Below are 95,713 nucleotides of genomic sequence, written 5' to 3' on the forward strand. Positions count from 1 at the left end.
TAGTACGAGAGGACCGGGATGGACGTACCGCTGGTGCATCAGTTGTTCCGCCAGGAGCATGGCTGAGTAGCTACGTACGGACGGGATAAGCGCTGAAAGCATCTAAGCGTGAAGCCCCCCTCAAGATGAGATTTCCCAGTATGTAAGACCCCTTGAAGACGACGAGGTAGATAGGTTGGAGGTGGAAGTGCAGCAATGCATGGAGCTGACCAATACTAATCGGTCGAGGGCTTATCCAAATCATAAAACGCAGATTCGTTTCGGATTCAGTTTTCAGGAATCAAGTTCTGATTCATGAGACCCAAGAGGTTAAATGAAAAAGATTTGTTTTCAGCATTTGGCGATGCTGAGACCTGAATGATGCATTTGCACCGCAAATGCCCGTTTGGTGGCGATAGCGGAGGGGTTCCACGCGTACCCATCCCGAACACGACCGTTAAGCCCTCCAGCGCCGATGGTACTTGGACCGAAGGGTCCTGGGAGAGTAGGACGCCGCCAAGCACATGGACCACTGCTGAATAATTAGCAGTGGTTTTTTTGTTTTAATGAAACAGAGGAACACCTTTGAAAAATCAGAGTTTTTATACAGAAAAAAGGATAATGATTAGGAAATTCAGAAATTCCCATAAGACTCGCAGGGTGACTTAAGCTATAATGAAGGCTAAAAGAGAAAAAGGGGCATAAGTAAATGAATCAATCTAAAGGTGAAAAAAGCCTGCTTACGGAGAAGGAAGAACGCTTTTCTTCGAGCGGTTTTATTTTCGCAGCCATCGGCAGTTCTGTTGGTCTGGGGAATATGTGGAAATTTCCTTATATTACAGGAGAAAATGGCGGGGCGGCTTTTTTTCTTCTTTTCATCGTCTGTTTGGTGTTAATTGGCTTGCCGGTTTTGTTGGCCGAGCTGGCTATCGGACGCAGCGGACGGGGAAGTGCGGCGACATCGTTCATACGTGCCGGAGGCGGGAGAGGCTGGAAAGCAGCCGGAATTCTGCAAGTAGTGGCGCCTTTTCTAATCCTTTCTTTTTATATTATCGTTGCAGGCTGGACGCTGAATTACGCGTTGATTTCTTTCAACGGACAACTGTTCAGCACTAGTGACTATGCAGGTGAATTTGGTTCCTTTATCTCAGGGTATATGCCGATTGTCTGGCAGGGTGTGGCTATCCTGATTACGGCGGGTGTAGTCATCCTTGGGGTGTCAGGAGGGATTGAGAAATTTAACAAAGTATTGATTCCCGGCCTGGTCGTTCTCCTTATTGTACTCATGATTCGCGCCGTAACCCTTCCGGGGGCAAACGCAGGAGTGTCCTTCTTCCTCAAACCAGACTTCTCGGTGCTGACGGCGGAATCTGCTCTGGTCGCTTTGGGACATGCTTTCTTCTCGTTGTCGCTCGGGATGGGGATTCTTCTGACTTACGGTTCATATGTGGATAAAAAACAGTCGCTGGGTACCGCTGCACTTGCCATAGGCGCCGGAGATTTGCTATATGCATTTATAGCCGGGTTGATTATTTTCCCGACGACGTTCTCGTTTGGCATTGCCCCCGATCAAGGGCCTTCGCTGATTTTTATCGCTCTGCCGGCGGCATTCTCTGCGATGCCCTTCGGTTCGTTCTTCGGCGGTCTATTCTTTATCCTGCTGGCCATTGCCGCTCTGACCTCGGCTGTATCCCTGCTTGAAGTGCCCGTATCTTTTGCGATGGAGCGCTGGAACTGGAGCCGTCAACGCTCGGTTTGGATCTTGTCTCTGGTCCTTTTCCTGCTGGGTATTCCTTCAGCGATGTCGCTGGGCATGTTCCCTGAGCTTACTTTTGGGGGCAAAGCCTTGTTTGACTGGATGGATTTCATCACTTCTAACATTATGCTTCCGCTCGGCGGTCTGCTGATCACTATTTTTGCAGGATATTTCTGGAAAGGGGCGGCGGAAGCAGCCGGATTACAGGCGCGCTGGTTCCGTATCTGGTTGTTCATGCTCCGGTATGTTGCGCCGATTCTGGTGTTTTTGGTGCTGCTCCATACCTCAGGGATTCTTAAATTCTAATTCAACCATCTCCAGAATAGACAATAAACTCTACGACCCCTTGGGTTGTGGGGTTTTTATGTGTATTTCGGTTAATAATTGGTATCTGTTTGGATAACCTATTCCATAACCCGGAAGAAACGAGGCGATAAGCATGTCAGATTCGAACCAAAGTCACAAGGAAGCAGTTGAGACGGTGAGAGAGCTGATCAAAGGTATTGATACCGCGATGTTCACTACGATATCAGCAGAGGGACTGGTATCCCGCCCCATGAAGACCCAGGAGGTTGAGTTCGACGGAGATTTATGGTTCCTTACCAAGAAGGACACTAGCAAGTTCGGGGAAATCCTCCATGATCCGAGGGTTAACGTCGTATATGCCGATAAATCCTATGTCTCTGTCCGTGGGACGGCCAAGCTTCTTCAGGATCTGGACAAGAAAAAAGTATTTTGGAATGCGGGGTATGATGCTTTTTTGCAAACCAGCTATGATGACCCTGAGGTAATTCTGATCCAAGTGCAAGCCGAAGCGGCTGAATACTGGAAGAGCGGTAACCTGGCCGAGAAGGCGACTTATTTGTTTAAACGAATAACGAACCAGGATACGGAACAGTCGAATCTCAACCAGACTATCGAATTAATGTAGGCTGCCGAGCCGACATCTAAATATCAAAGTTGGGCGAATGAGCCAATTAGCCAATCAATCAACCAATCAACCAATCAGCCACCAGGACAAGTCCTGGTGGCTTTTTATACAGGTATGAGCGAATACGGACACTATGCAAGAGAAGTCCCCTGTTGCATAGCGGTATCCTAAAACTATATTAATGATCTCCGTAAAGCTGTCTGGCTTGCCGGTTTGTTTCTTTGATTACAAGATAGGAATGTATATGCTGTGCACAATATATTATCCTTCTTTTTCTCGCTGAACCGGATACCTGAAAACGATCGTAGTACACTGCTTTGGAAGCATAAGCTTTTAAAAGGACGATGTTGCCGTTTCTACTTGCAATGTGTATTCTCTAGGCGGGTTTAATAATCGTAATTTTGTATTTCTTCACCACTTCCAGATCTTCCGCTGTAACACTGATTTGCACATTCGTAATTGGATTGGAAAGGAACACAGTTCTAGGCAATGTATCCTCGATCAGAATGTCATTGACATAGACTAGGGCATTTTTGTGCGAAAGGTTGGCATGCATCCGCACCGCTAATGTACCCGCGCTCACAGTCAAAGTGTAGTCGGTCTGATCGGTGGTAAATGCCCCTGAAAGGCTGCCTGCGTCAAAGATTAGCTCGGCCAGCTCGGCATTACTGCTGTAGCTTGTCATCATCCGCAATTGATCGAAAATTCCATTCATCTGCCCCGGAATGACAAATTTGATCTCTACCTCGGTGGCTGTTTTTATCCGCTCTGCCGGAATGAGGTATCGCTTATTATAGAAGGTCCGCACTTTATCAGTCCTCAATGTATCGCTGGCGAGCAGTTCGCCGTCTACATAAATATCTATCGCTTTGCCGTTGTTGCCGGAGAAGTAGGTGACAGATAAATAGTTATCCTGCTCAGGGAGTACTTTCAGCCGGTAGCTGAACCAGCCGTTATTCTCCGCTTGTCTAAGGGTATAGCCATCCCAGACGGCAACCGTAGTGTTCTCCCCTTGGATGCCATGCTCAAGCTCGTATTGATCATTGCCAACCGGCAGACTGTCAATGGTAGCTTCCCGGATCGTCTGATCCTGTTTCCCATGCCAAATATGCTCCTGTAACTCCCTGGAATCCGTTTCAACAAGCTTCCAATAGATGCCGTAGCGTTCTTCATGCTGCTTGTAATGGGGTGTGAATTCCAGCCGTCCGTCCTCATCCGTTCCACGTAATACGAAGACCAGATCTCCATTTTTACGTATGAAATGCTCCTCGAAGTGATCCAGCCAATCGCTGATGCTCCCGTGAGACGGTGTGATAAAATCCTTTACCAGCATATTTTTCGTTGGCACGCTGACAGCTACACCTGTTGCCGACTGTGTAAGATCATCTTTTCCCAATGCGGCGCTTAGCACCACCGGTCCATATTTGAAAGCTACCACATTCGGGGCGTCAGGCAGTGTACAGTAGAAAGGCTTCATCGGGAATTGAATGCTTAGCTTGTCACCGTCCTTCCAGACATTCTCCAGGACAGCATACCGGCCCTCTGTCCGGAAGGCTACTGTATTTCCATTCAAATGAATGTTCATTGTCCCGGCGATCCAATCTGGTATACGTAAACGCAGCTCTAGTGTGGTCGCCTGACTGTCCAAGGTACGCAGATTGAATATGACTGTATCTTTATAAGGGAGGTTGGCCTCCTGCTCCAGCTCGATCCGGTGCGCTTCCGATACCAGGGTAGAACTGACATATTGATTAACGTAGATGCTGTTGCTCCGGTGGAAATAAAGGCTGTCATTCAGCTTGGTGAAGCTCTCCATGCCGGTGCCGGTACAACACCAGAAGTGGTCGAACGGAGAACTGTACACCTTGAAATAACCCGTCGCCATGGGTTGAAAATACATCGTCATGCCGGTATGCGGATGCTGTGAAGAAAGAATGGCGTTGATGAACGTGTTTTCGTAGAAATCGGCATATTTGATGTCTCCGGTAAGCTTGAACAGTTCTTTGGTAAGCTTCAGCATATTGTAGGTGTTGCAGGTTTCGGCCGTAAAGTTGGAGCGTTCCCCGTCCAGAATATCCGGATCGCCGAAATGCTCCCATTCGCTATTCCCGCCTGTAATATAGCTGTGGTGATTGACAACCATATCCCAGAACTGCACCGCAGCTTCCAGATAAAAGCGCTCTCCTTCTCCCAGCACGAGATAGCGGTTCAATGCCCCGAGAAACTTGGGAATCGTCGTATTGGCATGTTTGCCTTTGAGAATATCCCGACCTTCACGGACAGGGGTAAACAATGCAAGTTCATCGAACATATGCGCCGCATACAAATGATGACCGTCCTGCGTAATCTTGTACAGATCATACAGGCAATCATTCATCCCTCCGTATTCAACCGAGAGTACCCGTTCCTGAATTTCAGGCGACCAGGCAGAGACACGCCGGTACACCCATTCGCCGAGCCCGGACACTATACGGTAAGCTGCAGAGTTATCGGTTGAACGGTAGACAGCGACCAGACCGGCGATGATTTTGTGCATGGTGTACCAGGGAACCCAGGCTGGTTGCTTGTTTTCCACATGATCAAATAATGTCTCCGGAAAAGCGGACAGATAACCGTTCTCCAGTTGGCATTCCCCCAGCTCACCGATGATGTATTCCAGACGTTCCAGAAGTCCGCTGCTGCCGGTATTCTCATAAGCCTGGGCCGTTGCGGTCAGATAATGTCCCAGTGTATGTCCTCTGATTTCGGTATTTTCCCAGCCGGGGTACTTTTCTCCTTTGGGAGGGAGTCCCCGATTTTCGCGGAAGCCGGCAAGCAAACGGTCGGGATCATAGCTTTTGAGATAAAGAATTTCTTTGGATAAGGCATTAACCATGTAAGGGTCGGTAAGCGTGACCTGATTCATGGGAAAAGGATGGATAGGTGATTGTTCCGTTGTCAGGAGCGGGTTGTTGCCTAAGGTCATATTTTTGCTCTCCTAGAATTAGATTATTCAGGCCGTTTTGCACTTAAAGCTTATAATTTATAGGCGCCAGACGTAAATAGAGCAAGGTTAGAATATGTGTCAAAAGGGTAGATTTCTCAAAATTGCAATTCGATTTTGTTTAAATCTTTATAAATTTAAAAATGATTATATAAATACATTATACTGATATACACTCATTCCAGGTGATGGGTCATTATTTTGATGACTTATTTGGCATTATCATGTTTTATTATATTTAATTATATATAAAACTAAATAAATTCATATTTACATAAAAATATTGCTGTGCTAATTTGGTAATTGCATAAATGGCAGTACGCTACACAGGAACGCCCCGCCGAAGAGGTCAGGGGTAAGGCAGTTATAACTGCAGCGGCTAGCTCATAGCAAAGAGGAGAGATCATATGCCTGCAAACAGAACGTTTACCAATCCGCTGGTGGAGCAGCGTGCCGATCCTTGGGTGTACAAGCATACCGACGGATGGTATTATTTCACAGCTTCGGTTCCTGAATATGACCGGATCGAAGTGAGAGGTTCACGGACATTGGAAGGCCTGACTGAAGCGCAGCCGGTTGTGGCCTGGCGCAAGTATGCTTCAGGATCACTCAGCGCCAATATCTGGGCGCCGGAAATTCATTACATTGCCGGCAAGTGGTACATTTATTTCGCGGCGGCTCATACAACAGAAACCAACGAAGGTCTGTTCGACCACCGCATGTACGTGCTGGAGAATGCATCCGTAAGTCCTCTGGAAGGGGATTGGGTGGAGAAAGGGCAGGTGAAGACAGCCTGGGAATCCTTTGCCCTGGATGCCACAACGTTCCAGCACAAGGGTGCATTGTATTATGTGTGGGCGCAGAAGGATCCCGGAATTAAAGGCAACTCCAACCTGTATATCTCTGAAATGAGCAATCCCTGGACACTGCGCGGCAAGCAGACCATGATATCAACTCCTGAGCATCCGTGGGAGATTATCGGCTTCAAAGTCAATGAAGGAGCAGCCGTTCTCAAGCGGAACGGCCGGATTTTCATCAGCTTCTCGGCCAGTGCCACCGATCACAATTATTGTATGGGGCTGCTGGAGGCAGACGAGGACGGGGATCTGCTGGATGCTGCTTCATGGACGAAGCATCCTGAACCGGTATTCCATACTACGGAGGAGAACGGACAATATGGACCGGGGCACAACAGTTTTACGGTAGATGAGGAAGGCCGGGATGTTATCGTCTACCACGCGCGGAATTACAAGGAAATCACGGGCGATCCGTTATATGATCCGAACCGCCATACACGGGTACAGCAATTCCGGTGGAATGAAGACGGCACACCTGATTTTGAGGTGCCTGTGAAGGATAACAGGAGATAACGCCTATCGGCTTCAAGGCAGAATGAGCAAACCGCATCAATATGCCCGCAGGGCCGGTAAGGCTGTCGAGAACATCTCGGCGGCCTTATTGGCGTTGTTACGGTTGCAACATTTTCTATTTGCAAGAAAGACTTGATAAATAGAGGGCAGACAAGGTAGGATTAGTATAGTTTATGTTTATATTAAATTATTTATGTTTTTATTAATTAAAGGAATAGGAGAATGCATAATATGACTGCTTTTCATGAGCACTTAATTGCCCATTACAGATTTGAGGATGCAGATAACGTCAGCAATGACAGCTCGGGTCACGATAATCACGGGATGGTTAGCGGCACGCTACCGCCAGTGGTGTCTACAGTTGGCGGAAGAAGCGCTGTGACCTTTGCAGGAGGACGGAATGGTTCATCTTTTATCCAGTTGCCATCCGATCTGCTTGAAGGAGTGAACGACAACACCGGTATAACGGTTGCGGCCTGGGTGAACTTCGGCAAGGGCACGAGCGTGTGGGAACGGATTTTTGACTTTGGTAACGGGGAGACGGGACCGTCTGTATTCCTGACCCGCCAATTGCGCGGAACGTTGTCTGCGGGCATGGACCTGGTCGCTGATCCGGGCCGGGGGTTTGCCGGAGGTGAGTGGATCCATATCGCACTGTCCATAACCGGTACGGAGGACGGCAAGTTAAGCAGTGCAGGACCCATTGTATATGTGAACGGTGAAACGGTCGCCGACGGCTCGATTAGCCAGACCACCAGCGGCAATTATGCTCAGCTTCGCCGCTGGTTCGGGACGTTAACCGATTTGTCCAATTACAGCAGCAATTTTATCGGCCGTTCCCAGTATGCTGCAGATGACGATTTTGCCGGTTCCCTGACGGATTTCAGAATCTATAAGGCCGGTTTGTCCGCAGACAAAGTGATCGAAGTGATGTGCGATTCATTAACGGATGAAGAGATTGTGAAGCTAGCCGCCGGAAAGTACCTGTTCTTGCCGACAACCATTGTGGCCCACGACCTTGCCCTACCTTCGCACTTGCTGGGCGGAACGGTAGAAGCGGCGTGGGAATCCAGCCACCCGGAGGTGCTCTCTAACCAGGGCCGTATACAGAATATTAACTCTGCCTATGGAGTAACGCTTACCGCCACATTAAGCAAAGGCTCAAGCTCTGTCCGGAAGACATTTGAGGTATCCGTTATTCCGCCGAATCTGCCGCCTTACACCTTGAATGTGCACGGCAACCAGGAAATATTGGATGTCAGCGAAGTGCTGTACGGCTTGTTCTATGAGGACATCAACAATGCAGCTGATGGCGGGATTTACGCGGAGCTGGTGCAGAACCGGTCCTTCGAGTCTTTTGCTTTTGATACCTATTCCCATGCTTCGGGCGAGTGCGGCTGCTCTACCGGCCGGAACCGGGAGCCTTTATTCGCCTGGTCCGGAGACGTAGAGCAGATGATTCCTCAGAGCAGCGGCGGTCTCAATGAATTCCTGAAGGTTACGGACAAGGATGTCAATTCCTATTATGTGAAGGTGGCTGACGGGGCGACCATTCGGAACAGAGGTTTTGCCGATTCCAATCAGCACTGTGCGATGGCTATCCGGACGGATGCCAAATATGAATTCACCCTATGGGCCAAGGCTGAAACTGCAGGTGCAATAACGGTACAATTGCAGGCACCGGACGGGGCGGCTGTCAGTGACACTGTAACCTTGCAAGTGGTAGGCGGCGGCATATGGAAGAAATATGGAGTGAAGACCAAGCTGGTGCTGACGGGATCGGCTACAGTTCTGGGTCAGCTGGCCCTTACTTTTGCCGGTGAAATCTCCATTGATATGGTCTCTTTGATGCCGCAGGATGTATGGGGCGCGGGGGAAGAGGCGAAGTCTGCTTCGGCACATACGAATTATCTGGGCAACCCAAATTACCGGTTAAGAAAAGATCTGGTCCACGCGCTGGTTGAGATGCATCCGAAATTCCTGCGCTTTCCGGGCGGTTGTATCTCGGAAGGCTCCTTCATTTGGGAGAACGTATATGACTGGAAGGATTCTGTGGGGGACATCGAGCTTCGCAAGGAGAACTATAACGTCTGGGGCTACATGATGACTATGGGGCTTGGCTATATGGAATACTTTCAATTGGCTGAGGATCTGAACGCAACTCCGCTCCCGGTCATGGCTTGCGGTGTGCTGTGTCAGGCCCGCTCGGATTATGCCCATCCGGCCGGTGGCAAACTTCGGGAGTATTTCATCAAGAACTTTACGGATTTGATCGATTTTGCTATCAGTATGGATTTTGCGGGCAACGAATGGGCCGCCATGCGCCAAAAAATGGGCCATGAGGCGCCGTTTGATCTACGCTATCTGGGCGTGGGCAACGAAAACTGGGGTACAGAGTTTTTTGCCAACTTTGAAGTGTTCAAAACCTCTATCGATGAATATATGGAGCAGAACTATCCGGGCCATAAGCTGCACATGATCTCGACAGTCGGCGCTCAGGCGGATGATGATGCCTATCAGCAGGGCTGGAAATTTTTGAGCGGTAATCTGGAAGGATCGGCCAAGGTAGCTTTTGCCGATGGTTATGAAGTGATTGAAGAAACCGTCACCTGGTATGAACAACAACAGAACTATATGGATACCATCGCAGATGAGCACTACTACCGTTCCAACGAGTATTTACTGAACAATGTGGACCGTTACAATTACTACTACAGAGCCAGCCATGCGGACGGAAGCACGGACTGGAAAGAAACTTCAAAGGTATTTGTAGGGGAATATGCATCTACTGATAAAAATACATTGGCCGGTGCTGTAGCAGAGGCGGCGCTCATGACCGGATTTGAGAACAACGCCGACGTTGTATTGCTCTCTGCCTATGCGCCGCTGTTCAATAAGGTGCTGACCGATGGAACGTACAGATGGACTCCAGACTGTATCTGGTTCGACGATGAGACCGTATGGTTTACTCCGAACTACTATGTACAGCAGCTATTTGCCAAATATTTGGGCGACAAGGTGCTGAAAACCTCCTTTTCCACATACAAAAACGGGAAGCCTACAGAGCTTGTTCCCCGCGGCGGAATCGAAATTGCGGCAGGCAACGCCGAAATCGTCGTAAAACGTGTGACTGTAACCTCCAATAAGGACGGCAGCGTGCTATTGAACCAGGATTTTACGCAGCAGCTGGACCCGGCATGGCAGGTCATTCCCGGTTCTGCGGGCTCTGTTATCCGGGCGGGCGAGGGACTTGTATTAAAAGCTCAAACGGGCGGGCTGAACGGATTATACATCCTGAATGATGAATGGACCGACTACAAAGTGGAGGTTGTTGCTTCAAGGCTTGCGGGCGAAGATGGCTTCTATGTGGGGGCCGGCCTGACGGATATCGCTTCGGGAAACAAAGATGTCATTGAATATGCAATCGGTTATGGGGGCGACGCCACCGGCGTCAAGGTGTACAAGCAAGGGATAGAAGGCTACACCTTGGGTGATTATTCTTCCAGCACGGCGGCAGGCAATTTAAGAGCGGCTCAATATGAAAAGCTTGCAGACAACACCGAGTATACCATTACGCTGAATTATGGCGGCGGCACCGGTGACCGGCTGATTTGCTCCTACTCGGATGGCAAGGTGACCAGCAAAATATTGGATTATAAGCTGGAAGCCTATAATAGAGAGATATTCAGCTCGGTGACGAAAGACGCAGAGCATATCTATGTGAAGCTTGTTAACGCCGACAATGTGGACAAGACAACGCAGCTTAACTTGCATGATGTGCATGTGGAGACGGCTGCGAAGCTGGTTAGCCTAACAGGGGATGCTTCGCTTGTGCATCTGCCTAATGTCAACAAAAGAGACGATGAACGGGTGATACCTGGCGAGCGCAAGGTCTCCTTAGACAACAATGGCATCGTCCTGAATTTGCCGGCCAACTCGGTAAATGTACTGGTGCTCCATCTGAAAGGGTAATACTGATTTCAACTGGGAGCTGTCCTCCTGTCATTATTGACGGAAGGGCGGCTCTTTTTTGATTTGGAACACCCCTCCTGCGTGCTTGGACCCGCTATTATTCCGCCTGCTCCTTTCCCTGGGCAAGCAGCCTGTCTGCCGCCTCCTGCTGCCGGTATTGTCCGGGAGTCAGCCCTGTCCGGGCTTTAAAGATCTTATTGAAGTAGCTTACATTTGCATATCCGATCTCCTTGCAGATCACCTCAATGGAAAGGTCTAGCTGTTTCAATAGCTCCATGGCACGTTTGATTCGCAGTTGGATCAAATAATCGTTGACGGTCATCCCCGTTGACTCCTTGAAGATGCGGCTTAAGTAAGAGGAGCTGCGCTGCACATACTCAGCAACCGTGTCCACGGAAATATTTTTATTGAAGTTCTCATCCATATAATCCGTTGCCAGCTGCAGGGTCACATCCGTTATCCTGGAACGCTTCTCCTTGTGGTAGGCGATGATCTTATCGCACATATCCAGCAGGCACTCCTCCATATCCGGCAGTGTCTCCGCACCCGCCAGCACATCCCCGTAAGAGGGTCTGTCCCCGAACACGGCGTGTATATCGCCCCGTGACTGGACAAGAGTCTTCATGATCTCCCCGCTCAGCTGGAAGAACTGCTGCTGGATATTCGCTTTGCTAAGCTTCTTAACCAACGCGGTCCGGGTGATCTGCCGGACGACACTGAAGCATTCCTCCTTGTCCGTCTGCAGCAGTGACTGCAGCAGCTTGGTTTCCAGTTCATACGGATAATAGTAAGCCTCCTCCTCTGACTTCCATTCGCCGAGGATGTCGTAAGGCAGGATCTCGCCTTTGCCGATATACATCTTCAGACTCAGAGCTTCCAGGGTATCCTCATAAGCCGAACGAACCCCTTCTGCACCGCTGTAGATCCGGCTGACCGCAATGGTCGCATTCATACTGTAGCGGGTCAGCAAAAGCTGCTTCAGCTTCTTGGCTTGCTCCAGCGGGAAATCGTCCTCCTCCGGAGGAACCGAAAAGAGAATCACCGTTCTCTTGTCATCCTTGGCGAAAATCTCGCCGTCGATATCGGCTCCCAGCTCCTCCATAAGGCCGTAACGCAACAGGTGGAATTGAAGGCTGCTGTCCGGCCCTTTCACTGGATAAGGCTCATCCAGTTCCAGAGTCAGCACGGCAAACCGGTTAAAATCCAGACGGAGCCCCAGCAGCTCCGCCGCCTGATCCGTACTGCCGCCCTGGATGAGGTCGTTCAGATACTTCTCCTTAATGGCTGTACGGTTATCAAGGAGAAGGGAATCTACCTTCCGCTTCTCTGTCATCAGTGTCTCCCAGTTTCGGCCCAGCTGATCAAAGATATGACGAATGAAGCCGGCTTCATCACCTTCAGGCAGAGGGCTGCCTGTTCCGTCCCGCTGACCGGCTGATGAACCGCCGATATAGGTGATCACACTCTGGAGAGGCCGGTACAATCTTCTGGACAAATAAAAGGAGGTGGCGATTGCCGCAGACAGGTATACCGCCGCTACAATAATGACAATGAACTTGATCCGGTCCATTCCTTGCAGGAGCACCGAGCGCTCAGTAATATCAACAAATCTCCATCCTGTCAGCTCTGAGACAGTATAGGAGACGATCCGGTCGGAGTCATCCATATAGAAGCCGTTTCCGCCGGTCAGCTTAGAGAAGTCTAACTGTTTCAGCAGGGAATCTCCGGCCTCCGAATCGGAATAGAGCAACTCTGAATCCGGCCCCAATACAAGGGTGGTGCCTTTTTTATTATGGTAATGACTTAAATAGTCGTCAAAAAGCAGCTGGAGCTTCAGATTCATGACGATGGCGCCGTTCACATGACCGATTAATGGCATCTTTTGAAGCAGGCTGGTTGCAGGGTGGTCCGGTGCAAAGGCGTCTTGTCTTCCGGTAATCCAAATCGTGCGGCTGTCGGATTGCTGCTTCCATACGTTCAGCCAGGAGCTGTCCGCAAAGGTCGAGATGGGAGAGGTCTTGATCTCGGGACGCGATGTCAGGATAAGCTCCAGAGGGTCGTAATATAAATAGATGGAATCGATGTAGGGACTGATCTTTTTCTGCTGCTCCACAAAGCTTGATAAATCAATCAGGGAGCTGACACTTAACTTGCTGCCCTTCGTATGGTACAGGTACGATTGGGTCGTGATCATGCCGGTGGCAGCATATTTGATGGCGGTCAGTTCCTTGTGAATCAGCTCCTGCTGCTGCGTCAGGATTGATTCGTTGTATGCGATGGCGTTCTGGATACTGTTGTCCGCCGAAATCGAGTAAGTGACCGTGGAGATGAGAATGACGGTGATCACGGCAATGGCGGTCAAGGAAAGCAGCAGCTTGACGAACATCGTATTATGTTTGATCGAACGGTATCCCTGCAAAGGTCTCACTCCACTTTTCAGAATGGTTACGCTTACATAATTGTGCGTGATACACATTCATTAATAGAGGAATTATATCACAAATGAGTATTTTGGTAAGCGGAAGCCCGAAAAACATTAAAAAAACAGAAAAACATAACGCGTTCCAAACCACAGAAGTGGCCAAAACATAAAAAGAATCGAAAGAGAGGATTGTATCCCGCAGCAGAGGAGGCTATCGTAAAAGTTGTAACCGCTATCATTTATGGCTGTGGGCAACGTCGGGAGCCGAAGCAGAAAGCGGTCAACATATTTCTTTCATATAGGGGGAGTACATGTGCAGATGAAGCTTAAGAAATTAGGCAATGCGGTTCTGCCGGCCATGCTGGCAGCTGGTCTGCTGGCTGGCTGCGGCAACAGCGGTAACGGCGGGAATAATGCGGCAGCACCTGATGCCAGTGCAAGCGCAAATACAAAGGAATCAGCAGCACCAAGCCCGGTGGAAATTACATGGGGCATCCATTTCCAGGCTCCTGGAGTGGTGGAAAACTCCCAGGTCCAGAAGTGGCTGGAAGAGAAGTTCAATGTAAAGATTAAGCCGGTGAAAGTGACCGATGCCAGCATTGCTTCCGGTGAAGTTCCGGACATCTTCATGCTGGGTGATCCCGCGAATGTAGCGGCGTACCAGAACCAGGGTGTCCTGATGAGCCTGGATCCGAACATGCTGAAGGAAAAGATGCCCGAGTATTCCAAGGATATTGAGAAAAATAAAGCATTGTTCCAAACCGTTACTATTGATGATAAGCTCTGGGCCATTCCTATGTTTATCGACCTGAAGCCTTATGATCTGGGGATGCTCTGGCGCAAGGATTGGCTTGATAAAGTAGGCATAACCAAGGCTCCGGAGACGCTGGATGAATTCGAGAAGGCCGTCTATGCCTTCGCACAGAAGGATCCGGACGGAAATGGCAAAAAAGATACCTTCGGCCTGACGGGTACAGCGACCTCCACCTGGTCATCCGGCTTCTATTCGATCTTTGGTGCGTACGGCGTGGAACCGACCATGTGGCATGAGAAGAACGGGGAGATTATGAACGGCTCTGTCATGCCGGAGACGAAGGAAGCACTGGCGAAGCTGCGGCAGTGGTACGCAGACGGAGTGATCGACCCTGAATTCATCACCGATACCCAGGATTCCTATCGTAAAAAACTCTATAATAACCGGATCGGGGTCATCGAGGAACAGATTGCCAAGGGCGCACTCCCGGATGCGGCAACTGTGACGGAAATGAAGTCCTTGAATCCCAATTCGGAGCTGGTGTTTGCCAAGAATCCGAAGGGTCCAGGCGGTGACGGCTCGTGGGATTGGGGAGTAAAGAGCAACTTTGTCGTCATCAGCAACAAAGTGAAGGACCAGCCGGAGAAGCTCGACAAGCTGTTCGAGATCCTGAAGGCAGAGAGCAGCGATGAGGAAACCATCAATATGACCAATCTCGGAGTGAAGGGGACTCATTGGGACTTTACGGAGAGCGGGGCAACCGCAGGAGCCACCAAGTTCCTGGCTGGATTTGAGAAAGCGGAAGAACGCGATCAGGCTGGCATCCGGCTCTTCTCGCTTGGCAATATCACGACCCAGGCATACCGCGAGAAATATTCCAATCCGGCTCTGAATGAAGCAATCAAAACCTATTCATCCGCTCCAAGGCAGACGGATGCGCTGTTGTTCTCGGCACTGCCCTCCGACGGGAAATACAAAAACGACCTGACTTCACTGATGCAGAAATATTTCGCTCAAATCATCAGCGGAGAAATTCCACTCGAAGATTTCGATAAGTTCGTTGCAGAATGGAAATCCAGAGGCGGCGATGAATTGACCAAGGAAGCCAACGAGATGTATCAGGCTCAATTCAAAAAATAAATAAGGGTTTCAGGGGAGTGTAAGATGAAAACCATACGAAAGCATGGAGAATTATTGGCGCTGTTTCTGTTTGCCTTTGCGTTTTTCATTGTTTTTAAATATGGTCCGCTGTATGGCGTGGTCATTGCATTTAAGGATTTCAAGGTTGTGGATGGAATTTGGGGAAGTCCGTGGGTGGGATTTCAGCATTTTCAGGATTTGTTTCAGAGTAGCGACTTTTACCGTCTTCTTAAAAACACCCTGCTTTTAAACTTTTATCAGCTGCTCTTTGCATTTCCGGCTCCGATTATTCTGGCGATTCTGCTGAACGAGGTCCGCTCCCGGTACTTCCAGAGATTCATTCAGACGACGATGTACTTGCCCCATTTCGTATCCTGGGTAATCATGTCGGGTCTTATCATCTATTTTCTGTCGCCGACTACAGGGATTATGGCTGACATCATGGGCTGGTTCGGAAAGGAGCCTATCTTCTTCATGGGCAAAAAGGAATATTTCCGGTCCATAGTCGTAGGTTCCTCCATTCTGAAGGATTTGGGCTGGGGTTCCATCATCTATTTCGCCGCTTTGTCGGGGATTAACCCGGAGATTCAGGAATCGGCCATCATAGACGGAGCGAACCGCTGGCAGCGGATCATCCGGATCAATGTTCCCTCGATCATGCCGACCATATCGATTATGTTCATTCTCAGTCTCGGCGGGTTCTTAAGCGCAAATTTTGAACAAATCATCAATCTGCTTAATCCGGTCACCTTTGAAACAGGCGACGTCATCGATACTTATGTCTACCGTGTCGGTCTGCAGCAGTTCCAGTATAGCTACACAGCAGCTATCGGCTTGTTCAAGTCACTCGTGGGACTTGTGCTCATTCTGGGTGCCAATCTGACCGTGAGGAAGCTGAGCAAGGGGGAAAATGGATTATGGTAGGAGTAGGAGGAAGTCAGTCATGAAGACGAGAAAATGGCAGGATCTTATTACACCCGCTATCATCTATTTTGTGCTATCTTTGCTCGCGCTGATCGTCGTGTATCCGTTCATCCATGTTACGGCGGTTTCTTTCAGCGGACGCGGAGAGGCGCTCCGGAGCGGATTTCACTTTTTCCCGCGGGACTTCGAATGGAGGGCATACCGGGAGCTGCTGGAATATCCATTCATCTGGTCGGGTTATGCAAATACAGTGTTCCGCATGGTGGTGGGAACGCTTTTGACGCTGCTCGTTACCGTCTGTGCCGCCTATCCTCTGTCACGTCCGGATTTTCCTATGAAGCGCGTTCTGATCATGCTTATACTGTTCACCATGATCTTCGACGGGGGCATCGTACCGAATTATCTGCTGATCAAAGAGCTGCATCTGCTGGACTCGCGCTGGGTCTATGTGCTGCCAACAGCAGCTAATGCCTTCCAGGTTCTGGTGATGCTCTCATTCTTCCGGTCCATTCCGGATGCGCTGATCGAAGCGGCCCGCATCGATGGGGCCAGGGACATGCGGATTCTGTTCCGCATCGTACTGCCTCTCTCTATTCCGTCCCTGGTGACGATCGGACTCTGGTCGCTGGTACACCATATCAATGCCTTTATGGATAATCTGTTGTATGTCACCGACCAGTCGAAGTTCGTACTCCAGCAAGTCGTCCGGCAGATTCTTATCGAGAATAAGCTGGACCCGTTCACTACGGCAACCAATTTGATCCCTCCTGCACCGGAGAGTCTGAAGATGGCGTCAGTGATCGTATGCTCCTTGCCCGTGCTTGTGCTGTACCCGTTTTTGCTTAAATACTTTGAGAAAGGAACGATGATTGGTTCAGTGAAAGGGTAAGCTTCGCTTCGGGGGACTCCACGGTTCCCTTTCAGATACTCCAATCGATAAGGAGGCTTCATATAACATGGGAAGAAGAACGTTTATTGTCTTATCGATCATTGCATTAATAGTAGGATGTTTCCCGGCCGCGGCGATTCAGGCAGAGGAGTCACACAGTTCTGAAGCAGTCTATTATGTATCTGAAAATGGAAGCGATTCCAATCCGGGATCAGAGGGAAGTCCCTTCCTTACCCTGGAAAAGGCCAGAGATACCATACGCCAGCTTAAGCAGGGCGGAGGATTGCCGGAAGGCGGTGTTACCGTATATCTGAGGGGCGGGATATACAACCGGACCGGAAGCTTCCTGCTGGAAGAGCAGGATTCAGGAACGGCAGACAAACCGGTTACCTACAAGGCTTATCCGGGCGAATCGGTCCGGTTAAGCGGTGGCCAAGAGCTGAAGAAGGGGTGGTTCACCCCGGTGACGGACCCGAAGGTTCTGAACCGGATCATCAGCACAGATGCAAGATCAAAGGTTCTTAAGGTAGATCTGATGGGCCATGGCATCTCTGATTATGGAGTCATGAGCCGTCATGGCTACTACAAAGCAAACGATGTAAGCAAGACTCCGCCGATGGAGCTGTACATCGAAGGTGAAGGGATGACCCTGGCCAGATGGCCTAACAAAGGTACAGTTCAGATGGGTGATATCCTTGACCCGGGACCCACCCGCAAGGACGCCGACCTGCAGACGCGGGGAGGCACCTTCACCTACACCTATGAGCGGCCTGAGCTTTGGACCCAGGCGGATGATATTTGGCTCGACGGGATCTTCGGCTATAGCTGGGAATGGTCGTACAACAAAATCGCCTCTATTGATAAGGTGAACAAGACCATCACATTAGCTTACGGGGAAATGAGCGGTCTTATGAAGACCTGGTATCCTGACTTCCATTTCGCCCAGAATCTGCTGGAAGAGATCGATATGCCCGGGGAGTATTATATTGACCGGACCCAAGGTATTCTGTACTTCATGCCTACAGCCGCCTTCGGGGGGAACAATCCCGAAATTACCGTATCCATGCTTAAGACCCCTATGATCAGTACCGTCAATACATCTCATGTCACCTTTGAGGACCTGGTTCTGGAGAATGGCCGGGATTCAGGAGCGGTTATCATGGGCGGTAATAGTGTCCGGCTCGTGCATTGCGAAATCCGCAATTTCACCGAAGGCGGTGTACGGATCAATACCCAGAGCCGCTGGCTGTACAATGACTTTGCGAAGGGTACAGGGGTTAACCATGCTGTCGTTAGCACGCATATTCATCATGTCGGGGGAACAGGAGTGATTCTGAACGGCGGAGACCGCCTGACGCTTGCGCCAGGCAATAATGTGGTCGAGAACAGCCACATCCATGATTTTGCCTATTACCATAAAGCGTATAACCCGGCTGTGATTCTGACCGGAGCAGGCAACCGTATCTCCCATAATGAAATTCACGATGCCCCTCATCCCGGTATCCTGATCTTTGGCAACGACCATGTCGTGGATTACAACAACATCTATGATGTCTGTAAAACATTCGCGGATCTCGGTGCCATCTACATGAATCTGGGGGCTGCGCCGCAGGAACGGGGATCAGTCATCCGTGGGAATTACTTTCACAATATAGGGGAAGGCAAGGCCGGGGTTCAGGGCGTGTACCCTGATAACTTCACTATGGGGATTACGATCGAAAAAAATATTTTCTACCGGATGGGCAACTCTGCCATTTTGAATAACGGCGGTGCCCATATCCGCACCCGGAACAACCTTTTTATCGATGCCAAGGTTCCGTATGACTACTCCGATATGTATTTGGGTGACGGACCCGAGCAGCAAATCTCCAAAAACTATATGCAGCCATGGCATGCTTTGTTCGAAAAATACAACAATTTTACCGGCATGCCGCATCTGGTCAAGTATCCGGAGCTGGCGGATTTCTTCACAGAGAACCGCTATTATCCTGACACGAACACATTCCAGAATAATGTCATCTACAATCCAACCAAACCAAGAAGCGGCACGAATGCGAACGGAGCGTACGATAAACTCAATCTGGTCCAATATGCGAACAACTGGGTAACCGACCATGATCCGGGCTTCGTGAATCTGGCGGGAGGCGATCTGAATCTGAAGGCGAACGCTGAGGTGTTCCAGCAGATTCCGGGCTTCCAAACGGTGCCTTTCAGCGAAATGGGCACCGTAGGCAAGATAGGCCCATACCTGACTCCCGACAGGGTCCCTGTACGAGGTGTTGTATTGTATGATGATACCCTCACCATGGGCATCGGGAAATCGTACACCCTGAATTCGGCGGTTCTTCCCTGGAATGCCACCAACAATAAACTACAGTATAGCTCCAGCGATCCTTCCGTGGTAAAGGTGGATGCGACGGGTAAGCTGAAGGGTGTAAATCTGGGAAGTGCGGTTGTAACAGCCGTCTCTGAAGACAACCCGCTGCTCAAAGACGAGGTCCAGGTGACTGTTGAAGTCGGTGACGGGATTATGGATGATACGAATTTCGAAAACGGCCGTAATAGCTGGCCGAGCGATTCGAACCGGAACATCGTAGAAGTCGATGGCGGCAACCATATGTATAAGCTGCTAAAAGGTGCGACGACGCTGAATGAGAACGACTTCAGCAATTATGAACTGACCTTCAAGCTGAAGACGCCTCCGGCGATTCCGGAGTCGGCCACGTTCTACGTGTTCGACAGACTGAATCCGAGCGGCAGCGGAGGCAGAATTGGGTACAAGAAGTATGCCGACGGAACCTCTGCCTGGATTCTGTATAATGCGGCCTGGGGTACGGTGAAGCAGAATGTGCTGGCCGCTCAGGATCTGAAGCCGGATACAATCTACAATATGAAGATTATCGTCAAGGGACAGGAGATCAGTGTCTATGCTGATGGCAAGCTCAAGCTGAAGGCCAACGACCCGACCTTTAATCCTTCCGGTAAAGTCGGATTCTATGCCGGCGGCTTCGACTACCTTTTGTTCGACGATATCAAATTTAGGGTACCGACAAAGGGTGTGGCCGGACTGCTGGTCGATAAGAGCAGCATTAACATGGTGATGGATGAACAACTGCAGCTACAGGTCCAGTTCGATCCGTCGGACGCTGAGAATCGTTCCGTTGTCTGGCAGTCCAGCCATCCGGAGGTGGCCTCTGTCGGTGAGAACGGGATGGTCACTGCCCAGGGCTTAGGGGAGACTGTGGTCACTGTTTCCTCGGTTGCCAACCCGGCAGCGTCAGCCTCTGTCCGGATTGTGGTTTCGGATACCCTTCACTTCACGGATTACGATTCAGGAGCGAATGGTTGGCCGGTGGACCCCAATCGCAGTATCGTGACGGTGAACGGAAACAAAATGTACAAAATATTGAAGGGGGCTTCCGCACTTCATCCGAAGCTTTTCACGGATTATGACCTGACCTTCACGCTGAAAACACCTGCGGAAATTCCGGATACGGGCACATTGTACGTGTATGACCGTTCTGCTGCAGGCAATTCCGGGAAGATTGCCTACAAGAAATTGGCGGACGGGACCTCCCAGTGGATTCTCTACAGCCCGACATGGACGGTGCTTCAAACGAAGAATGTTCCAACCATGGACTTGCAGCCAAATACGGAATACAGCCTTCGTATTCTGGTTGACGGCGCCAGCATCCGCGTGTATGTGAACGGTGAGCTGAGGCTGGATGGCTCCGATCCCAAACATAATCTGACGGGAACGGTAGGCTTTTATGTAGGCGGCTTCAGCGAATTGTGGTTTGATGACGTCAAGTTTACAATGATTGACCGGACTGCCCCGGTAACCACGGCCGTCACTACCCCGTCGCTGCCAGATGGCCCGGACGGCTGGTATGTAAGCCCCGTAACGGTTCAGTTGAATGCTGCGGATATAGGCTCCGGCGTAACAGATACCGTATACAGCGTGAATGGCGGAGGGACCTGGCTGCCCTACCAGGGACCGCTGATTTTTAGCCAGGATGGCCATTATTCGGTGGCCTACCGGTCAGCGGACAAGGCCGGAAACAGCGAGGAAGCGAAAACCTTGAGCTTCAAGCTGGACAGCAGCGCCCCTGAGGTATCCGTCGCAGAGCCAGCTGTGAGAGCTTACGCAGGTACGGAAACCCTCACCCTGTCGTGGACCGCTGCCGATGTTATGTCCGGAGTGGATGACAGCAAGACCGCTGCGCTGCTGGATGACCAGACCGTAGTTCAGGGGGCTTCGGTTCCGCTGTACACGCTGGGTCTTGGCACCCACACCTTCATTGTATCCGCCAGCGATAAGGCGGGGAATACCCAGGAGCGCACAGTAACGTTCACGACCTATGCCGACGTTAACTCGCTGAAAGCGCTGGTCAGCCTGTTCAGAGAGATGTCATGGATAGACAATCATGGCATTGCAAACAGTCTGAGCACCAAACTTGATCACGGCCAAGTGGAAGCATTCCTTCAACAGGTGCAGGCCCAAAGCGGCAAGCATATCCGGGCTGAAGCTGCGGCCTACCTGCAGCGGGATGCAGTTGATATTCTGGCAAGGGCGGGGACGCAGGGCTAACTCATGACTGGATCTGCGGATGAAATGGAATAAGCAAAACGGCTGTGCCGTCCTTCACTGGACAGTACAGCCGTTTTGGTTGAGACGTGGGGGAAAGGTACTGCCTCTGCTTGCCGATAAACCTTTGCTTCCTCTGTCTCTTTTTCCTCGGAGAACCCTAGTTGGCGGCAGGCTCAAGTGGAAAAAGTGAACTTAAATCTACCGTTCCCACTCCTCGCAAGCGCTTGTTGGAAAAAGTAGACTTCATTCGGCACATTCGTCTATTTATAGCTGAATATGCCTAGTTTAAGTCTACTGATTCCACCTAACAGCTCTGTGAGAACGCTTCCCGGCACAATTAAGTTCACTAATTCCACTTCGCTCCTCAGGAGCACCTGCCTATTCATCCATGAATTGCAGCTCGGGGAAAATCCAGGCATAGGACTGATAATACCCGCTGTTCAGATTTTTATTGCCGGTTATCGGACGATAAGGGGCGACGAAACGTTCATATTCGGGTTCCTTGTAAACCTTGGACATGGCTTCAAATAGGTCCAGCGGCCACGAATCGGAAGCCAGCGGCTTCGGAAATTTCTGATCTTTATCGTACGGCCACTCCTCGATGTGCCCATCGGCATAATAGAATAACGTATCGAGCGCTGTCTTGATGTTTGCTCCGCCAGGAGAGGTCCAGTGGAACAAATTTTCGCCGGTTGTGTCATGGATCAGCTTCATGGCTGCGGTGATGGGAGCGAGAGAGAAATAATGGTACCAGATTGAATTCGATCCCCGCATGGTTTCTTCCGGAATCAATCCCGAAGGTGCAAGAGAGTTATCGATATGTTCTTTGAGATGGGCCGCTGCTTCCGCAAAACGGGCTTGGTCATCCATGAAGCGGAAGAGGGACAACCGGGCATAAAGACTCCAGCTCCACCAGTTGTTTCTAAGCGGGATTGTCACCCATGCCGGTAAGAAAACCTCGCTCATCCAGGAGATGAATTGATCTTTATTCTCCTTGGGCCACCCCGGATAGTGCTTGATGAGCTCAGCCGCTTGAAGCAAGCCGGTTCCCAGGTAGGCGGAGACAAGGGGGCCGTCGTCCCCGGCCAGCTCCTTATTCACGGTTGCCCAGCCATCAATCAGTTCGGCTGCCTTATCCGCATAAATGGATTCGCCCGTGAAACGGTAGGCTAACGCTGCCGTGCAGGCGGACTGGGCATCCGCCTCCATCAGCCGTTTGGCTGTCTGATGGCCGGTCGTATCGAAATAGAAGCCGGGGATATGCCATGAAGGAACAGCGTGACAGCTGACAGACATCCCTTCATTTGCAACGTGCAGAAGCTGGTTTTGTGCCGTATGGCTGTTCATCGGGGCATCGATCCTTTCATTTTCGGGCATATGTCATTGCCGCTCATACCAATAGCCGGGTACTCCGCGCTCTAGCCGCATCAGGGCCTCCAGATAGAAATAATCCCCCCAGATGACATAATCGTCGGGTGAAATATCGAGCCGTACGGCGTAGGAGCCACGGTTCAGGAGTCCTTGGGCCGCGGGCTCATCCTTCGTGGAGTAGTTAACGGCCAGGGAGGCAACGATTCGCTTGGCTGCGGCTGACAGCCATTCCCGGTCAACGTCCTGTTCCGGCAGCAGCGCGGCCAGCTCGAGCATTCCCGATGCAGCTATGGCTGCTGCGGAGCTGTCCCGCTGAGTCTCCGGCACCTGCGGTACATCGAAATCCCAGTATACCACCCCATCCTCAGGGAGCCGGTCCACAAAATAGCGGGCTAACCGCTTAGAGGTTTCCAGTAGTTGAGGCTCACGCAGATAACGGTAGGCAAGGGCGAATCCGTAAATGCCCCAGGCTTGCCCCCGGGTCCAGGTCGAGCCATCCCGGCTGCCCTGGTGGGTGCCGCCGCGGATCGAGTCCCCGGTCACCGGATCGAAATAGAAAGTGTGGTACGTGGAGTCATCTCCGCGGACCAGAAAACGGCGGCTGATAGCCGTCTGCTTCTCGGCGGCCTGGCGGTAGCATTCGCTGCCGGTCTGCTGGTAAGCCCAATGCAGTAAAGGCAAATTCATCAGACAATCTATGATAATACGCCCGCCGTTCTCCGGATCGTCCTTAGGACCCCAAGCTTGCAGAATTCCTGGAGTGTCGCGCCATCTCTCCAGCAAAACATCCGCAGCCTGCAAAGTGGCAGACCGGGAGTTTTCGTCCCTTTCCAGAATCCAATGGGCTTTGGTGGAGAGGGAATATAGGAATCCGATGTCATGATGATCCAGGTTCACCCGCTGTTCTAGACGCTCCCGGAAGTTGTCCAACGCTCTCATAGCAGCATCCCGATAACGGCTATCCTGAGTATACTCGTAAGACAGCCAGAGAAGTCCGGACCAAAAACCTTCGGTCCAATCATTATTAGGCGTTAACCGGTAGATCCGGTTTCCTTGGGTGCTTGTGAGGGGAAACTTCTCTCCGAAACGGTCAATATTTTGTGAAATCACACTTAAGGCGTCCTCTATGGCTTGTGCCCACATGGCGGCATCCTCCATTCATTGATAGAAAGGCTGCCTCTATTATATATCCGGAACAGTAATTCCTTGTTGTGCTAAAATATAACCAGATTGCGGTTATGGAGATATGGGGGTGGACGTATTGGCGGGACATATTGAACATGTAGATCCGGGTCACAGCAGCTTTTTTCTGGCCTACCGGGATGAGTGGCTGGATGATCATTTTCTTAAATTTCATGCGCATCAAGGTCTGGAATTGTTATTTATCCATGAAGGGGATGGGCTTGTGGAGGTGGAGGGCGCATCCTACGAACTGGAAGGAGGAGCGCTCTTCTGCTTCCAGCCTTACCAGCTGCACAAGGTGGAGGTTCCCGGCCGTAGGGATACCCGGTATGTCCGGACGAATCTGACTTTCGATCCAAGGTATCTGGAGCCGTTTCTGGAGCCGTATCCCAAGCTTCAGGCGTTTCTCCGCTTTTTGTCCAAAGGAGCTCTGACTTCACCCAAGTTCACATTCACAGAAAGCCAGCTGACGGGAGTGATGGAGAGCCATGTTCAGGCGGTGACGGAAGCAGGGGAGGATCAGGAAGAGGCCCGTATTTTGTTTCTGATTTCCTTGCTGCGCCATCTCCAGCTGGCGGTTATTCCGTATGAGGAGCTATCACCGGAAGGCTGGTCTGTCAAAAAAACCGCCCATATTGAATCGATTATGGATTGGATCGAAGGTCATTTCAGACAGCCCTTCAGCCTGGAACTGCTGGCCGGGGAGCTGCATCTGTCTTCCTACTATGTATCCCATTTGTTCAAGCAATACACTGGAGTAACACTAACGGATTACGTGACGGCCAGAAGAATCCGTGAAGCCTGCGTGCTGCTCGCGAATTCCGGTAAACCGGTGCAGCAAATCGCCCATGAGATCGGAAGGCTAAGCCCCCCATATTTTTGCAAGCTGTTCAAAAAACACAAAGGTATGACACCTCTGGACTACCGCTCGGCGCTTCATCATACGGCCAAATAACGGGCATGTGCGTTCCTGAGGTCTTATAAACCTTAGACAGCAGGCTATGAATGATTTCGGCCCTGTTGTTATATTAAGCTTTGCCAATTCTGATATTGCGGTACTTTCCAGGCGTTATTCCCGTTTGTTTGCGGAACAGGCGTATAAAATAATTGGGATTATCAATACCGACCTGCTGGCCGACTTCGGATACGGACAGCTCCATGTTCTCCAGCAGTGATTTGGCTGTCTTGATTTGCAGATCATGCAGATATTGAAGCGGACTCATGCCCGTGTACGTTTTGAGGCACCGGGCGAGATAGTCGAACCGGTAATGAAGCGTCTGTTCCATATGCTTCGCGTCGAAAGGCCGGGTTAGATGCTGCTGAAGATAGGCGATGGTGTGATCGCAGAGCTGTCTTGCGCGGGAGGCATTCTGCAGCCGTGCCGCAGCCTGCAATTGTACCAGCAAGCCGGCCAGCTGCATCTGCAGCGGCAAGGAGTGCGCAGGCGATAAACTGTGATGGAGCTCCATCATCCGCTCCAGGAATGGGAGGATGTCAGGGACATGCAAGGTGGCGAATTTCGGAAGATACATCACTTGCAGGTTCGGCTCCACATCCAGATTGGTTCCTTTGACGTATGGAAAGGACCAGGGGATTTTCCCGCTTTCGATCGTCCGGACAGGCGCCGGATGGACAAAGTGAATCCAGTAAATTTCGGTGATTTCTTCGCAAGGACGATACCCCGTATGCATACGGTTGGGTTCCAGCACAAGCATGGAGCCTTCTTTGATTTCGTAGGGGACGTCATCTTCCATCATATACAAGGTGCCTTTCAAGACAAACAACAGGTCGTATACATCGAACGAACGGGTTTCATGCTTTTGTCCCGGGGGCCAGAAGGTATGGCCGATAGTTACCAGCTGCGGCAGCGGGGGGATGGTAAGCTCCAGACAGTTCATCACAGGTTTCACCTTTCCCTTTGATATCGTTGCCTCATTGTATCACGCCAGAAACCGATAAGGTAGAAAATGTGCTACTTTAAGTCGATACAGAACCTGTCTGATCCAGAGGAATATTTATATACTTAACGTATATGAATTCGGAAAGGAAGGGTATATATGCGATTCCGCCAGGTCCATCTCGATTATCACACCTCCGAAGCGATAACGCCGATCGGAGCCCGTTTTGACCAACAGCAGTTTCAGGAGATGCTAAAGCTAGGCTGCGTAGATTCGGTTACAGTGTTCTCTAAATGCCATCACGGCTGGAGTTATCATCCGTCGGAGGCGGGGGTGATTCATCCCGGGCTGAGCTTTGATTTACTTGGAGCCCAGATCGAGGCTGCACATGAGATCCATGTGAAGACGCCCGTATATCTGTCGGCCGGACTGGATGAAAGACTGGCCAGACTGCACCCGGAGTGGCTGATCCGCGATGAGAATGACCAAACGAACTGGGTAAAAGGCTTCATGGAACCGGGCTATCACCAGTTCTGCATGAACACGCCATACCTGGATATCCTGATTGCACAAACCCGTGAAGTCGTGTCCCGCTATGATCTGGACGGCCTGTTTTTCGATATTGTCGGTGTGCGCAAATGCTACTGCCATAGCTGTATAGAGAGCATGCGGCGGGAAGGCGGTGATCCCCGGGATGAAAAGGCGATGCGTACACTCTGGGAGAAAACCTACGCGAATTATACGGCAAGAGTGAAAGAAGCGGTTGAGGCGATCAAGCCGGGGCTGCCGATCTTCCATAACGGCGGACACATCGCGCGCGGCCGCCGCGATTTGGCATACATGAACGACCATTTAGAGCTGGAATCATTGCCTACAGGCGGCTGGGGCTATGATCATTTCCCGCTGTCGGCCAGGTATGCGCAGACGCTGGGTCTCGATTTTCTCGGGATGACCGGGAAATTCCATACGTCCTGGGGGGAATTCGGCGGGTATAAGCACCCGAATGCGCTCCGTTATGAAACTGCGCTCAGCATCGCCAATGGTGCGGGATGTTCAATCGGCGATCAGCTGCATCCCGACGGCCATATGGATGAAGCCACCTATGCCCTGATCGGAGAAGCTTACCGCGAGGTTGCGGACAAGGAAGCCTGGTGTACTCTGGCGAAGAATGTAGCGGATGTGGCACTTTTGTCGCTTGAGTCGACCGGTGTGCATCCCAAGGCTAAGACGGAGGGCCGCAGGCCACCATCGGATGCCGGAGCCGTTCGCATTCTGCTGGAGGGGAAAATCCTGTTCGATGTTATCGATAAAGAGCATGATTTTACAGCTTATAAAGTGTTGATTATGCCCGATTATGTGGCGGTGGATGACGGGCTGTGCGGCAAATTATTGCAGTTCCTGCAAAGCGGCGGTAAAATTCTCGCGACGGGCTGGTCCAATCTGGATCCTGAAGGGACGCGGTTCATGATGGATCTCGGAGTACAGTATTCGGGAGTTAATCCATTCCGCCCCGATTATTTCCGTCCTCTGTTCAAGCCCGGAAGCCTGCAGGAGGCCTCCTTTGTGTTTTATGGGGAGGGACAGAAGATCGGGCTTAACGGCGGAACTGAGCTTGGACGCCGCGAAGATCCTTATTTTAACCGCGATGGCTTTACGTTCTGCTCCCATCAGCATACGCCTAGCAGCTACGTTAGCGGAGGACCGGGAATGGTGGAGAACGGCAATGGAATCTATATCGCGTGGAACGTATTTGAAGATTACGCTGCTAAAGGGAGCCTCATTGTGAAGGAAACGGTTCTTTACGCGCTGAATCGGCTGCTTCCTGGCAAGACGCTGCATACGAATCTGCCGGCGCAGGGCATTGTTACGCTGCAGGAGCAGAGGGCCGAGAACCGCCTGGTCAATCACCTGCTGTACGCGGCACCAGTCCGCAGAGGCGAGAGCATCGAAGTGATTGAGGACATTATCCCTGTATACAATGTCGAGGTTTCCGTTCAGACGGAGGGCCTCGTCACCAAGGTGTATCTGGCACCTCAGATGACACCGCTCCCCTTTAGCTGTGAGGGCCGGACTGTTCGTTACACAGTACCCGTGCTGGAGTGCCATCAAATGGTGGTCCTCGATTATGAATCGGATTGAATTGAAAGGATGGAAAATGATGAACTTTGAACCTCTAGCTTCATTTATGGACCGCATCACTTCCTGGCGTATTCCTTGGGCGGAGGTGCTCGTTATGCACCGGAATGAAACAGTTTTCCGTTACCGTCAGGGCTACGCGAATCTGGAAGAGAAGACGCCTGTCACTGACCGGCAGTTGATCAACCTTTACTCACTAACGAAGATTATGACATGTACGGCAGCTCTTCAGCTCGTTGAAAAGGGAGCAATTCATCTGAATGATCCGCTGTCAGACTACCTGCCGGAATTCGCTGATATGACCGTGAAGAAGAGACAGCCGGACGGTGAACTTGCATTCGAGAAGGCGGTGAAGCCTATCACCGTGCGCGATCTGTTCACGATGTCGGCTGGCTTCTCCTATGATCTCGAAGCACCGTCTATCCGGGATGCAGTGAGAAGCACGGATGGGAAGATGCCGACACGCACCTTCGCGGAGGCGATCGCCAAGGAGCCCCTGCAGTTCGAGCCGGGTACCCGGTGGAATTACAGTTTGTGTCATGATGTCCTTGCCGCTCTCGTCGAGGCTGTGGACGGCAGACGGTTCGGCACATATATCCGGGATGAAATTACCGGACCGCTGGGCATGACGGACACGGGCTTCGATCTCTCGGATGAGCAGCGGGTCCGTCTGGCCCCGCAGTACGAATATAGTGATGCGCTTGGCAAGCCCATACGTAAGGACGGGAACGGGTACCGGCTCGGAAGCGAATATGAGAGCGGCGGGGCGGGACTGCTGTCTACCGTTAGCGACTATGCTCTGTTTTTGAACGCGCTGACGAATCAGGGCACAAGCCCGGACGGCGTGCGTATTCTGTCGCCGGCGACGGTGGATCTGATGCGGACCGATCATTTGGTGGGCAATATGTGCGGGGACTTTTGCTGGGAGCAGTTGAAGGGTTACGGCTATGGGCTGGGTGTGAGAACCCACATCTCGCAAGCAGAAAGCGGTTCACTCAGCCCCCTCGGTGAATTCGGCTGGAGCGGTGCGGCAGGATGCCTGGCCATTATTGATCCGGCTTCACAGCTGACGGTCATGTATGCGCAGCATCTGCTGAACAACCAGGAGCCTTTTGTACATCCAAGATTGAGAAATATCGTGTATGCCTGCCTGTAACTAAACTGCACCTTTTGATCTAAGAAGCCACCAAAAAGTCAGGAAAAGCAGCGACTCTGCCGTTATGGGAGTCGCTGCTTTTTGATTGTAATCTACTGCTTAGGGAGCGAAGAATGGGATTCAACCTGAAATAGGGTTCGGTCCATTCTATATCATATCTGGTGTAGAGTCTCTAAATATGGGGGTTGTATAGATATGAGAGACCTGATAAGGCTGTTCGGGATGGCTGATCCGTGACAGCAGCATTTGGGCAGCGGTGCCCCCCATTTCGTTACTGTAAATATGGACGGTGGTCAGATGAGGCTCGATGATCTTTGATTCTGGACTGTTATCAAAACCGCAGACAACAATATCCCCGGGAATGGAATGGTTTTGATTTTTAAGTGCTTTCATAAAGCTGACGGCGATGAAATCGTTGGCACATATAAAAGCTGATGGAAGCTGGGTAATACCCTGCAGCCTTTCATCCGCCCAACTGGGGGTGGAGAAAAAGTACCGATCCTCATCCAGAACACACTGTGAGAGATCCAACCGGATGCCGGCCTCCGTTAAAGCGCGATTGAACCCCACCCATCTTTCGTTAAAGCTCCGGCAATGGTTAAAGTCCCCGACAAACCCGAACGTATTGTAACCTTCATCAATTAACTTCCTCGTAAGCAGATAAGTACTGTGCTCGTTCTCCATCAACAGCACATCCGCTTGAAATTCAGGGTAGCAGACATGAGCAGAACAATCGATGAAGATGGTTGGAAGTTCAAGGCTTGTAATCAGCTTGCTGTATTCCAGATTGAACAGCTCAATACAGATGATCCCGTCCACATTGGACACATCAAAATTATTGGGAAGGGATAGCGATTGCTGATCGATATCCCGGATGATGTGAATGGATAAATTATACCCTTCGTCGCTGATGCATTTTTCCAAACCGCTGATCAGGGTCGATCCAAAATGGGAAGTGTTTGGCAAGTTCTCTGTTAATAAAGCGATGTTTCTGGAGCTCTTAGACAACTTGCTTTCGTCCTCCATAAAGGAAAACTGCTTGTATTTCATTTCTCTCGCTTGTTTAATGACTTTATTTCTGGTTTCATCGGGAATGCCTATCGTTCCGTTTAAGGCTTTGGAGGCCGTGTTTCTGGAGATTCCCAAAGCATCAGCGATGTCTTGTATGGTTACCCTATCTCTAGCCATGTATTGTACATTCACCTCTATGTCGTGTTCTTTTCATCGTCTTAACTTCCTTAAATGTATAATAGTTTTCTAAAAATAGCAATATTCAAATTTACAAATGAACAAATAATTTTACATTTGTAAACTAATCCATGTTCAAAAATAACGTGAAAATAATAACTCGTTATGAGTATATCGTGATTAAAATTGCATTTTTACTGCCTGAATTCCTCTTTATATAATTTTTTAATGCGAAATGGACCTTTTTGGAGTCCTTTTATTGTCAAATGAACAAAAATAATTTTACATATTGTATTGACGCATGGTGAACTCTCTGATAAATTGTAAATGCAGCAGGACTTAAGTTCAGCTGAAACGTTGGGCTCATATGTGCATCACAAATTAAATGTGTAAAAGAATGGAGGCAAAGGCATTGCAAAACACAATGAAAGCGGATGCTAGAAGTACGGTGCCCAAATCTTCGAGCTCCTTATTAAATTTTATGAAGAAACATTACTTTCTTTATTTAATGCTCGCACCGGCGCTAATCCTGACCCTGATTTTTAAATATGGTCCAATGTATGGCGCGATCATCGCCTTTAAGGATTTCAGCCCGATCAAAGGAATCATGGGCAGTGAATGGGTAGGTTTTTACAACTTCAACAAGTTTCTTTCTTCCCCCAATTTTGAAGAGATTTTTATGAATACGCTTAAATTAAGTTTTTTCGGTCTGATTTTGAGCTTTCCCGTTCCCATTCTGCTGGCCTTGATGCTGAATCAGATCAGGAGGTCTGCTGTCAAAAAGAATATACAGTTGTTTCTGTACGCGCCTAACTTCATTTCCGTAGTGGTTGTGGTGGGTATGCTGTTTATCTTCTTGTCTCCGACAGGGCCAATCAACCAGATCTTTACCTGGGCTACAGGTGAACCTGTAATGTTCATGTCCCGTCCTGAGTATTTCCGCTGGATCTACATTCTTTCGGATATCTGGACAAGTGCAGGCTGGGCTTCAATTATCTATGTGGCGGCTCTTGCCAACGTTGACCCTGAGTTACATAATGCTGCGAATCTGGATGGAGCCAATCTTCTGCAAAGAATACGCCATATTGATCTTCCAACCATTCGCCCGATAATGGCTATTGTGTTTATTCTTGCGGCGGGGGGCATCATGTCGATCGGATTTGAAAAGGCTTATCTCATGCAAACGGCAACCAACCTGCCGTCCTCCGAGATCATTCCGACTTATGTTTACAAAATAGGCTTGCAGTCAGGCGATTACGCATACTCAGCCGCAGTGGGTTTGTTCAACTCTCTCATCAACGTTGTTTTGCTCATTACGGTGAACTTTATTGTGAAGAAGCTGAATGAGGGCGACGGCCTTTACTAAGAAAGGAGTATCTGTTCATGTTCATAAGACATTCCCGGCTGGACCGCTTTATTCTCGCGCTGAATGCCACGTTCTTGACGCTCGCTGTATTGGTAGTGGTGCTTCCGCTCGTTTATGTGGTGATTGCATCCTTCATGGACCCATCGGTATTGCTCAGTCATGGATTATCATTCAAAGTTTCGGACTGGTCATTAGACGGCTACAAAATGATCCTTACAAATCCGGCTATGATCCGCGGGTTTGGAAACGCTGTTTTTTACTCCGTGGCATTTGCCACACTTACCGTTCTGGTCTCGATCTGTGCAGGCTATGCCCTGTCGGATGACAGGCTGAAAGGTAGAGGGTTTTTTATGACCTTGTTCATTATCACGATGTTTTTTGGCGGGGGACTTATTCCAACTTATCTGCTGGTCAAAAACCTGGGATTGCTTGACACGGTATGGGCAGTGATCATTCCCGGAGCAGTCAACGTATGGAACATTATCCTTTCCAGAACCTTTTTCAAGAGCGTACCCAATGAATTGAGGGAGGCGGCCAATGTGGACGGGGCATCGGAGATGAGAATTTTCATCGGCATTGTATTGCCACTCTCGAAACCCATTATCTTTGTGCTTGCTCTTTATGCCTTTGTGGGCCAGTGGAATTCCTACTTTGATGCCATGATATATCTGGATAATCCGAACCTTCATCCGCTGCAGCTCGTTCTGCGTTCCATCCTAATTCAGAACCAGGTAGATCCTGGTATGATCAGTGATCAGCTGGCGATGGCGGAAATGAAACGGTTGTCTGAAATCATCAAATATGCTGCAATCGTTGTTTCCAGTTTGCCGCTCATCATTATGTATCCTTTCTTCCAGAAGTACTTTGAAAAAGGTGTCATGCTCGGTTCCCTGAAATAGGGGATGGACTTGAACATAGATACAGATTTGCATTCATCCTACTCAGGAGGTCATGTTTCCATGAAAAAACTGACAAAATCAAAAGTGGTAACCCAAGCAGCTTCTGCCTCTGTACTTGCCTCTATCCTGTTGCTTACGGCATGCAGCGGTGGCGGCGGAGGAAATGCGGCTAGTAAAGAACAGGACCCAAGCGGCAAAGTTACCCTGAACTTTATTACGCAAAGCTCCCCCCTGGCACCGGCCGACCCGAACGAAAAGCTGATCAATAAACGTCTCGAAGAAAAAACAAATGTTCATATCAACTGGAAAAACTTCACCAAAGACGTGTTTGTGGAAAAAAGAAACCTGGCTGTTGCAAGCGGTGATCTCCCTGATGCTATCTTCAATGCTGACTATAGTGATTATGAGCTGCTCAAACTTGCTAAAGACGGTACCATTATTCCATTGAACGATCTGATTGAGAAGAATATGCCCAATTTTAAAAAGGTGTTGGAACAAGCTCCTGAATACAAGAGCATGATCACGGCGCCGGACGGCAATATTTATGCCTTTCCCTGGATTGAAGAGCTTGGTAACGGAAAAGAAAGAATTCAGGCTGTAGACAGCATGCCCTGGATCAATGTCAAATGGCTGAAAAAGCTGGGCCTTGAGATGCCAAAAACGACGGATGAGCTGAAAAAAGTGCTGATCGCGTTCAAGACGCAGGACCCGAATGGCAACGGCCAGGCGGATGAAATCCCGCTGTCCTTTATTAACAAGCCGGGCGCGGAAGATCTGGCCTTCCTCTTTGCTTCCTTCGGACTGGGGGAGAATCCCGATCATGCGGTGGTAAGCAATGAAGGCAAAGTGATATTTACAGCGGCGGATGAAGGCTACAAGAAGGCTGTTTCTTTTATCAATGAGCTGTATAAGGAAGGACTTATTGATATTGAGGCTTATACGCAGGACTGGAGTACGTATCTTGCCAAAGGGAAGGATCAACGATACGGATTGTACTTCTCCTGGGATAAGGCTAACATCTCTGGGGCCAACGATACCTATGAAGTGATGCCGCCGCTTGCTGGCCCGGATGGCGAAGTGAATGTAACGAGAACCAATGGTCTGGGCCTTGGCCGCGGTAAAATGGTCCTTACGAGCTCCAATAAAAACCTGGAAACGACGGCGAAATGGGTGGATCAGCTGTATGATCCGGTCCAGTCCGTGCAGGACAACTGGGGCACCTATGGGGATAAAACACAGCAGAACATCTTCAAATTTGATGAAGCCAAAGGCATGCTGACGCATCTGCCCCTCGAAGGTGCCGCTCCTGTTGAGCTTCGCGAGAAAACAAGTATCGGCGGGCCTCTGGCCGTTCTTGATTCCTACTATGGCAAATATACAACCATGCCGGATGATGCCAAGGGCAGATTGGATATTATCAAAAACATCATGGCGCCGAAGATGAAGGCAGAGAACGTAATGCCAAGCGTATTTAATTCGATTGAAGAGCTGGACCGCCTGACGACGATTGAAACGGATCTGTTCGCCTACGTTCTCAGAATGCGTACAGAGTGGTACCAGAACGGCAAAGTGGATGAACAGTGGGATGATTATCTGAAGGAATTGGACCGACTTGGCCTGCAGGAATGGCTGAAAATTAAACAAGGCGGTTATGACAGAGCAACGAAGAAATAAAAAATAGATAGTGGAGTAGAGGAGAGAGCCATAATGTCAGCTATTACAAAACAAAAATACCGGGGTGTCTATCATTTCTCGCCCCAAGCCAAATGGATGAACGACCCGAACGGAATGGTCTTTTTTGAAGGAGAATATCATTTGTTCTTCCAGCACCATCCGGGTGGAATGACCATGGGTAGCATGCACTGGGGCCATGCCGTCAGCAAGGACCTTATTACTTGGGAGGAGCTGCCTATCGCACTCTTTCCGGATGAGCTGGGCATGATTTTCTCGGGAAGTGCTGTTGTGGACTGGAACAATACGACCGGATTTTTTGAAGATAAGCCAGGGCTGGTAGCCATCTTTACGCATCACCTTGACATGCCGGAAGGGAAACCGGCCGTTCAGCGTCAAAGCCTCGCTTACAGCCATGACAACGGCAGAACCTGGACCAAATACGAAGGCAATCCGGTGCTTGAACATGATACCTTCATTGATTTCCGTGATCCGAAAGTATTCTGGCACCAGGAGACTAAGCAATGGGTAATGATCGTCGCTTGCGGTCAAACAGTCTGCCTGTATCATTCTCCAGATCTGATCCATTGGACCTTTGCCAGTGAATTCGGTGAGGGCACCGGGTCACATGACGGTGTGTGGGAATGCCCTGACTTGTTCCCGCTGCACGTGGATGGAGACACAGCGAACACCAAATGGGTGATGCTTGTGAGTATTGGAGCAGACCCCGCTTTTGTGGAAGGCTCAAGAACACAATACTTCACCGGCGATTTCGATGGAGCAGTGTTTACTCCGGATGAGGATTCCGAGCACGTCCGCTGGCTTGATTATGGAAGGGACAATTACGCAGGGGTAAGCTGGTCGGATGTGCCTGAAGAAGACGGAAGACGTCTGTTTATCGGCTGGATGAGCAACTGGATGTATGCCAGACAGACACCCGCAGAAGAGTTCCGTGGGGCGATGACCCTTCCAAGAGAGCTGTACCTTGAATCCAGACAAGGAAAAATCCTGCTCGTTCAGAAGCCGGTCAACGAACTGGAGGTGGTCCGTACCCCTGTTCTTTCACTCAAAGATGTTACTGTGCAGGAAATCAACGCTTCATTAGCCGATCTCCAGCTTGATGCTTACGAGATCGCTGCGAGGTTCACCCGCGGCATGTCTGCAGGCTTCAAGGTAAGAGCCGGGGCTGGAGAACAAACTGTTATCGGAATTGATGCGAAGGCAGAAGAGCTATATGTAGACCGTCAGACTTCAGGACGGCTAGATTTCCATGAGTGGTTCCCCGGACGTCATTCGGCGGAACTACAGGCACCGGGTGAGATCAATGATCTGCGCATTTTTGTGGACCGTACTTCGGTTGAAGTGTTCAGTAATGGAGGTCAGGCGGTCATTACGGATCTTATTTTTCCTAAGCCTGAATCAGCGGGCGTTGCTGCATTTGCAGAAAATGAAGAGACCCCGTTCCTTTCACTGGAAATCTACAATTTGAATCTGCCTGCCGCAGATGGCGATAACCAGCAATCGGAGGGTTGACAGGATGCGTATAGGAGCAATTGAAGCAGGTGGAACCAAATTCGTATGCGGGATTGGGGATGAAAGCGGAAAAATTCTGAACCGGCTCAGCCTTCCAACCGGGCATCCTGATCAAACCCTCCCTCAGGTGATTCAATATTTTCAAGACAAACAGGTAGAGGCGATCGGGGTTGGGTCCTTTGGTCCGATCGATATCAACCCGGAGAGTCCGACTTACGGCTACGTTACGACAACCCCAAAGCCGGGTTGGGAGAATTACGATGTGCTGGGGACTTTACGGCGGGCCTTTCCAGTTCCGTACGGCTGGGATACCGATGTCAATGCAGCCGCATATGGTGAGGCTAAATGGGGTGCTGCGCAAGGATTATCCAGCTGTTTGTACTATACCGTAGGCACGGGTGTCGGTGTCGGCGTGTATTCGGAAGGTAAAACCATACATGGTCTTGTGCATCCTGAGGGAGGGCATGTACTGACCAGACGGCATCCTGAAGATGAATTCGCAGGCGTGTGCCCTTACCATGGGGACTGCCTCGAAGGGATGGCGGCAGGTCCTGCCATAGAAGCCAGATGGGGGAAAAAAGGCCACGAGCTGCCTCCCGGCCATATCGCTTGGGAAATGGAAGCCTTCTATATCGCCCAGTCGATAACCAATGCCATTTTACTTCTGTCTCCCCACAAAATTATTTTGGGCGGCGGCGTGATGCAGCAGCTGCAGCTGCTCCCGCTGATCCGGCAGGCTGTGCTCCGCAATCTGAACGGTTATGTCAGTTCAAGTACTATTCTGCAACACATCGATGAGTATATTGTGTCACCGGGTCTTGGCCAGCAGGCGGGATTATGCGGGGCTCTGGCCTTGGGGCTTGCAGCATGGAATAATGAGGCTTCCACTTTATAACAACTCAATAGGTATCCTGGCCAGTTATGCTCTGTAGCTGGCCAGCTTTTTACTTATGAATGGAAGGTGGAAGAATACGTAGAGTAGAAATGGAGGGCAACAGATGAAGAAGAAACCCAGAGCATTTCTATGCATTCTGATGGTTATAGGAATCATTATGGCTTCCTCAGGAGTTTACGCTGCTAGTCCTGATACAGGCGGGGCTGCACTGGCAGAGAGTGGCACAGGAAAAGCGGAAAAGGAGGGTCTTTCTATTTTTGAGAACGCTACCAATGTAAATACAAATCTGACGGGTTGGCAAGTAAAAGGAACCGGCAAGTGGGAAGAACCCGCAGATGGACTTCTGCTGACATCTGATCCGCAGGAAAACGTGATGGCCATCTCTGAAACGGTGGTAGATGATTTTCTGTATGAGGCCGACGTCATGATCAAGGATATGAAAGCGGAGGCTAGTTTGATCTTCCGTTCGAATGAAGATGGATCGAATTCATATATGCTGCAAATTGCACCAGAGTCCGGTACGATCCGTATAAAAGATGCGGCGGGTGGGGCAGGCAGATTAAATGAAGAACATCAGGTTTCCCTCAAGGAAGGAGAGATTTATCATCTCAAGGTAAAGGCCGAAGGGACCTCGCTGAAGGTGTATTGGGGGGATCAGTACAAGCCTGTGATTGATATTCAGGACAGTGCATACCATACAGGCCGTCTTGGACTGCACGTCCGGAATGGGTCTGCCTTGTTCCAAAATATAACCGTTAGCGATCTGAAAGGAAACTTGGGTACAGTGCTTGTAAATAAAGGACAGTGGCAGCCTGACCTTAGAGGCTTAAAAGGAACGTCTGTGGACCAAGGCAAGGCACAGCGAATCTATAGCAACCAAGCCGCTGATTTTGTATATGAAGGAACAATCTCTTTGGGTTCTGATGCGGTTGCAGCGCTTGCTTTCCGCTCCTCTGCCGATGGAACCCGTGGCTATGAAGCCACACTTGTGAAGGAAGGGAATCAGGTCCGTGTAAAGCTGACGAAAGCTGACGGAACTGCAATTGCAAGCTCAGAGCGAGCTTATTCGAGCCAAACGGGCGCGAAGCATGAAGTGGAAGTCAAGGCAAAGGGCAGCCGGATTCAAATTTTCCTGGACGGATATACTCCGGCAGCAATCGATGTATCGGATAATTCGTATTCAACCGGAAACGCCGGACTTGCTGTACAAATGGGAAGCGCTTACTTTCAGAATACGTATCTTACGGAGGCTAACAGTTATTATAATGAAACCTACCGTCCCCAATATCATTATTCGCCGAACCGCGGTTCCGCCAGCGACCCGAACGGGCTGGTCTACTTCGAAGGGGAATACCATCTTTTCCATCAGGATGGAGGCACATGGGCTCACGCCGTCAGCAAGGATATGCTGAACTGGAAACGCCTGCCGGTTGCACTTCCATGGAATGATTACGGGCATATCTGGTCGGGAGCTGCAATAGCGGATGTAACCAATGCATCAGGCTTGTTCACGAATTCGGGCGGTAAAGGCTTGATTGCCTTTTATACCTCCTATAATCCGGATGGCCCGAATGGCAACCAGCGTATTGGTCTTGCCTACAGCATGGATCAGGGACGCACGTGGGAATATGCCAAGGATCGGCCGATTGTGATTGAGAACCCCGGCAAGAACGGAGAGGACCCGGGAGGCTGGGATTTCCGCGATCCCAAGGTGATCCGAGATGACGGGAATAATCGCTGGGTGATGGTGGTGTCCGGTGGCGATCATATCCGTTTTTTCACATCAACCAACCTGCTGGACTGGACCTTGACCGATAATTGGGGTTATGGAAATTATGTTCGCGGCGGTGTATGGGAATGCCCTGACTTATTCCCGCTGACCGTACAGGGAACATCAGAGAAGAAATGGGTTCTCATGATCAGTACAGGTGCAAATCCGGCAACAGGAGGTTCGGATTCGGAATATTTTGTAGGGAATCTGACTGCTGAGGGTAAATTCGTGAATGATAACCCGGCAGGAAAAGTGCTGAGGACAGACTTTGGCAAAGAGTATTATGCATCCATGTCTTTCTCGGATATGCCGGATGGACGCAGAGTGATGCTGGCGTGGATGTCCAACTGGGATTATCCGTTCGCTTTCCCGACTTCAGGCTGGAAGGGAGAGCTGACGGTTCCAAGAGAGGTTACCCTGGCCATGACTCATGAGGGGCTTCGCCTCGCCCAGAGTCCGGTCAAGGAAATGGAGCTTCTGCGCAGCGGTCTGTTCACTACAGCTGATAAGATGGTCAGTTCTTCTTCGCCCAACCTGCTGAAAGGCCTGGTGTCAGGTGCGTATGAAATTGAAGCTGAACTGGAGATTCCGGACGGCAGTGAAGTATCGGAGTTTGGTTTTAACGTGCGCGAGGGGGCAAATCAGAAGACGATTGTCGGCTACAGGGTGGGTGAAGGCCAATTATTCGTTGACCGGTCGGCCTCCGGGGTAACGGATTTCTCCAGCCTCTTTAGTACAAGGCATCAAGCGGCAATGACACCGGAGAACAAGCGGATCAAGCTGCGGATTTTGGTGGATGAATCCTCCATTGAGGTTTTTGCTAATGGGGGAAAGGTGGTTTTCTCTGAAGTCATTTTTCCTGATCCGGCCAGCAGGGCAATGAGCTTCTATACCCAAGGCGGCATGGTGAAGGTGGTTTCGCTGAAAGTGAATAAGCTTGGATCGGTATGGAATTCAGACAGCGTTTCGGCTACTCGGATTGCAATGGATACGGGTGACCTTGAAATGGAGATCGGGCAAAACAGGATGCTGCAGGCGACAGTAGAGAACGGGCCGGGCAACGGTGTTCACCCGCTGAAGTGGATGTCGAGCAATGAAGAGGTGGCTGGCATTCATGCAGCAGACTATTCCCAAGCAACCCTTCAGGCGAAGAAAGAAGGGGAGGCCATCATTACGGTATCCACTCCGAATGGAAAGGCATCTGCCAGCCTTGTGGTAAAAGTCTTCGGCGGCGAGTTTCATACCAATCTCAGTGGCTGGAGCAAGGACATGTCCATGGCGTCATGGATCGTAGGCCGGGATGGAATCCGCGGCAAATATTCCAGCGATGCGAATGATATTGCCCAAGAGCAGGCGGGTAATTTTACGTATGAAGCCGACATGAAGCTTGGCGAATCCGGTGGTGCAGGCTCACTTCTGTTCCGTGCCAGTGAGGATGGCCGCAGCGGCTATTACTTGAATCTGGACCCTAACATGAAAGCTGTCCGCCTGTTCTACAAAATCGATGGACGATTCGAAGAGCGGCAGGTACTGGCGAAAGTCCCGACATTCATCCAGCCGGGTCAAACCTATAAAATAAAGATACAGGCAGAAGGTCCCCATATCGTGGTATATGTGGGAGGGCTGAAAATAATGGATCTGAAGGACGGAACATTTGCGGAAGGCCATTTTGGACTTCATGTGTTTGGCGGATATGCATCATATCAGAATGTGAATATGACCGGGGGAGAACCGGCGAACCTGATGACATCAAGCCTGGTGAACGCAGCATTCCAGAAATCTATTTATACAGCTAATCTGGTGAATGGAGAAGCAGTGAATGTACAGGGTGCAAATGAAGCCTTAGACCAAAAATGGGTATTTGTGCCAACCGGAGATGAAGCAGGCTCCTATTCCATCCGTACGACCTCGGGACAGGCGCTTGATCTGGACACGGAGCATAATACGTTACAGCTCTATCCTTATCTGGGCTATAATAATCAGCGCTGGATAGTCAACAAGAATGAGGATGGCTCGGTTGCCATACTCTCTGTCCGTCATAATATGGCTTTGGCTATATCCGAGGATGGCTCTAAACTTACATTGGAGGATTTTCAAACGGATAAAATGCGTCAAAAGTGGAAATTAAGCTCTGGCTTTTAACAGTACAATTCTGTAGCAAAAACCCCTTCCGCCAAGCATGGTGGAAGGGGTTTTTGTGAATGGGCGGATCGAATCCGCTTAAGATTGAGGCGTACAGATTTGATCGATATCAACTCTGCTCAGGCTTTCCCGGCAACAGCCTTGTTCCGCTGTACTTCAGATTCTTGACCGGATTCCTGCCCCACACGTTTGATGAAGAAGGCGAGCAGTAAGCCGATGATGCCAATGCCCACAATGACGAGATAGGCATCATTGATACCCTGGATGGAAGCTTCAGTAATCATTTGCTCCTTAGTGGCGCCTTTACCGCCAGCGGCCATCATATCCATCATGTGGGTTGTGGTGCGGCTGGTCATCACGGTGACGAGCAGTGAAGTCCCGACAGCGCCGGCCACTTGTCTTACGGTATTGGAGATAGCGGTGCCGTGCGCGTTAAGCTTGGACGGCAATTGATTCAACCCTAAAGTTTGGATAGGCATGAGCAGCAGCGCCATCCCGATCCGGCGTCCGGTGGACATGAACACCAGGTACATGTAACTGGTCGAATCCGTCAGGTTCACAAAGCTCAAGGTTGTCAGAATGGTGATCAGCAGACCGATGACGGCAAGCCATTTGGCCCCGAACCGGTCGAACAGCTTGCCGGTGACCGGCATAAGCAGTCCCATGATAAGTGCGCCGGGAAGCAGTAGCAAACCGGACTCCATCGCTGTGTAGCCGCGTGCATTCTGCAGATACAGAGGCAGCAGCATCATATCCGCATACATGATGATAGTAACCGCGATACTAATAACCGTAGTCAAGGAGAACATGTTGTATTTGAAAGCCCGCAGATCAAGCAGCGGGTCCTTCGAAGCCAGCTGGCGCCAGGTGAACAAGCCCAGCGATATGACGCCTGCAGCTAAAGACAGGAGGACTTCCACGCTTGACCATCCAGCGCTGGCGGCACGGCTGAAGCCGTACAGTAAGGTTCCGAAGCCGATGGTGGAGAGAATGACACTGACCATGTCAATTTTGGGATACGAGCGTGTCGATACATTCTTCAAATAAATGAACCCGCAGATGATGACAATTGCTGTGAGCGGCAGCATTCCGTAGAACATGGTTTCCCAGGAGTAGTGCTCCAGGATATATCCGGCCAGAGTGGGGCCTATCGCTGGAGCGAAAATAATCGCCAATCCCACCATTCCCATGGCAGCTCCCCGCTTTTCACGCGGGAAAAGGGCTAAAATAACATTGGTGAGCAACGGCATTATTATGCCGGCACCGGCTGCCTGAATCATACGCCCGGTCAGCAGAACCGGGAAGCTCGTCGCGAGGGCGGATACGACCGTTCCGGCTAAGAATATAAACATCGAGGCCTGGAAAAGCTCACGGGTCGTGAACCGCTGCATCAAATAGGCCGTAATCGGAATCAAAACACCATTTACGAGCATATAACCGGTGGTTAGCCACTGAGCCGTTGCAGCTGTGATATTGAAATCATGCATCAATTCGGGCACAGCAACGCTCATGATCGTCTGGTTCAGTGTCGCGAGAAAGGCACCCAAGATCATAATGAATAAAATGGGTCCTTTTTTCACGGAACTGCCTATTGCTTCTGTCGCTCTACTCATTTAACTCCATCCTTTCAAATCGCCGGTCATAGACTAAATTTACAAAGTGTTGTATAGTTTACAATGTATAAAGATGATTATAGATGAAATTTTCATGCAAGCAAGCAACGATTTCTGGGAAAGTGTTATTTAGTTTACGATTTCGAGCCAATTGTAGCTTTTCGGAATGAAAAACTACAGTTTATTAAAAAGTGTAGTTTGCCTATTCAAAGGTAAAGGATGGAGATTAGCAGATGGAAAATACAACCCCACGGACAGATCCCCGTGTACTCCGCACCCGTGAATTGCTTAGAAATGCCCTTATTGAACTTCTGGAAGAAATGGATGTCCAGAAAATCTCGGTAAACCGCATTGCAGAGCGGGCCAAAATTAATCGTGTTACTTTTTATCTGCATTATCGGGATATTCCGGACATGCTGGAAAAGCTGGCAGATGATATGGTCGAGGACATTAATCAGGTAGTGCACAGCAACTACAAGAGGAAATCGGAGACGGGAATCCAGGAGGATTGGCCGGTTCTGGAAAGTCTTCTGAAGCATATCGCGGAGAATGCAAAATTCTACAAAGTGGTCTTTACATCAAGGCGGAGTACGATTTTTACGGACCGCCTGTTCAGTCTGATGGCCGAAATGATTTCAGCACGTGTGAACGAAAAAGAGATCGGTGTCAGCCAAACGAATGTAACGATTCAAAAGGATATCGCCGTCTGGTATGGCTCAGCTGCCTTAATTGGTACTATCGTTGCCTGGCTGCGCAATGACATGCCGTATACGCCTGCCTATTTAGCGAGACAGATTACCTCACTCCGCGCTCAATAAGGCGGACAAATATAGACATGAGAAGGGGATTGCAGGGGAAACATGTTACATCTTTTCACGGATAGTCTGACCACACTACCACCAGGCATGATCGAACAATTGAATATAGGCATCGCTCCGGTTTATGTTGTTTTTAACAACGCTCAGATTTATAGGCATACTGTGGATATTCAGACCGAAGAAATTCTCAGTCTCGTCATGGAGACAGGGAAAGTGCCGGGTATTGCCGCTCCAGCGGTAGAAGATTTCATACAGCTCTTTACTCCATCCGTTGGCGGGATTGATCAGGTGGTGTATATAAGCATGTCTGCTGAAATTTCTCCTTCTTATAGAAATGCTGAAGCGGCGGCCAAACATTTCCCCAAGGGAAAGGTCACTGTGGTGGATTCCGGATGTTTTTCTTCAGGAACAGCAATGATGACGGTGCAGGCAGCCAGGATTGCCAAGAAGGTGAGAACATGGGCTTCCTTCGGGCAGAAGCTGGACGAACACCGCGCTGCAGTCAGGGAAGAGCTGATTCTGGATCGGATGAAAAAAGTCAATCCAACCGGGAATATATATGGTTTGCCTAACAGGATCATAAGTCCGCTGAAGCTCAAACCCAAGCTCCATATCCAGAATGGAATATCCAGTAATCTGGAGGACACCCTGCTGGGCAACTTGCGGAACAATCAACAAATTGACCGTGAATTCATAGTGATCTCACAGACAATGGCCAGAGAACCAGCGGAGTATATGAAGAACATATTGTATGAAAGCTATGGGTTCAAAAAGGTGATACTCCTCTCCAATATTAATGGATTATTATGCCGCACTACCCCGCGAAGTATAGAGCTGAGCTATTTGCTGAAAAAGTAAATAAAATAAAAAATAGCACAACGTTGGAGGTCATTGACGAGGGAAAACACGAAACGCTATAATCTAAAAAAACGGACGAAGAACGTCCCGTACTCCATGGCATATTGGGGTGCGGGATTTTTTTGTGCAGAGGTGGAGGTCAGAAAATGGGATTTGCCGAAGAACATCATAAATGGCTGGAGTACCATAAAAACCGGAGAACAGGGGAACGTCTGGACCGTTTGGAGCGCGGGCACAGCTGCATGTAAACTTCTGTCTAGTAATTACAAAAAGTTGCTAGTTTGCCCATGGAGCCTGAAATCGCTTTCCCTATATAATGTGCCTATATAAAAATGGAAGCGATAGCTCATGATAAAAGGGGAGACATTGTAATGATAACTGTTGAGGAATTTACCTTTGTGAAGGAGGGGAACGCAGCCAAGATATACCTTGACCCCAGCGGAGAGGATTATGCCGGATTGCGCCGGGTGGCCGGGTCTTTTGCCGCTGATATTGCACTGGTGTGCGGACTGGAGCCGGACATCTGTACAGAAATCAGAGAGCTGGATGGAACCGCCATCATCGCCGGATCGATCGGCACAAATGGGCTGATTGACCAGTTGATTGCAGACGGAGCCTTGGATGTATCCTCCATTCAGGGCAAGCGGGAATGCTACCGGATTCAGGTGATAGAACACCCGGTTCAGGGCGTGGAGCAGGCGCTCGTTATTGCGGGCAGCGATAAGCGGGGGACGATCTACGGCATCTACTCGGTCTCTGAAAAGATAGGTGTCAGTCCGTGGGTATACTGGGCAGATGTGGTCCCGGAGAAGAAGCCGCTGCTGGCGCTTTCCGCCAATCTGCTCCATACAACCTCCAAGGAACCCTCTGTAAAATACAGAGGCATCTTTTTGAATGACGACTGGCCGTCTCTGGGTTCCTGGGTGACTCAGGCTTTTGGCGACTTTAATGAAGAGTTCTACGACAAGGTATTTGAGCTGATCCTCCGGCTGAAGGGGAATTATCTATGGCCGGCCATGTGGAGCGCTGAATTCAGCCTGAACGGTAAAAGCAGCCCAATCGCGAGTGCCCTGCATGCCGAAGAATACGGCATCATCATGGGAACCTCCCATCATGAACCGTTGTTCCGGGCAGGCAGTGAATGGCAGAAGGTATACAAGGAGTACGGAACAAGTAACCTGTGGGATTTTGCCCGGAATAGACAGGCCATCACAGATTTCTGGGAAGACGGAATCAAGCGCAACCAAAACTTTCATAACCTGATCACGCTAGGCATGCGGGGAGAAAGTGATTCTGCGCTGGAGGGCTCCGATGCAGAGAATATCGAGTTGCTTAAGGATATTATCCGTACGCAGAAAGGATTATTGAAGAAATATCATCTGGAGCATGCCCCGCAAATTCTGGCAGTCTACAAAGAAGTGGAAAAATATTGGTACGGTACACCCGATGTGGAAGGCCTGAAGGATTGGGATGTCCTGAAGGATGTTACGATTCTGCTGGCTGACGACAACTTCGGCAATCTCCGCAAAATCCCTGCGGCACACGAGCATCACCGCAGTGCAGGCTGGGGCATGTACTACCATTTCGACTATCACGGAGGTCCCCATTCCTATGAGTGGGTGAATACGACTCCGCTGGATAAGGTCTGGGAGCAAATGTCCATGGCATTCGATTACGGCATCCGTGAGGTGTGGATCGTCAATGTTGGGGATTTGAAGCCTATGGAGCTGCCGATATCGTACTTTCTGGATTTGGCGTATGACTTCGACGCTTGGGGAACCGGGGCAATCAACCGAACTGCAGAATACACAGGGCGGTGGGTGGAGCAGCAGTTCGGCCATGCCCTGGAAGCGGAAACGGTGGAAGGAATTGCGCAGATATTATCGGATTACACCCGGATGAACGGCCGGCGCAAACCGGAAATCATAACCCCTGCAACCTTTAGTCTGCGCCATTACCATGAGGCCGGGCGGGTCCTGAAACAGGCCATAGAGCTTGAGCAGGCGGCAGAAGCCATTTATGAACGGATCCCGGAACCGCATAAGGATGCGTACTATCAGCTTGTCTATTATCCTGCTGCAGCATCGGCTAATGTGGTGAAGATGAACATTTATGCGGGACTGAACAGCCTTTACCTGGAGCGGGGCAGTGTGCTTGCCAATATCTATGCGAAGCTCGTTCATGAAGCGACCGGGCGGGACAAGGAGCTGGAACGGGCCTATAACAGCGGTATGGCAAGCGGGAAATGGCAGGGGATGATGAGCTCGGCTCATGTGGGGTATGTCAACTGGGATGCGGAAGGGTGGAAGTACCCGGATGTGAGCACCATCGTTCCTGCTACTGGACCTCAGATGATCGTTGATGTGGAGGGGACTGAGCGGGCCTATGTTTCGGGGATGGCCAGTCTTCCGGTATTTACAAATCTGCTGCAAGAGAGCTATGACATTACTATCAGTAATGGCGGAGCAGAAGGCTTTGCCTTTGAAGCAAAGAGCAGCGCGGACTGGATCAGGCTGGAGAAGAGCGAAGGATGGATTGTTACCGGGGAGACACTTAGAATTTCTGTGGACTGGGACCGGGTATACGGGGCAGCCTCCGGTGAAATCACCCTTTCAGGTGCCGGAGAAACCGTGAAGGTGATGGTATCCACGGAGTGGACCGACATTCAGGATGTGCCGCCCATGACTTTTATTGAAGCCCATCATGTCGTGTCGATAGAAGCGGAGCATGCGATAAGCCGCGTATCGAAGTCCGGGGCCGAGTGGAAGATTATCGGGAACTACGGACGCACTTTATCTTCGGTAAAAATGTATCCGGACGGTATATCTTTTGCCCAGCCGGAGCAGGCACCTTATCTGGAGTACCGGATTCTGCTCTGTCAGGACGGGGAGTACACCCTGACCGCCTATACCGCGCCGACGAACAACCTGTCCATGACCAGCAGACTGACATATGCGGCAGGCTTTGATGGGGAAAAGCCGGTGATTGCAGATACCCTGCCGGTGGGCTATGAGGGCGGCAATCATGATAATGAGCCGTGGTGCCGCGCCGTGATGGATAACATTCATACCACAGCCACCCGTCATACCTTGTCAAAAGGCATGCATACCCTCCGTTTCTACGGACTGGATGCCGGTCTGGTGCTGCAAAAGCTGGTGTTGTCCGCTTCTCCGCTGCCCTATTCGTATCTGGGGCCGGAAGAGAGCTTTTATACAGGACAGCGCAGACATTAGTCTTGCAGGGCTGACCGGAGCCATGGGAGGATACCCGGCCGGCCCGGGGTCCTCCGTTATTTTAAGGCGGATGACGGAGGATAGCCCTTGATGTTCTTGAAGACATTGCTGAAATAAGCGACATCATGATATCCGCAATGCTCCGCAACTTCCGACACATTAAAACCGCCTGCCGACAATATCATCTCCGCGTTATTCACCCGCACCTTATTCATAAATTCTTTGCAGGTTAAGCCCGTGTTCTGCTTGAACAGCTTGCCCAGGTAGACAGGATTGAGGCCGACCCCCTGAGCCAAATCTGCAATCGTCACATCCTCAGCATAGTGATCCATGATATAGGCCATTACTTTATGTACTCTAGGATCAAGAATTGGCGTCTGATGATGGTGGGCGATGCTGAGCAGCCGGTATACGATCAACTGGAAGATGGCCCGGCTTTTCATCCGGTACAAAGGCTGTTTGCCCATCCACACATGCGAGAATTCCCTGATATCTTCCAGGATCTCTTTGGTCCTCCAGTTCCTGGTTACCGTCTCAAAGGGAAGCCGGATAGGATTATCCGGGCCTTCCCAGAAAAAATTAAAGGCATAGGAATGCATCGGAGATTCCTTACAGGTTCGGGCTTCCCGGATACTGCCGGGAGGTGCATAGAGCATGTCGCCCGCTTTTACAGTGAATTTCTCTCCGTTGATATAATAATCTGCCTGGCCTTCCAGAATGAATGTCAGATCATGAAAATCAATTAGGCTGCGGCCAATCTCCCAGTCCGGGAAGCATCTCCGGTCAACGAACAGAAAGACTTTCGGAACAAGGTTCTCATATTTGCTAGTGTCCATTAGAGCTATTCCTCCTGCGTACATCATAGCATCATGGTTTGGAATGATAAATGCCTGTCCACCTAATGAAATTGAAAAGGTGTGGGTAGCCTAAAGACGGTAAGCGTCTCAAAATTCCAAACAGGTGAGGATTGAATTCATTTGGACAAAGCTTCCGGTGATGCTAAAGACGACAAAAAACTGAAATGGTGGCAGCTTAGCCTGCTCGGCGTTGCGGGTACCATTGGTACCGGTTACTTTCTGGGTTCCAGTCTGGCAATCTCCATAGGAGGACCCGCAATTTTACTGGCTTACCTTCTTGCTGCTGCCGGAACTTATGTTGTCTTTGATGCGTTATCACGCATGACGGCAGATCATCCAGAGCAAGGATCATTCCGTTCCTATGCCAAAAAAGCTTTTGGAAGCTGGGCGGGTTTTGCCAGCGGCTGGGTATACTGGTTCTCGGAGCTGCTAATTATGGGGAGCCAGCTTACGGCTTTGTCGATCTTTGCCCGGTTCTGGTTTCCGGACGTGCCGATGTGGATCTTTGCTGCAGGTTTTGGTTTAACGGGTCTGCTGATTGTTTTCTTCGGAAATAAGGGCTTTGACCGTGTTGAAAATGTGCTGGCTGTCATCAAGGTGGCCGCTATTCTGATGTTTATGGTGCTAGCGGCGGCTTTGCTGGCGGGATGGATCGGGGGCGGTAAATATACACCTAAACTTCCGCTTACGTATAAGGCATTGTTTCCGGCCGGGGGCATTGGCCTGTGGTCTGCTTTTATCTTTGCTTTCTATGCTTACGGCGGTATTGAGGTGCTGGGAATCATGTCTTATCGGCTGAACAAGCCCGAAGAGGCGCCCAAAGCAGGGAAAGTAATGCTGCTGCTGTTGACTGCGGTATATGTTGTATCGATTGGCCTCGTAGTGACCATGGTGCCCCTAAATGCTTTTAATCCCAAGGAAAGTCCGTTTGTGCTTGCCTTGGCCAGTGATCATCTGGCTTTTGTACCGCATCTGTTCAATGGTGTGCTGATTATCGCCGGATTCTCGACCATGACCGCTTCGCTCTATGCGGTGACATCGATGATGCTTACCCTTGCGCAGGAAGGGGATGCGCCACAGCTTTTTTCGCGGAAGCTAAAGGGTAAATATCCTTTGCTGGCCATGTGTCTGATCTCCGTGGGACTAATCGCAGCGATAGTGATGTCCCTGCTGCTGCCGGGAAAGGTATATGAATACATCACTACAGCTGCCGGATTAATGCTTTTGTACAACTGGGCTTTTATTTTGCTGTCATCAGGGAAGCTGCTCCGAGCGGCAAAGTTAAGCGGTTTTAAGCGCTGGATAGGTCTGGTGCTTATTGGTGCGGCAGTTGCCGGGACGCTTTTCCATGAGATCAGCCGGCCCGGTTTCTACATCAGTCTGCTGCTGGTGGCCCTGATCGCGGCAAGTGATCTTATCGTGCATAAGGTACGCAAGAAGAGAGAGGCCTCTTCCTCCGGACACCGTCCTGCGGAGAAACTGGAAGAAGAGTTTCAGAGACAGGATGGAGGCCCGCAGTTCAAAATTAAAGGCATCCGCATGCGTATGCGCAAAAGTAAGCTTTTAATGAAAAAATAGCAGCCGCATGGCTTGTACCCCAAAATAGAAGCCAAAGCCGACCAGCGAAAGTCCCGACAGCACTGAGATCGCCTTAAGCACACGGGCAGTCAGCAATTTACGGAAGACACTGGACGCTGCCGCCATGGATACATCCCAGAGCAGAATTCCCAGTACAATAGCACCGCTGTACATCAATAGCTGATGCATCGGATACTCGCTGGCGGCTTTTGCCAGGATGGAGCCGTAAATGCCCAGCCAGAACAGGATGGAGAGCGGATTGAATAAAGACATCAGGAATCCGGCCAGAAAAGATTTGGAAAGGGAGGCCTCACTGCTTCTCATTTCTGAGGCTTCGATGATACCTGCATTTTTGATGCTCTCCACTCCTGTGTATACCAGCACAAAAAATCCGAATAACCATAAAAACGCTTTGACAAATGGAGCATCGAGCAGATGGATAATACCGAAATAGACCAAAAGCATGTAAATGATATCTGCACTTATGGCTCCAAGCCCGACAAACCAGGCGTGCATAAATCCTCCCCGGATACCCTTGTCCAATTGTGCAGCGTTAATCGGTCCAATCGGTGCTGAAAGCGACAGCCCCAAAAAAATATAACCTATGAATACATTAATAGTGCCCGCCCTCCTTACTCTACTCTGTAGCTAGCATATTCTGTAAGGATTGGTTATAGGACAACAAATGAAGGCCCGCCAAAAAATCAGGGGCCTTTTTGAGTCTGCTCTGCTACAAGGACAAGGCCTTGTTTGCCGTAGCCACATCATTGGAAAGCAGTTTGACATGAGCAATTTCTTCCAGGAACACGCCACGGAGCAAGTCCCAGAACTGGACCTTCTTTATAAAAATACAAATGGAAAATCCCCTAAAAAGTAATTTTCTTGTGAGGTATCTTCCCCTGATGCCGCATGTTTATTCTGCATCTTGTCACAGAGTTGGAAATTTCCCAAGGAAGCAAAGCGTATGATTTCCTGCGCAAGAAACCACAATATCAACATGTGAATAACAACAAAGGTGGTTCTACCATGAAGGGAAAGAAAGGGGCTCTGGTTGCACTTGCTTCCATCCCGCTGATCATGACATTAGGCAACTCCATGCTGCTGCCTATTCTGCCGCAAATTTCCGGGGAGCTCAGGATCAGCGCTTTTCAGGTCAGTATGATTATCACCGTTTACGGACTAATAGCGATCCTGATGATTCCAATTGCGGGATATTTATCCGACCGATTTGGGCGCAAAAAGGTTATTCTGCCAAGCTTGATCATTGCTGCTCTGGGCGGGGCCGTCTGTGTCGCCGCCGCATGGTTTTTGGAGGGGTCCACTGCATACTGGGTTATTCTGGGCGGGCGCTTTGTCCAGGGAATCGGGGCTGCCGGAGCCTTCCCGATCGTTATTCCTTTTGTCGGGGACTTGTTCAAGGATGAGAAAGAAGTCAGCAGAGGCTTGGGTGTCGTGGAGACCTCGAACACCTTCGGCAAAGTGCTTAGTCCTATTCTAGGCGCTTATCTGGGAACGGTACTTTGGTATGCTCCATTTATTGCGATCCCGATTCTATGTCTGGTCTCCTTTGTCCTAATGATATTTCTTGTGAAGGAGCCAAAATCTGAAGGGCAGGCCGAGAAAAAAGCGCTGGGACAGTTTTTAAAAGGAATCAAGGAGATTCTGCATGAAAAAGGCCGCTGGTTGTATTCGATTTTTGCAGTCGGCGGGATTTGCATGTTCGTAACATTTGGAGTGTTATTCTACTTATCGGAAACCCTGGAGGCCAAATACAACCTTCACGGCTCCGCCAAAGGTTTCGTTCTGGCGATTCCACTGGCCCTGCTCTGTCTGGCTTCTTATGGCAGCGGTAAGATTATCGGCCAGAACAAGCTGCTGATGAAATGGCTGGGATTCGGAGGCATGGTGCTGCTGACAGCAGCTATGGTCATCACAGGCTTCAACAGCAATATTTATTTCATGGTCGGATTCCTGAGTCTCAGCGGTATCGGCATTGGCGTGGCTTTGCCCTGCATGGACGCTTTGATTACGGAGAGTATCGAAAAGGAGAACCGGGGGACCATTACATCTCTGTACAGCAGTATGCGCTTCATCGGGGTAGCTCTGGGTCCGCCCGTTGTTTCCCTTCTAATGACCAGAGGACATTGGGTATTGTTCGGAACGATGGCAGCTGTCGGGACCTTGGGGGGGCTGCTGACATTGTTCGCAGTGAAGCCCAGTGAAGGCGGAAACCCTAAGGATAATAATCCTTTCAAATCCGGGAGAAGCATGAAGAATCCATGGCAACGCCAGCGGGCGCGGTAACTGATCAGGAAGGAGAGGAGAGACGAATCGTTTGGGAAAGTTCTCTATCCGGAAAGCAACTATGCTCGGGACAGTATTTCTTGTAAGTATTGCGCTTATTTTCTGGCATTCCTACAAGAGGGCGGAGCCTGAATCCGGTCTGGAGCAGCTTGCTGCCATGCGGAGCGGGGACGGCTACAAAGCCTATTTTGGAGCGGGACAAGGATACAATCTCATTATCATCCAGCTGGAATCCTTCCAGAACTTCTTGCTGAATCAATCTGTTCAAGAACAGCCTCTGACTCCTGTACTGAATGAACTGGCGTCTGAAAGCTTATATTTCCCCTATATATTTCAACAAATTGGCCGTGGAAATACGTCGGATGCAGAATTCGCCGCCAATACCTCCATCTACCCGGTGGGGGGAACACCCATGTCTTCGAAATATGGGAACCGGAAGTTTCCCAGTCTGGCCAGATTGCTGCATAAGCGGGGATATACCGCGAATACGTTTCATGTGAATAAAGTGAGCTTTTGGGACCGGAATCAGTTGTACCCGGCACTGGGCTTCGACACCTATTATGACCAGCCTTATTTTCGCAAAGAAAAGTTTAACCGTTTCGGGGCCTCGGACGAGGAACTCTACCGCGTAGCCTTCAACAAGCTGAACGCTTTGGCGCTGAAGCATCAAACATTCTATGCCCAATTGGTGACCGCCTCCAGCCACTCTCCTTATACGATCCCGGAAGACAGGAAACGTCTGAAGCTGAATGCGGCATTAGACGGCAATACCCTCGGAAATTATCTTACAGCCATCCATTATGTTGATTATGCCCTTGGGACCTTTATCGATAAGCTTAAACAATCCGGGTTATGGAATAACAGCGTAGTTGTTGTATACGGGGATCATTTCGGGCTCAATAAGAAAAATTATAATCCTCAAAAGATCGCAGGAGTGGAGGAAACCGGAAACTAATGGAATCCAAAAATGAAATTACAACTGGAGGATGACGGCGAATGAATGATTCAACCCTTATGCAATCCATACGGAAGCTCGCTCAGCCTTGGGGCAGCGATGAATCGTATGACAGTCTGATCGCTGAGGCCAAAAGCGCAAGTTATGTTCTGCTCGGAGAAGCATCGCATGGCACCTCAGAGTTCTACAGCGTTCGTGCCGGGCTAACCAAACGTCTTATCGCAGAAGAAGGCTTCCGGTTCATTGCGGTAGAAGGGGACTGGCCATCCTGCTATACGCTTAACCGCTATATCAAAGGGTATCCGGATGCGGCAGACCAAGCAAGGGAGGCCCTCAGCGATTATACCCGATGGCCCTCCTGGATGTGGGCGAACCGCGAAATTCTGGAATTGGCGGAATGGCTGCGCAGCTATAATGAAGAGCGGCCGGAATCAGAGAAGGTTGGCTTTTACGGCATAGATATGTATAGTCTTTGGGAATCAATGGATGAAATTCTGAAATATCTCACTTCTAAAGGCAGCCCGGACCTGGAAGCGGCTATGCATGCTTTTGAATGCTTTGAACCTTACGGCAGGGAGGGGCAGTCGTATGGGATATCAGCGTCTTTATACGGAGAGGGCTGCGAGGAGGAGGTGGTTTCGCTGTTAAGCAAACTTCAGGATGAGTGGAAGCAGGCCCATCCGGCTGACCGCGAGAATGCATTAAGCGCTGAGCTCAATGCGATGACTGTACAGGGGGCGGAATCCTATTACCGGACGATGATACGTCATGACTCCGATTCATGGAACATCCGGGACCGCCATATGGTTGCAGCCTTGGAGAAGCTGATGGAGTTCCATGGTGAGGGTGCCCGGGTAGTGGTATGGGAGCATAACACTCATATTGGTGATGCCCGGGCAACCGATATGGCGCAGGACCAGATGGTCAATGTAGGACAATTGCTGCGTGAAAAATATGGAAGCACCGTATATGCCGTTGGCTTCGGGACGTACCGGGGGACGGTCATTGCCGGGAGAGCCTGGGGAGCTCCAGCGGAGGAAATGCAGGTTCCGCCAGCGCTTAAGAACAGCTGGGAGGAGCTGCTGCACCGGGATGGGGCAGAAGACAAGCTGCTCTTGTTCAGCCAGGAAGAGACCGTACTGGACCAGAAGGTTATCGGACACCGGGCTATTGGTGTGGTCTACCATCCGGAACGGGAGCGGGGCAATTACGTACCCTCCATCCTTTCGAAGCGCTACAACGCTTTTATTTATCTCGACCATACCCACGCGCTGTCTCCGGTTCAGACGGGGGCTGCTTTTACCTCTTGATCAGAATTTGGTAACTGAAAGGTTCAAGATGGAGCTGCAAGCATCCTCCTGTTGAAATCACTTGTTCCTTATTGGTTACATCCTGAAATGCTCCTTCCAGCGGAAGGGACAGGGAAACAAGCTGTTCCGAAGGGTTCAGTGAAATGACGAAATGTGCATGCGCATCCTTGCGTTCATATACAAAAGCGCGTTCCCCCGGGTCTGCCCTCAGGACATGGAAACAGCCTGTCTGCAAAGCCGGGAACGTTACGCGCAGCCGGATCAGAGACCGGTAGCACTCGAACAGTTCCCGGTTCTGGAACTCTTTTTCCCAGATCATGCATTTGCGGCAATCCGGATCACCGGTCCCCTCAAGACCGATTTCATCGCCATACAAGATGCAGGGAGTCCCGGTAAAAGTGAACAGGAAGGCTGCAGCCAGCTTAAGCTTTCTTGCATCCCCGCCCAGCTGTGTGAGAATCCGCGGAGTATCGTGACTCGCGAGCAGGTTGAACAATACCTCATTGGCTTGCTGCGGGTAACGCATCAGGAGGTTGCTAATCTGGGCTCCAAAGCGTTGAGCGTCAATGTCACCGTTATTCAGATATTCAATCAAACGCCTTGCAAGCGGATAGTTCATGACCGAATCGAATTGATCTCCGTGCAGCCAGCGCATAGAATCACTCCACACCTCTCCAATGATAAAAGCGTCGGGATTGATGGTTTTAACAAGCCTGCGGAAGTTCCTCCAGAAGGTATGGTCAACTTCGTTGGCCACATCCAGTCTCCAGCCGTCAATAGCTACTTCGTTCATCCAATACGCAGCGGTATCCAGCAGATATTTCCGGGCCTCAGGATTTGCCGTATTCAGCTTGGGCATCTCAGCAAAAAAACCAAACGCCTCATAGTTGGGCTTCCCATCGGTTACCTTCACAGGAAACTCATGAATGTGGAACCAGCCGGCATAGGGGGAGTGTGGTCCATGTTCAATCACATCCTGAAATTGGGATGATTGTGCACTGATATGGTTAAACACGGCATCAAGCACAACACGGATTTGCCGGGCATGAGCGTTTTTGACCAGATTCTTCAGTACCGCAAGGTCACCCAAATTCGGGTCCACCTTCCTGTAATCGGTTGTATTATATTTATGGTTACTTGGAGCTTCAAAGATGGGGGTCAGATATATAGCCGTGATCCCCAGCTCAGCCAAATGATCCAGATGGTCTATGATTCCTTGAAGATCTCCTCCGAAGAAACTTTCAACCGTAGGCGCATCTCCCCATGCTGAAATACTCTCGGGATCATTTCCGGGGTCGCCATTGGCGAACCGGTCGGGCATGATCTGATAGAATACGGCAGACTTGGCCCATTCCGGAGCCTTAAACAGATCCACTTCATGGATATAAGGTCTTTCGAAGTATCCCTCCGGCGGTTCAGGCTGCCTGGTGAAGATTCCTTCTTCTGTCATCCAGACGGTCTCTTCTCCGGCATGAAAGCGAAAGGCATAAGAGAAGCGCTTATTTTGGGGTTTTACAGCCGTTTCCCAATAATCAAAGAGCTGGTCGGTTACTATCTTTTGCATCCTGTGCTCATGATGATAGTTCTTCCAATCGTATTTGTCGCCCGTGAGGGCAAAGACCTGCTTCACATTCTCCTTCTGGGTCCGGACACGCAAATGGAAGGTGTCCTTGTCATAGAGGTATGCCCAGTTGCTGTGAGGGACATGATGCAGGCCCTCCAGATGAATAGGTTTATGCTCTGCCGCAGAATTCACAATACAATCCTTGTTCTTCACAAAAGGCCTCCCAATCATTTGAATATGTATATTGTAGCCGCCGGATTGGAAATTAAGCCTTTCTTTTACGGGGAATTTACAAGTGTGGAATTTAAAAAGCCCTCTCTATCCGGTTCGGATAGAAAGGGCTACTGCTGTTAGGCGTTCACAGTTTCATGTCTTTTCACTTGTAGCGGCGGAGGAATAAGCCAGCCTTTTTCTTTAGTCATCTTCAGAATTTTGACACCAAGGGCTGCCTTAGTCATGTGATACTTGGCGAATAAAGCCCCAATATCCTCACGGATACTTTGTCCCATTACTTGGCTGCAGGCTACCAATGAAGTGGCGACGTCCGCTGCAATTTTGGCTGCAATTTCGGGATCTGTAAATCTTGCTCCCACAGGAATGTCTTCGAGCTTGACCTGCGGTCTGTCAGGCAGTGCCGGAGCAGTGCCGATACCGTTATCTGTCAATAGTTTATCACATTCGCTTACTTCCAGTTCAGCCTGATCAATCAAGGAGCCGAGGATTTTTTTCAGCTCATGGTCACCCGCATGATTCAGATATGCGCGGTAACAGGAGATGGATCCCTTTGCAACCATTGAAGCTTGCCATACACCGTATATTTCTCCGTAATGCATAGGTTCATCTTTTGAATTTCCGCCTAATATCCCTGACATACACATACTCCTTTAGCCTTTTATTTTTCTTTCAAAAGACGGCAGTTCCGTCTCTGCTTACTGGCATAGTATGTCCTGGATCCCACAAATTAACGCGCAAATTCGTGTGAAGTTCTCAATTTCCATAAATGATATCCTGCTTGCCCAGTCTCGAATCGTTCCAGACCGCGGCCAGCGTATCCGGGAATTTGGTAGCTGCAGTAATATAGTCGCCAATCAGCGGAACAGGCGTGGGAGAATTGCCGTTTGGATTGGTGGAAACATCGGATATCCGCCGATTGGCGAAGGAAACGCCGGCATTGAAAGACTCAGCGACAAAAACATCCAATAGAAATCCGTTCACCCGGTTGGTGTAATAAATCACCCGTATGGTTCCGTTCGAGGGGGAGACGGTAATGGAAGGGGAGAAGTTCTGTGAGCCCGCCGGTGCTCCTGTGATACTAATAGGCGAGGACCACAGCAATCCATCCGGGGAACGGGAAAAAAAGACATCCGCATAGCCCAGACGGAAATCATTCCAGACCGCATACACAAACCCCCCGAACTGTCCGGCGGAAATGTCGGTCCCCAAGCTGAGGTTCGTCTGTACCCGGAACGCGTAATTCGGCACGGGCAGAGGACTCGGCACAGGAACTGTACTGGCGATGAACGTAGCTCCCAGGATCACTGGAGGGTTGAAGGAAACACCCCCATCCAGAGATACTCTGATATATGCATTCGTCGGGAGGTTGGAGCGGGTCTGAATATAACCGACATACAGCTCTCCGGCGAGTCCGACGGCAAGGGCAGCCCGGTCAAGCTCGCCTCTGGGATCGGATATGCGCAGCGGCCGTTCCCAACTGAGTCCCTGATCCAGAGAACGTTGGAAAAAGATAGCCGAGTTCTGGGAAAGGTCGTAAATGGGCGTATAGCCTACATATGCATTTCCCCGGTAGGGACTGGAGGGAGAACGGTCAACAGCGATATAAGGTTCATCATTGTGAACATATAATCCAAACCCTTGCTGTACAATGACCGGGGGATTAAACGTTATTCCGTTATCAAAAGAACTGTAGGTAGCAATCGTTCCATCCATAAATTCATTGAAGTAATGAACCGCCACGATGAATGTGTCGGGAAACGTATAATCGATTGTCGGGGCTTCTGCGCTCATGTACCCTGGTGCTTGCGGCAATACGGTATTTGACCAAGTTGCTCCTCCGTCGATCGAACGGTAGAAGCCTGTTAATGCGGTTCCTGTACTGTCTTCCACCGCGACCACACACAGAATATTCGGGTCCAGCGTATTTACCGCTATCGAGGGCTCGATATGATTCCCCGGCAAAGCGGCAGTTATGTTCACGTTAGCCAATGGATCACCTCATTTTAGGAAGAAATAATCGATAACCGGTCAATATATGTAAGTTCAGGCTGCAGAATCCGATCCAGAGTGTTTCCGCTCGCATCCAGCGCAAAGATGTTAATAATGGTGTCTACTGCACTGTAGAAATTGACTTGGACCTCATAATAATCGGCAAGCGTAACTGAATAGGTCTGGGCAACAAGCTGCTGGGGATTAAGCTGGAAAAGGGTTTCTCCGACAGCAACACGTGTGAAGCTCGCTCCACGGAACTGGAAAATCTGCAAGGTGAGATTAATGGGGGAAATAATGGAATCGTTTAAGCAGGAGATTTGAATCCGGTCCAAATGGGTGGAGCCTGTTGGAGGATTGTATACCGCTCCCGTTGTAAAAGGCATGGCATGAACTCCTTCCGGCCTTGGTTGAGGCGTTTAGTAAAACGTATGTGAAGCAATTTTGTCCTATGCCGGAATTCCAGAATATGTATGATTACAGAGGGAGGACGAATCTCCCTCTGTGTGGGGCTTAAAGAATGGATAAACCCATAAATACAATCGGTCCGACGACGTTGGGGATATTTCCGCCCGATACAGAAGACGCGGTTATTGCATAAGCGTAGTAACCCGAAGTCAGCCCGGAGTCTACATAAGATAATTTCACCGCATCAAAGGCATTCACAGCGGTACCGCTGGACCGGAAGGTGCTGATCTGCACCGCATTGCGTACGAGAGTGAAGATAACATCCGGGGAATTACTGCCAGTGCTCTGCAGACCGATTGTGGCTTCAAGCTGCACCGATCCTCCTGTGGCAACATTCAACCCGAATTGTCCAAGAATGATGCTGCTTGGCAAAGCTAATACAGATAAAGAGGTGGACTGAGAGAAGCTGGACGGGATGCTTTTACCCAGATCAATAATTTGTGTCATGACAGTCACACCAGGGAAAGGCCCGAAAATAACACGGGGCCTACCAGATTTGCACTGTTCAGAACAGCGGAATTGATCTGCGAAACGGTAAGGGTATAGGCGAAATAGCCAGCGGTCAAGTTACTGTCAACAAAAGAGAAGCTGATCGGATCATATTGATTGATATTCAGCGCACTCGCCGTAATCGTAAACACCGCCGTGCTTCCCCGTAAAATAGTGAACAGCAAATCCGGACTTCCCAGCGTATTCTGGACACCGACGGACGCGCTCAGCCACACATTGCCTCCCTGCCCTGTTGCCAAACCGAATTGAGCGAGCGTATTGCTTGAAGGCGATGCAAGAATGGGGATCGAGATCGACTGGCTGAAGCTGGCGGCAACACTTTTACTGAAATCGAGAATCTGGGCCACAGTAATCAGCTCCTTGTAACGTATTTGTTCTATTCATAAAATATGTATGTTGGTGTGAGAGTGATTGGACGTGACACAGGCGCTATTTGACAAGGGGAATGGGTTCACGTATTGTGGTACTATAAAAACCATGTGGGTACCGAAATAAAGGAATCGAAAGGAAGGTTTATTATGGATAACATTACAATTATGAATGGCAACCCCAAATCGGCGTCCGGAGGCAGACTGATGGGTATGGCACTGGATTATATGGCTTATCCGCTGGTTGGATCGATAGATCAAACCTTAATTGAGAGCACATTACAACAATTATGGGGTCTCGGAAAAAACCGTTTCAGCCATCAATATGCTTTTGAGGCCAGGCTGGATGACACAACCATAGGGATGATTACCTGCTACCCGGTATCGGTGATGGATAAGCTGGTGTGGCCCACGGTCCGGGAGCTAATCAAAATGCGGAAATGGAAGCTCGTCAAGCATTCGCTGCTGCATTTGCAGGATTTGTGGTCTATGGTGAGCCTGAATGAGGGAAGAGCGGATGAATATCACATCGGAGCTTTGGCAACCTTGCCGGAAGGCCGGGGATACGGAATCGGTTCGAAATTAATTCATTTTGCAGAGGGAAAAGCCAGATTGAGCAACTACGGGAAATGCTCCCTGACGGTCAAGCAAGAGAACCTCAGGGCCATCAATCTATATGAGCGGCTGGGATACCAGATCACGGATACGATAGAGAAAAAACCGTATTATTTATATCGTATGGTAAAACCCCTTCCGTGTATCCTTACCTAAGTGTTAAGGTTGTAACGGAAGCTAGAGGAAGGGTGGACGGGCAAGGGCATGGACAATAACGTCTATTTTAAAATTTTAAAATGTTTTGGCGCCAAAGGCACGAGGTTTACGACAGAGGACCTGGCAAGAGAGCTGGGTACGAGTAAACGCACCGTATATGCCTATTTTTCAAGTAAGGATGAAATGATAGAGAAAACCATAGATTTTGTGTTTACGGAAATTACCCAATCGGATACGGATATCCTGGAAGATGCAGAACTTTCTGTTCAGGAGAAGATCAGGCTCTATTTTCAAAACATACCTGATGCCTATTCGATAGGCACCATTATCCGGCATATGGATGACCTTCAGCGTTATTACCCCCGGCTCTACGGGAAGGTGAACCACCACCTGGACACGATTTGGGATGGTGTCATTGAGCTGGTGCAGGAAGGGATGAACCATCAGGAGCTGCGGAAGGTGGACACGGTCATTCTCAAGCTCATGCTGAATGAAACCCTGAGAAAGCTGCTGGATTATGAGTATATTGCTAATCATCCGGTCAGCTTCGAATCCGGCATTAAGGCGATGAGTGATATTGTTCTATATGGCTTGATGAAAGAGGGATTTTTGTGAAAGATTAGAAGAACCTAAACCCCCAAGGAGCTAAGAGAAATAAATACTTTTCTTGGGGACTAGAAAAATATAGGGCTAGCAGGTATAGTTAGTTAATAAAATTAACTAACTATACCAAAAAGGATGAACAATGAAAAACCAATCTGCAGGTACGCCGAGAGCCATGCGCAATCTGAATGAATTGCTGATTCTGAATGAGATTATAGGCGGGGGACCGCAATCACGGGCCGATCTCAGCCGTCAGACCGGGTTAAGCAAACCAACCGTATCCTCAGCCATCACTCATCTCATCGGGCGTGGACTGGTCAGGGAGACGGGCAGGGCCGACAACTCCCAGGGGAGAAAGGCAACCTGGCTTGAATTCAATACCCATTGCTTTTATGTAGCCGGCGTTGATCTGGGGGCTACACGGATCAGGATGGCGCTGGCTGATATGGGAGGGCAGATCGTCCAGTACCAACAGCTGGCAATGCCTGAAGGAAGCCTGACAGATATAGAGTTCCAGACCTTTTTGGTTGAAAGCCTGGAAGGGCTGCTTAAGGAATACGGTGTAGCATGGGACAGGATTAAGGCTGCCGCGATCGGAATTCCCGGGGTCGTGGACCCTGCCGGCGGTGAAGTGTCTAGGCTGGTTTCACCGCTGAAGGGCCTTGAAACTACATTGGAGCTTGCCAACTTAACCCGGCTTTTTCCCGTCCCTGTCATCACTGAAAATGATGTGAATCTGGCGGCACTCGCGGAGCATTCCTTAACTGGCGATGCCGCAGGAGGAGGGGGCTCACTCTTATACTTTTCGTTAGGCGAAGGAACCGGGGGAGGCATCATTATTGATGGTGCAATCTACCGCGGCCTGGGCGGAGGAGCAGGGGAATTAGCCAATATGAGGCTCAGTGCCGGGAGGCTGGAGGATGTTCTTTCTGCCAAGGGACTTCTAAGGCTTACCTCCGCTATAACAGGGGAGCAGGACAAGAAGCCGGATTCCTACAGCTCTGAACCCGGAATCTCTCCAGAGAGATTGTTCGAAGAGGTCAGAAAGGGTGATCCTGTGGCACAGTCCGTAATGGACGTGTATAGTGGAATGCTGGCAGAGGCATTAACCAATATTTGCGCTGTAATCGCTCCAGATTCAATTGTTTTGGGTGGAGGACTTGGCAGCAACGGAGACGTATTGCTTCACCGGCTGGAAGCCCGGTTAACCGGGCTGGACCGCAAACCGCGCCTGGCAGTCTCATGCCACCGGGAGAGGGATGTCGTTACCGGAGCCATTCAGATTGCGGTGCAAGCTGCCTTTCGCCGCCTCCGTGAAGAATGGACGCTTTAGACATAATCAATAGAATCTGGAGGGTTGCTGGAATGAACATTCATAGTGCCGGAATCGATGTGGGCGGAACCAAAACGCTGTTATGCCTGGTTGACGAAGAAGGAAATATCCTGGCGCAGCATAAGCTTGAGACGCAACTTACGCGTGATCCCCGGCTGTTCTTCGCCTGGTTGTTTGATGAATTGGGGCAGTTCTGCGCAGCAAATGGAGGCGGTCTTGCCTCACTCAGCGGAATTGGCATCGGGTTTCCCGGGGTGATGAATGAATCCACAGGGATTCTATCCAGTGCCCCTGCACTGAATTGGCCTGCCATAGATATCCGTCCGGTCATCGCAGCCCATTATCCGGGGATAATTGTGCTTGATAACGATGTGAATATGGCGGCGCTTGGAGAGCATGCTGCCGGAGCCGCCGCCGGCTCTGAGGATTTTATGATGATTACGGTAGGAACGGGGATTGGCGGAGCTATGTTTTTGAACGGGCAGCTGTACCGGGGGGCCGGATTTTCGGCCGGTGAGATTGGTTACTTGATTCTTGAACCGGAAGCAGACCTTGCTTCTGCCGATTCGGAGAACAGTGAATTCGGGCCTTTTGAAATGGCTGTGTCCGGTACAGGGATTGGCCAGAAGGCCGCCGATTATCTGCTTGAGGACAGCCGTTTCTCCCTGATCCGGCAAATCGCGGGAAGCGGACCGGTCCGGGCGGAGCATGTATTTGCAGCAGTGGCACAGGAAGATGCAGCCGCTGTGCAGATTTTGAACAAGTCTTATGACCAGATGGCGGTTGTCATTAAGAACATAACGATCACTCTGGACCTTCATCTAATCATTCTCGGAGGCGGAGTGGTGGAGAAGAATGCTGGATATGTCCAGGAAATTGCCGGCCGGGTAAGCCGTTACACTCCGCGTCAACCGGTAATCATCAGGCAGGCGGTCTTGGGTAATCAAGCTGGTGCCATCGGAGCTGCGGCAGCGGTCAGGAGCAGACTGGCAGGTAAATAGGATTGGGATTCATCTCCTGCAAATAGATGGCCCCCTAATAAAAGAAACAGCGGCAGTCAGGGACGACAAATGAAGTCCCTGACTGCCGCTGTTTTATTGAAAAAACGTTTCCCGTTAGCTCAGCACGGTTATGCTTATTTGGAACGAACAGAAGTCACTAAGCATGTATTTCCAGATCGATATCATTTTGATTTAAAAACTTCAATAAATCGTTATTCAGCTGCACAATTTCCTTTTTGGCACTATTCGCATAATCCGGCAGCAGCATATCCTTCACCATTTTTGTCCGCAGCCAGATCATAAAGAACAAATCCAACACCCAATTTGGGAATATAAGCACCATTTTAAATACAGAAGGATGAATGGCAACGCCAGCTTTTTGGATGGCCCTTAAATACGTTTTTAGAGTGAGGGTTATTTGGTGTGCCGTTTTTCTGGTTCTAACTGTTTTTTCGTCGATTATCTTATTTCCTACATGTAGAACACTAAGCAACGCAATGTCCGATACGGAATGAGTTATCAGATATGATTTCATGTCCTTATGAATTGTGCAGGGAAGCTTTGCTGTTTTAAATAATTGTACGAGGTTTTCTACACGTTCGGTCACTTCACCGCTTATTTCTCCAAACTTAGTAGCTATCAGAATCTTTGGCGGGAACCGGGCATACAAAATCCCCTCTTTAATCTGTCCGCCGGCACCAGGAAAAGCGGGTAAAAGCCGGTCTCCAATAATATCCAGCCACGAAGAAAATCCAATTGAATTGTTGGTCATTGTAACAATATTTTTGCTTTGATTGTCTTTAAGTGCCAGCAACGCTGATTCGGATTGATCGTAACGGACGGTAACGAAAATAAAATCATATACATCATCATGTTCAAGCGTATCAATGACATTTACTTTTATAGACTTAACCGCACCTTTTTCATAATATTGCAGGCCATTTTCTTTCAAGGTTTTGAACCTATCAGAACGTGCAAACAGAGTAACGTCAATCCCTGCTTCAATGAATTTGATTGCGTATGCGCTTCCTATAACACCTGCACCAAAAATTAAAACTCTATTTTGTTTTGCTGACATAAAACCACTCCTATTTTTCAGCATTTTCTTTTAATCATCCGACAACATGTTGTATAATGTGATCATAGATCTTTAGTATTCTTTGATCAACCATCAGTTTTTTATGATTTGTCGGATGATATTCTTGTTCTCAATAGGAGTGTAAAATGAAAAAGCAGCCCGAAATCACGGAAAAAACAAGACGAAACTTCATAGATGTTTTTTGTGAGTTATATAGTCAAAAGCCGATTGAAAAAATATCCATTCAGGAGATTGCGAATAAGGCGGGATATAACCGCAGCACCTTTTATCAATACTTTACGGATATTTACGAATTGTTAGACTTTGTTGAGAATGATTTATTGAGCTACATCAAAGAAGAATTGGCGAACAATGAGCTATCTACCTACAATGTTCAGAATGCGCTTCATTGTTTGGAAGACAGGGAACATCTCTCGGTGCTTAAGGCGCTCTTGGGGGACTATGGAAGTCTTCGTTTTTTAGAACGCCTAAAAAGAGAAATGACCCTTGACAGACTGGATTTAAGCTTGCCGTCAAACCATTCCATAACGCCCTACTTGATTGAGTTTCACATCTCCACATCACTTTCTTTATTTCGTCTATGGCTTCAGCGGGAAAAGGATTTATCGCCGGAGGAATTTTTCGGGCTAATGGATAACCTGTATACAAAGGGGATAACACCCTATTCTAAAAAATAAATCTACCATTCAAACCCAATCCTTGTGTACAGAGATGAACGATAGAGATCAGTTGGTATGCATAGTAGAGCTGGGCGCAAAAAAAGGACTTGGTTAATTAATTCCTAACCAGGTCCTTTTTACGTGTGGTGTACTCAACTGTAATCATGAATCAATATGATCTTTCCTTCCTTAATCTTGATTGTTGACTTACCTTTCAATTGCAGCTTACAGGTTATGCAGCCGCATGAGCCGGCACCGGGAAAATCCGCATGAACAGGAACCGGGTGAGCGGACCGACTACTATGAGCTGAAGGGGCAGCGCGCAGATGAAATTGAGTCCCACCGTTGAAAAGTAATGGGCGAAGAAGTTGCCGCTAAATCCGTAGTGTGCCAGGGTACCGTATAAGGACATGCATAGCACCATGCCGCAGACCATGAAGAAGGAGATGGTAAGTACTTTTTTGAGTGTTGGATCTGTCGGTTTGACGAGCTTGAACGCGATTCCTTTGGCTATTCTGCTGACTACCACCACATCCATGAACAGGCCGACAATTAATGCGGGGACAAAGCCGATGGCTACCTCCGTAATGACGCTGGTGGTCCAGCCAGTGGAGAGAATTACATTATAAATGCTCATGAAGAGCACCATTAACGTACACATGATTGCCGTAAAGATCAAAGCCTCTTTTTTATTCTTTCCCATTGCCCAAACTCCCTTGAAATATAATTTTGTGACTGCGATCATAGTAACAGACCCCGAATTAATCGTCAACCAAGTTGACAAAAAACGTCCTGAAAGTGATACACTTAAATCACCTGTATACTTGGAGGCCGGACAGATGAAGGAGTATATACAAAACCTGAATTTAATTGACTTAATCAGCGAAAAGCATAAGGCTTTGCGGGAAGAGGTGAACGGGCGGAGCAGCTACCCGCTTAATAAGACCGAAACTCATATTTTGGCCATGCTTGACCTGCATACTGTTTTATCTATTTCGGAAGTCAGCCGATTAATCCATATTTCCCGGCAGGGCGCACAGAAATGCATCAACGGCCTGCTTGCCGAAGAATACGTCAAGATCGCCCAGGTCGTTGGCAACGCCCGGGACAAGCACATTACTCTAACCGGAAAAGGGTCTGAGGCATGCCGCAGCATGCTGGAGATTAAGGTAGAGATGGAGCGGCAGATCATAGATCGCTTAGGGCAGGAGCAGGTTGAACTGCTAAAGAAGCTTTTGACGGAGGAATGGCTGTAGGATGTTCCACTCTTGACCTTAGGTCTGACCTAAGGTGTATCTTTACAGATATCCAGAACGGTGGGAGTGAAGTTAATGAAGAGTGAGATCACCATCAGTGAACTAGCCAAGCTTATGAATGTGTCGGTGCATCAGATCCGCTATTTTGAAGAAAAGGGTGTACTTCTGCCTTCTTATACTGACGGCAACCAGTACCGTAGGTATAGCATCGACCAGATCTATCAGCTGGCCCATATTATGCTGCTGCGGAAGCTGGGGCTGCCGGTCCAGACGGTCAAGGAATGTATGACAGACTTTGGGCCGGATGAGGTCCGGCAAATGCTCCAGAACTCTTTGGAAGATACGCAATCCGAGATTCTCCGGCTTCAGCAGCTTGAGCATTTTATTGGCAAGGTACTGCATGAGCACGATGATTTCAGCCAGGATACCACGGCTTACCGGGTAGTGCGGCGGGAATCCGTAAATTTGAGGCGGTGGTTCGAGCTTAACGAACAGTCTGCCCTACAGGCGAGACAACTTGCGGAGTATGCCAAGCCTGCCCTTAATCTGTTTGAAGCAGACATTCATTATGTGTATGAAGGCACCGGTTCCGCTGTACTTTGCACGGAAGTCATGGAAGCCACGGAAACGGTAGATCTGGTGCTGGCTGCAGGAGAGTATCTGTGCTCCCCGTTTCAGGTGTCCCGGGAGGATGAACTGGCTCAACAGATCGTCCGGTTTGGCGAATATGCGGCAGAGCATGCCTATATTTCCGCAGGACCTCTAATCCTCATTGAGAAATCGTATCTCTCCCTGTTCAGTCAGGATAAGCTTCATTACGAGCTGCTGCAGCGGATGGTATCCGCATGATGAAGTCCTCCTTCACTATTGAACCGATGCAGGCCAAGTACAACCGGCAGGTCAGCCAACTTCTTGTGCACGCGTTCAGCGGCAAGTTTTCTCCCTTAACCCGGATGGGGGAAGGCGATCTGGCTCTCTTGTTCGAAGAGCTGCTGGATGCCTTTCCGGGAGAACAGTCAAGTCAACGTATGGTAGCAATACATGAAGAAACGGTGATTGGAACGCTGTGCCTCAAGTGGAAACCGGGTGCAGGCGTTGATACTGCGGAGGCACCTCCATCTGCAAGACTTTCAGAGATGCGGGAACTGGCCCGGTTCGGGAGGTGGAAGGTGTTCAAGCTGTTGACAGCGTTACACGTTTTGAGCCATGAGCCGCAGGACGGAGAATGCTATATTGCCGATCTGTCTGTCCATCCGCTGCATCGCGGGAAGGGGACAGGCAAGCTGCTGCTGCAATGGGCGCACGCTTATGCGGTTTGCCAGCCGCAATGGACTTTCCTGAGCCTCCATGTCTCCGGGAGCAATGCAGGTGCCAAGCGGCTATATGAACAAATTTCCTTCAGTACGCAAGAGGAGCAGCACCGTCTGCTGCTGTATGTTCTTGTTCGTGAATGGAAATGGGAATATATGATTTTGCCGCTCGAACCCACAGAGCATAGAGCCGGAGAGGAGTCCTTATGAAAAGAATAATAGGAAGATTACTCCTGGTTATTGTACTGCTCTGTACGGGCGCGGTACTGTATGTATTCCAGCAAAACAGCTTTGACATGAGTGAGCAGTCCATTGAGATCGACTCTCCCCAAGGCAAGTTGACAGGTACGCTTGTCCTGCCGAAGAACGCTTCCGGTAAGCTGGGACTTGTGTTGTTCATTCACGGTGACGGGCCGATTAATGCTTCCCACGGGGATGGATATAAGCCGCTATGGGAGCGGCTTGCTGCACAGGGCTATGCTTCGCTGTCGCTGAACAAGAGAGGCATTGACGGATCAGCAGGGAATTGGCTCGATCAGAGCATCGATGACCGGGTGGAAGAAGCACGCCAGGCGCTGGCCTGGGCGAGAACACAGCCGATGATTGATCCATCTCGGATAGGTGTGTGGGGAGCCAGCCAGGCCGGATGGGTGATTCCGAAGCTTGCGGGGAAGGAGCCGCTTGCCTTCAGTATTCTGGTATCTCCAGCGATCAACTGGTTAACCCAGGGGGAGTACAATACGCGGATGCAAATGGCGAAGGACGGTTATTCCGGGGATGAAATTTCCGCACAGGTAGCGTATGAACAGCAGATCAAGGAGCTTCTGGCAAAGAATGCAACGTACGAAGAATATGTAAAAGCAGCGAATCAGGAGGATGTGATGTCCCGGGACCGCTGGACCTTCGTGGGCAAGAACTTCAGAGCGGATGCGACTGACGATCTGCAGCACTTCAACTCTCCTGTACTCCTCCTGCTGGGGGAAGAGGATGTGAATGTAGACTGGAGGGAAACGGAGGAGGTATACCGCAGAGAGGTGAGCCCATCCTTGCTCACGGTCAAGGTCTTTCCCGGCACAGAGCACTCCATGCTGACTACCCGTACGGCGGATTCCAGGCTGCGGGCCGTGATAATCAGCCTGTTCGCGCCAAGACAAATCACGGTCAAAGGCTATATGGAGCAAATTGCAGATTTTTTGCAGAAGCTTCCTTGATCCGAACGCTGAAAAGCCTCTCTTATGTCCAAGATATGTAATTCAGTATTGAATATAAATACTATTATATCTGACTAAACCATTTGAGAGAGGCGAGACATGATGAAAAAAAAGGCTTCACCGGCCCCCGCAAGACTTCTTCCCTCCAGAACTGCGGTTAAGCGAGCAGCAGCCACTCCTCCGGCCAAAGCCCAGGTTATCCGCTTTGCGGTGATCGGGGACAGTCATGTGGGATATGGGAACAGCTCCGGCATATTTAAGAACCTTTTGCCGAAAGCGGTCAGCGGTGTAAAACCGGGGTTTGTGATATTTGGCGGCGACAATGCCCAGGCGGGGGCGGATCATGGGAATCATGCGGATGCGTATTACAAGGACTTCAAGGATACTGTATTAAGCACGCTTGGGAGTATTCCTTACAAAGCATCCATAGGCAATTGGGAGGCGAGTACCCGGCCGTTATTCACCAAATATTTGGGCGCTGTGTCCGGACAAATGAACTTTCCGGGAACGCAAGGCAAAGTGAAGTACGTGTGGCTCGATTGCGCATTGGGCCAGTTCAGTCCAGCGAGCCTGGCGCTGCTGAAGAAGCTGGATGACAAGCACTTTTATGTGATTGATTTTCATTGGCCTTTGAAGATTGCGGGGATTACTGTGGAGCCGAGCCATGTGCTGAGCCAGTCGGAAACCAGCAAGTTTTTCATGGCCATCCCTCCAAAAGCAAGAAACAGGGTACTCGCCATTTTTACGCATCATGGACATTTATTTTACCGGAAGCTTGACCATATCTACCCTGGATTTGCCACCACCAAGTTTTTCGTCTGCGGATGCTCGGGGGATTATAAATGCAAGCCGAACGGGGACCGGGGATATTACGATGGAGCCTTGACGATGAACGGGAATCAAGTCAGTGTTGAAGCCTTTCAGGTAAAAGTGGTGTAGGCCAAAGTAACTGCTTAAATCTATCTTTGAATTGTCCGACGTCAATCTTGTGGAACGCTCCAAAAAGGGTACGAAATTGTGGGGAGAAGTCCTTCAAACGATTCTGAAGGGCTTTTTATTTTGGACACATAGCGAACAAACCAATTAGGTATAATAGATTTATAGAGTTGAAGTACAAGGAGAATTTATGAAAAACAAGAGTATTACGTTCAAACTCTTTATGATAACTGTTTTGTTTTTTGCCTTTTTTTATATGATGATCATTCTCTCGCAACTGCTGCTCTTCAATGACTTTTACGAGAATCATAAATTAAATAAGGTGGAGCAGCATCTGGCGAAGTTTGCCTCTGATTATACCCGTAAGGAGTGGAGCTCCGATCAGCTCTCCCGTGAAATACTCAAATTTATGACCCGGAACAGAAGCCAATTGGCAATCATAGATATCGATGGAAAAGTGGTCGTTGATGATCCTTACCATATGCTTATCACGCAGGATGACGGTCAGAAAATGATGGTCTCTTTATCCCTGTTTATGACTCTGCATGGAGACCAGTTCAGAGCTGCGAATATTCAGAAAGGGGATCGGATCACACTCTGGGGTGAGGTAGAGAAACGGGGGAAAGAGAATACCAGCGTGCTCTATCCCGAAAAAATGTACATACCGGATTCTAAAGTGATCGGTGAGGAGGAGGGAAAGGTTTCCTCTCAGGTGTCAGGGACGGTAAGCAATATTGAACTGCCTTACTTTAAAATCTGGAATCAGCGGCAAGGTCTGCTCATGCAGGCGTTGTCCGAGACATTCCCGTTATCCGGTGAATTAAAGAAGCGGCTGAACCATATGGAGATGCAGCAGTTCCCATGGTTTGAATCCTGGAGTGGAACGAACAATGTTATCATTTTGCAGCCTCTGTTAAAAAATAATGGAGAGCTGGAAATCCTGTTCTCGGTTACCTCCATCCAGGAAATTAGCGATACCAATGATGCACTTCGTGAATTCTATATCTATTTGGGAATTGGGGGCTTCTTTCTGATTCTCATCTTATCCCTGTTCTTCTCAAAAATAGTAACCAAACCGCTGATCGCCCTGAATCAGATGGCGAAGCGGATGCTTAACTTCGACTTTACGGCGGTATCCCCCATTCGTCAAAATGACGAGTTAGGCAGCCTGTCGAACAGTATGCTGCTGATGTCGCAGAAACTGGACAGTGCGCTAAGTGAACTGAAAGACGCCAATGTCAAACTGCTAGAGGATATTGAGCAGAAACAGAGACTCGAAGTGCTCCAGCAGAGTTTTTTTGCCAACGCTTCGCACGAATTAAAGACTCCGCTGAGTATTGTCAAAAGCTTCGCGGAAGGCTTGCAGGATGGAGTGAATGTAAAGAAACGAGAGCACTATATGTCAGTCATTATCGAAGAAGCGGGTAAGATGGAGATGCTAATTAAGGATATGCTGGATTTGGCGAGGTTGGAGTCAGGAACCATAGTGCTGAGGAAACGGATGTTTTTGCTCAGTGAACTGGTGGAGAAAGTTGCTGACAAGCTGGTGTACTTACTCAAGGAGAAGGAACTGGAGATTATAGTTGTGCCTGTGAATGAACTGCATGTACTGGCTGATCAGGAGTGGATGGAACAAGTCATTATCAACTTGATTATGAACGCCATTCGTCATGCCGAAGAAGGAAGTGTGATTACCATTGAAATTCATAGCGACACCAGTACTAAGCTCTATGTTGATAATATTGGTGAGACCATACCAGAAGATCAGCTTCATCTGATTTGGGAACGGTTTTACCGGGTAGAGCCTTCACGCAGCCGCAAGACCGGTGGGACAGGGCTGGGCCTTTCGATTGCCGGGCAGATTTTGGGCATGCACGGCTTCGACTATGAAGTGGAAAATTTGCAGAATGGGGTCCGTTTTATCATCCATTTCAGCAATTAAACGCTAGTCACAAGATTGAAGGTAGGGAATGCGATGAGCAAGAAAGTTCTTATTGTTGAAGATGAGACCCGAATCAGGGAAATTATATCAGACTATTTCATTCAGGATGGCTGGGAGGTTATTGAAGCAGAGAACGGAAAGGATGCGTTAGATAATTTCGATTCGTTCTACCCGGATTTAATCATTCTCGATGTAATGATGCCTAAGATGAATGGGTTTGAAGTATGCCGGAAAGTTCGCAGCCGCTCAGGAGTGCCCATCATCATACTCACAGCTAAATCAGCCGATCATGATAAGGTACACGGCTTTGAGCTTGGAGCAGATGATTATGTGACCAAACCGTTTAGTCCCAAGGTGCTTATCGCCAGAGCGAACTCGCTTATGAAACGTGCAACTGAAAATTATAAGCCGCAAGGGCATATGATGAAATTTGGGTCCGCAATGTTAAATACGTTAGCCCACAAACTGGAGGTGGATGGCAGAGAGGTTGAGCTGGCACCGAAAGAATATGAGCTGTTATTACTGCTTATGAATAATGAAAATGTGGTGATTTCCAGAGAGGCGATCATCAATCGGGTGTGGGGTATAGATTTTGATGGGGATTATCGGGTTGTGGATACACATATTAAGAAACTGAGAGCGAAGCTTGGGTATGAATCGAGTTATATTCGTACGGTCATCGGTGCAGGATATAAGTTTCATCAAGAGATTGGAGATAAGTAAGGTTCTTAGAAGGAGTAGATCATCATGATATGGAAATGGATACCCTCGATTTGCACTGTATTCAATTTAGGAGCTGGAGCAGCTTCGTTGATATTTACGATTGAAGCCTATTATAAGATTGCATTCTTTCTAATTCTGCTGGCAGCCTTTTTTGATGTGCTTGACGGTCTGTTAGCCAGATTAATGAATTGTCCGAGTGAATTCGGTAAGCAGCTCGATTCATTGGCAGATCTGATTTCATTTGGGGCTGCGCCTGTTTTTCTGATCCTGCTGCACCAGTCAGGTGATTTGCGTGGGGGAGGCGGGGCTGCGGCTATTGTATTTATCATTTGTGGTGCTCTCCGATTAGCCCGATTTAATGTATCTGCATCCAGTACGGAATTTACAGGGTTGCCGATTACAGCGGCCGGAGTGATTCTATCTTTCTTTTCGGTTCCCAATCATCATATGGAGCCGCCTGTGATTATTGCATTAATTGGCGCCCTTTCTTTGTTAATGATTAGCCGGATCCGGTTTCCATCATTAAAAAAGATAACGGTTAGGAAGTGAAATCATGGAGATGGTTACGGAATTCATCTCACAATTCGGTTATGCGGCAATCGTAATTTTGCTCGCACTCGGAATAGTAGGTCTTCCCATACCCGATGAGACACTAATGGTGTTTGTTGGATATTTAGCTTCTGTACATGTGTTGAATTATGTGCTTGTGATACTGTTTAGTTTTATCGGGTCCGTAGCAGGGATGACCATCAGCTATACCATTGGAAGAAAGCTGGGTTACAGTATTATTCACAAATGCGGTAAGTGGGTTGGATTGACTCCCAAACGATATCGGAAGGTAAAAAGATGGTTCGCAAAATATGGAGTCTGGACAATCTTTTTTTCTTATTTCATTCCTGGAGTAAGACATGCGGCCGGATACATATCAGGAATTACGACGATGCCGTTTAAAAAGTATTTTTTATTATGCTGTATTGGAGCGGCTGTCTGGACGGTTTTGTTTGTATCCATTGGCTTTTTTGTAGGACAGAAGTTTTCATTCTAAAAGATTTGCGCGCGCCAATAGAAATATGTGCTGCAGACGTTCCCGGGCCTGACGCCGGGAGCGTCTTTTTTGTGCTTCCAAAGGCCTGAACTGTGTGAACTAATGGGACGGGGGGCGAATACCTTACATCACTGGCATAAGTACTCCAGAGCGGGCACACAATAGGGAGAAGTGCAGGCGGGATGTGCATCCTTTTGGTGTGCGGAATGCAGTTTACTTTAACGATTATTGTTTACTTGTTATGTTTTCCTACATATATAGCGCCTAAATCCCCGTATTTATCAACAGAAAATGGTTTATTGTGCGTATTTGCATTCGTATGTAATACTAGGTGACATCGAAGGCGTCAAACACCAATGGTGAAACATTCGATGACATGTTAAATAACATCAAAAGGGGAAAGGTGATGAGAGAATGACAACAAGATGGTCTAAGAAATGGGCAGGTCCCACAGTGGCGGTCGTATTAATCTCCTCTATGCTATTATCCGCATGTTCTTCCAAGGAGGATGCAGCCAGCGGGAATGCGGCGTCAGATTCATCCAAGCCTACTACATTAAAAGTAGAGTTGTTCGACCGGGGGAACTCACCCGCCGGCTACACCATCACCGACAGTTATTTGACAAAGCTGGTGAAGGAACGTTTTGGCAAGCCGAACAATATTGATGTCCAGTTCGTGCCGGTGCCGCGTTCGGAAGAAATTCAGAAGCTAAATGTACTGATGGCCAGCCAAAGTGAAGTGCCGGACATTGTGTTCACCTACGATTCAGGAACCTTCAACCGGTATGCCGAGCAGGGCGGTTTGACAGATCTTACGGACTTGCTGGATAAGAATGCTCCGAACCTTAAGAAATTTCTGGGCGAGGACACGTTAGCCTACGGACAATATAAAGGACAGCAATTCGCGCTTCCGGGCAGAAGACTTGTACTGGGCAAATATGCTGGTTACATCCGCCAGGATTGGCTGGACAAGCTTGGATTGCCGGTGCCGCAGACAACAGATGAACTCTACACGACACTCAAAGCATTTAAGGATAAAGACCCGGGCAATACCGGAGGTAAGGTGATTCCATTTGGTGTAAGTCTGGCATCCGCTCAATATGAGCCGCTTCTCTGGTCCTTCGTCCAGCCGCTCACCGATGAGCAGAAGTATACCTTGACCCAGCAGCTTGGCTCCAATGATTATCCAACGCTGCTTCCGGGCTTCAAGGATGGTTTGAAATTCATGAACAAGCTGTATAACGAAGGCCTTATAAGCAAAGACTTCGGTCTCGATAAAGACAAGAAGCAGCTATGGCAGAATTTGCAGAACGGTCTGCTTGGTTTCTATACAGAGGATGCAGGTGAATTGTACTTCTCAGCAAATGGCGGGTACGAAAATCTGCAGGCCAATGTGCCTGGCGCAGTGATCACACCTGTTGATGCATTCACTAACTCGGAGGGCAAACATGCCAAGCCGGCATATGCGCCAAATGCTATGTACGTCATGATCCCGAAATCCAGCAAAAATGCTGAAGCCGCATTGAAATATCTCGATTGGATGGCTTCGGGTACGAACCTCTTCGACATGCAGTTCGGTGTAGAGAATGAGAACTATACACTTGTAGACGGTGTGCCTGTAGTGAAACCAGATGCGACTCAGGAAGCGATGGACCGGATCTACAACTTCGGCGACCTTGCCATCATTGTTAATGGTAAATATGCCGGAGACGATGCCAAGAATGAAGCGGCTTATATTGCACAGACACCAGAGAAGTATCAGGCAGATATGAAGAAGTCGGTGGAAATCTCGAATACAGACAACATTCAGCCTGTGAAATTCGATCACCCGATCGAAGCGGAAGCGAAATACGGGACAGCACTGGCTGACAAGTTCCAGGAAATTATTGTAAAAATGACTATGATTAAGCCAGATCAGTTCGACAGCAATTACGATTCAATGATCAAAGATTATATGGCTAGCGGCGGCCAGGCCATTCTGGACGAACGTACTGCAGCTTACAAAGAAATGAGCTCCAAATAAAATAAGCTGAATGACGGCGAAGTATCGGTAGAGGGAGCCAGTTCCGGCTTCCCTGCCATCCGCTGCCGCAGGACGGAAGAGGGAGAGTGAAGGCTGTGAGGAATTCAGTTTATTTACGCAGACACTGGCAGTTGTATAGTTTGCTTTTGCTGCCGGTCATTTACTTTATCATCTTTAAATACGGACCCATGTATGGGGTGCAGATCGCTTTTAAGGACTTTAACTTCTTTCAGGGGATTGGCGGTAGTAAGTGGGTAGGCCTGGATGTATTCCGGGAAGTGTTCCAGAACAACAACTTCTTCAAGGCGCTGCGCAATACGCTGATGCTCAATCTGCTGGATCTGATCGTTTCGTTTCCCGCACCTCTGATTCTGGCTATCATGCTCTATGAGCTCAGAATAACCTGGTTCAAAAAGCTAGCCCAGACGATCCTGTATGTCCCCCACTTTATTTCCTGGGTGATTATCGGAGGCATTGTACTGCAGGTGTTCGGGACCCAATCGGGGTTCATTAACAATCTGCTGGCCGGTATGGGTCTAGATGCCATTCCTTTTCTATCAGACAAGAACTATTGGCTCGTCACCTACCTTCTAATCGGCGTATGGCAGAGCGCGGGCTGGGGAACCATCCTGTATCTGGCGGCATTGACCGGAATCAACAAAGAGCTGTTCGAGGCAGCAGAGGTAGACGGAGCCAGCCGGTTCAAGAAGATTCTGCATATTTCCTTGCCAGGCATCAAAACCACTATCGCTACGCTGCTCATCATCAATCTGGGCAACATGATCTCCATCGGCTTCGACCGTCCGTTCATTATCGGGAATGTCGCTGTCCGGGATTATTCCGAGGTGCTCAGTACCTTTGTATACCGTGTCGGTATCGAGTCCGGTCAAATATCACTGGCAACAGCCGTAGGCCTGTTCCAAGCACTGGTAGGGCTGATCTTCCTGCTCGCATCGAACTATGCATCCAAGAAACTGGCGGATGAGAGCATACTCTAGTCCAGAGCCGGAATAAACAGAGAATGAGGGGGAGAAAAAAATGAGTGAACGCGCAGCTAACCGGATATTCGATGTCTTTAATATCCTGCTAATAACATTCGTTGTGATCCTATGCCTAATGCCTTTTATTCATATTATTGCGATATCCTTAAGCTCCAGCCGTCCGATTATGGCGGGACTGGTCAGCTTTTTCCCCAGGGAAATCAGCTTTGAAGCGTACACCCAGGTGTTCTCCGATATGTCCATGATCCGTTCCCTTGGTTTCACGATCTTTCTGACCATTCTGGCTACAGCACTGTCTATGGCCATGACGATAGCCGTTGCGTACTCGCTCTCCAAAAGGGATCTGCGGGGACGAAAATGGTTCATGCTGATTATTGTCGTTACGATGTTCTTCAGCGGCGGTCTTATTCCCGACTACATTCTGGTCCGTAATCTCCACCTGCTGGATACGGTCTGGGCGCTGGTGCTGCCGGGTCTGATCAGTCCCTTCTATATGATTATTCTGATCTCGTTCCTGAACGGCATTCCCAAAAGCTTGGAAGAAGCGGCGGAGATTGACGGGACTACCCATCTGGGGACCTTGTTCCGTATTATTCTTCCCTTGTCGCTTCCAGCGCTGGCTACACTGAGCCTGTTCTACGCCGTAGGCCGCTGGAATGGATTCCAGGATGCCTTGATGTACATCAATAATACGGACCTTTATCCGCTGCAGCTCAAGCTGTACCAGATGATTCAGAATAATCAGGTCAGCGATTTGATGCAGCAGGAAGGTCTTGGCATGAACAAGCTGATGCCGGAGAGCCTGAAGGCAGCAAGCGTTATTTTCACAACCCTTCCGATTCTAATCGTCTATCCGTTCCTGCAGCGCTACTTCATCAGCGGAATGATGGTCGGTGCAGTCAAAGGCTAAAGCGAAGGAGGAGCACAACATGACTGAGGCCATGATCGAACGGCTTAGTGATCAGCAGCGGTTCCTGCTGGTTCAATCTCTTGAAATGATGGACCCGCTCTATGACGAAGCGATGGAGCTGCTCCGGGACGAAGAAGAGCCGGACAAACACAATACCCGCAGCAGCGGACATTATGCACTGGCTTTGCTGATCCGAAATGCGTCTGGTGATGCAGAGCGGGCATATGGCGTACTGGAACGGGTGATGGATCTGCAGTTCGACTGTCCGGATGAAATTTACCACGGTACCTTCCGCACTTCACCAGAGGCGGGTTCACCCCCTGCGGGCAACTATGACTGGAAAAAGTTCGCCCCAGGCTTCGCCTTCTTTCTGAGTGAGACGGTGGAGAAGGTTGGCAAGAAACTAACCGGCCAACTGGCCGGGCAAGGAAATTTGGCGGCAGCCGGTCTCGAGGATAAGGCAATCCGACAAGCCTTGCGGAACGCGGTAGATGAGGTGCTGCCGCCGGTATGGAAAAGCTATGATCCGAACTGGCGTGAATTCATTGCCTGCACCTTTGCGGTGATTCTGGATGAATTCGAGTCCCTGATGCCTAAGGCTCTAGTCCGCCGTATGGATGACTCGATGCGGAAAGCCGTGGGTGCTTCGATTGACCGCCGGTTCTCCGATGCCATTCCCATGAACTCCAATATTGTGCTTATGCATATCTTCATCACCCACTACTACGGATACCGCTTTGCAGATGCTGCCTGGATGGGGCATGCGGACCGGGAAGCGGCAGATATGCTGTCTGCTTACGGGGAATTCAACTCGCTGGCGGAGTTCAATACGACTACCTATTACGGTGTCGATCTGACCGTGCTGGGGATGTGGAGGGTGTACGGCAAGACTGCTGTCATCCGCGAGACCGGAGGCAAGCTTGAGCATGGACTCTGGGCGAATATCGCACAGTTCTATAATCCGATTCTGGAGAATCTGTCCGGCCCCTTCGGGCGGGCCTATGAGATGGAACTGGTCGGCCACAGCTCTATCGGTGTCTTCCTGTATCTGGCGCTAGGCAAGGGCTATGAATATATGACTGCGGTGAATTGCGAGACCAGCCATGACCCGCTGATTGCAATGGTGGGTGTGGACCTTCCGGAAGAATTGCTGCCGCAGTTCAAGATGCATGCCGGAGACCGCCGGACCGAAAGACAGTTCCGGGAGCTCTGTGAACGGGATAAACCCGGGGAGAACCGCAATTTGTGCACCGCAGCTGCCTGGATTGAAAGCAAGCGGATGATCGGAGCGATGTCCGGCAGCCGGAACACGAACGGACAGATGCATCCGGCGACCATCCACTGGCTGAATGCTGACGGGGAGAAATGCTACCTGCGGCTGCTACGCCGGGAGAAGGGCAAAGGCTGGAACAGCCATTTGCGGGGAATGATTTTTGAGGCGGCGGTTCAAAAGGATTGGCTTTCGGTAGACGTTCACCTGAATACAGACGTGGAGATCGAGGTTTATTTCGAAATCAGCGGACCTGGACTCTCCCCTGCATCGACGGAGATTACCCCTGATATCTGGGCGCTGCCTAATCTGGGCTGCAAGGTGTCTGCAATCGCTCCAGACCCTGTGATTTACTGGGATCAGGAAGCAAAGCTGCTGGAGATTATCTATTTGTACCGTCCAGAAGACGGGGACTCACAGATGAATTTCACACTGCAGCTGGACCCGCTCACTCCATAAAACCATCCGGATAGACCTCAAGCCAGGCGGGAGGTCTATCTTTTGCGAATACTACAATAAAGGAAGAATGCCACATGGAGAACGCGGCGATAATATCTTTGGAAGCCAGAATGGAGCTGATTAAGCTCCGTATGGTGTATTTGTTGTCAGGCCTCGCGGGTGGATTATTCAATCCGTATTTGACAACCCTGTTTGTTCATCAGGGGGTAGGGGCTGAAGTGGTTGGCGCACTAATGTCGATAGGAACGCTGTTATCCATTTTGGTGCAGCCTGTCTGGGGCATGCTGGTGGACCGCTACCGGCAGACGAAGCTAGTGCTTATTCTCAGCATATCTGTACCGGCCTGCCTTTCTTTTTTTTATAGCTTTAAGTATTTTTTAGTGATCGTAATGGTGTATATCCTGTCCATAGTCTTTCAGGCTACGCAAAGCCCGATTGCCGATTCTTATGCTGTTTCGGCAGCGCGCAAGGCGAGGACCTCCTATGGTTCGATCCGCATGATGGGCAGCCTGGGTACAGCGCTGGGCGGCTATGCCGCGGGATTCTATCTGTCAAAGTTCGGGATTACACAGTTGTGGATGCCATTTCTGGTGCTCAGCCTTGCAGGTGCTGTTACTGTATTGAGCTTACCCCGCACCACGGAGAACAATGCGACCACGATTTCGTTGTCCCAGGGACTTAAGGAACTGTTGGGGAACCGCCTGTTCGTGATGTTTCTGGTAGCCTGCTTTTTTGTCAATCAGACGCTTACCGCCTATAACTCCTTTTTCGTTCTGGCCTTTCAGGATGCCGGAGGCAGCTATTCGATGGTCGGCACCGCGCTCTTGCTGGCTTCCTTGACCAATATCCCCTCCATGCTGCTTGCTGCCAAAATCCTCCGCCGAATCGGGTATGAACGTACGTTGCTCCTGGCCGCTTTTTTCTACGCACTGCGGTGGGCCATTCAATGGCTGTTCCCGATTCCTGTGGTTATGATCGGCATTCAAGTGCTGCACGGCTTGTCCTTCGGCTTGTTCTATGTCGCTGCGGTTGAATATGTGGCGAACGCAGCAGGTAAGAAAATGCAGGCTACCGGGCAAAGCGTATTTAATATGGTCTTTTCAGGTCTTGGGGGAATTGTGGGCAACCTGCTGAACGGATATTTGTATAGTACAGGCGGACCCCAGGTGATGTATCTGGCCTGCACTGTCAGTGCACTAATCGGGGCGGGCATGTTATATTGGATTAACAGAATTGCGAGAGTGTCACCGAACTTGTAAATGGCCAAGCTCCTGATGCATCTCTCGGGTATTCAAGTGAAGAGGGGCGGGGGGGTTCATATGAAGCGAAATTGGTCCAGCAGGATGATGTTCTCTTACTTCCCTATATTTCTGCTGACAGTATCGATTCTCATCTTTCTCTCCTTTCTCATTGTAGGTGAGCTTTCACGCAGTGAGACCGAAAAGGCCAACCGTATCTCTACCGGCTACGTTGTCGATTCCGTACAGAATGCCTTAAGCGAAGTGGAATTGGCTGTGCTGCAAGAGATGGAGACGAATCATGATTACGGCTATTATCTAAGCGGGGAGAGCGATCAGGGAGACCGGACCCGGCTGTATAATACCGTAAAGGATATGCGGGGCATGATTTACCGTAATCAGCTGATTGACTCCATCTATATTTACAGGGAGCTCGACCGGAAGGTGCTTACTCTGAACGGGCTGGTGGACAGCGATGTTTTTGCAGACCGGGATTATCTGAACCAGGCACTGACCAAGGCGGGCACCGGCGAGTGGAGTGATGTGCGCAGCCTGCGGCTGTTCAGCTCCGATCCAACCTCACAAGTCATCAGTATGTACAAGCAGCTGCCGCTTCCTTTTGGCTCCGAAGGTGTCATTGTCGTCAATCTCAGCATGTACCGGATCGAACGGATGATTGATGATATGACGAACAGCAAAGTGTCTTTCATGCGTGTAGTCAACGATCAAGGCCAACTTGTCTATACGGCTCATGGGGAAAAAGAAATCCTGAGCAGCAGTGTTCTCACCCGGATACCTGCCGGCAATGTGGGCTGGACCTTCGAGAGCGGCATCCTTGCCGGTGAGCTATTCGCCTGGATGTCGGTAGTTTCATATATCTGGATCATTATCGGCGTCCTGACTGTGGTGCTGGGGACCTTATATATCCTGTATATTACCCGCAAAAACTATCGTCCGATCCAGGCGATGATGAACCGGATTCAGGCACTGCAGTTCCGGGAAGAGGGGATGGATGTCACCTCAAGGAACGAACTGGTGATGATTGACCAGGCCCTCGAAACCCTGATCCATCAGACCATGGATTATCAAAAACAGCATGATGAGAATCTGCTGGTCCAGCGCCGCCAGCTGTTTCTGGATCTGCTGGAGGGGGAACAGATTGCCTCCCTGGAGGATAGGCTGGAACGCTTCAGCCCGTTCAGCGGGGCAACCATGCAATTTGCCTACATTGCGGCAGAAATCAATCAATACGATGATTTCCGCCATAAATATCCTGCCAAGGATCAGAATCTGCTCAAGCTGACACTCATGAATCTGTTCCAGGAGCTTGCGGGAGAAGAAGGGCTCGAAGGCTGGGGCGAATGGGTCAGCAGCAACCGGATTGGGCTGATGGTCAGCTCCGGCGATCATTCCACAATAGACAAGACCCGTTTGCGGAACCTTGCGGAGCGCTGCCTTCGATGGGTCAGTGACAACCTGGGGCTCTCGCTGGCCATCGGGATCGGTCCTGTGGTAGATGAACTTTCAGCAATTCCCAAGTCCTCCTCTGCGGCCGATATGGCACTGCAGCACAAGCTGTCGCTTGGTAAGGACAGGGTTGTGCTAAGTGATAACCTGCCGGACCGCTCCACGCTGCAGTCCTATAAATATCTGCAGATGCTGGGTGAGATTGTGCGGGAATTCCGCATCGCGGACGAAAATTGGCGGCAGAAGCTGGATGAACTGTTCGTCTGGTTCAGCGAAGATCAGGTAAAGGACGAAGAGATTCATATGATGCTCCATACCTTGATCCAGATGCTCGACCGTGAGCTGGGGCAGCTCTCGGACAGCCTGAAGAGAATCTTCAGCGAGCCGAGCCTGCAGGGATATTACAGCGAAATCGAAGCGGAAACGACTTTGAAACAGGTCCATACCGTCATGCTGAAATGGCTCGCGGAGATTTACCGCATCTATGTTTCGGTCAATGAGTCCAAAAGCTACCGTGCGATGATCAGCGAGATGAAGGTATATATTGAAGAGAATTTTGACAATCCTGACTTATCGCTCAAGCATCTGAGCGACCGGTTCCAGATTTCAGGCAAATATGCAAGCCACCTGTTCAAAGAGGAATTTGACATGAAATTTGTGGATTTTCTGACCCAGCTGCGGATGCAGCGGGCAGAATATTTGCTGGCCACTACCAGCGACAATCTGCAGGATATCGGACAGAAGCTGGGCTATGCCAATTCCATCACCTTTGGACGGGTATTCAAACGGGTGGTAGGGGTGACTCCGGGTGATTACCGCAAGCTGAAGATGAAGCCGGGCGGGCAGGAGGAGCATTAATAGTTCTACTTCTTTCGGAATATGCAAAAGATCAGCACAGCAGCGGTTCTCCCTTCACTGGAGAACCGCTGCTGTGCGTTATACCCCCATTGCAGCTTATCCTACAACTTTCCTGTTTAAAAAAGGCTCGTTAAATTTTAATTAAATGCTAGAATAGGTATAATTACTTACTTTGTTTTGATTGCGGGAGCGACGTATGGACTACTTGGGGGAATGACAAAATGCCAATCGAAGAAGGGTTCAAGCTGGCGAAAATAATAGAAGGTACCATTATGGAGATATCCTCCTTTCTATATAGTGCTGAAGCATTAACGAAGATGGTCCGGACGATTCATCATCAGAGTAGAATGATTGGCCGCCTTAATCCGTCTTCGGTCCGTTTGGCCCTGGACTTAAGAGAGGCTTTTCTAATCGAGAATGGAAACGCGGATTACGCCTATCTGGCCCCTGAACAGTTGGGCAGAATGGAGTATAAGCCGGATGAACGCAGTGATCTGTATGCGCTTGGTGTGATATTCTACGAGATGCTTGCCGGCCGCCTGCCCTTTCAGGCGAAGCATCGGGAGGATTGGGTTCATTTGCATATGGCCGCCATCCCTGGACCGCTGCATGAGTACCGGCCTGAGCTGGCGGGTCCTTTGGAGGACATCATCGCGAGGCTTATGAGCAAGTCACCGGAAATGCGGTACCAGAGTGCTTATGGATTGCTTGCCGATTTGCGGAAGTGTGTTGCCGCGTACGAAGAGACAGGCCAACTCCTTCCATTTGAGATTGGGCTGGCCGACCGTGCAAGCCGGTTCCGGCTGCCGAAGCTGTTGTATGGGCGGGAGCTGGAGGCGAAGCAGCTGCATGCTGCTTATGAGCAGGCTTGCGGCGGAAGCTCGGCATTTGTACTGGTGACTGGCCGCTCAGGGAGCGGGAAGACGGCGCTGATCGAAGAGTTATATATTTCAGTACTCCGTAAAGGGGGCCGCTTTGTCACAGGCAAATGTGATCCAATGAACCGGGAGATGCCTTTTGCCCCGATTTTACAGGCTCTTCGCGGACTCCTGCAACAAGTATGGAGCGAAACACCGGATAGGGCAGCGGAGCTGGGTGTTCAGTTGAGAGAGACCTTGGGCCAGGGAGCGGGTGTTATCACGGAATTCCTTCCTGATGCTGCCGGGCTGTTTGGAGGGGTATTTCAGGCAGAAGCGCTGCCGCCAGTGGAGGCTGCTGTCCGTTTCCGCCGTCTGCTCCCCATGTTTATCGGCGCTTTTGCCAGTAAGGAAAGGCCGCTAGTACTATTCCTGGATGATCTGCAGTGGGCTGATCCGGATACACTCGATTTCCTGTATATCCTTGCTGAAGATTTGGCAATGTACGGGTTAATGGTTATTGGAACCTTTCGCTCGGAAACGATTGAGGAACGGTTGGATAGTGTAGATGGATATCCCGCCTCTGCTATATGGCTGGATGAGGTATTATCTCCGAAGCAGCAGGGCAGGCCGCTGCATATCCGGCATATTCAATTGGAGGCCTTGATATACGAAGATGTAAGACAGTTTCTCTCCCAGTTATTGAAGGAAAATACCTCACGCATCCGGCAGCTCGCAGAGCTCGTGTATCACCGGACCGCAGGTGATCCGCTGTACCTTCACAGGCTGATGGACAATCTGTACCGTGAGCACAAGCTGTACTATGACGAGGAGCAGGCCCTTTGGGTCTGGGATACCGAAGCCATTGCAGAGCTGCCTGAAGCGCCGGGACTCCTACATTTCCTGGAGGCGCGCATCCGGCAGCTTCCCGGGGACACCATCGGCCTTTTGGGGATAGCCGCAGCCTTGGGTCACCGTTTCCGTGTGTCGGCGATTTCTGCAATGAGCGGATATACCGTGGAAGATACGCTATCTCTGCTGCGTATTGCGGAGGCAGAGGGTTTGATCAACCTGGAGAAGGATGCTGACCGGGGGGGCACGGATGATTCTATATATACTTTTCTACATGACCGGGTGCAGGAAGTCGTGTATAGCATCATACCGGTCACGGAGCAGGCGGGTCTGCATTTGGCAATTGGACGCAGCATGAGCAAGGATATGGGCGGGATCGCGTATTCTGTTTTTGAAAGGGTACATCACTTGAATTTGGGCGCTGTGAAAATGGAAGATGAGACCGAAAGAAACGGGCTTGCCGCTTTGAACCTGCATGCAGGACTGAAGTCGAAGGCGACTACGGCGTTTGCATCAGCGCTGTATTTTCTGGAGACGGGACTACATCTGCTCGGGGAGGAGGAAGCCGTTCCCGGATCGCTTGCTTACAGGCTGCTGCTGGAACTGCCTGAATGTGAATATATGTGCGGCTACACCGAGCGTGCAGCCGTGCGGCTCGAACGGCTGCTGGCCGCAACTACAGATCTGCTTGAGCGATCCCGAATCTACCGCATCCGGATCGCCATGTGTGCCTACTTGAAGAAAGATGAACAGGCCGTGCAGGTTGGACGGCAGGCGCTGGCGGAGTGGGGCTGGAAGCTGCCGGTGAAACCCTCCTCCGCTGCTGTGATAACGGAGGTGGCATTGGCGCAAAAAGTCTTATATCAGCACCGTAATGTGCTGCAGCGTCTTCCCGTCAACCGGGACCCTCATTATATAGCATTGTCTGAGCTGGTCATGTCGATTGCGAGCTCCGCCTTTACCTTAAGCCTGTCTTTGGCGGCGGTACTCTTTTCCCGGTTTGTACGGTTTGGGCTAAGCCGGGGGAACAATGAAGCATTTGCCTATATTCTGGCCGGTTACGGTTTAGTGCTCATGCGGAATAAATTATCTTTTGCACAAACTGGTGCTTTTTATATCGAAGAAGCTGTACAGCTTGCCTCTTCTTTTGAAAGCGTGGACTTAAGATGCAGACTGGACTATATCAGGGGGCTGGCCCTATTAAAGCATCAGCCGCAGGCAGGGCTGCAGCATTTCCGGCAGTCGGTGAAGCATGGAATGGAAGCGGCCAATTTACCGTTTGTCAGTATTGCCATGCTAACCTCGGTGACGAACCATACCGGAGGTCCGGCTGCATTATCTGCGTTGATTACAGAATATGAGGGCCTTGCAGGCAAGCTGGTGGATACGGTCACCCTGAATATCTTCCAAATCTCCAAAGCATACGTGGCCCGTTTGCAGGGACTGGCTGCTGAAGGTGATGAATCCCCGGTTCCCGTCCATGGCAGCCGCTCCAGTAAAGTGCTGAATAACGAAGTGTTCTACATCTGCACTTGCCAAATGGAAATCGCCTATCTCGAAGGTCGTTTCCGGGATGCGCTGGACTGGGCACAAGAGGGGAGCTTCAATACCTTCCGGCAGACCCGGATGCAAGTGCGCAAGCAACATGTGTACCAGTCCTTGGCGCTTGCCGCGCTGTATGCAGAGTCTCCTCCGGCAAAACGTAGGCATATCCGCAGCAAGCTCCGAAAGCAATGGCATGTGATGAGATCATGGACAGGCTACTTCGGTCAGGGATATTCCGCTTATGTGCTGATCAAGGCGGAAATGCAGCATTTGAACGGGAATCACACCGAAGCAGCCAAGGGCTATGAACAGGCTATTGCAGCTGCGCGTCAAGAAAAAAACGGGCTATTGGAGGGCATATCCTGCGAAAGGGCGTCAGCATTTTACCGGGCGGCCGGAACGGTCACGGGAGCTGACGGATTGTTAAAGGATGCCTGCATGGCCTATCTGCACTGGGGGGCTGCCGCCAAGGCAACTCAGCTTGGACAGGCATATCCGGATCTGAAGTTACCGGTAGCCGGGAGGACCATGGAACAGCTGGTGGTGGGTGCGGCAACAGGACCCGCTGAAAGGGCGGTGTATTCAGACAACGGAAAAGAGCTGCTCCGGCAAATGTCCAGCTCTGCTGAAAGAGCAGGCCGCTCGGACTGGAGAGACAGACTCAACAGCTTACTGGAGTCGGCACTCCGCTATTCAGGAGCGGTGAAAGGATATATTTTTGGCAGCCGCGAGGAAGAATATATAATTGTTGCCCGAAGCGGCTCAGCAGAGAATCCGCAAGACAGATATGCAGAATCGGTGGTTCGCTACGTAATGAGGACGGGAGAGCCGGTATTGCTTACTAATGCTTCAGTCAGTTCCTATGCAGCTGATCCATACATCATGGGTAACCAGTCTTTATCCGTTTTATGTCTGCCTGTTTTCTTCCCTGGGGGAGTGGAGAGGTCTGTTGTATATTTGGAGAATCATCTGATCGCCGGAGCCTTTACGGATGAGCTGCAAACCTTGCTTGACTTTATGATCACCCGGATGGTGTATCAGCAGGCCCTTGAAGAATCCCGTCCGGCGGGTCCTTCCACAGCAGGTGCAACCGGGCCTGACCCGCAAGCGGATCGTTTAATACCCGGTTTGTCTGTTGAGCATCCGGTGGATCTGTTAGCTGCAGCGCAGGCTGAACCGTTGATGGAACCGCTGACGCTCCGGGAACACGAGATCCTGTGCTCGCTATCCGACGGACTCTCCAATAAGGAAATCGCCACCCGCTTTGGGATCACCGAAGGAACGGTAAAAAGCCATGTGTTCCGGTTATACGGCAAACTTGGCGTGAAGCGCCGTGCGCAGGCTGTTGCCCGGGCACGGGAGCTGAACCTGCTGAATTAGCATGGAGCCTGCCGCTGTTCGATAAAATCAATAAAAGGTTTGACCGCTGCCGGGAGGTAGCGGTCTTTTCTCCATTTGAGGCCAATTTCCCATTCCCAGCCTTCTTCGGCTATGGGAACCCATACGAGCCCTTCCAGCATCAGCCCCGGCGTTTGCGGAAGCACGGATACACCGAGTCCTGCTTTGATGAAGCCGGCGACTGTAACCAGATCCTCGGCATCGTAGGTAGAGGTCAACTGAAAGCCGGTATTTTCGAAACGTGCGTGGAGCGTGGCTTTTAAGCCGCAGTTTTTTTTGAGACCTACAAAAGGTTCACCAGACAACTCGGTCAAACGGAGGGAAGTCCGCTGGGCAAAAGGGTGTTGGGTGGAAACGACGATAAACAGCGGCACCTTCTGAATCGTCAGCCATTCGTGCTTCATTATTGCGGATTCCTTCGAGGTAATCATCAGGTCCGAACTGCCCTTGTCAAAATGCTCATCCAGATCGCCAAGGTTGCCTTGAAATAATTCAAAACGCACCTTCGGATGGTGCTGTTTATATTCCTTCACCAGGTTTGGAACCAAATCAACGCCCAGAATGTTCAGATAGGAAATGGAGATTAGGCCGGTATCCGGGTCAGACCACTCTCTGATCTCCTGAATCCCCCCTTCAATACTCCGCAGAGCTTCTTCTACCCGCTTGGCGAACTGTATCCCGTAACGGTTGAGCCGGATATTCCGGCCACTCCGGTCAAACAGCGGCATCCCGAGCTCATCCTCCAGCTTCGAAATGGCGTGGCTTAAGGCAGGCTGGGTCAGGTTAAGGGCCTTGGAGGCCAGGGTCATGTGCTCAAATTTAGAGACGGTAATGAAGTATTCCAATTGTGTGAGTTCCAGGGGAATCCCTCCTTTATATATGAATAATAATAATCAATTATATAAATAAGATAAATTATACTTATATAAAGGGGCGGTGTAAACTATTCCTGTAGCAGATCAGCAGGCACTTCAATAGAAGAATGGAGGAGAACTATGAGTGCATTTGTCATCTTTATTCGCGAGCAAAGCCAAAATCCGGAAGAGCTCGGAATCTATTCACAAAAAGCGCCTGGCGGTCTGGCGGGCCACCCCGTAACTCTGCTTGCCATGTATGGGACCCATGAAGTGATAGAGGGCCCCGCTATGGAAGGAGCAGCTATTCTTGAGTTTCCCAGCTTTGAGGAGGCCAAGGCCTGGTATTATAGTCCAGCGTATCAAGATGCGGTACAGCATCGGCTTCGGGGCGGAACCTACCGTGGGTTTATCATTGAAGGTGTCTCCACAGCGGTAACTCATTCAGAGGAGGATAAGAAATGAATATAGCTTATAAGGATACCGCACATGAATTTGAAGGGAAAAGAGTACTGGTGACCGGAGGTACCCGGGGCATGGGGGAGGCCATTGCCAAAAGGCTGGCGGGAAGCGGTGCAACTGTATTAACGACTGCCCGTACACGGCCTGCCGGTCTGCCGGAGCCAGAGCTTTTCGTGCAAGCGGATATTGCTACTACTGAAGGGGTGGAGAAGGTCATCCGAGGGGTGAAGGAAGTGCTTGGCGGCATCGATATTCTGGTGAACAATGTAGGAGGTTCCAGCACACCTCCGGGCGGAGCGCTTGTTCTGACCGATGATGACTGGTTTCAGGCTTTGAATTGGAATCTGCTTGCAGCCGTCCGCTTGGACCGCGGGCTCCTGCCGCTGATGCTGGAGCAGAGCTACGGTGTCATCGTACATATTTCCTCGATTCAGAGACGCTTGCCGCTATATGAAACTACACTGGCTTATGCCGCTGCCAAAGCTGCGCTGTCCAACTACAGCAAAGGCTTGTCCAATGAATTTGCACCGCGTGGCATCCGCATTAACACCGTAGCACCGGGCTTTATCCAGACTGAGGCGGCGGAAGCAATGATAGAACGGATTGCCCAGGCGGCAGGAAGCCGGGAAGCTGCACTGAAGCAGTTGATGGATTCACTGGGCGGTATCCCTCTTGGCCGTCCGGGACTGCCTGAGGAGGTTGGCGAGTTAGTGGCTTTCTTAGTATCTGACCGGGCTGCTTCGATTACTGGCAGTGAATATGTGATTGACGGAGGGACGATTCCGACGGTGTAACTGGGGGCAGATTTGATGCAAGGATATATAGTAGAAACCCGGTCGTAGAATAGGAGGCATACTACTGCAGACCAGCCGGTGACGGCTGGTTTTGTTTTGTTATAAGCAGGAGCTATTCATGATTTTTAATTAAGGATTCCAACAAAATTAGTACAATCTTGGTCCTGTGGCCCTGGGTACATGTTTTGGGTCTGTTTGGATTATTGGTTATAGGAAGAATGATATCGGAATATATTCTGTCATTGGCTCTTATGTCTATTATACTGTTACCCATGAATTTAATAGGGGAAGGAATCTCACTGGGGTTTCTATTCACGCGATTATTCACCCGTAAAAATTGGAGATTCCAGACTATTGGTTTGATAATGATTAACCTGTTCATTATCGGAGTTGTTTTATTGGAAATGTCTAAGGAATCTCACGCAGAGTTCTTCATGTAGCCTTATTCTTCATACAACAACTACCCCGCCGGAGCAACTCCTGTCTGCTCATCATACATACTCTCATGCCCCGTAGCGCTTGCCGCTCTAAGCAATACGTACATCAGCTCTTCCTTGGCAACAGGTTTCAGCAGAGCATCCATGCCGCCTTTGCAAAAGGCATCCAGGACAAATTCGTGGCTGCTGGTCACAACAATCTTGCCGTGAGGCTGATTTCCATTCACACGTTCTATCGCACTGGCTTCGCTGATCAGCAGCTTGGCATCCGTCACAATAAGATCCGGTTCATGCTGTTCGATCAGCCGGATGGCCCGCGAATCACAGGACGCTTCCAGAATCGCTTCATATTCAAAAGGCAGTTGCTCCAGCATCAGCTTGAGCTCAGTGCGCACAATAGGGTTGTCGTCAACAAGTATAATTTTCATCGCAGGTTCCTCCTGTTATGTGATGCTGGTAGAACGGGTCCCCTCTTCTGCCGTCAAACGTTGAGGGAGTGCAAGCAAAGCCAGAGAGAGCAGGCCCAGCAGCAGACATACCCAATAGGCATTCCGGTATCCGAACCATTGTGCTGCTGCGCCCCCGGCCAGACTTCCCAACAGCCTGCCGATCGTCGTTGAATTCGTATACAGTGTTGAAGCATATCCTGGCAAATCGGGAAGCAAATCCTGAATATAGCTGATGCCGATAGCGGAGATAACAGCTACGAAGAAGGCCAGCAGTACCTGTCCGGCGAGAATCTGCCACAATGAAGTTGAGAACAGCACGACGATGTAATAAGCTGCACCCAGCGCAATTCCCCAGACCATGAGCAGCCGGGCGGAATATTTAGCAGACAATAGCCCCAGTACAAGCATCAGTGGGATCTCAAGCAGTGCGCAAATACTGGATACCGATGCGACATTCTGCATATCCCCGCCAAGCGTATCCGTAATGAACAGGGAAATGTTCAGGTTGTTGATCCAATGCCCGGAATATAGCAGCGTCAGCACCAGAAAAGGAACCAGGACCCGGGGATTCTGATGCAATCTTACGGGCTTGGGCTGCTGTCTGACGGTTTTTGGCGGAGCGGCAGGAGCTTTTATGAAGAAAAGAGCTAACATAGCATTCAAGATAAAAATCAGCGTGGTGCTCGTGAAGATGCCCTGGAATCCAAAATAATGGATAAGAACCGAGCCCACCAGCGGACCGACGATAAAACCCAGTGAAAACATCGAGCGAAGCGTTGAATTGGCTAAGGCATGATCAGCGGATTTGCTGGCATTGACAGCCTCCCGTGCACTGGCGAAGAGCTGGGGCATGGCCGGGGCACCGAGAGCCGTGAATACGGTCATAAACAACAGTAGTCCATAAAACTCATGAATAATGAGGTATCCGGAAAAAGCTAGCGCATTGAAAAACATGGCGGTGACCATCAGTTTTTTGCGGTTTAGCCCGCTGTCCGAGCGTTTGGCAATCGACATGCTGAGCCATACGCCGCTTATAATGGTTATTGCCGTAAAAACACCAAAGGTAGCTGCCGATACCCCCAGCTTTGTTGTGAAATAGACAGCCAAAAATGGGGAGCTAATGGATATAGCCATCCCTTGCAGCATCATGCAGATCAAAAATACAGGATAGCCTGAGATCAGGAAAAGATTGCGTGTTCGGTTCAACATATGGGCGGGAATGTCTCCTTCAGAATCAGCTTGCAGCTTTATCTTTCATTTGGTTATAGTATAGATAATTGTTGATGATTAAAGAATGTTTTATCTGCTCGAAAACCTCTACTATTTGGCTGGGACGGTGAGACTATGGATTTGAAGCTGCATGCCTGCGCGTACTCTTTTCATACCCTGCCCTACAAAACATCCTTTACGCCGCCGCCCTTCTTTCTGTTTCGGCTGCAGGTGATGGGCAGCTGCAGAGCGCTGGTCAAGGGGAAAATGGAAGTCATTGAGCCCGGCGATCTGCTGATCTACCCCCCTGGTGAGCTTTATCATTTAGAGGTGGAGGCCATGGACGGGAATATTGAGAGCGGGGATTATTATCTGCTCTGCGAAGGTTCGTGGATCGAACAGTGGTGGAAGACCCGGCCCCGCCCGATCCAGCAGCGGATCCATCTGGATGCCGGAATGCTCTCTCTATGGCAGCAGCTGAGCATCGAACAGCACCGGATTGTACAAGGCAATCCCGAGCTGATCCGGCATCTGCTGTGCGCCTTATGCTTGTCGCTCGACCGCCTCTCGGAGGAGTCCGTTTCCCGCCAGGACCCGCTGGTGCGTTCCAATGAAATGGTGCTGCTGATGCAGCGGTATATCAACGAGCATGCCTTGCGCCCGCTGCGGGTGGAGGAGGTTGCAGCGGCGGCCGGGCTTAGTGTCTCCCGCGCTGTGCATCTTTTCAAAAAGCTTACAGGGTATACGATTATTCACTACACCCAGGAAATCAGGCTGTCCAACGCTCTGGAGCGCATCCGCTATACCGACTTGGGGCTGGAAAATATCGCCGGAAGCTGCGGGTTCGGCACGTATTCTTATTTTCACAAGGTGTTCAAGGCCAGATACGGCGTCACGCCTAAAGAGGTGCGGGGCCGTCCGCCTGAGACGATCCTGGAAGGTACTTATGTCATCACCAGCGGAGACCAGAACCTCTCCGGCGTCTCGCCGGATGCGCGGAAGTTCCTGACAAATTGAGTGGAGGGGGCGGGTCCCCCACCCGAATCTCTAATTATGAACTGATTTTTATGTCAATTATTCAGGTGTTGCTCCCTGCGGGAATCTTTTATGATGGGGAGGATAGTTGAAACCGTTATCATAAAGATCAAAAGGAGTGTCATCTCAATGGAATCCGCAACATTACCCTTTCAACAAATTGAATTGCAGCTGAATGAACGTGTACAGGACCTGCTCTCCAGATTAACGCTGGATGAGAAGGTAAGTCTGATGCCCCAATATCAAGCAGCTATTGAACGTTTAGGAGTAGGCGGCTATAAGCACGGTACGGAAGGGGCGCACGGTATTTCCTGGCTGGGCAAAGCGACTTCTTTTCCGCAGCCGAGCGGACTGGCCTGCACCTGGAACCCGGAGCTGCTGCAGAGAATCGGTGAAGCGATCGGCGACGAAGCCAGAGCGTTTTACCGGAAAAATCCGACGGTCAACGGCCTGACCTTATGGGCGCCTACAGTGGATATGGAGCGTGATCCGCGCTGGGGCAGAACGGAAGAAGCCTATGGTGAAGATCCGGAACTGACCGGCCGTCTAAGCACCTCGCTCGTGAAGGGGATTCAAGGCGATCATCCCAAGTATTTGAAAGCGGTAGCAACGCTTAAGCATTTCCTCGGTAATAACAATGAGATTGACCGTGGAGTGGCTTCCTCCAGCATAGATCCGCGCAATATGCGCGAGTATTATCTGGAAGCCTTCAAACCTGCCTTCAAGGAAGGCGGCGCGCAGTCGATGATGACGGCGTACAACTCGGTGAATGGCGTACCAGTAATCCTGCATCCGGCAGTCATGGAGATTGTGAAGGGCGAATGGGAAATGGACGGCTTCATTGTAAGCGATGCCGGAGATTTGTTCGGGATTGTGAAGGATCATAAGTATTATGAATCGTTCGCCCAGTCCATGGCGGAATCGATTAAGAACGGCATCGACAGTGTGACCGAAGAAACGGAAGAGACGATTAAGGTCATTCACCAGGCGTTGAATGAAGGGCTGCTGACCGAGGCGGATCTGGACCGTGCGCTTTTCAATACATTCCGCGTCCGTTTCCGTCTAGGCGAATTTGATCCCGAGGAAGGCAACCCGTATGCGGCCATCGATGATTCCGTGATTCTCAGCAAGAAACACAGTGAACTGTCCCTGGAAGCTGCGAAGCAGTCCATCGTATTGCTGAAAAATGACAATAACACCCTTCCGCTCAGCAAGACTGAGCTATCCAAGGTCGCACTTATCGGACCGCTGGCGGATGAAGCTTTCAGAGACTGGTACTCCGGTACGTTAGCTTACGGTGTGACTCCTCTGCAGGGTGTGACGAAGAAGCTGGCCGGGAAGCAGGTTGCTTTTGAGAGCGGGGATGACCGCATTATTCTGACCTCGGCAGCTAGCGGCAAGGCAGTAGGAATGACCGGCGAAGACGGAAGATTGGCTGTCTTGCATGATGTACCGGAGCGTGGGGAATTGTTCCGTCATACAGCCTGGGGCTGGACCGCTAATACATTGGAAGCAACAAGCCGGGGACAGTATGTTACACTGAACGACTCGGAGACCTTGACGGCTTCTGCTGATGAAATCTATGGCTGGTACGTAAAGGAATCGCTGAATCTGGTGCCGGAAGACGGGGGAGCCGTGAGCCTGCGCACCTGGAATGACAAGCTGATCTCTATCAATGCAGAGGATGGCACACTCCAGGTTGGTGATCAGGATGCCGTTGCCCAGGCACGTGAATTTAACAAGACCGTCATTGTATATGGGGTGGAAGCGGCAGTCCAAGCTGCCAAGGCCGCAGAGGTCGCCGTCGTGTTCGTCGGAAACCATCCGCTTTTGAACGGTAAAGAAGAAATCGATAGACCGGATATTGTGTTGCCTGAAGAGCAGGAACGTCTAGTCAAGGCAGTATACGAGGCAAATCCCAATACTGTAGTAGTAATTGTGGGAAGCTACCCGATCTCTTCGACATGGATAGATGAGAATATTCCGTCCGTCCTGTACACCTCTCACAGCGGGCAGGAGCTCGGCAATGCGGTGGCAGATGTCCTGTTCGGCGACTACAGCCCGTCAGGGAAGCTCAATATGACCTGGTACCGTTCCGTGGATCAGCTTCCTGACCTGATGGATTACGATATTATCAAAGGCAAAAGAACCTACATGTACTTTGACGGCGAGCCGCTGTATCCGTTCGGTCATGGCTTAAGCTATGCACAGGTGGTGTACCGCAAGCTGTCGCTGGCGGAGGAGCTTTTGAAGCAGGATGGAACCATTAAACTGACAGTAGACGTTGAGAATACAGGGTCCGTAGCAAGTGACGAGGTAGTTCAGTTCTATATTCACGCCTTGTCCTCCCGGGTGAAGCGTCCCCTGAAGCAGCTTAAGGGTTTCGAGAAGATTCATCTTGCTGCCGGGCAAACACAGACGGTAGCCTTTACTTTACCGGTGGCGGAGCTGGCTTTCTGGGATGTGACGCGGGAGCAATATTGTGTGGAAACCGGCGAGTACGAGATCTTAATTGGCCGTTCCTCGGGCGATATTCAGCTGACCGGACGCGTGCAAGTACAGGGCGAAACGGTTCCACCGCGTGACCTGTATCATACAGTTAAAGCCGAGAACTACGATGACTATGAAAAAGTGTTTCTGGATGAATGCAAGGCGGGCGGCGCATCCATTCACCCTACAGCGGACGGAGCATGGATTGCCTTCAAGGATGCAGCGTTCGCACAGGGAGCAGGAGAGTTCCAGGGTCTAGTATCCTCCGCCAAGGGCGGCAGTGTGGAGATCAGAACCGGAGGCCCGGCGGGGAAATTGGCAGGTACGCTGGTAATTCCGGCAGGCGGCACCCTCCAGGAGTGGAAAAGCCTGTCCGTTCCTGTAAGTATGGAAGCAGGAAATACGGATGTGTATTTGATCTTTAGAGGCGAGGTTCTGCTGAGCCGCTTCCATTTTAGCGCATAGAAGGAACACAGCAATGGCCCCGTATATTCTGATGATTCAGAGGATGCGGGGTCTTTGGTATGTTCAAATAGCAGAAATCCAGACGTAAAAAGAACCCGCTGGCTGCATCGCTGCGCCAGCGGGTTCTTAAGATGTGCCTGGATTCAGTCTCCGCCACCGCCACCACCGCCATCC

The 95,713-nt window shown here is 50.0% G+C and carries 70 protein-coding genes and 2 rRNA genes; 51 read left to right on the plus strand and 21 right to left on the minus strand.

Annotation, left to right across the window (positions count from 1 at the left end):
• The 4 genes from A3844_RS16220 to A3844_RS16235 all read left to right on the plus strand — a co-directional run.
• Positions 1–239: ribosomal RNA gene (locus tag A3844_RS16220) — 23S ribosomal RNA — on the plus strand; the annotation flags it as partial.
• Between the two features lie 145 nt (positions 240–384).
• Positions 385–501: ribosomal RNA gene (gene rrf, locus A3844_RS16225) — 5S ribosomal RNA — on the plus strand.
• Between the two features lie 187 nt (positions 502–688).
• Positions 689–2,041, plus strand: a complete 1,353-nt coding sequence (locus A3844_RS16230) for a sodium-dependent transporter (protein WP_074100866.1) — start codon at positions 689–691, stop codon at positions 2,039–2,041.
• A 133-nt stretch (positions 2,042–2,174) separates the two neighbouring features.
• Complete coding sequence (locus A3844_RS16235; RefSeq protein ID WP_074107936.1) at positions 2,175–2,666, plus strand: pyridoxamine 5'-phosphate oxidase family protein; 492 nt, start codon at positions 2,175–2,177, stop codon at positions 2,664–2,666.
• A gap of 376 nt (positions 2,667–3,042) precedes the next feature.
• Here the strand turns inward: A3844_RS16235 and A3844_RS16240 are convergent, their stop codons facing one another.
• Positions 3,043–5,631: a beta-L-arabinofuranosidase domain-containing protein gene (locus A3844_RS16240; protein ID WP_074107937.1), complete on the minus strand. Its 2,589-nt coding sequence runs from the start codon at positions 5,629–5,631 to the stop codon at positions 3,043–3,045.
• 425 nt (positions 5,632–6,056) lie between these two features.
• Between A3844_RS16240 and A3844_RS16245 the strand changes: the two genes are divergently transcribed.
• Positions 6,057–7,019, plus strand: coding sequence for a glycoside hydrolase family 43 protein (locus A3844_RS16245; RefSeq protein ID WP_074107938.1), 963 nt, complete (start codon positions 6,057–6,059; stop codon positions 7,017–7,019).
• Positions 7,020–7,250: 231 nt separating this feature from the next.
• Positions 7,251–10,991, plus strand: coding sequence for an alpha-L-arabinofuranosidase C-terminal domain-containing protein (locus A3844_RS16250; protein WP_074107939.1), 3,741 nt, complete (start codon positions 7,251–7,253; stop codon positions 10,989–10,991).
• 97 nt (positions 10,992–11,088) lie between these two features.
• On the opposite strand, the gene A3844_RS16255 is transcribed toward A3844_RS16250, so the two are convergent.
• The gene (locus tag A3844_RS16255) at positions 11,089–13,410 is read right to left on the minus strand and encodes a helix-turn-helix domain-containing protein (protein ID WP_074107940.1); all 2,322 of its coding nucleotides are present in this window, start codon (positions 13,408–13,410) and stop codon (positions 11,089–11,091) included.
• 316 nt (positions 13,411–13,726) lie between these two features.
• On the opposite strand from A3844_RS16255, the gene A3844_RS16260 reads away from it, so the two are divergent.
• The 4 genes from A3844_RS16260 to A3844_RS16275 all read left to right on the plus strand — a co-directional run bounded on the left by A3844_RS16260 (position 13,727) and on the right by A3844_RS16275 (position 21,711).
• Entirely contained in the window at positions 13,727–15,307 is a 1,581-nt protein-coding gene (locus tag A3844_RS16260) for an extracellular solute-binding protein (RefSeq protein WP_143192092.1), read from the plus strand.
• A gap of 24 nt (positions 15,308–15,331) precedes the next feature.
• Complete coding sequence (locus tag A3844_RS16265; protein WP_074101732.1) at positions 15,332–16,231, plus strand: ABC transporter permease; 900 nt, start codon at positions 15,332–15,334, stop codon at positions 16,229–16,231.
• A gap of 19 nt (positions 16,232–16,250) precedes the next feature.
• Entirely contained in the window at positions 16,251–17,120 is an 870-nt protein-coding gene (locus tag A3844_RS16270; RefSeq protein WP_074107942.1) for a carbohydrate ABC transporter permease, read from the plus strand.
• 67 nt (positions 17,121–17,187) lie between these two features.
• Positions 17,188–21,711, plus strand: a complete 4,524-nt coding sequence (locus A3844_RS16275; RefSeq protein WP_074107943.1) for an OmpL47-type beta-barrel domain-containing protein — start codon at positions 17,188–17,190, stop codon at positions 21,709–21,711.
• A 378-nt stretch (positions 21,712–22,089) separates the two neighbouring features.
• On the opposite strand, the gene A3844_RS16280 is transcribed toward A3844_RS16275, so the two are convergent.
• Both A3844_RS16280 and A3844_RS16285 read right to left on the minus strand, forming a co-directional pair.
• Positions 22,090–23,088 (minus strand): alginate lyase family protein, encoded by a 999-nt coding sequence (locus A3844_RS16280; RefSeq protein WP_074107944.1) that lies wholly within the window; start codon positions 23,086–23,088, stop codon positions 22,090–22,092.
• A gap of 3 nt (positions 23,089–23,091) precedes the next feature.
• Positions 23,092–24,225 (minus strand): glycoside hydrolase family 88 protein, encoded by a 1,134-nt coding sequence (locus A3844_RS16285; RefSeq protein WP_074107945.1) that lies wholly within the window; start codon positions 24,223–24,225, stop codon positions 23,092–23,094.
• Between the two features lie 109 nt (positions 24,226–24,334).
• Between A3844_RS16285 and A3844_RS16290 the strand changes: the two genes are divergently transcribed.
• On the plus strand, positions 24,335–25,219 hold the full coding sequence (locus tag A3844_RS16290; protein ID WP_074107946.1) for a helix-turn-helix transcriptional regulator: 885 nt from the start codon (positions 24,335–24,337) through the stop codon (positions 25,217–25,219).
• Between the two features lie 73 nt (positions 25,220–25,292).
• Here A3844_RS16290 and A3844_RS16295 read toward each other — a convergent pair whose 3' ends face one another.
• A complete protein-coding gene (locus tag A3844_RS16295; protein WP_074101726.1) occupies positions 25,293–26,162 on the minus strand; it encodes an AraC family transcriptional regulator in 870 nt (289 codons plus the stop codon).
• Positions 26,163–26,321: 159 nt separating this feature from the next.
• Here A3844_RS16295 and A3844_RS16300 point away from each other — a divergent pair, with 159 nt between their 5' ends.
• Positions 26,322–28,301 (plus strand): alpha-amylase family protein, encoded by a 1,980-nt coding sequence (locus A3844_RS16300; RefSeq protein WP_074107947.1) that lies wholly within the window; start codon positions 26,322–26,324, stop codon positions 28,299–28,301.
• Positions 28,288–29,454, plus strand: a complete 1,167-nt coding sequence (locus A3844_RS16305) for a serine hydrolase domain-containing protein (RefSeq protein ID WP_244169787.1) — start codon at positions 28,288–28,290, stop codon at positions 29,452–29,454. The genes A3844_RS16300 and A3844_RS16305 overlap by 14 nt, the downstream gene beginning before the upstream one ends.
• Positions 29,455–29,601: 147 nt before the next feature.
• Here the strand turns inward: A3844_RS16305 and A3844_RS16310 are convergent, their stop codons facing one another.
• Positions 29,602–30,642 carry a LacI family DNA-binding transcriptional regulator gene (locus A3844_RS16310; RefSeq protein ID WP_074107948.1) on the minus strand — a complete coding sequence of 347 codons (1,041 nt, stop codon included), beginning with the start codon at positions 30,640–30,642 and terminating at the stop codon, positions 29,602–29,604.
• A 412-nt stretch (positions 30,643–31,054) separates the two neighbouring features.
• On the opposite strand from A3844_RS16310, the gene A3844_RS16315 reads away from it, so the two are divergent.
• The 6 genes from A3844_RS16315 (at position 31,055) to A3844_RS16340 (ending at position 40,919) form a co-directional block, all read left to right on the plus strand.
• Positions 31,055–32,008 (plus strand): ABC transporter permease, encoded by a 954-nt coding sequence (locus A3844_RS16315; protein WP_425270607.1) that lies wholly within the window; start codon positions 31,055–31,057, stop codon positions 32,006–32,008.
• Between the two features lie 17 nt (positions 32,009–32,025).
• A complete protein-coding gene (locus A3844_RS16320) occupies positions 32,026–32,907 on the plus strand; it encodes a carbohydrate ABC transporter permease (RefSeq protein ID WP_074086415.1) in 882 nt (293 codons plus the stop codon).
• Between the two features lie 60 nt (positions 32,908–32,967).
• Positions 32,968–34,581, plus strand: coding sequence for an ABC transporter substrate-binding protein (locus tag A3844_RS16325; RefSeq protein ID WP_074107949.1), 1,614 nt, complete (start codon positions 32,968–32,970; stop codon positions 34,579–34,581).
• A 33-nt stretch (positions 34,582–34,614) separates the two neighbouring features.
• Positions 34,615–36,111 (plus strand): glycoside hydrolase family 32 protein, encoded by a 1,497-nt coding sequence (locus tag A3844_RS16330; RefSeq protein WP_074107950.1) that lies wholly within the window; start codon positions 34,615–34,617, stop codon positions 36,109–36,111.
• A gap of 4 nt (positions 36,112–36,115) precedes the next feature.
• On the plus strand, positions 36,116–37,006 hold the full coding sequence (locus A3844_RS16335; protein WP_074107951.1) for an ROK family protein: 891 nt from the start codon (positions 36,116–36,118) through the stop codon (positions 37,004–37,006).
• A 103-nt stretch (positions 37,007–37,109) separates the two neighbouring features.
• Positions 37,110–40,919, plus strand: a complete 3,810-nt coding sequence (locus tag A3844_RS16340) for a GH32 C-terminal domain-containing protein (RefSeq protein ID WP_074107952.1) — start codon at positions 37,110–37,112, stop codon at positions 40,917–40,919.
• A 119-nt stretch (positions 40,920–41,038) separates the two neighbouring features.
• Here the strand turns inward: A3844_RS16340 and A3844_RS16345 are convergent, their stop codons facing one another.
• Complete coding sequence (locus A3844_RS16345) at positions 41,039–42,532, minus strand: DHA2 family efflux MFS transporter permease subunit (RefSeq protein WP_074107953.1); 1,494 nt, start codon at positions 42,530–42,532, stop codon at positions 41,039–41,041.
• 233 nt (positions 42,533–42,765) lie between these two features.
• On the opposite strand from A3844_RS16345, the gene A3844_RS16350 reads away from it, so the two are divergent.
• The 3 genes from A3844_RS16350 (at position 42,766) to A3844_RS16360 (ending at position 47,441) form a co-directional block, all read left to right on the plus strand.
• Positions 42,766–43,350, plus strand: coding sequence for a TetR/AcrR family transcriptional regulator (locus tag A3844_RS16350; protein ID WP_074086421.1), 585 nt, complete (start codon positions 42,766–42,768; stop codon positions 43,348–43,350).
• 42 nt (positions 43,351–43,392) lie between these two features.
• Positions 43,393–44,208 (plus strand): DegV family protein, encoded by an 816-nt coding sequence (locus A3844_RS16355; RefSeq protein ID WP_074107954.1) that lies wholly within the window; start codon positions 43,393–43,395, stop codon positions 44,206–44,208.
• Between the two features lie 371 nt (positions 44,209–44,579).
• Positions 44,580–47,441 (plus strand): glycosyl hydrolase 115 family protein, encoded by a 2,862-nt coding sequence (locus tag A3844_RS16360; protein WP_074107955.1) that lies wholly within the window; start codon positions 44,580–44,582, stop codon positions 47,439–47,441.
• Between the two features lie 56 nt (positions 47,442–47,497).
• On the opposite strand, the gene A3844_RS16365 is transcribed toward A3844_RS16360, so the two are convergent.
• A complete protein-coding gene (locus A3844_RS16365; RefSeq protein WP_074101715.1) occupies positions 47,498–48,277 on the minus strand; it encodes an AraC family transcriptional regulator in 780 nt (259 codons plus the stop codon).
• 141 nt (positions 48,278–48,418) lie between these two features.
• Here A3844_RS16365 and A3844_RS16370 point away from each other — a divergent pair, with 141 nt between their 5' ends.
• Positions 48,419–49,876 carry an amino acid permease gene (locus tag A3844_RS16370; protein WP_074107956.1) on the plus strand — a complete coding sequence of 486 codons (1,458 nt, stop codon included), beginning with the start codon at positions 48,419–48,421 and terminating at the stop codon, positions 49,874–49,876.
• Here the strand turns inward: A3844_RS16370 and A3844_RS16375 are convergent.
• Complete coding sequence (locus tag A3844_RS16375) at positions 49,862–50,494, minus strand: LysE family transporter (protein ID WP_074086427.1); 633 nt, start codon at positions 50,492–50,494, stop codon at positions 49,862–49,864. The two genes, A3844_RS16370 and A3844_RS16375, sit on opposite strands and share 15 nt — an antisense overlap.
• 408 nt (positions 50,495–50,902) lie before the next feature.
• Between A3844_RS16375 and bcbE the strand changes: the two genes are divergently transcribed.
• The 3 genes from bcbE to A3844_RS16395 are packed head-to-tail and all read left to right on the plus strand — an operon-like array spanning position 50,903 to position 54,445.
• A complete protein-coding gene (bcbE, locus tag A3844_RS16385) occupies positions 50,903–52,180 on the plus strand; it encodes a bacillibactin exporter BcbE (protein ID WP_083606894.1) in 1,278 nt (425 codons plus the stop codon).
• A gap of 31 nt (positions 52,181–52,211) precedes the next feature.
• On the plus strand, positions 52,212–53,135 hold the full coding sequence (locus A3844_RS16390; RefSeq protein ID WP_074086430.1) for an LTA synthase family protein: 924 nt from the start codon (positions 52,212–52,214) through the stop codon (positions 53,133–53,135).
• Between the two features lie 41 nt (positions 53,136–53,176).
• Positions 53,177–54,445 (plus strand): erythromycin esterase family protein, encoded by a 1,269-nt coding sequence (locus tag A3844_RS16395; protein WP_074107958.1) that lies wholly within the window; start codon positions 53,177–53,179, stop codon positions 54,443–54,445.
• Here the strand turns inward: A3844_RS16395 and A3844_RS16400 are convergent.
• The 6 genes from A3844_RS16400 to A3844_RS16425 form a co-directional block, all read right to left on the minus strand.
• A complete protein-coding gene (locus A3844_RS16400; protein WP_074107983.1) occupies positions 54,435–56,174 on the minus strand; it encodes a glycoside hydrolase family 13 protein in 1,740 nt (579 codons plus the stop codon). The genes A3844_RS16395 and A3844_RS16400 overlap by 11 nt on opposite strands.
• Positions 56,175–56,359: 185 nt before the next feature.
• Positions 56,360–56,881 carry a DUF3231 family protein gene (locus A3844_RS16405; protein WP_074086432.1) on the minus strand — a complete coding sequence of 174 codons (522 nt, stop codon included), beginning with the start codon at positions 56,879–56,881 and terminating at the stop codon, positions 56,360–56,362.
• 115 nt (positions 56,882–56,996) lie between these two features.
• On the minus strand, positions 56,997–58,232 hold the full coding sequence (locus A3844_RS16410; RefSeq protein WP_074086433.1) for a sialidase family protein: 1,236 nt from the start codon (positions 58,230–58,232) through the stop codon (positions 56,997–56,999).
• Positions 58,233–58,246: 14 nt separating this feature from the next.
• Positions 58,247–58,618 carry a hypothetical protein gene (locus A3844_RS16415; protein ID WP_074086434.1) on the minus strand — a complete coding sequence of 124 codons (372 nt, stop codon included), beginning with the start codon at positions 58,616–58,618 and terminating at the stop codon, positions 58,247–58,249.
• A gap of 127 nt (positions 58,619–58,745) precedes the next feature.
• Positions 58,746–59,147, minus strand: coding sequence for a hypothetical protein (locus tag A3844_RS16420; RefSeq protein ID WP_074086435.1), 402 nt, complete (start codon positions 59,145–59,147; stop codon positions 58,746–58,748).
• Between the two features lie 5 nt (positions 59,148–59,152).
• Positions 59,153–59,557, minus strand: coding sequence for a hypothetical protein (locus A3844_RS16425; protein ID WP_074107959.1), 405 nt, complete (start codon positions 59,555–59,557; stop codon positions 59,153–59,155).
• Positions 59,558–59,728: 171 nt separating this feature from the next.
• Here A3844_RS16425 and A3844_RS16430 point away from each other — a divergent pair, with 171 nt between their 5' ends.
• From A3844_RS16430 to A3844_RS16445, 4 genes are all read left to right on the plus strand, one after another.
• Positions 59,729–60,349 (plus strand): GNAT family N-acetyltransferase, encoded by a 621-nt coding sequence (locus A3844_RS16430; RefSeq protein ID WP_074107960.1) that lies wholly within the window; start codon positions 59,729–59,731, stop codon positions 60,347–60,349.
• 48 nt (positions 60,350–60,397) lie between these two features.
• Entirely contained in the window at positions 60,398–60,964 is a 567-nt protein-coding gene (locus tag A3844_RS16435; RefSeq protein ID WP_074101705.1) for a TetR/AcrR family transcriptional regulator, read from the plus strand.
• A gap of 130 nt (positions 60,965–61,094) precedes the next feature.
• Positions 61,095–62,285, plus strand: coding sequence for an ROK family transcriptional regulator (locus tag A3844_RS16440; protein WP_074107961.1), 1,191 nt, complete (start codon positions 61,095–61,097; stop codon positions 62,283–62,285).
• Between the two features lie 32 nt (positions 62,286–62,317).
• On the plus strand, positions 62,318–63,286 hold the full coding sequence (locus tag A3844_RS16445) for an ROK family protein (protein ID WP_074107962.1): 969 nt from the start codon (positions 62,318–62,320) through the stop codon (positions 63,284–63,286).
• Between the two features lie 157 nt (positions 63,287–63,443).
• Here the strand turns inward: A3844_RS16445 and A3844_RS16450 are convergent, their stop codons facing one another.
• Positions 63,444–64,364: a ketopantoate reductase family protein gene (locus tag A3844_RS16450; RefSeq protein WP_074107963.1), complete on the minus strand. Its 921-nt coding sequence runs from the start codon at positions 64,362–64,364 to the stop codon at positions 63,444–63,446.
• A gap of 146 nt (positions 64,365–64,510) precedes the next feature.
• Here A3844_RS16450 and A3844_RS16455 point away from each other — a divergent pair, with 146 nt between their 5' ends.
• Positions 64,511–65,062 (plus strand): TetR/AcrR family transcriptional regulator, encoded by a 552-nt coding sequence (locus A3844_RS16455; protein ID WP_074107964.1) that lies wholly within the window; start codon positions 64,511–64,513, stop codon positions 65,060–65,062.
• Positions 65,063–65,276: 214 nt separating this feature from the next.
• On the opposite strand, the gene A3844_RS16460 is transcribed toward A3844_RS16455, so the two are convergent.
• Positions 65,277–65,747: a DUF2798 domain-containing protein gene (locus A3844_RS16460; protein ID WP_074107965.1), complete on the minus strand. Its 471-nt coding sequence runs from the start codon at positions 65,745–65,747 to the stop codon at positions 65,277–65,279.
• Positions 65,748–65,883: 136 nt separating this feature from the next.
• On the opposite strand from A3844_RS16460, the gene A3844_RS16465 reads away from it, so the two are divergent.
• The 16 genes from A3844_RS16465 (at position 65,884) to A3844_RS16540 (ending at position 87,326) form a co-directional block, all read left to right on the plus strand.
• Positions 65,884–66,300 carry a MarR family winged helix-turn-helix transcriptional regulator gene (locus A3844_RS16465; RefSeq protein WP_074107966.1) on the plus strand — a complete coding sequence of 139 codons (417 nt, stop codon included), beginning with the start codon at positions 65,884–65,886 and terminating at the stop codon, positions 66,298–66,300.
• 75 nt (positions 66,301–66,375) lie between these two features.
• Positions 66,376–67,149, plus strand: a complete 774-nt coding sequence (locus tag A3844_RS16470) for a MerR family transcriptional regulator (RefSeq protein WP_074107967.1) — start codon at positions 66,376–66,378, stop codon at positions 67,147–67,149.
• Positions 67,146–67,820, plus strand: a complete 675-nt coding sequence (locus A3844_RS16475) for a GNAT family N-acetyltransferase (RefSeq protein WP_074107968.1) — start codon at positions 67,146–67,148, stop codon at positions 67,818–67,820. The genes A3844_RS16470 and A3844_RS16475 overlap by 4 nt, the downstream gene beginning before the upstream one ends.
• Complete coding sequence (locus tag A3844_RS16480) at positions 67,817–68,821, plus strand: alpha/beta hydrolase family protein (RefSeq protein ID WP_074107969.1); 1,005 nt, start codon at positions 67,817–67,819, stop codon at positions 68,819–68,821. The genes A3844_RS16475 and A3844_RS16480 overlap by 4 nt, the downstream gene beginning before the upstream one ends.
• Positions 68,822–68,920: 99 nt before the next feature.
• Entirely contained in the window at positions 68,921–69,760 is an 840-nt protein-coding gene (locus A3844_RS16485; protein ID WP_244169788.1) for a metallophosphoesterase family protein, read from the plus strand.
• 187 nt (positions 69,761–69,947) lie between these two features.
• A complete protein-coding gene (locus A3844_RS16490) occupies positions 69,948–71,699 on the plus strand; it encodes a sensor histidine kinase (RefSeq protein WP_074107970.1) in 1,752 nt (583 codons plus the stop codon).
• Between the two features lie 33 nt (positions 71,700–71,732).
• Positions 71,733–72,422: a response regulator transcription factor gene (locus A3844_RS16495; RefSeq protein ID WP_074087094.1), complete on the plus strand. Its 690-nt coding sequence runs from the start codon at positions 71,733–71,735 to the stop codon at positions 72,420–72,422.
• A gap of 24 nt (positions 72,423–72,446) precedes the next feature.
• Positions 72,447–72,971 carry a CDP-diacylglycerol--serine O-phosphatidyltransferase gene (gene pssA / locus A3844_RS16500; protein WP_074087093.1) on the plus strand — a complete coding sequence of 175 codons (525 nt, stop codon included), beginning with the start codon at positions 72,447–72,449 and terminating at the stop codon, positions 72,969–72,971.
• Positions 72,972–72,975: 4 nt separating this feature from the next.
• Positions 72,976–73,467, plus strand: coding sequence for a DedA family protein (locus A3844_RS16505; RefSeq protein ID WP_074107971.1), 492 nt, complete (start codon positions 72,976–72,978; stop codon positions 73,465–73,467).
• A gap of 414 nt (positions 73,468–73,881) precedes the next feature.
• Entirely contained in the window at positions 73,882–75,489 is a 1,608-nt protein-coding gene (locus A3844_RS16510) for an extracellular solute-binding protein (protein WP_074107972.1), read from the plus strand.
• A 95-nt stretch (positions 75,490–75,584) separates the two neighbouring features.
• Positions 75,585–76,487: an ABC transporter permease gene (locus tag A3844_RS16515; protein WP_074107973.1), complete on the plus strand. Its 903-nt coding sequence runs from the start codon at positions 75,585–75,587 to the stop codon at positions 76,485–76,487.
• Between the two features lie 40 nt (positions 76,488–76,527).
• Positions 76,528–77,400: a carbohydrate ABC transporter permease gene (locus A3844_RS16520; protein ID WP_074087085.1), complete on the plus strand. Its 873-nt coding sequence runs from the start codon at positions 76,528–76,530 to the stop codon at positions 77,398–77,400.
• Between the two features lie 19 nt (positions 77,401–77,419).
• Entirely contained in the window at positions 77,420–79,129 is a 1,710-nt protein-coding gene (locus A3844_RS16525; RefSeq protein ID WP_074107974.1) for a hypothetical protein, read from the plus strand.
• A gap of 74 nt (positions 79,130–79,203) precedes the next feature.
• A complete protein-coding gene (locus A3844_RS16530) occupies positions 79,204–80,388 on the plus strand; it encodes an MFS transporter (RefSeq protein WP_074107975.1) in 1,185 nt (394 codons plus the stop codon).
• 60 nt (positions 80,389–80,448) lie between these two features.
• Positions 80,449–82,692 carry a helix-turn-helix transcriptional regulator gene (locus A3844_RS16535; RefSeq protein ID WP_074107976.1) on the plus strand — a complete coding sequence of 748 codons (2,244 nt, stop codon included), beginning with the start codon at positions 80,449–80,451 and terminating at the stop codon, positions 82,690–82,692.
• Between the two features lie 221 nt (positions 82,693–82,913).
• Entirely contained in the window at positions 82,914–87,326 is a 4,413-nt protein-coding gene (locus A3844_RS16540; RefSeq protein ID WP_074107977.1) for an AAA family ATPase, read from the plus strand.
• Here A3844_RS16540 and A3844_RS16545 read toward each other — a convergent pair.
• A complete protein-coding gene (locus tag A3844_RS16545) occupies positions 87,323–88,189 on the minus strand; it encodes a LysR family transcriptional regulator (protein WP_244169789.1) in 867 nt (288 codons plus the stop codon). The two genes, A3844_RS16540 and A3844_RS16545, sit on opposite strands and share 4 nt — an antisense overlap.
• 150 nt (positions 88,190–88,339) lie before the next feature.
• Here A3844_RS16545 and A3844_RS16550 point away from each other — a divergent pair, with 150 nt between their 5' ends.
• On the plus strand, positions 88,340–88,663 hold the full coding sequence (locus tag A3844_RS16550; protein WP_074087076.1) for a DUF1330 domain-containing protein: 324 nt from the start codon (positions 88,340–88,342) through the stop codon (positions 88,661–88,663).
• Complete coding sequence (locus A3844_RS16555) at positions 88,660–89,454, plus strand: SDR family oxidoreductase (protein ID WP_074087074.1); 795 nt, start codon at positions 88,660–88,662, stop codon at positions 89,452–89,454. The genes A3844_RS16550 and A3844_RS16555 overlap by 4 nt, the downstream gene beginning before the upstream one ends.
• Positions 89,455–89,914: 460 nt before the next feature.
• Here the strand turns inward: A3844_RS16555 and A3844_RS16565 are convergent, their stop codons facing one another.
• Together A3844_RS16565 and A3844_RS16570 are read right to left on the minus strand one after the other, a co-directional pair.
• Positions 89,915–90,319, minus strand: a complete 405-nt coding sequence (locus A3844_RS16565; RefSeq protein WP_074087480.1) for a LytR/AlgR family response regulator transcription factor — start codon at positions 90,317–90,319, stop codon at positions 89,915–89,917.
• A gap of 15 nt (positions 90,320–90,334) precedes the next feature.
• Entirely contained in the window at positions 90,335–91,549 is a 1,215-nt protein-coding gene (locus A3844_RS16570) for a sugar efflux transporter (RefSeq protein ID WP_074087481.1), read from the minus strand.
• 135 nt (positions 91,550–91,684) lie between these two features.
• Between A3844_RS16570 and A3844_RS16575 the strand changes: the two genes are divergently transcribed.
• Both A3844_RS16575 and A3844_RS16580 read left to right on the plus strand, forming a co-directional pair.
• On the plus strand, positions 91,685–92,566 hold the full coding sequence (locus A3844_RS16575) for a helix-turn-helix domain-containing protein (protein ID WP_074107980.1): 882 nt from the start codon (positions 91,685–91,687) through the stop codon (positions 92,564–92,566).
• Positions 92,567–92,713: 147 nt separating this feature from the next.
• Positions 92,714–95,539: a glycoside hydrolase family 3 protein gene (locus tag A3844_RS16580; RefSeq protein ID WP_074107981.1), complete on the plus strand. Its 2,826-nt coding sequence runs from the start codon at positions 92,714–92,716 to the stop codon at positions 95,537–95,539.
• Here the strand turns inward: A3844_RS16580 and A3844_RS33120 are convergent.
• Positions 95,529–95,713 (minus strand): hypothetical protein (locus A3844_RS33120; protein WP_208619438.1); only part of this gene is annotated, 185 nt, incomplete at its 5' end. The genes A3844_RS16580 and A3844_RS33120 overlap by 11 nt on opposite strands.

The sequence above is a fragment of the Paenibacillus helianthi genome (assembly GCF_001909055.1).
Taxonomy (GTDB): domain Bacteria; phylum Bacillota; class Bacilli; order Paenibacillales; family Paenibacillaceae; genus Paenibacillus_AQ; species Paenibacillus_AQ helianthi.

Excerpts from the sequence above, each read along its gene's own strand:
- A3844_RS16525 (WP_074107974.1), top strand. The coding sequence starts at position 77,420 with ATGACTGAGGCCATGATCGAACGGCTTAGTGATCAGCAGCGGTTCCTG.
- A3844_RS16340 (WP_074107952.1), top strand. The coding sequence starts at position 37,110 with ATGAAGAAGAAACCCAGAGCATTTCTATGCATTCTGATGGTTATAGGA.
- A3844_RS16415 (WP_074086434.1), bottom strand. The coding sequence starts at position 58,618 with ATGCCTTTTACAACGGGAGCGGTATACAATCCTCCAACAGGCTCCACC.
- A3844_RS16520 (WP_074087085.1), top strand. The coding sequence starts at position 76,528 with ATGAGTGAACGCGCAGCTAACCGGATATTCGATGTCTTTAATATCCTG.
- A3844_RS16310 (WP_074107948.1), bottom strand. The coding sequence starts at position 30,642 with ATGGCTAGAGATAGGGTAACCATACAAGACATCGCTGATGCTTTGGGA.
- A3844_RS16440 (WP_074107961.1), top strand. The coding sequence starts at position 61,095 with ATGAAAAACCAATCTGCAGGTACGCCGAGAGCCATGCGCAATCTGAAT.
- A3844_RS16540 (WP_074107977.1), top strand. The coding sequence starts at position 82,914 with ATGCCAATCGAAGAAGGGTTCAAGCTGGCGAAAATAATAGAAGGTACC.
- A3844_RS16320 (WP_074086415.1), top strand. The coding sequence starts at position 32,026 with ATGTTCATAAGACATTCCCGGCTGGACCGCTTTATTCTCGCGCTGAAT.
- A3844_RS16250 (WP_074107939.1), top strand. The coding sequence starts at position 7,251 with ATGACTGCTTTTCATGAGCACTTAATTGCCCATTACAGATTTGAGGAT.
- A3844_RS16485 (WP_244169788.1), top strand. The coding sequence starts at position 68,921 with ATGATGAAAAAAAAGGCTTCACCGGCCCCCGCAAGACTTCTTCCCTCC.
- A3844_RS16350 (WP_074086421.1), top strand. The coding sequence starts at position 42,766 with ATGGAAAATACAACCCCACGGACAGATCCCCGTGTACTCCGCACCCGT.
- A3844_RS16230 (WP_074100866.1), top strand. The coding sequence starts at position 689 with ATGAATCAATCTAAAGGTGAAAAAAGCCTGCTTACGGAGAAGGAAGAA.
- A3844_RS16395 (WP_074107958.1), top strand. The coding sequence starts at position 53,177 with ATGAATGATTCAACCCTTATGCAATCCATACGGAAGCTCGCTCAGCCT.
- A3844_RS16445 (WP_074107962.1), top strand. The coding sequence starts at position 62,318 with ATGAACATTCATAGTGCCGGAATCGATGTGGGCGGAACCAAAACGCTG.
- A3844_RS16555 (WP_074087074.1), top strand. The coding sequence starts at position 88,660 with ATGAATATAGCTTATAAGGATACCGCACATGAATTTGAAGGGAAAAGA.
- A3844_RS16460 (WP_074107965.1), bottom strand. The coding sequence starts at position 65,747 with ATGGGAAAGAATAAAAAAGAGGCTTTGATCTTTACGGCAATCATGTGT.
- A3844_RS16505 (WP_074107971.1), top strand. The coding sequence starts at position 72,976 with ATGGAGATGGTTACGGAATTCATCTCACAATTCGGTTATGCGGCAATC.
- A3844_RS16245 (WP_074107938.1), top strand. The coding sequence starts at position 6,057 with ATGCCTGCAAACAGAACGTTTACCAATCCGCTGGTGGAGCAGCGTGCC.
- A3844_RS16285 (WP_074107945.1), bottom strand. The coding sequence starts at position 24,225 with ATGTGGGCACAAGCCATAGAGGACGCCTTAAGTGTGATTTCACAAAAT.
- A3844_RS16300 (WP_074107947.1), top strand. The coding sequence starts at position 26,322 with ATGCGATTCCGCCAGGTCCATCTCGATTATCACACCTCCGAAGCGATA.
- A3844_RS16550 (WP_074087076.1), top strand. The coding sequence starts at position 88,340 with ATGAGTGCATTTGTCATCTTTATTCGCGAGCAAAGCCAAAATCCGGAA.
- A3844_RS16450 (WP_074107963.1), bottom strand. The coding sequence starts at position 64,364 with ATGTCAGCAAAACAAAATAGAGTTTTAATTTTTGGTGCAGGTGTTATA.
- A3844_RS16280 (WP_074107944.1), bottom strand. The coding sequence starts at position 23,088 with ATGCCCGAAAATGAAAGGATCGATGCCCCGATGAACAGCCATACGGCA.
- A3844_RS16570 (WP_074087481.1), bottom strand. The coding sequence starts at position 91,549 with ATGTTGAACCGAACACGCAATCTTTTCCTGATCTCAGGCTATCCTGTA.
- A3844_RS16490 (WP_074107970.1), top strand. The coding sequence starts at position 69,948 with ATGAAAAACAAGAGTATTACGTTCAAACTCTTTATGATAACTGTTTTG.
- A3844_RS16465 (WP_074107966.1), top strand. The coding sequence starts at position 65,884 with ATGAAGGAGTATATACAAAACCTGAATTTAATTGACTTAATCAGCGAA.
- A3844_RS16355 (WP_074107954.1), top strand. The coding sequence starts at position 43,393 with ATGTTACATCTTTTCACGGATAGTCTGACCACACTACCACCAGGCATG.
- A3844_RS16565 (WP_074087480.1), bottom strand. The coding sequence starts at position 90,319 with ATGAAAATTATACTTGTTGACGACAACCCTATTGTGCGCACTGAGCTC.
- A3844_RS16330 (WP_074107950.1), top strand. The coding sequence starts at position 34,615 with ATGTCAGCTATTACAAAACAAAAATACCGGGGTGTCTATCATTTCTCG.
- A3844_RS16475 (WP_074107968.1), top strand. The coding sequence starts at position 67,146 with ATGATGAAGTCCTCCTTCACTATTGAACCGATGCAGGCCAAGTACAAC.
- A3844_RS16535 (WP_074107976.1), top strand. The coding sequence starts at position 80,449 with ATGAAGCGAAATTGGTCCAGCAGGATGATGTTCTCTTACTTCCCTATA.
- A3844_RS16365 (WP_074101715.1), bottom strand. The coding sequence starts at position 48,277 with ATGGACACTAGCAAATATGAGAACCTTGTTCCGAAAGTCTTTCTGTTC.
- bcbE (WP_083606894.1), top strand. The coding sequence starts at position 50,903 with ATGAAGGGAAAGAAAGGGGCTCTGGTTGCACTTGCTTCCATCCCGCTG.
- A3844_RS16235 (WP_074107936.1), top strand. The coding sequence starts at position 2,175 with ATGTCAGATTCGAACCAAAGTCACAAGGAAGCAGTTGAGACGGTGAGA.
- A3844_RS16420 (WP_074086435.1), bottom strand. The coding sequence starts at position 59,147 with ATGACACAAATTATTGATCTGGGTAAAAGCATCCCGTCCAGCTTCTCT.
- A3844_RS16455 (WP_074107964.1), top strand. The coding sequence starts at position 64,511 with ATGAAAAAGCAGCCCGAAATCACGGAAAAAACAAGACGAAACTTCATA.
- A3844_RS16575 (WP_074107980.1), top strand. The coding sequence starts at position 91,685 with ATGGATTTGAAGCTGCATGCCTGCGCGTACTCTTTTCATACCCTGCCC.
- A3844_RS16295 (WP_074101726.1), bottom strand. The coding sequence starts at position 26,162 with ATGAACTGTCTGGAGCTTACCATCCCCCCGCTGCCGCAGCTGGTAACT.
- A3844_RS16580 (WP_074107981.1), top strand. The coding sequence starts at position 92,714 with ATGGAATCCGCAACATTACCCTTTCAACAAATTGAATTGCAGCTGAAT.
- A3844_RS16530 (WP_074107975.1), top strand. The coding sequence starts at position 79,204 with ATGGAGAACGCGGCGATAATATCTTTGGAAGCCAGAATGGAGCTGATT.
- A3844_RS16270 (WP_074107942.1), top strand. The coding sequence starts at position 16,251 with ATGAAGACGAGAAAATGGCAGGATCTTATTACACCCGCTATCATCTAT.
- A3844_RS16325 (WP_074107949.1), top strand. The coding sequence starts at position 32,968 with ATGAAAAAACTGACAAAATCAAAAGTGGTAACCCAAGCAGCTTCTGCC.
- A3844_RS16435 (WP_074101705.1), top strand. The coding sequence starts at position 60,398 with ATGGACAATAACGTCTATTTTAAAATTTTAAAATGTTTTGGCGCCAAA.
- A3844_RS16345 (WP_074107953.1), bottom strand. The coding sequence starts at position 42,532 with ATGAGTAGAGCGACAGAAGCAATAGGCAGTTCCGTGAAAAAAGGACCC.
- A3844_RS16265 (WP_074101732.1), top strand. The coding sequence starts at position 15,332 with ATGAAAACCATACGAAAGCATGGAGAATTATTGGCGCTGTTTCTGTTT.
- A3844_RS16495 (WP_074087094.1), top strand. The coding sequence starts at position 71,733 with ATGAGCAAGAAAGTTCTTATTGTTGAAGATGAGACCCGAATCAGGGAA.
- A3844_RS16510 (WP_074107972.1), top strand. The coding sequence starts at position 73,882 with ATGACAACAAGATGGTCTAAGAAATGGGCAGGTCCCACAGTGGCGGTC.
- A3844_RS16480 (WP_074107969.1), top strand. The coding sequence starts at position 67,817 with ATGAAAAGAATAATAGGAAGATTACTCCTGGTTATTGTACTGCTCTGT.
- pssA (WP_074087093.1), top strand. The coding sequence starts at position 72,447 with ATGATATGGAAATGGATACCCTCGATTTGCACTGTATTCAATTTAGGA.
- A3844_RS16240 (WP_074107937.1), bottom strand. The coding sequence starts at position 5,631 with ATGACCTTAGGCAACAACCCGCTCCTGACAACGGAACAATCACCTATC.
- A3844_RS16305 (WP_244169787.1), top strand. The coding sequence starts at position 28,288 with ATGAATCGGATTGAATTGAAAGGATGGAAAATGATGAACTTTGAACCT.
- A3844_RS16430 (WP_074107960.1), top strand. The coding sequence starts at position 59,729 with ATGGATAACATTACAATTATGAATGGCAACCCCAAATCGGCGTCCGGA.
- A3844_RS16275 (WP_074107943.1), top strand. The coding sequence starts at position 17,188 with ATGGGAAGAAGAACGTTTATTGTCTTATCGATCATTGCATTAATAGTA.
- A3844_RS16470 (WP_074107967.1), top strand. The coding sequence starts at position 66,376 with ATGAAGAGTGAGATCACCATCAGTGAACTAGCCAAGCTTATGAATGTG.
- A3844_RS16360 (WP_074107955.1), top strand. The coding sequence starts at position 44,580 with ATGATAACTGTTGAGGAATTTACCTTTGTGAAGGAGGGGAACGCAGCC.
- A3844_RS16335 (WP_074107951.1), top strand. The coding sequence starts at position 36,116 with ATGCGTATAGGAGCAATTGAAGCAGGTGGAACCAAATTCGTATGCGGG.
- A3844_RS16405 (WP_074086432.1), bottom strand. The coding sequence starts at position 56,881 with ATGTCAGGGATATTAGGCGGAAATTCAAAAGATGAACCTATGCATTAC.